This window comes from Streptomyces sp. SID8374 (assembly GCF_009865135.1).
Taxonomy (GTDB): domain Bacteria; phylum Actinomycetota; class Actinomycetes; order Streptomycetales; family Streptomycetaceae; genus Streptomyces.
The window spans coordinates 2,339,210-2,453,700 of sequence record NZ_WWGH01000001.1 but is presented as its reverse complement, the minus strand read 5'-3'; the positions used below and the strand labels follow the sequence as shown (position 1 = coordinate 2,453,700).

Here is a 114,491-nt window from a genome sequence, read left to right as displayed (position 1 = left end):
GGGTCCCGGGCGACGAGGGTGGCATGCGCGTTGGAGAGGACGTTCAGCGTACGGAACAGTTCGATCAGGCCGATCGAGACCAGCATGACGATGTCGAGGACCAGCAGCAGGTCGTCGTCGAGGTTCGGATCGCGGTCCGTCCAGTGGCCGGGCTGGACCAGCCAGACGAAGAGGCCGAGCGAGACGAGCGGAGCCGCACCGAGCAGGAGCGCCGCGCGCACGCGGTGCGGCTCCTGGGATATCAGCGAGCGGTAGCGCACCTTGTACGGTTCGCCCGCGGGCGGCTGCGTCAGCGGACCGGCCAGCCGACTGTAGTGCTCGTAGTCGTAGCGCGGCAGCTCCTTCCCGGCCTGCCGGCGCGGTGCGTCGGCCCGGAGCTGCGGGGGTATCCGAAGCTGCGTGGTCCGGGAAGCGTCGTTCTCCTGCCGGTCGCCTGGCGGCGTCGACGTCATGGGTCATCCCCCCGCACGCACGCTGGTGCGTGATTGGTCGGTCACTCGGTGCCCGGCGGTTCCCCGTCCCTCACCGCGCATGCCCGCCGCACGGACCGTGGTCCGCGCGGACAGGGAGAGGCGCATTCCGTTCACGCGATGCCCCTCGGCATCCGTCGGCGGACGGGACCCCCGCCCCGACCTCGCCCTGCGGCGCACAAACGGAACATCACGCTCTGCTCATCCAACTGTACGGATGAGCGGCTCCCTTGGAGCTGAATGCTTCCAGATAGATTGTCCGACCGCACAAGGCTTCGCAAGGTCGGAACAAGCCCCTTTGTCAGCCATGCGTACGATTTGGGAAGCCCTTGTGGCAGGGGCGTGACGAAGTGGTGACGAGCGCCCGGTAGCCGCCCCACTGTTGATCCGTGACGCTCCGCGCTTCTGCTGTCGCTGTGTGTTGACGCCGTGCCGGTGTCGCCGGTCATCAAGCAGGGAATGATCAAGGCCCCCTCACACTCGGTGAGGGGGCCTCGATGGTGCGTGCGCCGTCAGGGACTCGAACCCCGGACCCGCTGATTAAGAGTCAGCTGCTCTAACCAACTGAGCTAACGGCGCCTGCTGACCTGGAGAACTCTACCCGACTCCAGCGAGTGCTCCGGACCATTTACCCGCCGCCACGCCCTGTCAGATGGTCGTTTTTTCCCATTGGTCCGTCAAAATGCCTTATGTCGGGAGAGTTGAGACACTGACGCCCGTCGCAGCTGCGCCCAAAGATCTTGACGAGTGACGAGTGCGGAGGGGAATCGCATGACTGTGCCGGTCTTCGAGGAGTACGAGCCCGCCATCGACTGCACCTGTGCGGGGTGCGCCGTGCAGCGGCGGACCGCCGCGCGGGCGGTCCCGGTGCGGTACGGCGGCCACCCCGCCGCGCACGGTGCCCGCCGGGCCCTGGTCCTGGCCACCGCCGCCGGGGTGGTCCTCTCCTGCGGGGCCGCCGGAGCCGCGGCCGCCGCCGGCCACAGCGCCGGTGTTCCCCGCGCCGACCAGGACCCCGAGCCCCTGCCGGACACCCCGCAGGGCGAGAAGGGCCCGCTGAAGGGGTCCGGCGCCTCCGGGCCGCCCTCCGACAGCGCGGTCCTGCGCAAGACCACCCGGGCCGAGATCATCAACCGGGCCAAGAAGTGGGTCGACGCGAAGGTCCCGTACAGCATGGAGAAATACTGGTCGGACGGGTACCGCCAGGACTGCTCCGGCTATGTGTCGATGGCCTGGAACCTCGGCACCAACGAATGGACCGGCAGCCTGGCGAGCTACGGGACCCGGATCGCCCGCGCCGACCTCCAGCCCGGCGACATGCTCCTCTTCCACAACCCCGCCGACCCCTCCAAGGGCTCCCACGTCACCATCTTCGGCGGCTGGACCGACTACACGCGCACCCACTACATCGCCTACGAGCAGGCGCGCCCGCAGACGCGGAAGCAGTCGACGCCCATGGCGTACTGGAGCAACTCCGACCGCTACGTCGCCTACCGCTACAAGGGCGTCAGCGGCGGCTCGCCCGGCTCGGGCTCCAGCACGGCCTTCCCCGGCGCCGGCCAGTTCGGGCCCGGCGCGAACAACGCCCATGTCACCCGGCTCGGCGAGATGCTGGTCGCGCGTGGCGGAAAACGGTTCTACGCGGTCGGGCCGGGCCCCGTCTGGGGCGAGGCCGACCGGCGGGCCACGCAGGCGTTCCAGCAGGCCCAGGGGTGGAAGGGCAAGGAGGCGGACGGCCTGCCCGGCCCGGACACCTGGCGCCTGCTGACCACGGGAGCGGGCCGTGACATCCCGGCCGCGGTCACGGGCGGCAGCCCGAACACCTCGGTGGCCTTCCCCGGGCGCGGCTATTTCCAGCCGGGTCAGTCCAACAGCCATGTCGACCGGCTCGGCAGACAGTTGGTGAAGAAGGGATACGGCAAGCACTACGTGTCGGGCCCCGACCCGCGCTGGACCGAGGCGGACCGCCGCAACGTCGAGGCGTTCCAGCGCGCCCAGGGCTGGCGCGGCGGCGCGGCCGACGGATACCCGGGGCCGGAGACCTGGCGCCGGCTCTTCGCCTGAGGGCGTGAAGACCTGACGGACCCGATGGACGCGATGGAACCGACGGACTCGACGGACCCGACGGACCCGACGGATGACGGAAAGGAACCGGGAACCGGTGACCCCAGACCAGAACCCCCACCCCCTGACTGACCACGACACCCGCACCCCCGGCGGCGAGACCCCGATGCCCCTGGTGGACGGCGTGGCCCTGCACCAGCCGACGCTGCCCACGCCGCCGCCTCTGTTCCGGCCCAGGGAGGAGGCGCCGGAGACCGAGCCCCCGACAGGGGAGGAGAGGAGGGGGGAGGCGCCGTCGGTGGGGGGCCTGCCAGCAGGGGAGGATTTGCTGGGGGCCCCGGGGGCCCCGGGGGCCTCCGAGGCCTCTGAGGCATCCGAGGGCTCCGAAGGCTCTGAGGCTCTCGGCGATCCGGGCCCGGCGGCGGGCCCGTACCGGGACTCGGCGGTGGGCTCGTACCCGGCGGCGGCCACGGAACCGGCGGCGGGCCCGGACTCGGCGGGCCCGGACCCGTACTCGGTGGTCGGCCCGGACCAGGCAGCGGGCCCGTACCCGGCCCTGGCGACGGCCCCGGACCCGGCGGTGGACCCGCACCCGGCGGCAGCCTCGGACCCGGCCTCGGCGGCGGCCCCGTACCCGGCGGCCTCGGCCCCGGCCCCGGCGGCAGGCGAGACCGCTGCCCCGGAACCCGACCCCGCCCCCACCCCCAAGCCCCCCATCAAGCCGATCCGCCTGGACCACCCGGGCCGGAGCCTTCACCTGGATCAGTTCAGGGCCGACGTACGGGAGGCCCCGGAGGGCCCTGCGCGCCCCGAGAACCCTTCCCGCCCCGAGCCCGACGGGCCGCCTTTCCAGCCCGTCCGGCGTTTGAGGACGGAACCCTCGGCGGAGTGGACCCCGCTCCCGTCGTACGGCGAAGAGGCGGGGCCCCGTCCGGCCCCGGCCCCCGACGCGCAGACGGACAGGGACAAGACGGGCGCCCCCACCCCGGCCCCCGACCCCGGGCCCGACACCCAACTCGACCTCGTCCTCGACCTGGCCCCCGGCGCCCGCGCCACCTCCGCCACCTTCTCCGTACCCGCCCCGCAGCCCCCGCCCCACCCCCGCCGCCACTCCGTCATCGCCAACGAGTCCACCGCCTCCATCCCCGTACACCTGCTCTTCCGTGACGAGCCGGAGCAGCCGGAACCCGCCGCCCTCCCCACCACCGTGGCCCGCCCCGCCACCGGCACCGGCCAGACCGCCACCCCCGCCGACCGCACCCCCCGCCCCCGCTCGCCCCACCCCCGCGTCGCACCCCCCACCCGCCCCGCCCCCCTCGCCGATCCGCGCCTCGCCGAGCGTCCCGGCCCCGCCCTCCCCGGGTACGCCGCCCTGCTCACCGGGGCCGCCGGGCTCCTCGGCGTACTGGCTCTCCTCTGGTGGCGGGGCGCTCTGCCCGCCGCCGCACAGAGCGCCGTGGGCTTGGCCCCCCGCCCGTACGAGGGCATCGGCGCCGGGGTCTGGGCCGGCCTCGCCCTCCTGGTCACCGTGATCGTCCTCGCGCTCGGCGGCCTGGGCCGCGGCCGCGTCGGGTACGCCTGGGTGCTGACGCTCTTCGGCGACTACCGGGGCAGCGTCCGCCGCACCGGCCTGGTCTGGGTCTCGCCCCTGCTGCTGCGCCGCCGCGTCGACGTACGCCTGCGGCACTGGCGCAGCGAGCCGCTCCCCGCCGTCGACGCGAACGGCACCGCCCTGCGCGTCGTCGTCCTGGTGGTCTGGCGGATCCAGGACACCGTGCGCGCCGCCCTCGGGATCGAGGACCACGAGGCGTATCTGAGCGCGCAGGTCGAGTCGGCCATGGCCCGGGTCCTCTCGCAGCTGCCCGCCGACGCCTTCCACGAGGACGCCCCCACCCTCCGGAACGCGGAGGCGGTCGGCGACGCGCTGACCCGGATGCTGAAGGCGGACTGCGAGCCGGTCGGGGTCGAGGTGTACTCGGCGCAGCCGACCGGGATCGAGTACGCCCCCGAGGTCGCGGCGGCGATGCAACGGCGGCGGATCGCCGCCATCGACGCCAAGCACCGGGACAGCGTGCTGACTTCGGTGGTGGACGCGGTCGACGACACCGTCAACCGGCTGACCTCGCGCGGCATCGTCGACCTCGACGACTACGAACGTAAAGCGCTGGTCAAGGACTTGACGGTCGCGTTCTACACCGGCCGCACCGGTGGAGGCGACGGCGCCTGAGCGGATGACCGCCGGCGGAAGGGCTCGGAGAGATCACTCCGGGCCCTTTTCGCGGCTCCGGAATCCGATGCTCATTGGTCTGGACATGTTCATGTGGCGTCAATAATCTAAGACTTGGTCTAGACCGCAGATCCCCACCCAGCACCAAGCGCGCAGCATGTCGAGCAGTGCTCATGGAACCTCCCCCACGTTCTAGAGGAGCGACAGCAATGCGGAAAAAGGCAAGCGCGGCCGTCATCGGCCTGGCGATAGCGGGCGTTTCGGTGCTCGCGACCACCAGTGCCAGCAGCCACGGCTACACGGACTCCCCCATCAGCCGCCAGAAACTCTGCGCCAACGGCACGGTCACCGGCTGCGGCAACATCCAGTGGGAGCCGCAGAGCGTCGAGGGCCCCAAGGGCTTCCCGGCCTCGGGTCCCGCCGACGGCAAGATCTGTGCCGGCGGCAACGGGCAGTTCGCCCAACTCGACGACCCGCGCGGCGGCAACTGGCCCGCCACCCAGGTCACCGGCGGTCAGGGCTACAGCTTCCGCTGGCAGTTCACCGCCCGCCACTCCACCAGCGACTTCCGCTACTACATCACCAAGAACGGCTGGGACTCCACCAAGCCGCTGACCCGGGCCGCGCTCGAATCGCAGCCCTTCATGACCGTGCCCTACGGGAACCAGCAGCCGCCGGCCACGCTGACCCACCAGGGCACGATCCCCACCCAGAAGACCGGCAAGCACATCATCCTCGCCGTCTGGAACGTCGCGGACACCACCAACGCGTTCTACGCCTGCTCGGACGTGAGGTTCTGATCCGCCGCGGGTAGCCCGCAGGGCGCCTGCGCATTTCCGCTGTGGCTCGACACGGCGGCCCTGGGCCGGGGCCGCCGTTGCGGTGGGCGGCTGCTGAACCGGGCCGGAAACAGCACTGTGGGCGGCCTCCGCGAAGGAGACCGCCCACAAGCTCTGTCGTGCGCCGTCAGGGACTCGAACCCCGGACCCGCTGATTAAGAGTCAGCTGCTCTAACCAACTGAGCTAACGGCGCCTGCTGACTCGAAAATAATACCTGGTCCCGAGGGGTGCTGATGACACCCTCCTGCCGGCCGCCGCTACGCGCTCCGGCGGGAGCTCACCACGTCCGGGATCAGCGGGCCGATCCAGGCGGCGAACGGCTCCCACAGCTCGTCCCCGGCGGCCCGGACGATCTCGTTGGGGTCCTCGGCGGCGTCGAGGCCGAGGCTCTCCCGCAGCCAGGTGCGGAACGCCGGGTTCGCCGGGCAGGGGTCCCAGTCCTCGTCCTCCTCGCGCTCGTCGTAGTAGTCGAGGCTGTCCCACCCGCACATCGGGGACCAGCCGGAGGCGACGACGCGCAGCAGCTCGGGCAGGTCGCGGGCCACGACATGGACGCCGCCCTCGTCGCCCAGGAGAAGCACCGGGAGCGTCGCGAGGTCGGCGCGGTCGTCCCGCAGCCAGATCGCGTACGTGGAGCCGGAGCCGTTCGCCTGCGCGAAGGGGCGGATACGGTCGGAGAGCTGGGGGTAGCCGCCGTCGTCCTCGCCGGACGGGAGCAGCTCGAAGCCGGAGGCGTAGAAGTCGTCGACACCGGCGTCGAACTCCCGGAGCCGCTCCAGCAGCGGTATCGGTGGGTGCATGACGGTGACGCTACAGCCTCCAGGGGGCGTCCGCTCCGGTCTCCGCCCTACAGCCGGGGCTCCGGCCCCCGCCCCTACAGCGCCAGCGACAGCAGCACCGGAGCCGCGCGCCGGTTCAGGGTCTCCGCCGCCTCGCGGAGCCGGTGGGCGTCCTCGATCGGCAGGGACAGGGCGAGGCATCCGGCGGTGGACCCGGCCGTCAGCGGGACCGCCGCGCAGACGGTGCCCACCGCGTACTCCTGGAGGTCCAGCACCGGGACCGTCGCGGGCTGGGCGTCCAGCTTGGAGAGGAGGACCTTCTCGCTGGTGATCGTCCGCGAGGTGAGCCGGGCGATCCTGTGCCGGGAGAGGTGGTCGCGCCGCGCCTCGTGGTCCAGCTGGCCGAGCAGGCATTTGCCGACCGCGCTGGCGTGCGCGGAGGAGCGGAAGTCCACCCACTCGTTGACCGCCGGGGTGAGCGGCCCGTCGGCGACCTGGACGACGCTGACCTCGCCGTCCACGTACCGGCTGAGGTAGACGGCGGCGCCGACCGAGTCGCGCAGCTGGTCCAGCGCGTGCTGGAGGCGGCCCTCCAGGGCCTCGCGGCGGGCCGCGCCGGAGCCGAGGAGCAGCAGGGAGGCGCCTATGACGTACGCGCCGTCGCTGACCTGCTCCACATATCCCTCGCGGCGCAGCGTCAGGAGCAGGGACGCGAGGTGGCCGGCGGGCAGCCCCGTCTCCCGGGAGATCTGGGCATCGGTCACACCGTCGCCGTGCTGGGAGACCGACTCGAGCACGCGCAGGGCGTACTGCACCGATGGGAACGGTGCGGTCGGCTCGGGCTTCAACGCCACGGTGTCCCCCTACAAGGTTGTGACCGCAAGCTTCGGGCCCACGATAGCCCCAGGATCCGGCTTTCGGGGTGGCAGTTGACAAGCGAGCAGGGGCGCCCCGGCCCTGTCAGCTGGGGCGCACCCGTACGGCATATGCCAGAGTCATGGTCGATGACCCAACCGCGAGGTCACAGCACCGCGTTGAGGAACTCGCGCGTACGTTCGTGCGACGGATCGGAGAAGATTTTCTCCGGGGTCCCGGCCTCCACGACCCGGCCCGCGTCGAACATCAGCACCTTCTCCGAGACGTCCCGGGCGAAGTTCATCTCGTGGGTCACGCAGAGCATGGTGATGTCGGTGTTCCGGGCGATGTCGCCGAGCAGCTCCAGCACCCCCGCCACCAGCTCCGGGTCGAGGGCGGAGGTCACCTCGTCCAGCAGCAGGATCTCCGGCTCCATCGCCAGCGCCCGGGCGATCGCCACCCGCTGCTGCTGGCCGCCGGAGAGCTGGGAGGGGTGCGCGTCGACCTTGCCGGAGAGCCCCACCAGGTCCAGCAGCTCCCGGGCCCGGGCCTCCGCCTCCTCGCGCTCCTTGCCCAGGACGCTGATCGGCGCCTCGGTGATGTTCTGGAGCACCTTCATGTTGGGGAAGAGGTTGAACTGCTGGAAGACCATCCCGATCTTCTTCCGGGACTCCCGCAGCTGCTTCTCGCCCGCGGGCTTCAGCGTTCCGTCCGGGGCGCGGACGTGGGAGAGCGGGGAGCCGTCGACCCAGATCACCCCGTCGCTGACCTTCTCCAGCGTCATCAGCAGCCGCAGGATCGTGGTCTTGCCCGAGCCGCTGGGCCCGATCAGGGTGACGTGCTCACCACGGTCGACGGTGAAGTCCAGCTGGTCCAGGACCACATGGTCGCCGTAGCGCTTGACCACCTTGTCGAAGCGGACCAGCGGCTCGCCCGTGCTCCCGGCCGACGGAACGGCGTCCTCGGGGGCGGTGTCCGGCGCTCCCCGGTCCGCGGACGCCGTCTTCTGCGAGGGGAGGGGTTCAGTGGCCAAGGCGCTTCTCCAGCTTTCTCATCAGCAGCGACGTGGGGTAGCTCGCGACCAGGAAGATCAGGCCGGCGAGGGTGAAGACCTCGGTGTACGCGAAGTGGTCCGCCCCGTACTTCCGGGCCTCGAAGACCATCTCCTGCACCGTGATCACGGCGAGGAACGGGGTCTCCTTGAACATCGAGATCGCGTAGTTCCCGAGGGCGGGCAGCACATTGCGCACCGCCTGCGGCAGGATCACGGCCTGCCAGGTGCGCCGGGGCGACAGCGACAGCGCGCGGCAGGCCTCCCACTGGCCCTTCGGTACGCCGTCGATCCCGGCCCGGTAGACCTCGGAGGTGTACGCGGCGTAGTGGATGCCCAGCACCGCGATGCCGATGTACAGCGGCTCCACCGTGTTGAACAGGGCGGCCGCGCCGACCAGTTGGACCAGCAGCGGGGTGGAGCGGACGAACTCGGTGACGGCCCGCACCGGGACCGTCACCAACCTGCTGGGCGCGCGTCCGGCCACCGCGACGGCCAGTCCCAGCACGGCCGCCACCAGGGTGCCGAGCACGGTGGCCAGCAGGGTGACCTTGAACCCCTCAAGCAGGAGGGGCAGGGACTCCCGGACGGCGTCCCAGTCGAAGCCGTCGTTCATCGGGTACCTCCCACGGTGGCCGTGGACGCGCTGCGGCTCTTGAACAGGCTCTTCGCGCCGGTGTCCAGGCCGAGCCGGCGCTTGGCGCTCCGCTCCAGCAGGTTCATCAGCATCGTCAGCGCGTAGGCCAGCACGAAGTAGGCGGCCAGCAGGGTCAGATAGGCGGTGAGGGTCTCACCGGTGCGGTCGCGCAGCGTCTGCACCACCGTCATCAGGTCGGCCGCCGAGATCAGCCACAGCAGCGGGGTGCACTTCAGCAGCTGGATCAGCAGATTGGTGAAGGAGGGGATCATCTGCACCCAGGCCTGCGGCAGGATCACCTTCCAAAGCCGCCTGGCCGGACTCAGGTTGAGCGCGATCGCCGCCTCGTACTGTGCGCGCGGTACGGAGTTGATCGCGCCGCGCACCACTTCGGCGCCGTACGCACCGTAGTTGAGGCCGAAGGCAACCACCCCGCAAACCACCGGGTCCAGTTCGTAGCCGGTCAGCAGCGGCATCGCGTAGTAGAGCCAGAACAGCTGGATGTAGAGGGAGGTCCCCCGGAAGAACTCCACCACCACCCGGGAGACCCCACGGGCCAGGAGCAGCCGGCTGCCCGCCATCAGACCGAGCGCGAAGGCCAGCACCCCGGCCATCAGTGCGCCCAGGACCGTGGCCTGGAGCGTCACCCACAGGCCCGAGCGGACCTGGGGGAACTCCTCGGCGAGGAGGGAGAAGAAGTCACTCATGCGTGTGCGTCCGCCCCGTCAGCCCTTGCACAGATCCGCGGTCTTCAGATCGGCGGGCGGGATCTCCGACTCCCCGAACCCGTACTCCTTCAGCAGCTCCACATAGCGGGAGTGGTCCGACACGATCTTCTTCAGCTCGCGGTTGAAGGAGTCCCGCAGGTCCTCGTTGCCCTTGCGGAACACCGCACCGCCCGGCGAGAACTGCGCGTTGCCGTCGATCTGCGGCACGAACGCCTCGGTCACCTCGGTGTCCGGGTTGGTCTTCGCCAGCCAGCGCAGCGAGATGCCGGTGAGCAGGAAGGCGTCCACCCGGCCGCCCTTGACGGCGTCCGCCCCGTCCTGCGGCTTCTGCAACGTCTTGATCTTCCCCTCGGGGATGCCCGCGCCCTTGGCGTAACTGCCCTCCACCGCACCCGACATGACGCCGATCGTGATCCCGGCCTCCTTTGCGGACTCCAGGTCGGTGACCTTCTTCGGGTTGCCCTTCTTCACCATCAGCGCGGTCGGCGAGATGAACTCCGGCTCGGAGAAGATCGCGTTGCCGCAGCGCTCCGGGGTGATCGCCATGCCCGCGCTGACCACGTCGTACTTCCCGGCCTGGAGCCCGGGGATCAGCCCGTCCCACTCGGAGAGCGTCGGCTTCAGCTCGTCCACACCCAGCGCCTTGAAGATCTCCCGGTGGAGGGTCGGGGCCTCGCCCTTGAGCTCCTTGCCCTCCATGTACCCGTAGGGCGCCTCGTTGGCGTACGCCACTCGCACGAAGCCCTGCTTACGGAGCTTGTCGAGGGCGCCCTCGCCGGTGGCGGCACCCGAATCGGTCTTGCTACAGGCGGTCAGGAGCCCGGGTACGACCAGCAGGCCACCCACGGCCGCCGATCGATTGAGGAAGCCCCGGCGGGAAAGGTGAGGAAAGTCAGCCATGGTTCGCGGTCTCCTGGAGGTCGAACAGTCCGGACAGGGTGAGCGCCTGCCCGATCCCGTACGTCTATGCAGGAAGCCGGTCCATGTAATCGAACGGTGGCCGGAGGGTGACCTTCCCGTGGCCTGGCACGGGCGGAGGGTGACGGGTTCGCTGCGGTGAGCTGCCTCCGGAACCTTCTGCCCCTTATGTGCCTTACGCCTCTTCGGAGTTGTCGGTGGACGGGACGTAACCGCGTTCCTTGTCGACCACGTTGGGCAACGGGCTGCCGTCCGCCCACAGTTCGTACATCGCCACGAACTGCTCGCCCAGCCGGTCGCGCCAGCCCACCGTGTCCCCGCTCAGATGCGGCGAGACCAGCAGCCCCGGCACCTCCCACAACGGGCTCTCCCCGCCCAGCGGTTCCTCCCGGAACACATCCAGCGCCGCCCCCGCCAGCCAGCGCCGCTCCAGCGCGTCGACCAGGTCCGCCTCCACCACGCTCGCCCCGCGCCCCACGTTGATGAACCGCGCCGAGGGCTGGAGCAGCCCGAAGAACCGGCTGTCGAACATCCCGTACGTCGACGGGGTCAGCGGCACCGCCGAGATCACCCAGTCCGCCCGCGCCGCCAGCGGGCCCAGGTCCTCGATCCCGTGGATGGTGCGCCGGGCGGTGCGGCCCACCAGCGCCACCTGGACGCCCAGGCCGTGCAGCAGCCGGGTGATCTCCCGCCCGATCGGGCCCGCGCCGACGACCACCGCCCGCGAACCGGCCACCTGCTGCCCCTCCCGGTGGTGCCAGCGCCGCTCCCGCTGGAGGGCGAGGGTGGTGGGCAGATCCTTGGCGAAGGCCAGCACCAGCCCGGCCACGTACTCCGCGATCGGCCGCTCGAAGACGCCCCGAGCATTGGTCAGGACCGTGTCGGAGGCGGCCAGCTCCGGGCAGAGCAGCCGGTCCACCCCCGCGCTCGCCGCATGCACCCAGCCTGGCCGGGACCCCTGACCCGGCCACGCCTCGCGCACCGCGTCCGAGGTGAAGTCCCACACCAGCAGCACATCGGCGTCCGGCAGCCGGGCGGCCAGCCCCGCCGCGTCGGTGCGCAGGACGCGGGCCCGGCCGGTCAGCCGGCCCAGGCGCGGGGACGGGGCGGCGTCGAGGACGAGAACGACGGGTTCCGGCATGGGTGGCTCATCACTCCGCAAGGTCGCAGGTTGCTGTACGGGCACGCCCAACCATGATCTCCGCACGCGCCACGCTCGCAGCCGCTCCCACCCCCGTCAACACGGCCCGCGACCCCCCTCGGCACGGCCCGCGGCGCCTCCCGCCGACCCTCCGCCGCCGCCCCGCCGGGGGAATACTTGACAGGGGCAGGGGCACCCGTGGCTTCCGCGCCCGATGCGCGCCCGACGCGAAGGAAGAAGGGTGAACATGACGACCGTAGGACTTCTCTACCCGGGCCACGCCGCCGAGGACGACTTCCCACGGATCGAGATCACACTCGACACCGACATCAGGCTGCCGCTGTTCTCCACCGAAGCCGCCGAGGACACCTACCGGCGCGGCTCCTTGCTGGAGTCCGGCGCGCCGGACCGGCTCGCCGAGGGCGTCGAGGAGCTGCGGCTCGCGGGCGCGGAGGCACTCGTCTGGGCGAGCCCCGCCGGAAGTTTCGTGTACGGCTGGGCGGGCGCCCACAACCAGATCGCCACCCTCGCCCGGAGCGCGGGCCTGCCCGCCTCCAGCACCGCCTTCGGCTTCGTCCACGCCGTACGGGAGCTGGGCGCCTCCCGGGCCGCGGTCGCCGCCGGATGGCCCGAGGACATCACCGCGCTCTTCGCCGAGTTCCTGGTGGCGGGCGGCGTGGAGGCGGTGGCCTCCGGGAGCGCCGGTGCCGCGTCGGCCGCAGAGATCGCCACGTGGGAGGTGGACCGGGTCAAGGAGCTCGCGCTCGCCGCGGACCACCCGGACGCCGAGGTGCTGCTGCTCCCGGACGCGGCCCTGCACACCGCCGCGTACATCCCGGAGCTGGAGGAGGCGCTCGGCAAGCCGGTCCTCACGGCGAACCAGGTGACCGTCTGGGAGGGCCTGCGGCTGACCGACCGCCGCATCTGGGCCCCGACGCTCGGCACCCTCTTCGCCGCCCGCCGACCGGTGCCGGGTGCGGTGGAGCCGAAGGGGATCGAGGTACGGGAGTAAGGCGCGCCACCCTCTTGACGGTCCTGCCGGAGAGCTCCCGGAATAAGCGGAGCCATCCTCCTGTTGTACGCCTCCGATACGCATAGGCATACGCAGGACGAGCAGCACCGGGAGAGGGCCGACACGTGGACGAGATCCGAGGCGGGAACACGGGCGACGGGACGGACGGCGACGGAATCCGGGGTACGGCCGCAGGCACCGCCCCCGTACCGCTCTCCGTACTCGACCTGGTGACCGTGGGCCAGGGGCGCACCGCGACCCAGGCCCTGCGCACCGGCGTCGAGATCGCCCGGCTCACCGAGAGCCGAGGCTTCCACCGCTACTGGGTCGCCGAGCACCACTCCATGCCCGGGGTCGCCTCGTCCTCCCCGGCCGTGATCCTCGCGCACATCGCCGCCCACACCGACCGCATCCGGCTCGGCTCCGGCGGTGTCATGCTGCCCAACCACGCACCGCTGGTGATCGCCGAGCAGTTCGGCACCCTGGAGGCGATGGCCCCCGGCCGCGTCGACCTGGGCCTCGGCCGGGCCCCCGGCACCGACGGCGCCACGGCCGCCGCCCTGCGCCGCAGCGACCGGCTGAACGAGGGGGCCGATGACTTCCCGCAGCAGCTCATGGAGCTGATCCGGTTCCTGGACGACGACTTCCCCGACGGGCACCCGTACGCCCGCATCCACGCCGTACCGGGCCCGGTCCAGGCGACCGCCCCCGGCGGGGTGCAGTCCGCGCACCGGCCGCCCGTCTGGCTGCTCGGCTCCTCCGGCTTCAGCGCCCGGCTGGCAGGCACGCTCGGCCTGCCGTTCGCCTTCGCGCACCACTTCTCGGCGCAGAACACGATCCCGGCCCTCGACCTGTACCGGGAGTCCTTCCGGCCCTCCGCCGTGCTGGACGCCCCGTACGCCCTGATCGGGGTCTCCGCGCTGGCCGCCGACGACGAGCGCGAGGCACGCCGCCAGGTGCTGACCGGCGCCCTGTCGATGGTCCGGCTGCGCACCGGGCGGCCGGGGCTCATCCCGAGCCCGGAGGAGGCGGCGGCGTACGACTTCTCCCCGATGGAGCGGGAGTTCGTCGACGGCTGGCTCTCCAACGTCATCCACGGCACCCCCGACGAGGTCCGCTCCGGCCTTGACGACCTGGCCAAGCGCACCGGCGCCGACGAGCTGATGATCACCGCCAACGCCCACGGCGGCGACGCGCGGCTGCGCAGCTACGAGCTGATCGCGGACGCGTACGGGCTGCCGAACGAGGTCTAACCCGGGGTCGGCCGGGCCGTGATCAGCGCCGCGATCAGCTCCGGCGCCACGGCCCGCGAGTACAGCCACCCCTGCCCCGTGTCGCAGCCGATCCGGCGCAGCCGCTCCGCCTGCCCGGCCGTCTCCACGCACTCCGCGGTGACGGTCAGGCCCAGGCGGTGCGCCAGCTGCACCATCGCCTCCACGATCGTCTCGTCGGCGGGGCTGGGGTGCGTACCGTCCTCGTACCGGAAGCCCTTCACGAACGCCCCGTCCAGCTTCAGTACGGAGACGGGCAGCCGGCTGAGGTAGGCGAGGTTCGAGTACCCCGTCCCGAAGTCGTCGATGGCGATCCGTACGCCCATGTCGCTCAGCGCCTGAAGGGCTCGCAGCGGGCGGCCCCCGGATCCCATCACCGCCGACTCGGTCAGCTCCAGCTGGAGCAGCCCCGGGGCCAGGCCCGTCTCGTTGAGGATCTGCGCCACGTCGGCCACCAGGTCGGAGTCCCAGACCTGGCGTACGGCGACATTGACGCTGATGAAGAGCGCGGGCTCGTCCGGGTGGTCCAGCTGCCAGCGCCGCGCCTGGCGGCACGCGGTGCGCAGGATCCACCGGCCGAGCTGGACGATGGAGCCGTCCTCCTCGGCGATCCCGACGAACCGATTCGGCGAGAGCACGCCGAACTGCGGGTGGTTCCAGCGCACCAGCGCCTCCACCCCGCGCACCACGCCGTCCGCCATGCCGACCAGTGGCTGGTATTCGAGGGTGAACTCGCCGCGCTCCACGGCGGGCCGGAGCGTGGAGGAGAGCGCCTGGCGGGTCATGCGGTGGGCGTTGCGCTCGGGGTCGAAGAGCGTCCAGCGGGCCCGGCCGTCGGCCTTCGCCCAGTACAGCGTGGTGTCGGCGGCCTGCATCAGACCGGTGGGCGAGGTGCCCGCGACCGGGCGCTCCACCACCCCGATCGAGGCGGAGACCGAGAGCCGGTGCCCGGCCAGGTCGAAGGGGTGCTGGAGGGCGGTCAGGACCGAGCGGGCCAGCTCGGTCAGCGCCTCCGTACCGCCGGAGTCCTCCACCAGGATCGCGAACTCGTCGCCGCCCAGCCGCGCCACCAGCCTGCTGCCGCCCGGGTTGCTGCTCGCGTCGTTCTCGGCGCAGTCGGTGAGCCGCCCGGCGACGGCGGCCAGCAGCCGGTCGCCGATCCGGTGGCCGAGGGTGTCGTTGATGGCCTTGAAGCCGTCCAGGTCCAGATAGCAGAGCCCGATCCGGCCGTGCCGGGGGAGCATCGAGTCGTCCTGGTAGGGCGGGATCTCCAGGGCCACCGAGAGCCGCTCGAAGAACAGCGTCCGGTTGGGCAGCCGGGTCACCGGGTCGTGCATCTGGAGGTGGCGCAGCCGGTCCTGGAGCTCGCGCCGGTCGCTGATGTCCGCCACCGTCAGCAGGACCCGCGCGGGCTCGGCCGCCGATGTGCCCGTCATCGGTACGACGGTGACCTCGGCCCAAAGGGTGCGCCCGTCGGGGTGTTTGAGGCGGCGGGTGCAGCGGAACCGGGAGCGGCGGCCCTGGAGCACCTCGCGGTAGGCGTGCCAGGTGCGGTCGTCGGAGGCCAGGTCGACCAGCTCGCACGCCTGCCGTCCGTCCAGCGCCCGGGACGTCGTGCCCAGGAGCCCGCCGAGGGCGTCGTTGGCCCGGACGACGTGTCCCCTGCCGTCCACGACGGCCATGGGGAGGGTCGCGGCGTTGAAGGCGGCGCGGTGGTCGCGCAGCTCGGTGGCGGCGTCATCCGCCGCCCTCCGGAGAGCGGCTTCCCCGTACGGTGCTGCCGCCCGGTGTGCCGTACGTTCTCCGGCGGCTTCGGCGGCTTCGGCGGCTCCGGCGGGTCCGGCCGTCCGTTCTCCGGCGGGGCCTGCCGTATGACGCTCCGTGACCGGCGTGCCCACGGCTTCCGGGGATGTGCCGGCCGGGGCCCTGGGCCCTTCGGAGGTTCCGCTCACCGCTCGCTCCCGCTGTGAAGGTTGTCGTGAACAGGTGGGGTCGGACAGGGCACCGGGTGGTGAACCCGTGAAGGGGCCCGATCCACGCGGGAAAGCGTGGTGAAGCATAGAGGGTGGCGCGTCGGGCGTTCCAGCTCGCATCCGGCCATGGGGCGACCGAACGGCCGGTCTGCGACGTTCCGCTTTGCCCGACCCTGATCGTTTCTGCGCGGTTCTGTTGCATCGAAGCACCGATACGACCGGTGGTGACGTTCCGTGAAGGTCGGGGGTGCGGTGCCGCCGGGTGCCTACCCTGCGACCCGTGGGGCCCCTGTGACCCGTGTGGGGCAGCACAACAGGGCGCATCGCCATGAACCGGCACAGGGTGGACGAGACGTAACGCGTTCCCACCCGGAGGTCGATGTGCAGCGTGAGCCCGGACCCGGGGGAGCGGAGCGGCTGACGCTGCGCAGTCTTGCGGCCGCCCTGACGTCCCTCCTCGCGCTCGCCGCCACCTCGCTCGCCGCCGGCCCCGCCGCGGCCGCCGTGCACGACGCGACCCCGTGCGCGCTCCCCAGGACATCGGCCCACCACTCACTGGGCCTGGACAGCTGGAACGGGGCCTACCCCCGGCCCGACCGGCGCCTCGACGCGGTCATGATCTTCCTGTCGTTCCCGGACTCGAAGCCCAGGATCAGCCCCGACGTGCTGACCGCCGACCACTTCCCCTCGACCACCCGCTTCTTCGAGCGGGCCAGCTACGGCCGGTTCACCCTGCGCCCGCACCCGCAGCGGGCCTGGACCCAGATGCCGCGCGCCTCCACCTGGTACGGCATAGAGCGCGACTGGGACGCCAAGAGGCGCACCGCCTACCTGCGCGACGCGATCGCCGCCGCCGACCGGGACGTCGACTTCTCGGCGTACGACATCGTCTATCTGGTCGCCGACCCGGACGCCCCGGGCGTCGACTCCGACGCCACGAAGGTCGTCAACTTCGATCGGCCGCTGCGCGCGGACGGTACGGACATCCGGCGCGTGGTCACCGTCTTCGAGCAGCACCCGCCCGACCGCAACGTCCTCGCCCACGAGACCGGGCACGTCTTCGACCTGGCCGATCTCTACCACCGGCCCACCGACGGCAAGGGCGACTGGGACACCTACGTCGGCGACTGGGACGTCATGGGCAGCCAGTTCGGCCTGGCGCCCGACCTCTTCGGCTGGCACAAGTGGAAGCTCGGCTGGCTGGACGGGCCGCAGGTCGTCTGCGTCCAGGGCACGGCCGACCTCACCCTGGAACCGGTCGCCGCCGCCCCCGTGCCCGGCGGGTCGATCGGGACCCGGCTCGCCGTCGTACGGACCGGGGAGGACAGCGTGCTGGCGATCGAGGCGCGCGGCGCCACCGGCAACGACCGGGGGACCTGCACCGAGGGCATCCTGATCTACCGGGTCCGCAGCGGTACGGCCTCCGGCGGCGGCCCGGTCGAGGTGGTGGACACCCACCCGGAGACCGGTTCGTGCTGGGACCGCTCGGTCTACCCGCCGCTCGCCGACGCCCCGCTCACGGAGGGCGAGACCTACACCGTGCCGGGCGAGCGCACCCGCGTGGAGGTCGCCGACCGTACGCCGTCCGGCTCCTGGACGGTCAGGATCACCACCGGCGTCTGACCTGCTCCGGGAGAACACGAAGAAGCCCCCCGCTTCCGCGAGGGGCTTCTTCCGTCGGTGCGCCGTCAGGGACTCGAACCCCGGACCCGCTGATTAAGAGTCAGCTGCTCTAACCAACTGAGCTAACGGCGCCTGCTGACGTCGTAGACATTAGCACCCTGATCCGCCCGAGGAAAAATCGAATGTCCGGCCCCCTCGGACACCGCCGACCGGCCCACCCGGACACAGGCCCAGAGCAGCACATCGGGCCCCGGCAGCCACGGATTGCGGGTGTCGGGCGCCACCAGCCAGCGCGGCCCGGAACCACCGGACGGGCAGGTCAGGGGCGGTACGGTGACGGCGTCGCCGGTGCCGTGACAGAGCAGCGGAGGCACCTCGCCGCGCTGCGTGCGGGAGGTCCCGCCGCCGCCGGATCCCCACTCCTCCCAGGCCAGCAGCGAGGGCAGCCGCTGGGCCGTTCCGGGGGAGGCGAAGAGCAGCATCCGGCCCCGGTGCACGGCGACCGGACCGGTGCCCGGGCCCTCGGCCCACAGGCGCTCCACCATCCGCCGTCCGAACAGCGCGGGCACATTGACGACGTCGAACTGCGAGCCGCAGGGCAGTACCCCGGGCGAGGCCGGGCGCTCCTCCCACTGCGCGAGCGTGGAGCGCGGGTAGGCGGAGGCCCCCGCCAGCCAGGCGGCACCGGCGGCGGTCACCTGCGCGGCCTGCGTTCCGGTCTGGTCCCGCAGCAGGGCGAAGATGTCGACGGCGTGGGGCGCGGCTCCGCCGGCCTGAAGGGTCGTTTCGTCTTTCAGCCAAGCGCTCATGGAGAAAAGGTCTACCGGGAGTGACCGAGCTGATTCCGAGAGTTGCCGAAAACCCGGACAGGACGGGAGGGGAAGGAGTATCTTGCCCGCCCGGAATATGCCACGGGACCTGACCTCCGGCCTGGGGGCCTTTTCTTGGAACGCCCGTACGGGCCGGGCTCAGGCGGTGGAGGACGCGTCCAGCAGGGACCGCCCGAACTCGATCATCTTCTTCGCGTAGTCCTCGGTCCACTCCGCGCGCTCCGCCACATCCGCCGCCGTCAGCCGGTCGAACCGGCGCGGATCGGCGAGCTGCGCCGCCGCCATCGCCTGGAACTCCACCGACCGGTCCGTCGCCGCGCGGAAGGCCTGCGTCAGCTCGGTTGCGCGGGCCAGCAGCTCACGGGGGTCGTCCATCGACTCCAGGTCGAAGAAGTGCTCCGGATCGGCGGCCGCCTGAGACGGCTCGAAGAGCAGCGGCGCGGGGCGCAGCCGCTGCCGTTCGTTCCGCTCGGACTGTGTCATGTGCTGTTCCTTCCTCTGGCGGCCCCGGACGGCCACCCTCCATTGTCCAACCCCGCGCAAGAGGGCCACAGGCCTTTCCGGCCTTACGTCGCCTGGGGCCGCCACCGCACCCGGTGCTCGGCGAGGTGGGCCAGCACCGCGTGGTTGGCCTCCCAGCCGTCGGGGAACTTCACCGTGACGCCCAGCTGGACCGGCTCCGTGGACGGGTGCTCGTCCAGCAGGTCCGCCACCCCCTCCCGGCACACCACGATGCAGGCGTGCCGGTGGCGGGAGGCCAGGACGCACAGGCGGCCCGTCTCCAGGTGGAAGGCGGTCGCGTCGGGGCGGCCCGACAGCGGGTGCAGGACCACCGTGACGTCGAACTCGCGGCCCTGGAGCCGGTTCGCCGTGTCCACCGCCACCCCCGTGACGCCCAGCTCGGCGAGGGCGGCCCGCACCGCCGCCGCCTGGTCGCGGTGGGCCGTGCCGACCGCCACCCGGTCCGCCGTCACCGGAACCGGCTGCTCGGACCGCTCGCTGGTGGCGACACCGCCCCGGTCCAGCAGCCGCCGGACCACCAGCGCCACCGCCCGTACCGCCTCGGGGTCCGTACGCGGGGTGTGCCGGGCCGGCAGCTCCAGCAGCCCCCACCCGGCCTCGGCCGCCTCGTCCAGCACCCGGTCAGGCCCCGAGCCGTCCGAGGCCACCCCGAACGAGAGCTTCCGGTCCCCGTGGTCCGTACCGCTGCGGAACGGTGTGTACGGGTAGAACGCGGCCGACACCAGCGGCGCCGCCGACGCCGGGAGCCGCCAGGAGACCGGCAGCCGGTGCTGCGGCAGCTCCGGATTGTGTGCCAGCAGCGTGGAGACCGCGCTCGCCGACGGGTCGTAGCTCAGCCCCGCCCACTGGTCCGCGCCCACGATCGAGAACGGATCCAGCTGCCCCGGGTCCCCGACGAACAGCGCCCGCTCGAACAGCCCGGCCACGGCCAGCAGCGCGTCCGAGCGCATCTGGTACGCCTCGTCGACGATCGCGTGCCCCCACGGCTCCACGTTCTTCACATGCGCCCACTTGGCGGCCGTCGAGATCACCACGTCCAGCCCGGCCAGATCCGCCGCCTTCGCCGACTTCCGTACGTTGTCGAGGCCGTCCAGCACCTTGTCGTACGGGTCGGAGTCGCTGCTGTGCAGCCGCCCCACCGGCAGCTCCGGGTCCTTCTCCGCCAGCCGCACCACCAGGTCGTCGACCTGGGCGTTGGTCTGCGCGACCACCATCAGCGGATGCCCGGCGGCGGCCAGCTCCAGGGCCGCCCGGACCACCAGGGTCGACTTCCCGGCGCCGGGCGGGGAGTCCACGACGATGCCCCGGGCGCTGCCGCGCAGGGTGTCGTCGAGGATGGCCCGGGTCGCCCGCGCCGCCTCGGCACCGGGGTCGAAGAGGGTCGTCACAGCGGTCCCTCCGGGGTGACGGGGGTCGAGATCACAGCAGGTCCTCCGGGGTCACGGGGTCGGGGTGCTCGGCGCGCGCGGCGGCGTCCGCGCCCGGCGGGCCGCCGTGGGTCCACGGGGTGTCCTCCGGGTCGGGCAGCTTCGGCCCGCCGCGCTGGTCGTGCTCGAACAGGGTCCAGGCGATCCGCTCGCCCGGCTCCGGCAGCGAACCGGGCGCCGGCTCCTTGCCCCGGCCCATCCGGTCCATGATCCGCACCACGATCAGGATCTCGCCGTCGCCTGAGTCCTCGTCCTGCTCGGCCCGTACGAACTCCGCCGTCTGCGGCTTGCCGTCCAGCGAGCGGTACACCTTGGTCCGCTCGCCCAGGTGCGGCCGCTCGTCCGTGCGGAGGGTGACCAGCGGGCGCGGGGAGGGCCGCTTGGACTCCGTGTACGCCATCTCGACCTCGGCCACCTCCGCCACGAACGCCTCGCCCGCCAGCCGCCGCCCGGCCAGCACCAGCGGGTCGTCCAGCGCCTCCTGCGCCTCCAGCTGGGCCTGCGCGGTCTCGCGGGAGGCCAGCTTCTGGGCCGCCGTCACCGCGTCGTCGCGGCGCGGCTGCGGCGGCTCACCGGAGCTGACCCGGTCCCGGTGGGCGGTGAACGACCAGCGGTCCCGGGTCCAGCGGTCCTCGGCCCGGGACCCCTCGGGCAGCTCCCGCAGCAGGTCGAGGCCCTGCCACACCTTGTCCCAGGTCGGCAGCATCACCTTGGCGAGGAGGGAGCGGATCTCGCGCTCGGCGCCGCTCAGCTCGCCGAGCCGCTCGTCGGCCGTCAGCCCGTCCTCGGCCGCCGCCAGCGCCTGCCGGGCCCGGTCGTACTTCTCGATCGCCGGGGCGAGGAGCCGGTTGTCGAAGGCCGGGTCGGTGGCGGGCCCGGCGGGCGGGCACAGCAGCTGCCCGTCCTGGTCGCGGCCCACCTCGGCGCGGAGGGCCGCCTCCGCGCCGGTCATGTCCTGCGGCGGGTCGATCCAGGCGAGCAGCGCCCCGAGGTGCTGGTCCTCCAGGTTGCTCTGGCCGGTCGCCCAGTGCCGGTTCAGCAGGTCCGTGGCGGCGAGGAGCAGCGAGGAGCCGGGGACCCGGGCCCGCTCCCCGTAGTGCGTGAGCCAGCGGCCGAGCAGCGGGACGCGGACCGGGGCCGGGTACGGCGTCTCCGGGTCGTCCTCGGCGGTCCGGCGGAACCGCATGGAGCGGCCGAGCAGCCGGACGAACTCGATGCCCGCCCGGCTCGGCACGATCAGCTGGGGCGCGTCCGTGCACAACTCGACCTCGACCTTGGTCTTCTTGCCGGTCGCCGGGTCGGTCTCGTTGCGCTCGGCGGGCTCCACCACGTCCGCGTACGCCTCGATGTGCGGAAGCACCGCCTCCGCCAGCTCGGCCAGGAACGCGAACCGCAGGTCACGGTCGCGCGGCTGGGCGACGGCAAGGAGCCGGGGCTGATCGCGGTCGGTGCCGACCAGGGCGCCGAGCGGGGCCCCGGCCTCCCCGGCGGTGGTGAGCGGCACGATCACCAGCGGCCGGTCGGTGAGATGGCGGTGGCGGACGGTCGCCAGCGGCTGGGCGCGGCCGGAGTCGACGGCCTCCAGCCGGGCGAGGGTGCTGATCAACGACATGCGGCCGCACCTTCCCGGGCCTGTCCGCCCAAGGCTGCCGCGCCTTCCGGTGCCTCGGTACGCCCCTGGGCTTCGGCGCGCAGGGCTGCCGCGCTCTCCAGGGCGTCGGCGCGCAGGGCGGCGGCCCGGCGCAGCGCCGCCACGGTCGGGTCGGCGGGGTCGCCCTCCTTGCCCGCGGCGGCGGCCAGCACCCCGGCCACCGTGGTCAGCCCGCCCAGCTCCCCGCGCACACTCCGCCCGAGCGTCTCCACGGCGCCCTCGGCCCGGGACCTCGCCCGGCAGTGGAAGGCCAGCTCGCAGGCGGCCAGGCACTCGGGGGCGTAGGCGGCGGTGACGGAGGAGACGGCGGACTCCAGCTCCTGCGGCGAGCACGCCGGGTCGAAGGTCGTCCCCTCGGGCAGGGCCTCCGCGATGTCCTCGATGCGGGTGAGGCGCGTCAGCTGGCGGCGGGTCACGGCACGCTGCTTGCGTACGTCGACGACGGAGGCGGTCGGCAGGTTGGAGAAGTCCTTCGGGCAGACCAGCAGCACCTGATGGCCGACCTCGGCCCCCTCGGTCACCGCCGCGACCCGCTCCAGCGCCAGCACGTACACCGCGGCCTGGCGGGCGGCTGCCCCGACCTTCGCGGCGTCGGCGGAGGCGTCGATCATCGGGAACGACTTGATCTCGACCACCGTCCAGCGGCCGTCGGGGTGCACCACCACCGCGTCCGGCTCCAGATAGGCCGGGGAGCCCGCCACCTCCAGGGCCAGCATCGGGTGGTCCAGCAGCGCCCAGCCGCCCGCCGCCGTCGCCTCGCGCAGGGCGAGCGCGGTCCGGGCGGCCCGGCCCTCGGGACCGGCGGCGCTCAGATCGGGCGTGGCGGCGTCCGGGCCGGGGGCGGGGGCGGGGGAGCCGAGCCGCTCGTACAGCAGGCGCAGCAGCTCCGCCCCGCCGTCGGCCTTGACCTTGGCCTCGAACGCGTTGCCCCGCATGAAGGCGAACTGGGACTGCCCGAACGGGGCGGGGGAGCCGAGCGCCTCGGCCAGCACGCCCTTGTCGACCCCGGCGCCGTCCAGCAGGGCGCGGCGCTTGCAGCCCGGGTTCGCGGCGAGAGCGGCGAGCGCGCGGGCGTCCAGCGGGTGCGGGGCGACGGAGGGGCCGCGCAGCTCAGCGAGCCGCTGCCGGAGCGTCGTCGCCGGCCGCGCCGCCCGAGGCGCTTCCGCCGCTCGGGGCGCCTGCGGTGCCTGGGGTGCCTGCGCGCTGTACGGCGCCGACGGGGTCTGCCGCGCCGTCGGCTGCCGCGTCGGGGGAATCTGCGGAGGAGGTCCGCTGGCCGGGGATTCGCTCACCCGCGGAAGTCTTGCATCCGCCACTGACAATCGGGGACTTCACCGGCTCGGAGGCGGTACGCACGGTGGCGAAGGCGGCCCCCAGCCGCCCCTTCACCCGGTCGGCCAGCCGCATGACCGGCCTGGTCAGCAGGGCTCCGAGCCCCATCACGGCCGCGCCCGCGACCGCGTCCAGGAAATAGTGGTTCGCGGTGCCCATGACCACGATCGTGGTGATCAGGGGATAGGCGATACCGGCGGCCCGCAGCAGGGGGTGGCGGGCGTGGCGCCACAGCAGGACGCCGCACCACAGGGACCAGCCGACGTGCAGGCTCGGCATGGCCGCGTACTGGTTGGTCATCCCGCTCAGCCCGCGCGGGGCGCTCGCGCCGGTGCCCCACCAGCCGTACGCGCTGTACTGCGCCATCGTGTCGACGAAGCCGTGGCTCGCGTCCAGCAGCCTGGGCGGGCAGGTCGGCATCAGCGTGAAGCCGACCAGACCCAGCAGGGTCGAGTTCATCAGCCAGACCCGGGCCGCCCGGTACGCCGCCGACCTGCGCCGGAACATCCAGACCAGGACCGCCGGGGTGACCAGGTAGTGCAGGGATGCGTAGGCGAAGTCGGCGGGTATGCCCAGGGAAGGGGTGCTGGTGAAGAGGCGGTTGAGCGGGTGCTCGGCGTTGAGGTGGAACGCCTGCTCGAACCGGAGGATCGCCAGACCGTTGTCGACCGCCGTCGACACATCGCCGCGCACCAGGAGGCGGCCCATCGAGTACAGCCCGTACACCACCGCGATCAGTGGGAGCTCCGTCCACCAGCGGGGTCGATGACCGGTCGCGGGCAGGGCGGTGGCGTGCGGCATCCGGTGGCTCTCCCCGTGTTCATGCGGCCGACGGTGGGCGTTCAACCGTAAGGCGGCGGTCGCCCGCCACGTCCCCCGGGGGGTCCCCTGGTGGACGGCCCCGTGAGCAGCCTGCCCCGCCGTGGCTCCGGTACCGCGGTGGACGGCTGCTCAGGGAGGGACGTCCCCGCCGCCCCGGAGGTTGCCCTTCCGGGCGGTGCGGGATGATGGAAGGCCCAGCACCACCGTTCCAGGGAGAGCCTTCATGGCACCGCGCATCCTCCTCGCCCGGCATGGCCAGACCCAGTGGTCGGTCCAGGGCAACCACACCGGCAGGACGGACATCCCGCTCCTGGACACCGGCCGCGAGGGCGCGAAACTGCTCGGCGAACGGCTGCACCGGGCGCCGTGGGGCGGCCTGCCCGGCGTCGAGATCCGCACCAGCCCGCTGGTCCGGGCCGCCGAGACCTGCGAGATCGCCGGGTTCGGGGAGCGGGCGGAGCGGTGGGACGCGCTGATGGAGTGGGACTACGGGGCGTACGAGGGGCTGACGCCGACGCAGATCAAGGCGGACCGGCCGGACTGGCTGATCTGGCGCGACGGGGTGCCGGAGGGGGAGTCCCTGGCGGAGGTCACCGCCCGCGCGGACGAGGTGGTCGGCTGGGCGCGGTCGGCCGATCGCGACGTGCTGGTCTTCGCCCACGGCCACATCCTGCGCGCCCTCGCCGCGCGCTGGCTGGGCGAGGACCTGTCCTTCGGCGCCCGCATCCGCCTGGAACCGACGTCGCTGTCGGTACTGGGCTGGGCGTACGGCGAGCCGGCGATGGAACGCTGGAACGACACGGGGCACCTGGAGGCCTGCTAAGCCCGTCCGGCGTTTGAGGACGGAAGCCCGGCCCCGCCCGCTCCCGCAGCCGGAGGGGCCGTCCCTCTCAGCCCGTCCGGCGTTTGAGGACGGAACCGTCGAGCACGTTCCGGGTGCACGGCACGCCTCTCCCGCGCCACGGGATCCAAAGGCCCCCCGCTCACCCGGGCAAGGGTTCCGTCCTCAACGCCGGACGGGCTGGAAATGCCTCCCCGCAACGGGCTGAACCCTCCCAGGCACGGGCTGAAAGCGCCCCCGCAACGGGCTGGATGCGGCCGCCCATCAGGCCGACAGGCACTCCCGGTGGCGGGTCAGGAACGACACCGCCCCGGACCCCCCGCCCGCCCGGGCCTCCAGCACCCGCGCCGCCCCCGCCACCATCCCCCGGATCCGCGAGGACTGGACCCGGTCCAGCAGGTCCAGCACCTGGTGGCCCGTCGACCCCGCCTCCTCCACCCGACCCGCCCGCGCCAGATCCCCCGTCAGCTGCGCCCGGTACAGCGCGAGGTTCCGGGTGAAGTGCGCGTCCTGCAACGTCACCGCCCGCCGCCCGTGCCGCGCCGCCCGCGACCAGTCGCCCAGTGCCGACCAGCACTGCGCCTCCAGCAGCTCCAGCTCCGCCTCCCGGAAGAAGCTCATCCACTCCGGGTCACCCCCGGCCGGCCCCCGCTCGAACGCCGCCCGGGCCCGCCCGATCGCCCGGTCGCACCCCGTACGGTCCCCGAGCCCCGCCCGGCCCCCCGCCTCCCGCAGTGCGAGCAGCGCCAGCAGCCGGGGCGAGCCGAGCGTGCGGGCCGCCCGCTGCCCGGCCTCCGCCGCCCGTACAGCCTCACGCGGCCGCCCCGCGTCCCGGGCCAGGAACGACGTGTTGCAGAACGCGTGCGCCTCGAGCCCCGCGTCTCCCGCCAGCCGCGCCGTCGCCAGCGCCTCCGCGTAGTGCGAGCGCGCGTCGTCGAACCGACCCGAGTCATGGGCCAGCCACCCCACCGAGATGGCCAGCTCACCCGCGCCCGCGTGCAGCCGGTCCGCGGTGGCCCGCCGCGTCGTGGTCCCCGAGTCCAGCAGCTCGTACGCCGCCTTCAACGGCCGCGCCGCCTGCCGGTAGAGCCCGTCCCCGCCGTGCCGGTCGTCCAGCACCCGGATCCGTCGTACCGCCTGCTCCACGGCGTCCACCTCGCTCTCACCGACCCGGCGCTGTGCGGGCAGGGAGATTCGGGCGGCGGCGGAGGCGGGCGCCCCGCCGAGACCCAGGGAAGCGGCGGCCACGGTGGCCGTGCCGCTCATCATGAACACGCGACGCAGCACGTCGCTCTCCTCGTCGGTGTGGTGGGACTCGTCGGGTGCGGGGGGCGGGGCCGGCTCGGGGACGACCCGCGCCCCCCGCCCCCGTACGCTCTCGCGGGCCGAGAACCCCAGGTCGGCCAGGGAGGCCCCGGGGAACATGTGCAGGAAGACCCGTTCGTACGCGTAGTTGGGACAGCGGATCTCCCCGGACTCCACGCGTCCGATGTACCGGGCATCGCACGCGACCTGCTCACCGATCTCCCGCGCCGCCCGGCGGACGGCGGCCGCGAACTCCCCTGCGGAGCGCTGTCCGCGCAGCTGGCGGAAGACGAGGTTGGGAACTGCCCCTGTCGACACCATGGCCGGCCCCTCTCTGGTGCAAGCGGTGCAAGCCGGGTCCTGCTTTCCGGTGTCCCGGCGGAGCAAGAACGTACCTGCTGTGACAGGGAACACACACGGTCATTCCTCGCATATATGCGCATCCCGCCCGCGATCCGCCATGAACTGCCACCCTTTGCGGCGGTGTGGCCCCGTAGCCCTTGACGCTCCGTCGCCGTTGGTCCATGTGGAGACGGAGTGTGGCTCCGTTCGGCGATGAGAGGAGGGGTTCCCTTGCTGCACATCGGCATGGAGACCGGCTCACGGACGACCGCGACGAACCCGACGACGACCACGACCCCCACCAAGACCCCGGCATCCGCACCCGCACCGGCCCCCGCGGAACAGCCCTGCGACCTCGTCACCGTCCCCGCCCGCCAGGGGCTGGAGGCCGTCGACATCCTCCGCCGCGGCCGGGACCACGAGGCCGTCGGCCCGGTCCTGCACAACGGCGCCTGCGACACTCTCGGCTTCCTCGTCCCGCCCGGCACCGCCGACGCCTGGGACGTACCGGGCAGCGCCTGTACGCGGACCGACGGCCGCGGGCTGCGCATCCCCACCACCCCGCCCGCCGCCGGTTCCGGCTGGCTGCTCCCGCCCGCCGAGGACGCCCCGGTCACCGACCCCGCCGTCCTCCGCGCCGCCCTCGACCAGGCGGCCCGCCTGCTGGAAGCGGCCGACGGCTGCAACTGAACCGGCCCATAATGGCCGGACGGGCGGACACCTCCGCCGCTGCCGGTATCCCGGGCCCCCACCAGCAAGGACCAGCGCACGTGGCACGACGAGGAGCGCCGACCGGGGGCAGGAAAGAACGCCGAGGCGCGGGCCGGGGTGAGCGCGAACCCTTCTCCGGGCCCGTCGACAGCGGCCGCGCCGAGCTCATACCCGACCGGGAGCGCCCGGACGCCTGGACGCTGCTGCTGGACGGCGCCCCGCAGTCCCACGTGGACCTCGGCGACCCCGCCCACCTCTCCTTCGCCTACCAGCGCCGGCTCGGCCACGTCATCGACCTGGCCGCGCCCCCGCTCCAGCCCCTCCACGTCCTCCACCTCGGCGGCGGCGCCTTCACCCTCGCCCGGTACGTGGCCGCCACCCGCCCCCGCTCCACCCAGCAGGTCGTGGAGGTCGACGCGGCGCTCGTCCAGCTCGTCCGCGACCGGCTCCCGTTGGACCCGCAGGCCCGGGTCCGGGTCCGGGTGATGGACGCCCGCGAAGGGCTCGGCAAGCTCCCCGACGGCTGGGCGGACCTGGTCATCGCGGACGTCTTCAGCGGCGCCCGCACCCCCGCCCACCTGACCTCCGCCGAATTCCTCACCGACGTACGGCGGGTGCTGAAGCCGGGCGGCCAGTACGCCGCCAACCTCGCCGACGGGCCCCCGCTCGCCCACCTGCGCGGCCAGGTGGCCACCGCCGCCACCGTCTTCCCCGAACTGGCCCTCGCCGCCGACCCCGTGGTCTGGCGCGGCCGCCGCTTCGGCAACGCGGTCCTGCTGGCCTCCGCCCTGCCGCTGGCCGTCGCGGAGTTCACCCGCCGGGTGGCGAGCGACCCGCACCCCGGCCGGGTCGAACACGGGCGGGCGCTCACGGACTTCACCGGCGGCGCGGCGGTCGTCACGGACGCGGCGGCCAAGCCGTCACCGGCGCCCCCGCCGTCCGTCTTCGAGGCGTAGTGAACGGCTCACGGTTCGACGACCTGCACCGTCGGCGGCGTCCCGTTCCAGGTGCAGAACACCGAGTACGTCTTCCCGTCGGCCCCGCCCCCGTCGCTGAAGTCGACCCGGATCCAGGCGTCGTTCGTCCACACCTGCATCGACCAGCCCGGCTCCGGCGTCGCCGAGACCAGCTTCGCCGAGCTCTTGCCCAGCTCGAAGACGACCCGGCCGCCGTCGGTCCGGTACCCCTTCACCTCACCGGAGTTCGCGGCGGGCTTGGGGGAGGCCGGAGGGGGCGCCGGGGTGTTCGACGGCGTACGGGAGGGGCGTGCGGCCGACGGTGAGGGGCTCGCGCTGCTGCTGTCCGCCGAGGGGGAAGAGGGGGAGGGCGACGGCGAGGAGCGGTGCGTCGACGAGACGAGCGGCTCCTCGGTGGACTGCCCGATCCGCTGCGGTGCGCCCGCGCCCACGGAGATCGGCACCGCCCGGGGCGGGTCGTACGCCGTCCCGGTCATGACCGTGTGCACACCCCACCACGACAGCGTGACCGCCGCGCCGGTGGCGAGCGACCACGCGAGCGCGTGTACGAGTCCTCGTTGCATCCGGCACATCCTGCACCACGCACACCTGGGCTGTCCCCCTCCGGTACGTCTCATTCCGTTTTCGTTCCGGCCTTTGCGGAGGATTCCGGCGGGGTGGGACGGGGCGGGGACCCGGCCCGTCCGCATGGCGTACGGTGCCGCCCATGGCAAGTGTGCTCGTGGTCGAGGACGACCAGTTCGTACGTTCCGCCCTCATCCGGCACCTCAGTGAGGCCTCCCACACGGTACGGAGTGTGGGCACCGCGCTCGAAGCGCTGCGCGAGGTCGCCCACTTCCGCTTCGACGTGGTCATCCTCGATCTCGGGCTGCCCGACCTGGACGGCGGCGCGGCGCTGAAGATGCTGCGGTCCATCACCGACGTCCCCGTCATCATCGCCACCGCCCGGGACGACGAGAGCGAAATCGTCCGGCTGCTCAACGACGGAGCCGACGACTACCTGACCAAACCCTTCTCCGTGGAGCACCTCTCCGCCCGCATGGCCGCCGTGCTGCGCCGCTCCCGGGCGGCAGGCGACCAGGCACCGCCGCCCAGGGTGATCCGCGTCGGCGGGCTCGCCATCGACCCGCTGCGCCGCCGCGCCGAGCTGGACGGCGCCGAACTCGACCTGACCCGGCGCGAGTTCGACCTGCTGACCTTCCTGGCCGGGCGCCCCGGCGTCGTCGTCGCCCGCAAGGAGTTGCTGGCCGAGGTCTGGCAGCAGTCGTACGGCGACGACCAGACCATCGACGTCCACCTGTCCTGGCTCCGCCGCAAGCTCGGTGAGACCGCCGCCCGGCCGCGCTATCTGCACACCCTGCGCGGGGTCGGCGTGAAGCTCCAGCCGCCCGCCGACGCCCCGGCCGTGGAGCCGCCCGCATGAGATGGGCCCTGGTCAAGGTGTGCCTGGCCGTCACCGCGATGGTCGTCATCGCCTTCGCCGTACCGCTCGGGCTCGTCATCCGGGAGATGGCCAGCGACCGGGCCTTCTCCGACGCGGAGCGGCAGGCCGCGATGATCGCCCCGGCGCTCTCCATCACCACCGACCGCGAGGAGCTGACCCGGGCGGTCCTCTCCACCGAACCGGGCGACCGGGGGCGGCTCGCCGTCCATGTCCCCGCCCCCGAGAAGGCGGCGGACGGAACCGTGGGCGAGGCGCTGGACATCGGCACCCGGCGGGCGAGCCCCAAGGACGTCGAGACCGTACGCAAGGCGGGCCGCGCCTCCATCACCGAGGTCACCGGCGGATTCGCCCTGCTCCAGCCCACCGCCCTGTCCACCGGAGACATCGCGGTCGTGGAGGTCTTCGTCCCCGAGGGCGAGGTCTCCAACGGGGTCGCCACCGCCTGGCTGATCCTGGCGGGCGTCGGCGTCGCCCTGATCGTCGGCTCGGTGGCGGTCGCGGACCGGCTCGGCGTACGGATGGTCCAGCCCGCCCAGCGCCTCGCGGGCGCCGCCCAGGACCTGGGGGAGGGGCGGCTCGGCACCCGGGTACCCGAGGAGGGCCCCACCGAACTCCGGTCCGCCGCAGTCGCGTTCAACTCCATGGCCGACCAGGTCGTCCAGCTCCTGGCCAACGAGCGCGAGCTCGCCGCCGACCTCTCGCACCGGCTGCGCACCCCGCTCACCGTCCTCCGGCTGAACGCCGCATCGCTCGGCGAGGGCCCGGCGGCCGACCAGACCCGGGCGGCCGTGGAGCAGCTGGAGCACGAGGTCGACACGATCATCCGGACCGCCCGCGAACAGCGCCCGCAGACCCAGGGCGTCCAGACGGGCGCCGGGGCCGGGTGCGACGCCTCCGAGGTGATCCGCGAACGCATGGGCTTCTGGTCGGCGCTGGCGGAGGACGAGGGGCGTGAGGTGCGGCTCGCGGGAGTGGACCGTACGGTACGCATCCCCGTCGCCCGACCCGAACTGGCCGCCGCCCTCGACGCGTTGCTCGGCAACGTCTTCCGCCACACCCCCGAGGGCACCGCCTTCGCCGTCGACGTCCACCACAGCGGCGACGCGGTCATCGTCCTCGTCTCCGACGCGGGCCCCGGCATCGCCGACCCGGCGGCGGCCCTGGCCCGGGGCGCCAGCGGCGGCGCCAAGGCGGGCGCGGTCGGCTCCACCGGCCTCGGCCTGGACATCGTGCGCCGGGTCGCCGAGTCCACCGGCGGCGACCTGCGCATCGGCCGGTCCGTGCTCGGCGGCACGGAGGTCCGGATCTGGATCGGCCTGCACGGCAGCAGCCCGGAGCGCGGACGGCGCGGCCACGGCCGCCGGGTCACCCGCCGGTTCGGCCGCCAGCGCCGCAAGGAGACCCGGACCACGGCCGGTCCCGGAGCCCATCCCGGGGCCCATCATTAATCCGCTCCCATGCGTTCCTTAAGCGCACCCTAAGAACATCAACTCGGGTCCGTAACGCCCTCTTTGCCCGTTCCGCTGCCGCTAGCGTGCTCCTGCACCCCCCCACAGGGACATCCGCAGGACACAGAGGCAGGCAGGGCACGTTGATGGGTTCCAGGACGCACCGCCGCACGGCGGCCACCCGCACCAAGGCGATCGGCGCGGTCGTCGCCGCGGCGGTCGTCGGCGGGACGGTCTTCGCCCTGACCGGTACGGCGCAGGCCGCCGCGATCGGGGCGGCGTACACCCGGACCAGCGACTGGACCAGCGGCTACACGGGCCAGTACGTCGTCACCAACGAGACGGACAGGACCCTCACCGACTGGACCCTCCAGTTCGACCTTCCGGCGGGCACGGAGATCGGCTCGCTCTGGAACGGCGAGCACACGATGCAGGGCAACCGCGTCACCGTGAAGCCCGCGAGCTGGGACAAGGAGCTGGCCCCCGGCAAGTCCGTGACGGTCGGCTTCGTCACCTCCGCCACCGGCACGGCGGGCGACCCCGCCTCCTGCCTCATCAACAACGCCACCTGCTCCGCCGGCGGCCCGGCCCCCACCCCCAGCGGCCGCCCGACGGACACCCCCACGACCGCGCCCACTCCCGCCCCCACGGAGTCGGACCCGGTCCCACCGACCCCCACGCCGGCCCCCACCGCCACCGATCGCCCCGGTGGCGGCGGGGAAACCGGCTCCCGGTTCGCCCCCTACATCGACACCTCGCTCCACCCCGCCTTTGACCTCCTCGACACCGCCACCAAGACCGGGGTGAACGAGTTCCACCTCGCCTTCATCACCTCCGGCGGCAGCTGCGCCCCGCTCTGGGGCGGCGTCACCGGCCTCGGCGACGACCAAGTGGCCAAGCCGATCGGCGCGTTGAGGGCCAAGGGCGGTGACGTCCGGGTCTCCTTCGGCGGCGCGGCCGGTGCCGAACTGGCTCTGAACTGCTCCTCCTCCGCCGAACTCGCCGCCGCCTACGGCAAGGTCGTCGACGCCTACCAGCTCACCAAGGTCGACTTCGACATCGAGGGCGCCGCCCTGCCCGACACGGCCGCCAACACCCGCCGCGCCCAGGCCATCGCCCGGCTCCAGAAGAAGTACCCGGACCTGGACGTCGCGTTCACCCTGCCCGTCATGCCCGAGGGGCTGACCCAGCCCGGCATCGACCTGCTCGCCGACGCCAGGAAGAACGGCGTCCGGGTCGACGCGGTCAACATCATGGCGATGGACTACGGGCCCGCCTACAGCGACGACATGGGCGAGTACGCGATCCAGGCGGCGACCGCGACGCAGGCCCAGATCAAGGGAGTTCTCGGGCTCTCCGAGGCCGCCGCGTGGAAGGCCGTCGCCATCACCCCGATGATCGGCGTGAACGATGTCGTCACCGAGATCTTCACGGTCGAGGACGCCGCACAGGTCGTGAAGTTCGCCCAGGAGAAGGGCGTCGGCCGCCTCGCGATGTGGTCCGGCACCCGCGACAAGGCGTGCCCGGGCGGGCCCAAGCCGGCCGCCGACGCCACGTGCAGTTCGATCGACCAGGAGCCGCTGGCCTTCACGAAGGCGTTCGCGGCCTACCGCTAGGGCCTGTCGTCAAACTGCCGTCTGCCGTGCGGCGTCTGGCACGCACGCTCGCGGCGTTGCCGAAATGGCCAAGTAGCTCCGCTACGAGGCCATTCCGGCGCCTTGCGATCGCACGCACCAGACGCCGCGCGGCCGCCCTTCGGGCGACGACGGCAGTTTGACGACAGGCCCTAGCCCCCACCCGGAAGCCACCACTGCCCCCCACCCGTACGCCCCGGCCGGGCCACCCCACCACCGGCCGGGGCGTGCCCCTTTCCGGGCGCCCGGAGGACGACCTCAAGCGCCGGACGGGCTGGAGGTACCGGCCCGCCACTCCTGCGCGTACTCGTCGAAGATCGCCCGCAGATGGTGCCCGATCTTCAGGTAGTCCAGGTCGTCCAGGTTGGCCAGCGACACCCGCACCGACCACTCCGGACCGTCGAAGCCGCCCCCGTTCAGCAGGACCACCGACGTCTGCTCGGCCAGCCGGAACAGCGGGTCCACCGGCTCGTAGTTCGCCTCCAGGAACTGGGCGAACAGCTTCCCGTGGACGCGTTCCGCCTCCGCCAGCAGGTCCAGTTCGATGTAGTACGCCGCCCGCTTCGGGTCCTCCGAGACCTTCATGTGCACGCCCTCCAGCAGGAGTTCGAGCCGCTGCCGCACGATCGCCCGGATGCGGTGCTTGTACTCCTGGCCCTCGTCCAGCATGTCGAAGAGCGAGAACAGCGCCATCATCACCTGCTGCGGAAGCGAGAGCCCCGCCGTGTGGTTGAGCGCCACCTGCCGGGAGTCGGCCACCATCCGGTCGATGAACCGCATCTTCTCCGGCTCCAACGACAGCGTCCCGTAACGCCTGTTGAGCCGCTCCTTCTGCTCCGGGCCCTGCTCCTTCAGCATCGCGTCGATCACGTTGTCGTCGTGCAGCGCGATCACCCCGAGCCGCCAGCCGGTCGCCCCGTAGTGCTTGGAGTACGAGTAGACGAGCAGCGTGTTGCGCGGCAGGTCGCCGGCGAGCGAGCGGAAGCCCTCCACGAACGTCCCGTACACATCGTCGGTCACGATGATCAGGTTCGGGTTCTGCTCGCCGACGATGGCGGCGATCTGCTCGCTGACCCGTGAAGAGAGCGCCAGCGAGGGCGGGTTGCTCGGATTGACGCAGCAGACCATCTTCACCGACGGGTCCGCCAGCTTGGCGATCTCCTCCTCCGGGTAGCGCCACTGCCGCACCCCGGTCTCGGTGAACAGGTTCGCCTCCACATGGACGACGTCGAACCCGTACGTGTCCAGCTCGGGGATCTCCAGGTACGGGGTGAACACCGGGACCATCAGGGCGATCCGGTCGCCCTTGGCCAGGATTCCGTTCTGCATCAGCGAGTCGAAGATGTAGCACATCGCCGCCGTACCGCCCTCGGTGGCGAACAGGCTCAGCGTCTGCCCCTCCGGCGGCCGGTGGTCGAACATCTCGTCCGCGAGATAGCCGCGCACGATCTCCTCGGTGTGGCGCAGGATCCGGTCCGGCACCGGGTAGTTGTCCCCGATCGAGGAGTCCGCCAGCTCGTGCACGAACGCGTCCCGGTCGAAGCCGAACCGCTTCACCGCCAGGTCCACGGACGCCTTCAGCAACTCGATGCCGGGCAGCTCCGGATGCGTACGGACGAAGCGCTCGAACCGCTCCGCGCACCCGGCCTCCTCCGGCATCCCGCCCAGGTTGTCCGCCGTCCAGACCCGGCGGCACTCCTGGATCGCGAAGTAGCCGAGCGCGTGGTACGCCTCACGGGGGCCGGTGGCGGTCCAATTGGGGTTGCCCCGGCCCGCGTTGAGCATCGCGCGCGTCGTCTTCCCCTTCTGGCCGGGCTTGTCGCTCTGCGCCTCCGTCGCGATCCGGATGAACTTGTCCTTCAGCTCGAAGGGCGAGAGCTGGGCGAAGGACCGGATCTCTTCCCGGCTGAGGCGGGTGGTCTGGGGCATGGCGGTGTCCGCTCCGTGGAGGTCGTCGGTGGTCGGGAGGCCTGGGGTCGCCGTCATGTCAGGCCCCCAGTACGCCGACGAGGATGGGGCCGGTCAGCGGCAGCAGGAAGTTGGAGAGCGTGTACGTGATGGTGTAGCCGAGCAGCGGTACGGAGCTCTGGGCCACCTGGGTGATGGAGGTGATCGCCGGGGTCGAACACTGCTGTCCGGCGATGGCCCCGATCAGCAGCGGCTTCTCGATCTTCAGCAGCTTCCGCCCGACGATCAGGGAGATCGTCGCGGGGACCAGGACCATGGCGATTCCGGCGAACGGCAGCAGCGCCCCGTACTCCTTGAGCAGCGGCCAGGCCTGCGGCCCCGCCGCCAGTCCCGTACAGGCGATGAAGACGGCCAGGCCCATGTCCTTGAGCGTGGTCGCGGCCTGCGGCGGGAAGGCACCGAAGGTCTGCTTGCGGGAGCGGAACCAGCCGAAGACCAGCCCCGAGATGAGGCAGCCGCCGCCCGTGCCGAGCGACATCGGGACGTCCCCGAGCTTGACCACGATCTGGCCGAGCAGGGAGCCGGCGACGATGCCGAAGCCGATGTAGACGAAGTCGGTGGAGTCGTTCCTGACCACCGCGCCGATCTTGGCGACCAGCCTGTTCAGCCCGCCGCGGGCGCCGACCAGGGTGAGGACGTCGCCGCGCTGGAGGACGGTCTCCCCGCTGGCGGGGAGGTGCTGGTCGTTGCGGAGGACGTCGGTGATGTAGACGCCGTCCTGGCGGAACTCCGGGTGGTTCTTCTCCAGCCGGTCGATGGTCGACCCGGCCGTCGCCTTCTCGGTGACGGCGACCTGGCTGGTGGCCAGCGGGGCGTCGAGTCCCGGGACGGCCGGGGTCTCCGGGCCGATCTCCCGGCCCGCCTCGATGATCGCCGAGCGCCGGCCGACGACCTGGACCAGGTCGCTGAGCGTCAGCTCCAGTCCGGGGGAGGGCGTCAGCAGCTTGCTGCCGCGCTTGATCCCCTCGACGGTGATGTGGCCGCCCAGCGCGCGCTCCAGATCGCCGACCGTACGCCCGTCGGCCAGCGTCACCAGGTAGGTGCGGCCGACCGTGCCGGGCAGCGCCTCACGCTCGTCGGACTCCAGTCCGGCCTGGCCGCCGCGCATCTTCTCCCACAGCTCGCGGGAGGCGTCGGCCAGGTTGATGCGGAGCAGCATCGGCATGATCTGGCTGGTGAAGAGGACGATGGTGATCAGGCCGAACAGGTAGCAGACCGTGTAGGCGGTCGCCACGTGCCCCTGGTACTGGGTGATCTGCTCCGAGGTCAGGTCGCTGAGCTTGCCGATCGCCTCGGTGGCCGTCCCCACGACGGCGGACTCGGTGGCCGCCCCCGCCAGGATCCCGGCCGCCGTGCCGACGTCCAGGTCGAAGGCCTTGGCGAGCCCGTAGGCGATCCCGAGGACACAGACCAGTTCGATCAGGCAGAGCGCGAAGAAGCGCAGGCTGGAGCGGTTGAGGTTGGCGAAGAACTGCGGCCCGGCCATATAGCCGAGCGAGAAGATGAACAGCGCGAAGAAGACAGTCTTGACGTCGTCGTCGACGCTGACGTGCCGGGTGCCGATCAGCAGGGAGACGATCAGCGTGCCGCAGATGCCGCCGAGCGTGATCGGGCCGACGCGGAGCTTGCCGACCAGGTAGCCGGCGGCGAGGCAGAAGAAGAGGGCCAGTTCGGGATGGTCGCGCAGTACGCCCATCCCGCGTCACTCACCCGGTCCGGTGCTGGAGACCAGCATGATCAAAGGGGACATAAAGGCGAAATTAACAGGGGTGGTCCCTCCCGGCACCTCGCCCGCTTCCCGCTGCTCCCGTTCACCTCTCGACGGGTGGCCGGGTGCGACGTCCCCGCGTGACGTGGTGGACATCCGGCGGCAACGGATTCGTCTTCAACTCTTGACACTCACCCCCTTGAGGCAGGAACCTTCCGGCATCGGCGCATGGGAGCGCTCCCACACCACGGGGAGGGGATCTCGCGCGCTTCCTTCCGTAGGACTCCCCGGAACAAGGAGCAGTGGAATGCGCATCACCCGCAGCGTTGCCGGTCGACGCCGTAGAACCGCGATCGTGGCCACCACCGGCCTCACGGTCACCGCCCTCCTGCTCACCGGCTGCGGCGGCTCGTCCGACTCCGGCAGCAAGGGCGCCGACGCCGACGGCAACATCACGCTGACCGTGGCCGACTTCGGCCAGTTCGGGTACAAGGAGGCCGGGCTCTTCGAGAAGTACCACGAGCTGAACCCGAAGATCACGGTCAAGGAGGACACCACCGCCGAGGAGAAGAACTACTACCCCAAGCTGCTCCAGCAGCTGAACTCGGGCAGTGGCCTCGCCGACGTCCAGGGCATCGAGGTCGGCCGGATCAAGGAGATCGTCGACACCAAGGCGGACTCCTTCGCCGACCTCTCCAAGGTGATCGACGTCGACGAGTGGGTCTCCTGGAAGGCCAAGCAGGCCACCGCCCCCAGCGGCGCGATGATCGGCGCGGGCACCGACATCGGCCCCATGTCCCTCTGCTACAACCGCGAGCTGTTCGAGAAGGCCGGGCTGCCCACCGACCGCACCGAGGTCGCCAAGCGGACGGCCGGCGGCTGGGAGGACTTCCTCGCACTCGGCGAGGAGTACAAGAAGAAGGCGCCCAAGGGCACGTACTTCATGGACTCCGCCAGCGCCATGTTCAACGCGGTCGTCAGCTCCAGCCCCGAGCAGTACTACGACGCGAGCGGCAAGCCCGTCTACAAGGAGAGCGCCAGCGTCAAGAAGGGCTGGGACCTGGCCGCCGAGGCCGCGTCCAAGAAGCTGACGCAGGGCCTGGCCCAGTTCGAGGACCAGTGGCAGGCGGCCCTGCGCAAGAGCACCGTCGCCACCGTCGTCTGCCCCGCCTGGATGGCCGGCCAGATCTCCACGTACGCCGGTGACGCCAACAAGGGCAAGTGGGACATCACCAGCGCCCCCGGCGCCACCGCCGCCAACTGGGGCGGCTCCTTCCTCGCCGTACCGAAGTCCGGCAAGAACGTCGACGAGGCCGCCAAGCTCGTCAAGTGGCTGACCGCCCCCGAGCAGCAGGCCGCCGTCTTCAAGGCGATCGGCGTCTTCCCGTCCAACCAGGGAGCCTACGAGCTGCCCGACGTGAAGACCGCCACCCTGCCGTACTTCAACAACGCCCCCATCGGCCAGATCTACGCGGACGGGGCGAAGTCCATCCCCGAGGCGGTGCTCGGCCCGAAGGACGGCGTGATCAAGGACTCGATCTCCACGCAGATCAACAACATGGAGCAGCGCGGCACGAAGCCGGACGCGGCCTGGGACGTCGCGGTCCGCACGATCGACAAGGCGATCGGCTGAGCTGAACCGGCCGCACGCCGGGGCGGGCGGGTGACTCCTGCCGCGCCCGCCCGCCCCGGCCGCCCGTCACCGGCCCGCCCACTCCATGACTCAGCCGCCCGCCGGCGCCCCCAGGGAAGGACTCCCGCCCGTGGCAACCTCGACCCCCACCCGGGACGCGTACGCATCCCCGCCCCGCGAACCGCAGAAGGAACCACCGTCCGAGCGGCGGCAGTTGTGGCGCAGTCGGCTGTGGCGGTTCGACGACAAGGCGTCCCCGTACGCGTACATAGCGCCGTTCTTCCTGGTCTTCGGCGCCTTCGGCCTCTACCCGCTCCTCTACACCGGCTGGATCGCCCTGCACCGGGTGGAGATGACCGGCCTGGACACCATGGAGTGGGTGGGCTGGGAGAACTTCGACAAGATCCTGCACGACCCGGAGTTCTGGACCTCGGTCAGCAACACCTTCCTGATCGGCGTCATCTCCACCGTCCCGCAGCTCCTGGTGGCCCTCGGCCTCGCCCACCTCCTCAACTACCGCCTGCGCGCAAGCACGTTCTGGCGCACGATCATCCTGACGCCGTACGCGACCTCGGTCGCCTCGGCCGCCCTCGTCTTCGCACTGGTCTTCCGGGCGGACGGCGGACTGCTCAACTGGACGCTCGGCCTCGTCGGCTTCGACCCGGTCAACTGGGCCAACGGACACTGGACTTCGAAGCTCGCGATCTCGATCATCGTGATCTGGCGCTGGACCGGCTACAACGCGCTGATCTACCTCGCGGCCATGCAGGCGGTCCCCAACGACCTCTACGAAGCGGCCTCGTTGGACGGCGCCTCGCGCTGGCAGCAGTTCCTCAAGGTGACCATCCCCTCGCTGCGGCCGACGATCCTGTTCACGATCGTCATCTCGACCATCGGCTCCATGCAGCTGTTCGGTGAGCCGCTGCTGCTGGAGGGCGGCGCGATGGGCGCCACCGGCGGCAACGAGAACCAGTACGAGACGCTCAGCATCTACCTCTACAACTACGGCTGGAACCTCGGCCATCTCGGTCCGGCCGCCGCCGTCGCCTGGGCGATGCTGGCACTGCTGCTCCTCATCGCAGGCGTCAACTGGCTCATCGGCCGCTACGTCCGCACGTCCGATTCCGCGGTCTGACCGGGAGCGATTCCATGACCATGACCAGCCCCACACCCACCGCCCCCGTGCGGCTCGCGCCGTCCCCGACGGGCGGCCGGCCGGACCGCCCGAGCCGCTTCAGGATGGGCGCGGGCCAGCAGATGAAGGGCGGCCCGTTCGCGTACATCGCGCTCGCCGTCGTCGGCTTCGGCTCGCTGCTGCCGCTGTACTGGACCCTGGTGGCGGCCTCCCGTACCCAGGACGAAGTCCTCGCCTCCACACCGCCGTTCCTCCCGGGCGGCCAGCTCGTGGAGAACGTCCGGACGGCCTGGGAGCAGGCCAACCTCGGCAAGGCGATCGTCAACAGCATCATCGTCTCGTCGTCCATCACGGCCGCGACGCTCTTCTTCTGCACGCTCGCCGGATATGCCTTCGCCAAGATGCGCTTCCGGGGCCGGGGCTGGCTGATGACCGCCGTCATCGCCACGCTCACGATCCCGCCGCAGCTCAGCGTGGTCCCGCTCTTCATGATGATGTCCGGCCTCGGCTGGGGCGGCCAGCTCGAATCGGTGATCTTCCCGACGCTGGTGAGCGCGTTCGGCGTGTTCTTCATGCGCCAGTACCTGATCGAGGCGCTGCCGTACGAGCTGATCGAGGCGGCCAAGATCGACGGGGCGAACAACTTCCGCATCGTGGTGAGCGTGGTGCTGCCGGTGGCCCGCCCCGCGATGATGGTGCTCGGGATGCTCACCTTCGTCCAGGCGTGGAACGACTTCTTCTGGCCCTACCTCGCCCTGAACCAGCAGAACCCCACCCTTCAGGTGGCCCTCGGCCAGCTCAGCGCCTCGTACACCCCCGACCAGTCCATCGTCATGGCGGGCGCGCTGATCAGCACGCTGCCGCTGCTGCTGGTCTTCGTGCTCTTCGGCAAGAAGATCGTCGGCGGGATCATGTCGGGTGCGGTCAAGGGCTGACGCCACGAGCGGTGCGGCCGGCCGGGACCGCACCGCCCCCTCCACCTCATCCCCCTCCTCCACCACCCCTATGGGAGCGCTCCCACATGACAGCAGTACGATCCGAAACAGCTCCGCAGCAGGCAGCCTCCGCCCCCGCCCCCTTCCCGACGGGCTTCATCTGGGGCGCCGCCACGGCCGCGTACCAGGTGGAAGGGGCGGCCGCCGAGAACGGCCGCACCCCCTCCATCTGGGACACCTTCAGCCACACCCCCGGCAAGGTGCAGAACGGCGACACCGGAGACGTGGCCGCCGACCACTTCCACCGCTACCGCGACGACGTCGCCCTGATGAAGCGGCTCGGCCTCAAGGCGTACCGCTTCTCCGTCTCCTGGTCCCGCGTCCAGCCCACCGGCCGGGGCCCCGCCGTCGAACGCGGCCTGGACTTCTACCGCTCGCTCGTCGACGAGCTGCTGGCGGCCGGCATCACGCCCGTCGCCACGCTCTACCACTGGGACCTGCCCCAGGAGCTGGAGGACGCGGGCGGCTGGCCCGAGCGCGCGACGGCCGAACGGTTCGCCGACTACGCGGCCATCATGGCCCGTGCGCTCGGCGACCGGGTCGGGATGTGGACGACGCTCAACGAGCCCTGGTGCACGGCCTTCCTCGGTTACGGCTCCGGGGTCCACGCCCCCGGCCGCACCGAATCGGCCGCCGCACTGCGGGCCGCCCACCACCTCAACCTGGCCCACGGCCGGGCGACCGAGGCGCTGCGCGCCAACCTCCCCGCTGCCGCGCAGACCTCGGTCACCCTCAACCTCCACCAGGTGCGCCCGCTGACCGGCAGTGAGGCGGACGCGGACGCGGCGCGCCGGATCGACGCGGTGGGCAACCGGATCTTCACGGGCCCGATGCTGAAGGGCGCGTACCCGGAAGACCTGCTGACCGACACCGAACGCATCGTGAACTGGCCGGAGTTGATCCACGACGGGGACCTCGCCGCCATCGCCGCCCCCATCGACGTGCTCGGCGTCAACTACTACACGCCCACGATCGTCTCCACGCCCGCCTCCGGCGCCGGTGACACCCGCAACGACGGCCACGGCAACAGCGACCACTCGCCGTGGCCGGGCTCGGAGCACGTCGCGTTCCACCTGGCCGAGGGCAAGCCGCGTACGGCCATGAACTGGTCGGTCGACCCGGACGGCCTCCACGCCCTCCTCATGGACGTCACCCGCGAGAACCCGGGCCTGCCGCTGATGGTCACCGAGAACGGCGCTGCCTTCGAGGACACCGTGGCCGCGGACGGCCAGGTCCACGACCCGGAGCGGATCGCCTATCTGCACGGCCATCTCGCCGCCGTACAGCGGGCGGTGGCCGACGGGGCCGACGTACGCGGCTACTTCCTCTGGTCGCTGATGGACAACTTCGAGTGGGGGTACGGCTATGCGAAGCGGTTCGGCGCGGTGCACATCGACTACGAGACCCAGCTCCGCACCCCCAAGGCGAGCGCGCACTGGTACAGCGAGGTGATCGCACGGCACGGGCTGCCGCCGGAGGCGTGACGCCTCGAAGGCCGTGGGCCCCGGTGGCGGCAGACCGGGGCCCACACCTTCACCCGGTCCTGGGAGCGCTCCCAATACACTGTCCGTACGCTCGTCGGAGTGATCGATCCAGGACTTGGATTGACTGTACGGCTGTGAGAAATTGACCGGGAACGGGGAGGCAGCCATGGCGGCAGCGCGAGTACGGAACGGCGGGCGGCCCACGCTCGAAGAGGTCGCGGCCCGGGCCGGCGTCGGCCGCGGCACCGCCTCCCGGGTCATCAACGGCTCGCCCCGGGTCAGCGAAGCGACCCGCGAGGCGGTCGAGGCGGCCGTCGCCGAACTGGGCTACGTCCCCAACCGCGCCGCCCGCGCCCTCGCCGGCAACCGCACCGACGCCATCGCGCTGGTCGTGCCGGAGCCGGAGACCCGCTTCTTCGCCGAACCGTACTTCTCCGCCATAGTCCGAGGCGTGGGCGCCGCCCTCGCCGACACCGAGATGCAGCTGCTCCTCACCCTCGCGGGCAACGACCGCGAGCGCCGCCGACTCGCCCAGTACCTGACGGCGCACCGGGTCGACGGGGTCCTCCTGGTCGCGGTGCACGCCGACGACCCGCTGCCCGAACTGCTGGAACAGCTGGGCATGCCCTGCGTGATCAGCGGCGCCCGGCACGCGAACGAGCCGCTGGCCTCGGTCGACTCGGACAACTTCGAGGGAGCGCGGGCCGCCGTCGACCACCTGATCTCCCGGGGCCGCCGCTCGGTCGCCACGATCACCGGCCGCCTGGAGGTCTACGGTGCCCAGCGCCGCCTCGACGGCTACCGCGCCGCCCTCGCCGCCGCGGGCCTGCCCCCGGACGAACGCCTCATCGCCCCCGCCGACTTCACCGAGGAGGGCGGCGCCCGGGCGATGCGCGAACTCCTGGCCCGCCGCCCCCACCTGGACGCGGTCTTCGCCGCCTCCGACGTGATGGCGGCCGGCGCCCGCCAGGTCCTGCGCGAGGCGGACCGGCGCATCCCCGAGGACGTGGCCCTGATCGGCTTCGACGACTCGGTGGTCGCCCGCCATATGCACCCGGCCCTCACCAGCGTCCGCCAGCCGATCGAGGAGATGGGCCGCCGGATGGCCCAGCTCCTGCTGGAGGAGATCGCGGGGCGGACGGGGGAGCGGCCGACGGTGGTGCTGCCCACGGAGCTGGTGGTGCGGGACTCCTCGTGACGGCGGCCGTGGCGCGTGAGCGCGGTGGCGGGGCCTCCGGATTTCACAAGTTCTTCACGCGCCCGCGATGTGACGGCTAATGTTCGCTGCGTACGGCGACTGTGTGACGCACCACACACGTCACACAGCGGGCTGCCGGGTGCGTTCCGAGCGGCTGTGCATCCGGGGGGCCTCGTGCACGAGATGGTCAAGGGCGCCAACGTCGGTCTGGCGGCGCTGAGCGAGAACGTCGGCTCGGTGGTGGTCGGCCTGGGCTGGAGCAGCGCTACGGGGGAGGGCGACGCGGACGTCTCCGTCCTCCTCCTCGACGGCGACGGCAAGGTCCGCAGCGACGACGACTTCTGCTTCTACAACAACCCCGTGGCCGGCAGCGGAAGCGTGCAGTTGCTCGGCAAGACACCCACGGCCGACGGCAGCGAGGACCGGATCAGCTTCGATCTGGACGCCGTGCCGCAGGAGATCGACAAGGTGGTCGTCGCCGCCAGCCGCTACGGCGGATCCCGCTTCGGCGAGCTGCACGACCTCCGCCTCACCCTCGCCGACGGCGCGGGCGACAGCCTGGTCCGGTTCGCCGTCGAGGAGGCCGACGAGGTCAGCGCGGTGATCTTCGGCGAGCTCTACCGGCGGTCGGGGGAGTGGAAGTTCCGGGCCGTCGGCCAGGGGTACGCATCGGGGCTCGCCGGGCTGGCGACCGACTACGGCGTGGATATCGACGACGACGCGGCGGAAGAGGCGCCGGAGCAGGGCGAGCATGAGCAGGAGCCCGACGAGGGGCCGCCGGAGACTGACGCGGACGGTGCCACGGGCGCGGGTGCGCCGCCCGCCGCCCCGGAGGTCCGGGTCCCCGGCCAGGCCACCGCCGCCCGCGCGGAAGAGGCGCCCCCGGCTCCGGACCCGCTCACCCCGCCCAAACCCGCACGCCGTCCCCGTACGGCGAAGAAGAAGGTCACCCTCCCCCGTACGACCAGGAAGAGCCTCGCCGACAACGAGTCGTGGCGGTCGGCCCGGCTGTTCCCCGTCTCCGCGCTCAAGAGCGACCGCGAGCGCGAGACCCGGGCCACCTCGGTCGTCCTGTCGGTGATGGCGCAGGTGCCGGAGTTCGGCCGCCGCCTCACCGCCGGGTTCGGCGCCCCGGCCGGCCGGATGGAGACGTACACCGAGGTGACCCTGCCGCACGGGGAGTCGCCCCGGCGCCCGGACGGGGTGGTCCGGGTGGAGCGGGCGGGCAAGCTGTGGACGGCGCTCGTCGAGACCAAGACCAACGGGAACGCGCTCAAGCCCGACCAGGTGCAGGCGTACATGGACATCGCCGCCCGCCGGGGGTACGAGGCCGTGATCACGCTCTCCAACGATGTGGCGCTCGAAGGCAGTCCGCTCGTCGACGTGCGGATCGACGGCCGGCGCAAGCACAAGGTGGCCCTCTGGCACCTGTCCTGGGCCGAGGTCGTGCACCAGGCGCAGATGCTGATCCGCCACGAGGGCGTCGGCAACGCCGCCCACGCCTGGCTGCTCCAGGAGCTGCTGCACTACCTCCAGCACGAGAACTCCGGCTGCCACGGCTTCCAGAACATGGGCGCGGCCTGGGTCCCGGTCCGCCGGGGCATCGACGAGGAGACCCTGTGCCAGGGCGACGCCCGGGCCCTGGAGGTCATCGAGAACTGGGAGCGCCTGGTCCGCCAGGTCTGTCTGCGGCTCGGCGGTGAGCTGGGGCAGAAGGTCCTGCCGGTCCAGCGCACCCGGCGCGGCTCCGATCCGCGCATCCGCCGCACCGAGCTCGCCGACCACCTCTGCGAGCAGGGGCGGCTGAACGCCGAGATCCGGATCGAGGGCACCCCGGGCGTCCTGGCGATCACCGCCGACCTGCGCACCGGCAAGCTCCGTACGTCGATCGAGGTCCCGTCCGCCGAGCCGGGCTACCCCCTCAGCCGGGTCAAGCGGCTGATCCGGCGCCTCTCCGAGGCCCCCGCCGACCTGCACATCGAGACGCTCGTCGAGGGCCAAGGCACCGGGCCGCGCGGCACGCTGGAGCGGCTGCGCCCGGAGCCCGCCGACATCGTCCCCAAAGACGGGGCGCAGATCACCGGCTTCCGGCTCTCCCTCTTCAAGGGCATGGGTACCGGCCGGGGCAGCGCCGAGACCGGTTTCATCCGCAGTGTCGACGAGGCGGTGGACCGCTTCCACGCCCAGGTCGTCGCCCAGGTGGAGGCCCCGGCCGCCCGCCGTACCCGGAGCGAGGCGCCGACCGGCTGACGACGGACCCGGCCCCGTGGACCGGCCCCCGCCTTCGGGCGGGGGCCGGTCCGTCGTGCCGCCAGTGGTATGGACATGACCAAAAGGCAGGACTAGCCTCCGTCTTGGTCTAGACCAAGTGCGACGAGCCGTCGCCGGTCCCGGCCGATGGATCGATCGAACCGCCGATCCACCGATCCGCCGATCCGCCGATCCATCGATCCACTGGTCCATCTGTCCGCAAGCTCCACCCCTCACCTCAGGAGCACCACATGCGCAGAAAGATCACCGCCTTACTCCTCGGCCTCGGCGTCGCCGGGGCCTCCCTGCTGGCCACCTCCGGCAGCGCACAGAGCCACGGCTACACCGATTCGCCCATCAGCCGGCAGCAGCTCTGCGGCAACGGGACCGTCCGCAACTGCGGGCAGATCCAGTGGGAGCCGCCGAGCGTCGAAGGCCCCAAGGGGTTCCCGGCCGGCGGCCCCCGGGACGGGCTGATCTGCGCCGGAGGCAACCAGCGCTTCGCCGAGCTGGACGACCCGCGCGGCGGGGCCTGGCCCGCCTCCGCCGTACGGGCCGGGCAGAGCCACACGTTCCGGTGGCGGATCACCGCCCGGCACGCCACGACCGACTTCCGGTACTACGTCACCAAGGACGGCTACAACCCCGCGAAGCCGCTCACGCGCGCCGATCTGGAGCCGCAGCCGTTCCTCACGGTGCCGTTCGGCGGCCGGCAGCCGGGTGCCACGGTCACCCATGACGGCACCCTGCCGCAGAAGTCGGGCAGGCACCTGATCCTCGGCGTCTGGACCATCGCGGACACCGGCAACGCGTTCTACGCCTGCTCCGACGTCACGTTCTGATCTGACCGGAAGAGCAGAAGCGAAGGCCGGAGGAGCAGGCACGAAGAAGGGCCCCGGTCCGAAGACCGGGGCCCTTCCCTCAGGGTGAGTAACGGGACTTGAACCCGCGACATCCTGGACCACAACCAGGTGCTCTGCCAGCTGAGCTATACCCACCATGTCGCCCGGTCGTTTCCGACCGGCCGAGAAAAAGTGTACAGGGTCCGGGAGGGTGCTCGCGCCCCCGTTTCCCGGGGCCGGTCTGCGGGCGCTCACACGCCCGTGACCAGCGGTTTTCTACGGTGTGGTGCGGACCACGTGGCGCGCCGCGATCTCCTTGGCGCGCTCCGAGTCCGGGCCGGGCTGCGGCACGAAGACCGCCTCCCGGTAGTACCGCAGCTCCGCGATGGAGTCGCGGATGTCCGCCAGCGCCCGGTGGTTGCCGTTCTTCTCCGGGCTGTTGAAATACGCCCGGGGATACCAGCGGCGGGCCAGCTCCTTGATCGAGGACACGTCCACGATGCGGTAGTGGAGGTACCCCTCCAGCTTCTGCATGTCCCGCGCCAGGAAGCCGCGGTCGGTGGAGACCGAGTTTCCGCAGAGCGGGGCCTTGCCCGGCTCCTTCACATGCTCGCGGACGTACGCCAGGACCTGCTCCTCGGCGTCGGCCAGGGTGGTGCCCCCGGCCAGCTCGTCGAGGAGGCCCGAGGCGGTGTGCATCTGCCGCACCACCTCGGGCATGGTCTCCAGGGCCGCGTCCGGCGGGCGGATCACGATGTCCACCCCGTCGCCGAGCACGTTCAACTCCGAGTCGGTGACCAGGGCGGCCACCTCGATGAGTGCGTCGTCCGTCAACGAGAGCCCGGTCATCTCGCAGTCGATCCACACCATGCGGTCGTTCATGCGCCCCACCCTACGGGGCGCTCCGCTGTCCCGGCAGGGCCGGGCGCCCGGGAACGTACGCGTCAGGGACCGGCAGCGAGTGCTCCGAGGAGCCCGCCGACGCCGATACGGGGACCGGAGCACCGGAGGGCGCCGGGGCGCTCCTGCGGCCGGACGGCGAGCCCTGGCTGGGCACGACCGTCTCCAGCACCGTCGCGGCGCTCTCCGCCACCCCCTGCGGACGACGGGCCCGGTAGGCGGCCCGGTACGCGGCGGGGGAGGAGCCGAGCTGGCGGCGGAAGTGCCCGCGCAGCGCGACCGGTGAGCGGAAGCCGCAGCGGCCGGCGACCTCGTCGACCGAGTAGTCGGAGGTCTCCAGCAGCCGCTGTGCCTGGAGCACCCGCTGGGTGATCAGCCACTGGAGCGGTGCGCTCCCCGTGAGCGAGCGGAACCTGCGGTCGAAGGTCCGCCTGCTCATGTAGGCGCGCGCCGCGAGCGTCTCCACGTCGAACTGCTCGTGCAGATGCTCCAGCGCCCAGGCCACGACCTCGGCGAGCGGGTCGGAGCCGATCTCTTCAGGTAAAGACCTGTCCAGGTAGCGCTCCTGCCCGCCGCTGCGCCGCGGCGGCACGACGAGCCTGCGGGCGAGCGCGCCCGCCGCCTCCGTGCCGTGGTCGGTGCGGACTATATGGAGGCAGAGGTCGATACCCGCCGCCGTGCCGGCGGAGGTGAGCACATCGCCGTCGTCCACGAAGAGTTCGCGCGGATCGACGTGCACCGACGGATAGCGCTTGGCCAGCGTCGGCGCGTACATCCAGTGCGTGGTGGCGGGTCGGCCGTCCAGCAGTCCGGCCGCCGCGAGCACGAAGGCTCCCGTGCACAGGCCGACGATGCGGGCGCCCTCCTCATGGGCGCGCCGCAGCGCGTCCAGTGCCTCGGCGGGCGGCGGCGAGGTGATCGACCGCCAGGCGGGCACCACCACGGTGCCTGCCCTGCTGATCGCCTCCAGGCCGTACGGCGTGGTCAGTTCGAGTCCACCCGTCGTGCGCAGCGGTCCGTCCTCGCCGCCGCACACCAGCAGGCGGTAGCGGGGAACTCCCGCGTCCTGCCGGTCGATTCCGAAAACGGAGAGCGGGATGGAGCTCTCGAAGATAGGGCCGCCGCTGAAGAGCAGCACGGCAACGACTTCCCGGCGTCGCCGCCCGGTCAGCTTGCGTGCGGCCTCCGTCGCGGTGGCGGAGTCCTGGCTCATGACGCTAAGCCCCCCTCGGTGTTCGCGTCTCCCTGGTCCTTACGGGCCTGCCGCTCCTGCACGTTTCCCCTCGGTTTCGCACGTTTCCCCAGTCCCCGATTTTCAAGATCGAATCTACTGCGTCGCGTGGCCCCGCCGTGACACCTTCCCCCACCGGCGCTATGTCGATAAGGAAACGTGGCGTGAAGCGTTCGATCACGAAGCGTTTCACCCGCGAAGCGCACAGGGAAGTGCCCTTCGCGAACGTGGCCCGTCCGCGTCGGGTGAAAGCGTACCGCGCGGTCTCTTCCTGCCTGGTGGGTGGTGGGCTGTCCGGCCATTCCGCGAAGGGTTCGGCCAGGATGTGAAGTTGGCTGAAAACAAACGGTTGCGTGCGCGGGTTCCAGTCACGCCGGGCGCACAACTTCCGCCTGACGACCGCCCCGATGCGCTCCCCTCGCCCCCCTCGGTACGTGGCGTGTTCGGGCCGCCGGGGCGGAAGGTGACGGGCCGGAGGGGTGCGGTCGGCCCCTGGGGAGGTGTGAGCCGGATTACCGACCGCCGGGCCACAGGCGCCGAGAATCGGCGATGCCGTCCGGCGGCCCGGCGCGCACCTCTCCCCGGGGGGCCGTAGGGCCGCCCAAGGCCCCGAAAACAGGGCGGTCGCCCTCGTCCGGCCCGCCCGGAGGCCCGTGTACGACACAACCGGCATTGCCATACCGGACCGCCTCGGGCATGCTCCCTCCAACGTCACGCGTGCTTTTGCGGGGGTCTGGGCAGCTGAGGAGTGACGCCGTACCCTTGGGGGTATGGCGTTGGGAAGATGATTCCCGGACAGAGCCACATCACCAGCTGACGCACCTCTCGAAACCGCTCCCTCCTCACGAGGATTCTCTTCGCCGAGACACCGATGGCCGGTCACGAAATCCCTGAACCCAAAGACCGCAAGCAGGTAGCCGACCCCCGGTCGGAGCCGCGGACGGTCGAAGAAGGACGCCATGCGTGCGATCCCGCCTTCCGGCACGGAGTGGTGGTCGGCTTCGACGGCTCCACCTCCAGCGAGCGGGCCCTCGCCTACGCCATCGGCATGGCCGGCAGATCGGGCTCGGGCCTGATCATCGTCCACGTCGCCAACCGGCTCCCGACGACGGTCTGGGCAGGCTGCGAGCCCCCCGTCTTCGTCGACGTCCCCGACCACCGCACCGAGGTCCTCGGCCTGGAGCTGGCCTGCGCGGACTACCTCTCCGACGTCCCCTGGGTGCTGGTGGAGCGCGGCGGCGACATCTGCCACGAGCTGGAGGAGGTCGGCCGCGAGTATTCCGCCGACGCCATCGTCGTCGGCTCCACGCACGGCATCGTCGGCCGCATCTTCGGCTCGGTGGCGGGCCGCCTCGCCCGCCGCGCCCAGCGCCCGGTCGTCGTCATCCCCTGAACAGCTCCTGACGCACGGCCAGAAGGCCCCGCCACGCAACGAGTTGGGCCCCGCACCGTCTCTCGGTACGACGGTGCGGGGCCCAACTCGCTGACGTACTGCCGACTACTCGACCGTGACCGACTTCGCCAGGTTGCGCGGCTTGTCGATGTCCCGGCCCATCGCCAGGGCCGTGTGGTACGCGAAGAGCTGGAGCGGGATGCCCATCAGGATCGGGTCCAGCTCGTTCTCGTTCTTCGGTACGACGATGGTGTGGTCGGCCTTCTCCTGGACCTGGTGCGCCACGGCGAGGATCCGGCCGCTGCGCGCCTTGATCTCCTCCATCGCGGCCCGGTTCTTCTCCAGCAGGTCGTCGTCCGGCACGATCGCCACGGTCGGCATCGCGGGCTCGATCAGCGCGAGCGGGCCGTGCTTCAGCTCGGAGGCCGGGTAGGCCTCGGCGTGGATGTACGAGACCTCCTTGAGCTTCAGCGAGGCCTCACGGGCCACCGGGTAGCCGCGCACCCGGCCGATGAACATCATCGACTTGGCGTCCGCGTACTCCGCCGCCAGCCGCTTGATCTCGTCCTCGCCCGCCAGGATCTCGCTGATCTGCTCCGGGAGCTTCCGCAGCCCGTCGATGATCCGCTTGCCGTCGGCCACCGACAGGTCGCGGATGCGGCCCAGGTGCAGGGCGAGCAGCGCGAAGGCGACCACGGTGTTGGTGAAGCACTTGGTGGAGACCACGCAGACCTCCGGGCCCGCGTGGACGTACGTACCGCCGTCGGCCTCCCGGGCGATCGCGGAGCCGACCACGTTGACCACACCGAGAACGCGGGCGCCCTTGCGCTTCAGCTCCTGCACGGCGGCCAGCACGTCGTACGTCTCACCCGACTGGGAGACCGCCACGTACAGGGTGTCGGGGTCGACGACCGGGTTGCGGTAGCGGAACTCGGAGGCCGGCTCGGCGTCGGCGGGGATACGGGCCAGCTCCTCGATCAGCTGGGCGCCGATCTGGCCCGCGTGGTACGAGGTGCCGCAGCCGAGGATCTTGATCCGGCGCACCCCGCGCGCCTCACGGGCGTCCAGGTTGAGGCCGCCCAGGTGCACGGTGGAGAACCGGTCGTCGATCCGGCCGCGCAGCACGCGGTCCACGGCGTCGGCCTGCTCGGAGATCTCCTTGTGCATGTACGTGTCGTGGCCGCCCATGTCGTACGACTCGGCCTCCCACTCCACGGTGGTCGGCGTGGCCGTCGTGGTCGACCCCTCCGTGGTGTACGTACGGAAGTCGTCGGCCTTCAGGGTGGCCATCTCGCCGTCGTCCAGCGTGACGACCTGGCGGGTGTGGGCGACCAGGGCGGCGACGTCGGAGGCGACGAACATCTCCTTCTCGCCGATGCCGAGGACGACCGGGGAGCCGTTGCGGGCGACCACGATGCGGTCGTTGAAGTCGGCGTGCATGACGGCGATGCCGTACGTGCCCTCGACGTGGCGCAGCGCCTCGCGGACCTTCTCCTCCAGGGTGTCCGCCTGGGCGCGGGCGATCAGGTGGACCAGCACCTCGGTGTCGGTCTCGGAGAGGAAGACGACGCCGTCGGCGGTGAGCTTGGCGCGCAGCTCGGAGGCGTTGTCGACGATCCCGTTGTGGACGACGGCGACCTTGTTCTCCGCGTCCAGGTGCGGGTGGGCGTTCTCGTCGCTGGGGGCGCCGTGGGTGGCCCAGCGGGTGTGCGCGATGCCGGTGGTGCCGGCGAACCGCTTGGGGACCTTGGCCTCCAGCTCACGGACCCGGCCCTTGGCCTTGACCATCTTCAGCGTGCCGGGCTTGCCCGCGGCCGTCTTGCCGGTGATGACGATGCCGGCGGAGTCGTACCCCCGGTACTCCAGCCGCTGCAAGCCTTCCAGCAGCAGCGGTGCAACATCACGCTTTCCGATATATCCGACGATCCCGCACATGGATTCTCTGCCCCTCCTCGACGTACACGTACCTGCCTGCGCTCGGCGCCCCGCACGGGCGCCCGGTGATCCGCCGCAGCGGGATCAGCCGTAGACGATGCGGCGCAGCTGGCGGAGCGAGAGCTCCGGCGGCGCCACGGCGCGGTGCGGCAGCTCGGCCGCGATCCGCTCGAAGATCTCCGTGTTGACCAGGCCGCCGGACTGCAGTTCGCGGTGGCGGCGCCGGACGAAGTCGTCGGTGCTCTCGTCGAAGTACGCCAGCACGTCGAGGATCACCCGGGCGGCCTCGCCGCGCTGGAGCGCGGTGGAGCGTACGAGGTGGTCGATGAGGTCGTCGTGCGACGAGCGGCGTTCAAGCACCCGTCGATATTGCGTGCCGGGACGCACTTACGCAAGAAATCTGCCCGATATCGGGCAGGAGGCACCCGGGAGGGTGCTCGAAACGGTTACATCCGGCTCACGGTCGGCTCACATCCGCCCCCGGCTCGGCTCACATCCGGCTCAGGATCGCCTGCTTCGCCGTGCTGAACTCCTCGTCCGTGAGGACCCCGGCCCGGTGCAGCTCGCCCAGCTCCCGCAGCCGCCGCAGCAGTACGTCGTGGTCGTCGGCGGGCGGTGCGGGCGCGGGCGCCTTGGTGAGGGCCGGGGGCCCGGCGGGCGCGTCCACGGCCGTACGGGCCTGCGGCAGCCGGGCCAGCACCGCCGCCGCGACCACGACCGCCGTGTACTCCTTCTTGGACATCCCCCACAGCTCCAGGGAGTACGGGTCGTACTTCGGCGGCGCCGAGACCGGCCCGTCCACCGGCTCGAACCGCAGATAGCCGTTCTCCAGGCCTATCGCGGGCAGCCAGCGCACCCCCGCGATCCGCGAGAGCGGGAAGACCGCCGGGCCGCTCGCGTTCTTGGACTCCTCGGCCTTCCAGTTCCAGATGAGCCGTACGGTCTCGCCGTCGAAGGACGCCGTGCCGTCGCCGCCTCCGCCGGAGACCGGCAGCGAGGGCCCCGGCAGCAGAAAGCGGTCCACCGGGCCGTCGGGGACCTGTTCGATCAGCAGCGCGTTGCGGACCTCGTCGACGAAATACTCCGCCACCCCCGTGCGGTCCTTCTCCACGGTCAGGACGTACGGGTCGGCGCCGTCCTTGAGGCGCCCGTCGGCGGCCCGCAGCACCGGGCAGGCACCGCCGCGCAGCCGGAGCCGCAGCCGGCCGCCCTTGCGCTCCGGCTCGAACGAGATGCCCGCCAAGGCCTGTACGGGGAAGGCCAGTTCACCCAGCGCCAGCCGGAGCGGATGCGCCTTGCCGCCCGGCACGATGCGCACCGTCTCCCCGTCGAACGTCCACGTTCCGTCGCGCTGGATGATTTCCGCCATGGCCGCGATTCTGCCAGCCGCGCGTAGGGGAGCGGGCCCGGTCCTTGACCCGTACACGGCTCCGCGATACGGATGGTCGGCGTTCGGTTGCCCCGAGATCCACAGGTAGGACCCGTCGAAGGGACAGGCTTGTGCGACAGCGACGTACGACCCGGCAGCAGGCTCCACGCGGCAAGGCCCCACGCTCCCCGGCCCCGGACAGACGCCTCCCCAGGCTCCTCGCCACCCTGCTGATCGTCGTGGCGGCCGCCCTCTCCTCCACCGCCGCGACCTCCTCCGTGGCCGCCGCCTCCGCACCCCGCCCCCTCGGACAGCTGGTGCCCGTCCCCGCGAAGGTGGTGCCGGGCGGCTCCCCGTACGCCATCACCGCCGCGACCCCGATCCGGGTGCCCGGCCACTCCGCCGAGGTGCGGCGGATCGGGACGTACCTGGCGGAGCTGCTGCGCCCCGCCACCGGCTACGCCCTGCCCGTCACCGGCCGGCCGGGCCCCGGCGGCATCCGGCTGGAGCTGGGCGCCCGGGACCGGTCCCTCGGCGAGGAGGGGTACCGGCTGCGCTCCACGCCCGGCGCGCTCACCATCACCGCCCGCGCCCCGGCCGGGCTCTTCCACGGCGTCCAGACCCTGCGCCAGCTCCTCCCGGACCGGGTGGAGGCCGACAGCCGCCGCGCGGGGCCCTGGAAGGTCGCGGGCGGCACCATCACGGACGCGCCGCGCTACGGCTACCGGGGCGCGATGCTGGACGTCTCGCGCCACTTCTTCACCGTCGCCGAGGTCAAGCGGTACATCGACCAGCTCGCCCTCTACAAGGTCAACAAGCTGCACCTGCACCTCTCCGACGACCAGGGCTGGCGCATCGCCATCGACTCCTGGCCCCGGCTCGCCACGTACGGCGGCTCCACCGAGGTCGGCGGCGGGCCGGGCGGGTACTACACCAAGGCGCAGTACCGCGAGATCGTCCGGTACGCCGCCTCCCGCTATCTGGACGTCGTCCCCGAGATCGACCTGCCCGGCCACACCAACGCCGCCCTCGCCTCCTACGCCGAGCTGAACTGCGACGGGACCGCCCCGCCGCTCTACACCGGCACCGAGGTCGGCTTCAGCTCGCTGTGCGTGCCCAAGCCGGTGACGTACGACTTCGTGGACGACGTCCTGCGCGAGGTGGCCGCCCTCACCCCGGGGAAGTACCTCCACATCGGGGGCGACGAGGCGCACGCCACCAGCCATGAGGAGTACGTGGCGTTCATGGCGAAGGCCCAGGCGGTCGTCGGGAAGTACGGCAAGACGGTGATGGGCTGGCACCAGCTGACCGGCGCGGTGCCGGTGAAGGGGGCGGTGGCGCAGTACTGGGGCTACGACCGCACGGGCGCCGCCGAGCGGCAGCAGGTGGCGGACGCGGCGAAGGGCGGCACCCGGCTGGTGCTCTCCCCGGCCGACCGGGTCTACCTCGACATGAAGTACACCAAGGACACGAAGCTGGGCCTCAGTTGGGCCGGGCTGGTAGAGGTGAAGAGGTCGTACGACTGGGATCCGGCGGCCTACCTCGAAGGCGCCCCGCCCGAGGCCGTCCTCGGGGTCGAGGCGCCGGTCTGGACCGAGACGCTGACGAACAGCGCGGAGATCGAGGCGATGGCCTTCCCCCGGCTGCTGGGCGCCGCCGAGATCGGCTGGTCACCGGCGGCGGCCCGCGACTGGGAGACGTACAAGGTGCGCCTGGCCGCGCAAGGGCCCCGGCTCACCGAGCTGGGGATCGGCTTCTACCGCTCCCCGCAGGTGGACTGGGGGCCATGAGGAAAGAGGTGAGCGCCCGGGGGACCGTCCCCGGGCGCTCACCGGCTCGTGCGGACCGCTCAGAACTTGGCGATCGGGTTCTTCAGACGCCCCACCAACTGGAGCGCTCCCGCAGGGTCGTTGAGGTCGACCATCTGCTGGTTGTTGCGCAGCTGGAGGCGGTTGAGGCAGGAGAGCGCGAACTCCGGCTCGAACAGGTCGTACTGGGCGAACTTCTCCGCGAGATACGGCACCGACTTCTGGTACTCGCGTGCGCACTCCGCGACCGTCCGCCAGAAGGTGTCCTCGTCCAGGACCCCTTCGGTGGCGAGCCCCGCGGCCAGGAAGCGGAAGAAGCAGTCGAAGACATCGGTGAAGACCGACAGCAGCTTCATGTCCTCGGGGACCTCGGCCCGGATCCGGTCGACCTTCGGCGGCAGCACCGCGTCCGGGTCCATGACCGCGATCTCCTCGGCGATGTCCTTGAAGATCGTGCGGGTGACGATGCCGTCCTCGACGACCAGGATCACGTTCTCGCCGTGCGGCATGTAGACCAGGTCGTAGGCGTAGAAGCTGTGCAGCACCGGCACCAGGTAGGCGTCCAGGTAGCGCCGCAGCCACACCTGCGGGTCGAGTCCGGACTCCTCGATGAGCGCCCCGGCCACCGAGCGGCCCTCGTGGTCGGTGTGGACCAGGGAGGCCATCGTGGCGACCCGCTCGCCCGGCTCCAGACCCGCCACGGGGCTCTCGCGCCAGAGGGCGGCCAGCATCTTCAGATACGGGGAGCCCTTGGCGGTGGCCGCCTCGTAACTCCGGTGGTGGTAGCCGATCGCGGCCCGCTCCCGGATGATCGAGAACCGGGCGGCGGTCAGCAGGCTGTCGCGTTCGATGAGCCCGGCCAGCCAGTCGTTGATGGCCGGCGTGGCCTCCATGTAGGCGGCGGAGAGGCCGCGCATGAAGCCCATGTTCAGGACGGAGAGGGCCGTCTTGACGTAGTGCTTCTCGGGGTGGTCGGTGTTGAAGAACGTACGGATCGACTGCTGGGCCAGGTAGCCGTCCTCGCCCTCGCCGAGCACCACCAGATGGCGCTCGGCCAGCTCACCGGCGAAGGTCACGGCAAGCTTGTTCCACCACTGCCAGGGGTGGACGGGCAGCAGGAAGTACGCCTCCGGGTCCAGGCCGAGCGAGCGCAGGGTGGCGGCGAACCGCTCCCGGGTCGCCTCGCTCAGCTCGCTCTCGACCAGCGTGTCGTAGTCGAGACCGGCGCCCGCGGTGAAGGTGGCCCGGTCGCGGCGGGCGGCCAGCCACACCAGCCGGATCGGGGAGGCGGCCTCGGGGGCGTACGCACGGTACTCGTCGACCCCGAAACCGAGCCGGCCGTTGTTGGCCACGAAACAGGGGTGACCCTCGGTCATCCCGGTCTCGATGGCCTGGAAACCGGCGGCGACGAGCTGCCGGGAAGTGGCCGGTTCCTTGGTGAGTTTGTAGGCGGTTCCGGCCAGGGTGGAGGAGACCTCCTCCAGGTAGACCGGCAGGATGTCCTCGGTCAGCCCGAGAGCCACCCGCAGTTCGATGAAGAACTCCAGCGCGTCGAGAGGAACTTCGGAGCCGTGCCGGTGGCGCGTGATCGACTCGGCCTCGATCTGCCAGTGGTCCAGCGCGAAGAGGCGTGCGGTGAAACGGTACTCCGTCCCCGCGTCGTCGCTACGGAGGGTGTAGCAGTCCTCGCCGAGCGGAACGGGGGTCAGCAGCCGTTCGTGGCTGAATTCCGCCAGTGCTTTGCGGACCAGCAGTCGGTTTGCGGTGGCCCAGCGGCCCGGGGAGAGGTGGGCGACGCTGTCGGTGAGGGCGGTCGTCATCGGTCGGTTCCTCCGGTTGCTGCTTCGAACTGCTCGCGGGTGCAGGCGCTGAGCAGTGCGTCCTTCTCCGGTTTGGCGATCTCCCGCAGGACCTCGAAGCCGACGGCCTTGTTGAGGGCCTGGACGGCGCTGTTGGTCACATCGGGCTCCACGACGACCCGGCGCACCGACGGGTCGGCGAAGAGGAACTCCATCACGGCGGTGATCACGGCCCGGGTGAAGCCGTGCACCGGGGTGTCGGTCGGCGCGACCAGGAAGTGCATCCCGACATCGCCGGGCTCCGCCTCGTACAGCCCCTTCAACTCGACCTCGGTGGGGTCGTACCTCTCGATCAGGAACGCGGGCTCGCCGTCGTGCAGGCCGATGAACGCGTCGTGGTGCGGGTGGGCGGCGATCGCCATGTACTCCCGCTCCACATCCTGGAGTTTCGCCCCGCCCATCAGCCAGAACGCGGCTTTGGGGTGGGTCACCCAGCTGTGCACCAGCTCGGCGTCGGAGGCGGGGTCCAGCGGACGAACGGTGAACTCGCCCAGTTTTCCGGGGGATTTGTCGCTGTGGGGGCGGCTCATATCGCGAACTCCTGGAAGGCGATGGACTTCTCGACCGGGTAGTGCTCACGGCCGAGCAGCTCGCCGATGATGTACGCGTTGCGGTAGGCGCCCATGCCCAGGTCGGGCGAGGTGATCGAGTGGGTGTGCACCCCGGCGTTCTGGAGGAAGATCCCGCGCCCGGTGGTGTCGATGCTGTAGTTGCGGGCCACGTCGAAGCGGCCCCGGCTGTCGTGGCGCAGCCGGCCCTGGACGGGCGCCAGGAAGGCGGGCGCCTCGTAGCGGTAGCCGGTGGCGAGGATGAGCCCCTCGGTGGTGAGCTCGTACTCCTTGCCCTGCTCCTCCTGGCGCAGCCCCAGGCTGTACGCGCCGCCCTCCTCGTCGTAACGCGCGCTGATCAGCGCCGAGTTGGTGAGCAGCCGGGTCGGGACCGGGCCGGGCAGGTTCTTCTGGTAGAGCAGGTCGAAGATCGCGTCGATCAGCTCCCCGTCGATGCCCTTGAACAGCCCCTTCTGCCCGGTCTCCAGCCGGTAGCGGGTCTCCTCGGGCAGCGCGTGGAAGTAGTCGATGTACTCCGGGGAGGTCATCTCCAGCGTCAGCTTGGTGTACTCCAGCGGGAAGAACCGGGGGGAGCGGGTGACCCAGTTGAGCCGGTAGCCGTACGTGTCGATCTCGGAGAGCAGGTCGTAGTAGATCTCCGCCGCGCTCTGCCCGCTGCCGACCAGGGTGATCGACTTCTTCTTCTGGAGCTCGGCTTTCCCCTCCAGATAACGGGAGTTGTGCAGGAAGTCGCCGCCGAGGCCGTGGCACGCCTCGGGGATGTACGGCGGGGTTCCGGTGCCGAGGACCAGATGGCGGGAGCGCAGGACGGTCCCGGCGGCGGTCGTCACGGTGTAGAGCTCGCTGCCCTCGTCGTACGTCACCGCCTCGACGGTCTCGTTGAACCGGATGCTGCTCAGTTTGGCGGCGGCCCAGCGGCAGTAGTCGTTGTACTCGGTCCGCAGCGGGTAGAAGTTCTCCCGGATGTAGAACGAGTAGAGCCTGCCGCGCTCTTTGAGGTAGTTGAGGAACGAGTACGGCGAGGTCGGGTCGGCCATGGTGACCAGGTCCGACATGAACGGCGTCTGGAGATGCGCCCCTTCGAGGAACATCCCGGAGTGCCACTCGAAGTCCGGCTTGGACTCCAGGAAGACACCGTTCAGTTCGCCGATCGGCTCGGTCAGACAGGCCAGTCCGAGATTGAACGGGCCGAGCCCGATCCCGATGAAGTCGTGGGGGTCAGGAAGCGCGGTCAAGGGAGTCTCCCAGGTACTTCTCGGCGTGGCCGGAGATCAGGTCGAGGACCGCGGCGATGTCGTCCACGGTCGTTTCGGGGTTGAGCAGGGTGAACTTCAGGTACTGGCGGGCGCCGACCTTGGTGCCCGCGACGATCGCCTCGCCGGAGGCGAACAGCGCCTTGCGGGCGTAGAGGTTGGCGCGGTCGATGTCGTCCGGGGAGGTGACACCGGAGGGGATGTAGCGGAAGACGAGCGTGGAGAGCTGCGGCTGGACCACCACGTCGAAGCGCGGGTCGGCGGCGAGCAGCTTCCATCCTTCGGCGGCCAGGTCGCAGACCTCGTCGAACAGCTCGCCGATACCGTCGGCGCCCATCACGCGCAGCGTCATCCACAGCTTGAGCGCGTCGAACCGGCGGGTTGTCTGGAGGGACTTGTCGACCTGGTTGGGTATCCGCTCCTCGGCCATCCGGCGCGGGTTCAGATACTCCGCGTGGTACGTGGCGTGGCGCAGGGTCGCCCGGTCGCGGACCAGGATCGCCGACGAACTCACGGGCTGGAAGAAGGACTTGTGGTAGTCCACGGTGACCGAATCGGCGTGCGCGATGCCTTCGAGGAGCCCGCGCCGCGCGCGTGATGCCAGCAGCCCGCAGCCGTACGCGGCGTCGACGTGCATCCAGGTGGCGAACTGCTCGCAGAGCGCGGCGATCTCGGGCAGCGGGTCGATGGAGCCGAAGTCCGTGGTCCCGGCGGTCGCGACGACGGCCATGGGCACGGAGCCTTCGGCGACGCAACTCTCCAGGGCGTGGGCGAGGGCCACGGCCTGCATGCGCTTGTTGCTGTCGACGGGGATCGCGACGACCGCGTCCGGGCCGAGGCCGAGCAGTTTGGCGGACTTCTGCACGCTGAAGTGGCTGCACTCGGAGGTGAAGATCCGCAACCGGGTGTAGTGCTCGGGCCGGATCTTCGCCTCCTCGCGGGCCAGCAGCAGGGCCTGGAGGTTGGACTGCGTACCGCCGCTGGTGAAGATGCCGTCGGCGGCCGGTCCGAAGCCGATCCGCTCGGTGGTCCAGTCGATCAGCCGGCGCTCTATGAGGGTGCCGCCCGCGCTCTGGTCCCAGGTGTCCAGGGAGGAGTTGACGGCGGAGAGCACCGCCTCGCCGAGGACGGCGGGGATGACGACTGGGCAGTTGAGGTGGCCCAGGTAGCGGGGGTGGTGGAAGTAGACGGCGTCGCGGAGGTAGACCTCGCCGAGCTCGTCTAGGGCGGCGGTGGCGTCGCCCAGCGGCCGGTCGAGGTCGATCGCGTCGACGACGGTGGAGAGCTCGTCGACACCGACCCCGCTGAAGGGACGCTCGGTGGCGGCGAGTTTGGCCGCGACCCGTTCCACTCCTGCGGTGACGGTACGCCGGTAGTGCTCCGCAGTCGTGTTGTTGAGCAGGTGCGAACGCATGAAGGGGTCCTCCCGGGTGAGGGGAACTTCATCGCGTCCCTCCGGGCAGGAAAAAAGGGGGGACGAGGGACGCGATGTCGAAGTGAGGTTAGCCTAACCTAACTCGATCACCGGTTGCCCCCCGCCCCCCGGCGCCCGCGCCTGGGGGGCTACTCCTCGGCCCCGGCCCGCGCGATCGCCTCGGCCCGCAGCTGCTCCTCGCTGAGCCCGCGCCGCCAGTACCCGACGAAGGTGACCCGCTTGCGGTCGAAGCCGCGCTCCTGGACCAGGTGGCGGCGGAGCGCCCGCACCTCGGAGGACTCGCCCGCGATCCAGACGTACGGGGTGCCCTCGGGCAGCTCGGCACCGCGCACGGCCTCCACGGCGGGCAGGGCGCCCTCGCTCCGGACGAGCCAGCTGATCCGGGCCTTGGCGGCGGTGTTGAGGGCCTGCCGGTCCTCCGTCTTCGGCACCTCCAGCCAGACCCGGGCGGGCGTGCCCGGGGGCAGCCACTCCAGGGCGGCGGACGCGGCCGGCAGGGCCGTCTCGTCGGCCCAGATGAGGACCCAGTCGGTGTCCGCCGGCGGCCGGAACCGTACGGAGGTGTTGTCCTCGACGGCGGGCCCCAGCACCTTGAGCCGGTCGCCCGCCGCGGCCGTGAGCGCCCACCGGGAGGCCGGACCGCCGTCACCGTGGAGGGCGAAGTCGATGTCCACCTCGGTGGAGCCGTCGGCCTTCACGCGCTGGGCCCGCACGGTGTACGACCGCATCACCGCCCGTACGTCCTCGGGCAGCGCCCGCCATTTCGGGTACCAGGCCCCGTCCTCACCCTCCGGCACCACGGCCTCGCTCTGCCCCGGGTGCGGCAGGAAGATCGACAGGCTCTGGTCACGCCCCCCGGCCCGGAACCCCTCGGCCCCGGGCCCGCCCAGGGTGATCCGGAGCATGGAGGGGCCGAGCCGCCTGACCCGTAGAACGGTCAGGTCGAAGAACCGGAACGGGGCTACTTGGGGAACGGCGGCAGTCGTCGTCAACGAGGGCTCCTCCGGAACGGGCAGGAGCGACGGGCGGACGGGCCCGGCTCCGGCGAGGGCAGTCCGAAGGAAGGTTAGCCTAACCTTGCTAGGCGGTCACGGTGTCGGGCGGGGCCGGGGGCAGCGCCTCACCCCCGGCCCCGCCCTTGCGGAGCCCCGCCCCCGCCGGTTCTACGCCCCGAAGTCGGCCCGGCAGGCGTCGAGGCCCTCCACGGTGACGTCGACACTGCGGTGCTTCTCCCACCCGGCCCGGTCCAGCCGCAGCCGCTGAAAGGTGGCGGCCTCCCCGCGGACCACCTGGACCTGGAGGCCGTCGGGCTCGTACCCGAGCCGCCGCGAGACGCCGAGCGAACGGGCGTTGTCCGTCCTGGCCTCGGAGACGGCGTACCGGGCGCCGAGCCCCTCGAAGGCCAGATGGAGGGCGGCGGCCCGCATCTCCGTGCCGATGCCCTGCCCCTGGTGGGGGAGGCCGAGCCACGACCCGGTCACCACTTCGCGCCGTACGCCGAACTCCTGGCCCATCACGTCCTGCCGCCCCACGACCTTGCCCTCGTGGAGGACGGCCAGGGAGAGGTGCCACTCCTGGACCGTCCACCCGGCGATGGTGCCCAGCACGTGCTGGTAGGTGGCCCGGCCGACCTCGTCGGGCTCGCCGTCGGTCCACGGTACGAGGAACGGCATCCGGTCCGGGGTGTGCACCCCGCCCGCCCCGACCGAGGCCAGCTCGTCGAGGAGGTCCCCGTCGGGCAGGCGCAGTTCGAGGCGGGGGGTACGGATCCGGAGGCCGTGGAGGGGCCAGTGTCGGTGGTTCATGCAGGGACTTTGCCGGAGGGCAGGTCGGATTGTCGAACGGATTCCGGGGCGGCGCGGGACGGGTCGCCGGGCCCCGCATTCGGCCTTCCGGCCCGGCGGCGCAGCCCGAAGGCGCCGACGGCGGTGGCGGTCAGGGCGGCGGCCAGCGGGACGACGAGCGCCGCCCGGTAGCCGTCGAGGAGGGCGGCCGCCGAAGTCCCGTCGGTGGCCGCGATGTTGACGGCGGCGACGGAGGACAGGCCGAGCGCGGCGCCGAACTGGAAGGAGGTGTGGAGCAGCCCGCCCGCGACGCCCTGTTCGGCCTCCGCGATGCCGTCGGTGGCCGTGATCGTCAGCGGACCGTACGCCAGCGAGAAGGCCACGCCGAGCAGGACCAGGCTCGGGAGCATCGCGAGATAGGCCCAGTCGGCGGTGAGCGGCAGGAACAGCGCGTACGCCAGGGAGGCGAGGAGCAGCCCGCCGAAGATGACGCGTGCGTTGCCGAACCGGGCCACCAGCTTCGGGGTGAGGAGCGGGGACAGGACCGCGTCCAGGCCGATGACGATCAAGGCGAGGCTCGTCCGGAGGGGCGACCAGCCCCGCAGCTCCTGGAGATAGAGCACGGCGATGAACTGGAACCCGAAGAAGCCCGCGGCGAAGAGCAGCCCCGACACATTGGCGCGGACCAGCGGCCCGTTACGGAAGAGGCCCAGGCGTACCAGGGGCGAGGCCGAGCGGCGTTCGATGAGGGCGAACGCGAGGAAGAGCAGGAGCGCGGTACCGATCGTGCCGGTCGTCCAGGCGGCCGAGGCGTGCGTGACCCGCTCCACGCCGAGGACGAGGAGCAGGATCCCGCCGGTGACGGTGACCGCTCCCGCCAGGTCGACGCCCTGCCCGGTGCGGTCAGGGCGCGGCGACTTCGGGACGAGCCGCAGCGCGGCGAGAAGGATGAGGGCGGAGAGGATGACCGGGGCGAAGAACACCCAGCGCCAGTCGACGGCGGAGAGCAGCCCGCCGACGACCAGGCCGATGGAGAAACCGCCCGCCGCGGTGCCGGAGTGGACGAGCAGGGCCTTGTTGCGCTGCGGCCCCTCCGGAAAGCCGGTGGTGATGATCGACAGGCCGGCCGGAGTCATGAAGGCGGCGGAGACACCCGTCACGAACCGGGCGAGGATCAGCATCCACCCTTCGGCGGCCAGCCCGCCGAGTCCGGAGAAGAGCAGGAAGACCACGAGCCAGAGGAGGAACATCCGCCGCCGCTCGAACAGGTCGGCCGCCCGTCCGCCCAGCAGCATGAAGCCGCCGTAGCCGAGGACGTACGCGCTCATCACCCACTGGAGGGTGCCGGTGGAGAGCCCCAGGTCGGCGCGGATCGCGGGCATGGCCACGTTCGGCATGGCCACGTCGATGCCTTCGAGGAAGATCGCCCCGCAGAGCACGAACAGCACGCCCCACGCGCGCCCGGTCATACGGGTGGAGGTGCCGGTGCTCGAAAGGGGTGGTGATGTGGACACGGGGCTTCTCCTGGGGAGGGGAACGGGGAACGGGCAGGGCGAACCACCGCAACGGCGGTTCGTGGAAGGGGGTTTGAGGGAGCAGGTCCTCAATGCATGCGAAAGGAAGCAGAGTTACCGAAGTGCTGGTCGGTTCCCTCTTGTAACCACTCGAAGCATGCGGCACGCTGAGGGACCATGGAAGAAGGCACTTTGAAGTCACCGGGTAACTGCGGCGATACCGGAGTCGAGCAGGACTTCGACATCAGCAACTGGGATGTCCGCGAGGGCTGCGAGGTGCGCCAGATCCTCGACCGCGTCGCGGACAAGTGGTCGCTGCTCGCCATAGCGCACCTGGAGCGCCGGACGCTGCGCTTCTCCGAGCTGCGCCGCCTGATCGACGGCATCAGCCAGCGGATGCTCACGGTGACCCTGCGCCAGCTCGAACGCGACGGCCTGGTGCGGCGTACGGTCTACCCGGTCGTCCCGCCGCGCGTGGAGTACGAGCTCACGCCGATGGGCGCGACCCTGCACGCGACGATCCGGTCCCTGGTCGACTGGACCGAGGGCCACCAGCAGGAGATCGCGAGGGCGCGCGCGGAGTACGACAGCCGCCAGGTCGCGGAGGCGGAGGCCGCCGCCTCCGGGTGACGTCTTCGGGACGGGCGTTGTTGGCCAGGTCTTCCCATCGGGGCCCTCCAGGGGAAAACTGTGCCGAGCACTGTGGTGCCCGCGCCCGGACGGGGGTCGGACAACGTTGTCATTCGTTCAACCGGACCCTCGTTCCCGGGCCGACTCCCCACGCCCCACCTCCCCTCCTCTAACCGCCTGCCCGAGAGGACCGCCCATGCGGGAACCCACCGCCACCGCCCCCGCCGCACGCCCGGCACCGCGCACGAGACGGGCCCGGCTTCGCGCCGTGGCCACGGCCGCGCTCACGTCCGGCGCGCTGGTCGCCGGTCTGACCCCGGCCACGGCCGCCGTCACCGTCACCGTCACCGCCCCGTCTCCGGACGTCACCGCGCGCGCCTCCACGATCAGTGCGTACGACGCCGTGGACCCGTTCATCGGGACGGAGTTGGACCCGAAGCAGAACAAGGGCAACAGCGCGTACGGCAACACCTGGCCGGGAGCCACGACCCCGTTCGGCATGGTCCAGTCCAGCCCGACGACGTACCGCTCCTCGGACGGCGACCAGAAGGGCGGATACGAGTACAGCGCGGACAAGATCCGTGGCTTCGGGATGACCCGGCTCTCCGGCACCGGCTGCGAGGGCCGGTTCAGCGCCTTCGACTTCCCGGTGCTGCCGTACACGGGCCCTCTCGACGGGGGCGCGCTGCCGACCAGCCCCGGCACGAAGATCGACCCGTACTACCTGGACTTCGACCACCGCGACGAGACGGCGGCACCCGGCCACTACACGGTCGGCCTCGGCAACGGCGTGGAGACCGAGCTGACCGCGACCACCCGAACTGCCGTCAACCGGTACGAGTTTCCGGCCCGCAAGGACTCCTCCACGCTGATCCTGGATGTGGCGGGCTCCAACAACCGGGTCTTCGACAGCGAGGTCAGGGTCGAGGGCCGCACGGTCAGCGGCTGGGTCGAGACGGCGTCGGTGTGCGACGAGGGCGGCCGGTACCGGGCCTACTTCTCCTCGACCTTCGACCGCGCGTTCACCTCGTACGGCACCTGGCAGGGCGGCTCGGTCACCCCGGGCGCGGCGACCGCGCGCGGTGGCGAGGCCAAGCACGGCTCGGGGGCGTACCTCGTCTTCCCGAAGGGCGCGACGGTCACCGCGCGGACCGGGCTGAGCTACGTGAGCGTGGCGAACGCGGCCCGCAACGCGGAGGAGGAGACCGGCGGCCGCACCTTCGACCAGGTGCGCAAGGCGACGGCGCAGACGTGGAAGGACGCGCTGTCGACGGTGAAGGCGACCGGCGGCACCAAGTCGGAACGGGTGAAGTTCTACACCGCGCTCTACCACTCCCTCCTCCACCCGAACGTCTCCGACGACGTGAACGGCCAGTACCCCGGCCACGACGGCAAGGTCCGTAAGGTCTCTGCCGGCCGGCACCACTACGTCACGTACGCGGGCTGGGACATGTACCGGGGCCAGGCCCAGCTGATCGCCCTGCTCTTCCCGAAGGTCGGGGACGACATCAACCAGTCGCTGGTGGACCTGGTGAAGCAGACGGGCGCATGGCCCAACTGGCCCCACCTGAACCAGTCGCAGCAGAAGATGAGCGGGGACTCGCTCCAGGTGGTGCTGTCGTCGATCGACGCGTTCGGCAGTGTGGACTACGACCGCAAGGCGGCGCTCGCGTCGATGCGGAAGACGCAGTCGCTCCCCGCCGACACGACGAAGCGGGCGCACGCGCAGCAGTATTTCAGCGCCGGTTTCATCGACAACGGCAAGGGCGACTCGGCCACGTCCAAGACGCTGGAGTACGCGATCGACGACTTCGCCATCGCCCAACTGGCGGGCAGGCTCGGCGAGAAGGCGTCGTACGACCAGTTCATGACGCGGGCGCAGAACTGGCAGAACCTCCTCGACCCGGAGACACAGCGCATCCGCCCGCGCGGCCGCAACGGCTTCGACCGCTCCTTCAACCTCGGTGAGCGCGGCAACCAGTTCGAGCAGGCGACCGGCTACCAGTACGGCTGGATGGTCCCGCAGAACGTCGGAACGCTGATCGAGGAGCGGGGAGGCATCGAACCGGTCACGCGGGACCTGGACGAGCACACCAGGGCCCTGGACGCCGGCGTCTACAACACCACGGGCGCCTACCTCTCCAACCAGCCGAGCTTCTCGATGCCGTACGTCTACAACTGGCTTCGGCAGCCGCACCGCACGTCGGAGGTGCTGCGCCGCGCGACGGACGAGATGTACGGCACGACCCCGTCGGGCCTGCCGGGCAACGACGACCTGGGGTCGCTCAGCTCCTGGTACGTATGGGCGAACCTGGGGATGAACCCCACGGTGTACGGCACGGCGAACCTGGTGCTCAGCTCGCCGATGTTCGACCGGATCGTGATCGACAGCGCGGACAGCGACCGCCGGATCACGGTCAAGGCGGAGGGGGCGGCGTCGGACAGGCCGTATGTGACGGGGCTCAAGGTCAACGGCCGCGCCACGACGAAATCCTGGCTGAACGAGGACTTCGCGCGGGCGGGCGGCGTACTGACGTACACGATGGGCGAGGCCCCGGGGGCATGGGGCACAGGGCCGGCGGACGTACCCCCGTCGTACACCGACGGCTCCGACGCCCGCAACAACATCGGCTCCACCCCCGACGGCCAGGGCAAGCTGGGCTCCCTCGACCTCAGCGACAACTCCCTCTCCCGCGAGAAGCTGACGGCGGCGGGCGCGGCCCCCGGCGCGAAGCTGCCGCTGGGCGACACGGGGATCACGTTCACCTGGCCGAGGACGAAGGAGGGGCAGCCGGACAACTGGATCCCGCACGGCCAGCGCATCGACCTCGGCGGCAAGAACGGCAAGGGGACCAAGGCGACGGGCATCTCCTTCCTCGGCCTGGCGACCAACGGCCCCTCGCAGGGCCTGGCGACGGTGGAGTACGTGGACGGCTCGGCGCAGAATGTCGCGGTGCAGTTCACCGACTGGACGCCCGGCACCAACTACCTCTACGGCAACGTCCCGTTGGTGGTCACGGAGGGCCGCAACAAGGTGAACGGCACGTCGGACACGACGCGCACGGTGGTCTTCGGCACGGTCCCGCAGGTGCTGGACGGGAAGAAGCGCGTGAAGTCGGTGACCCTGCCGCAGGGCACGGACCGGGGCATCATGCACGTCTTCGACGTGGCCCTGACGACCAACCCGGACCTGTAGGCGGCGGGGCTCGGTAAGGGACAGTCCCCCGGGGGGTGCGCCCGTCCGCTTGCGGCCCTGCCGCGTGCGGACGGGCGCACCCCTCTCGCGGATCATTCGACATCCGGGTCCGGGCGGGGGCGGGTCACGCCTCCGCGGTGCCCTGCCAGCCGTTCTCCAGCAGTGCGAAGGCGCGGCGGATGGCTTCGGCGCCGTCCGGGTGTCCGCGGAAGGCGTGCGGTGCTTCGAGGGCGAAGTGGGCCAGCGCGGTGCAGGCGGGGTCGTCGGCGTCGAGGCCGCTCTCCTCCGCGATGGCCGCCGCCAGGTCGGCCGTGTAGTCCATCCATGCGGCCTGCTGGTAGGCGACCAGGGCCGGGGTGCTGTTGACCAGGGCGACGAAGGCCGCGCCGCCGGGCTCGTCATGGGGGCCGCGCAGGCGGTACCGCAGGGCGTGCTCGCACAGGGCGGCCGGGATGGTCCGGCCCTCGGGGCGTTCGCGCACGGCGTCGAGAAGGTGGATGCGCATCTCGTCCTGCCGGTCGAAGACGAGGGCCTCCTTGCCCGAGAAGTGCTTGAAGAGCGTGGTGGTGGACACGTCGGCGGCGTCCGCGATCTCGCGGAGGCTGACCTCGTCGTAACCGCGTTCCAGGAACAGGCGCAGGGCGGCGTCGGCGATGGCCTGGCGGGTGGCCGCCTTCTTGCGCTCGCGGCGCCCCATCGGCGCGGGAGCGGTCTCACTCTCGGCGTGCATACAGGCAACCTACAACACTTGTGGCCCGATTCAAAAAGTTGACTCGTTGCACTTATTGAATCGCTGTGCTTTTCTGGTTCAGCGGCCGCCAGAGGCCTGCCGCCCCTCCCCGCAATCCCGTCCGGCCCCCCCTGCCGGGCCACAGGAACGGAGCACCACCATGCCCACCACACCCACACCCACACCCACACCCCGCATCGCCATCATCGGCGCCGGTCCCGGCGGCCTGACCTGTGCGCGCATCCTCCAGGTCCACGGCATCCCCGCGACCGTCCACGACCGCGCCTCCGGCCCCGACGACCGCAACCAAGGCGGCACCCTGGACCTCCACCCCGATGACGGCCAGCTCGCGCTCGAAGAAGCGGGGCTGATGGAGGAGTTCACGCGTCTCGCCCGCCCCGAGGGCCAGGAGATGCGCCAGTTCCACGCGGCCGACGCCGCGATCCGCTTCCACCGGCGCCCCACCGAGGGCCAGTTCTCCGCCCCCGAGATCGACCGCGGCCAGCTGCGCGACCTTCTGCTGGGCTCCCTCGCCCCCGGCACCGTCCGCTGGAACCACACCCTCAACAGCGTCGAAGGCCCCGCCGACGGCCCCCGCCGGCTCCACTTCGCCGACGGCACCGTCGTCGAAGCCGACCTCGTCATCGGCGCCGACGGTGCCTGGTCCAAGGTCCGACGCGTCCTCTCGGACGCCACGCCTCAGCACATCGGCATCAACTACCTCGAAGCCCGGTTCGACGACGTCGAGACCCGGCACCGCGCCATCGCGGACCTCGTCGGGCAGGGAAGCGCCATGGCGGCCGACGGTGAACGCTGCCTGTTCGCCCAGCGCAACAGCGGCGGCCACATCCGCGTCTACATCATCGTGGCCGACTCCGCAGACTGGCTCGCCCGGGCGGGTCTCACCGGCCAGGACACCGACGGCATCCGCGCCCTGCTCCTCAACCGCTACCGCGACTGGGCGCCGGGCCTCCTCCGCCTGATCGCCGAGAACGACGGCCCGTACATCGACCGCCCCCTCTACGCCCTGCCCGTTCCCCACACCTGGGAGACCAACCCCACCGTCACCCTGCTCGGCGACGCCGCACACCTCATGCCCCCGCTCGGCGTCGGCGTCAACCTCGCCATGCTCGACGCCGCCGAACTCGCCCTCGCCGTCGTCGGCCACGACAGCATCGCCGACGCCATCCGCGCCTACGAGAAGACGATGCTGCCCCGTTCGAACGAGATGCAGACCTTGCTGGACGGCGCCGCCGCCGACCTGCTGGCCGACGAAACCTTCGACCCCGGCCATGCCGGCGCCCGCTGACCGCACGCCCACCCCCGAACGCCGTGTCGCGGCCGCCCCCATGGCCAGCGGACGCGGTGGTCACGCTGGAGCCCGACGGGCTCCAGCCCTACGGGATCAACCTGCTGGTGAACCCGGCCCCGACCAGCCGCTCGTACGCCGCCGCCACCTCGTCCGGGACGGGCTGTTCGATCAAGAAGCCCTGAGCCGGGTGGACGAGCAGCCGTTGCAGGGCACCGACGAGCATGTCGAGGCCCTCCGGTCGTCCCCGATCGGGGCCACGTACTCCTCGAACGTCATCGGACCCGAAGCACTCACGATGCCGACCCCCGGCCACAGCTTGCGGGCCGTGGCGTAAGCGCGCCTCTCCTCGTACGGCTTGCTGACCAGCAGTACGGAGTCCACCTCCACACCGGCCGCGTCGAGGACGGCCGGCCCGGGAGAAGCGGATGTCGGCCACCCCCCAGGTCATGGCTGCCGAGCCCTTTGATGACCGAGCAGGGCGGGGGCGTGGTGGTCGCCGTGAGAGCAGCTCACGGCGACCGGGGCGGTCAGGGCATCAGCAGGTGGTGCGGATCAGCCCGGCAGCCCCAACTCCCGCGCGATCAGCATCCGCTGGACCTCCGACGTCCCCTCGCCGATCTCCAGGATCTTCGAGTCGCGCCACATCCGCGCCACCGGGTACTCGTTCATGAAGCCGTACCCGCCGTGGATCTGCGTCGCCTCGCGGGCGTTGTCCACCGCGACCGTGGAGGAGTACAGCTTCGCGATCGCCGCCTCCTTCTTGAACGGTTCGCCCGCCACTAGACGGGAGGCGGCGTCGCGCCAGCCCACGCGGGCCATGTGGGCGCGCATCTCCATGTCGGCGATCTTGAACTGGATCGCCTGGTTCGCGCCGATCGGCTTGCCGAACGCGTGGCGCTCGGCCGCGTACTTCACCGACTCGTCCACGCAGCCCTGTGCCAGGCCCGTGGCCAGGGCGGAGATCGCGACGCGGCCCTCGTCCAGGATGCGCAGGAACTGGGCGTAGCCCCGGCCCTCCTCACCCAACAGGTTGGCGGCAGGCACGCGGACGTCGGCGAAGGACAGTTCGCGGGTGTCCGAGGCGTTCCAGCCGACCTTGGAGTACGGGGCCGCGACCGTGAAGCCGGGGGTGCCGGAGGGGACGATGATCGCGGAGATCCTCGGGCGGCCGTCCTCCTTGCGGCCGGTCACCGCCGTGACCGTGACCAAATCGGTGATGTCCGTACCCGAGTTGGTGATGAAGCACTTCGAGCCGTTGATCACCCACTCGTTCGTCGCCTCGTCCAGCACCGCCGTCGTCCGTGTACCGCCCGCGTCCGACCCGCCGTCCGGCTCGGTCAGGCCGAACGCGCCCAGCGCCTCGCCCGCACACAGCTTCGGCAGCCACTGCCGCTTCTGCTCCTCCGTGCCGAAGAGATGGAGCGGCATCGCGCCCAGCGAGACCCCGGCCTCCAGGGTGATCGCCACCGACGAGTCGACCCGGGCCAGCTCCTCCAGGGCGATCCCGAGCGCGAGGTAGTCGCCGCCCATGCCGCCGTACTCCTCCGGGAACGGCAGCCCGAACAGGCCCATCCGGCCCATCTCGCGCACGATCTCGTACGGGAATTCATGGCGCTCGTAGAAGTCGCCGATCTTCGGCGCGACCACGTCGTGCGCGAACTCCTCGACCGTGCGGCGCAGTTCCTCGTGCTCGGCGGTCAGCCGGTGGTCCAGGGACATGGGGTCACTCACTCCTTGTGGGAGGGGGAAGAAGGGGGAGGGGTCAGGGCGCGGACCGTGCGGGATGGGCTCGGTCGGCCCAGGTGTTCGGCCAGCCAGACGCTGGTGGCGACCAGGGCGTCCAGGTCGACGCCGGTCTCGATGCCGAGGCCGTCCAGCATCCAGACCAGGTCCTCGGTGGCGAGATTGCCCGTGGCGCTCTTCGCGTACGGGCAGCCGCCCAGGCCGCCCGCCGAGGCGTCCACCGTGCTCACGCCGTGCTGGAGCGCGGCCAGGGTGTTGGACAGCGCCTGGCCGTACGTGTCGTGGAAGTGGACGCCGATCGACGCGGTGGGGACCGCCGCTTCGTTCAGCGCTGTCAGCAGCGCCGTTACGTGGCCCGGCGTCGCCACCCCGATCGTGTCGCCCAGCGACAGCTCGTCGCAGCCCAGGTCCATCAGCGCCTTCGCGACCCTGACCACCTGGGCGATGGGGACCGCGCCCTCCCACGGGTCGCCGAAGCACATCGACAGGTACCCGCGCACGTGCACCTTCTCCGCCTTCGCGCGGGCCACCACCGGTTCGAACATGGCCAGCGATTCGTCGACCGTGCGGTTCAGGTTGCGGGCCGCGAACGTCTCCGTGGCCGAGCCGAACACCGCGATCGACTTGGCCCCGAGCGCCAGCGCCCGGTCCAGGCCGCGTTCGTTCGGTACAAGGACCGGCAGGGATACGTCGCCGATGTCGGCGACCTCGCCCAGGAGCGGGAACAGCTCCTCGGCGTCCGCCAGTTGGGGCACCCACTTCGGGTGCACGAAGCTCGTCGCCTCGATGGTCGTCAGACCCGCCACGGCCAGCCGGCGGATGAACTCCGCCTTCACCGGCGTCGGTACGGTCTCCTTCTCGTTCTGGAGCCCGTCCCGCGCCCCCACTTCGTGGATGCGCACCCGGGCCGGCAGACCGGGCGCCGGGACCTTCATGGGGAGCGTGGTCATGAGTCCTCCCGAGGAGCGACTACCGCCAGGATCTGGTCCATCGCCACCGTCGCGCCCGCCGTGACGTCCAGCTCGGTCACCGTCCCCGCGTGCGGCGCGGAGATCACGTGCTCCATCTTCATCGCCTCCACCACGAGCAGGCTCTGACCTGCCTCGACCTCGTCCCCGACGGCCACCTTCACCACCGTGACCGTCCCCGGCATCGGGGCCGCCAGCGTGTCCGCCCCGCCCCGGCCCGCCCCGCTCAGGGACGCCTCCACCGGGTCGTGGTCCTGGACGTGCCAGGTGTCGCCGTCCCGGCCGAGCCAGTCGCCGGAGCGGTGGAAGTGCCCTACCGCGCCGTCGAGTTCGACCGTGACCCGGTCGGGTGTCACCACGGCCTCCGCCGGAGCCTCGTACGTCACCGGGTCCGCGCCCGACACCCGCAGCGGGAACGCCAGCGGTGCCCGCACACCTCCCGTACGCCATCCGCTCGGCACCGAGAACGGGTCCGTCCACCCCTCCGCGTCCGGCCGGGGCTCCAGCGCCTCCCGCCGCACCGCCGCGGCCGCCGCGTACACCTCGTCCGGAACCCCGTCCGGCACCAGGCCCTCCGCCTCGCGCTCCACCAGCCCCGTGTCCAGGTTGCCCGAGACCACGTCCGGGTGGGCCAGCAGGCGGCGCAGGAAGCCCGCGTTGGTCGGGACGCCCAGGATCACCGTGTCCGCGAGGGCCGCCCGCAGTTTGCGGATGGCGGTCGCGCGGTCGGGGCCGTACGCGATGACCTTCGACAGCATCGGGTCGTACAGGCTGCCCACCGGCACGCCCTCGCTGAGCCCCGAGTCCGTCCGCACCCCGCCGCCCTGCGGCTCGCGCAGCGCCAGCACCGTACCGCCGGAGGGCAGAAAGCCGCGGGAGGGGTCCTCGGCGTAGACGCGGGCCTCGATCGCCCAGCCGTCGAGGCGGATGTCCTGCTGTGCGTACGGGAGTTGCTCGCCCGACGCCACCCGCAGCTGCCACTCCACCAGGTCCAGGCCGGTGATCAGCTCGGTGACCGGGTGCTCCACCTGGAGGCGGGTGTTCATCTCCATGAAGTAGTACGAGGCCGGGTCGTTGCCCGGGACGATGAACTCCACCGTCCCCGCGCCGACATACCCGCAGCTGCGCGCCGCCTGCACGGCCGCCTCGCCCATCGCGGCCCGGGTCTCCTCGTCGAGGAGGACGCTCGGCGCCTCCTCGATGATCTTCTGGTGGCGGCGCTGGAGCGAGCACTCGCGCTCGCCGAGGTGGACCACGTTGCCGTGGGCGTCGGCCAGCACCTGGATCTCGATGTGGCGCGGGCGGTCGATCCACCGCTCCACCAGCAACGTGTCGTCGCCGAAGGAGGACCGGGCCTCGCGCCTCGCCGCCGCGATCTCCTCCGCCAGCACCGCCGCGTCCCGGACCAGCCGCATGCCCTTGCCGCCGCCGCCCGCCGAGGGCTTGAGGAGCACCGGGGTGCCGATCTGCCGTGCTGATTCCTCCAGTTGGGCATCCGTGAGGCCGCTGCCGGAGGAGCCGGGCACGACCGGGACCCCGGCCGCCGCGACCGTCTCCTTGGCCCGGATCTTGTCGCCCATCAGGGAGATCGCGGAGGCGGGCGGGCCGATGAAGACCAGGCCCGCGTCCGTGCATGCCTGCGCGAACTCGGCGTTCTCCGCCAGGAATCCGTAGCCCGGGTGGACCGCCTGCGCTCCTGTGCGGCGGGCCGCTTCGAGGAGCGCCGGCACGTTCAGGTAGCTCTCGGCGGCCGGCGGCGGGCCGATCCGTACCGCCGTGTCCGCCTCCCGTACGTGCCGGGCGTCCGCGTCCGCGTCGCTGAAGACCGCGACCGAGCGCACCCCCAGCTCGCGCAGGGTCCGGATCACCCGGACGGCGATCTCGCCGCGGTTGGCGACCAGCACGGTGTCGAACATCGTCGTCATCTGTTCCTCACATCCGGAAGACGCCGAAGCCGGGACCGGCCGGGTCCTTCTGGGGCAGCGGGGCGTTGGCGCAGGCCGTGAGGGCGAGGCCCAGCACCTGCCGGGTGTCCACGGGGTCGATCACGCCGTCGTCCCAGAGCCGGGCGGTGGCGTAGTACGCGTTGCCCTGGGTCTCGTACTGGGCGCGGATCGGGGCCTTGAACGTCTCCTCGTCCTCGGCGCTCCACTCGTCGCCGAGCTGGTCGCGCTTGACGGTGGCCAGGACGGAGGCCGCCTGCTCGCCGCCCATCACGGAGATCTTGGCGTTCGGCCACATCCACAGGAAGCGCGGCGAGTAGGCCCGGCCGCACATCGAGTAGTTGCCCGCCCCGTACGAACCGCCGACCACGACCGTCAGCTTCGGGACACGGGTGGTGGCGACCGCCGTGACCATCTTCGCGCCGTGCTTGGCGATGCCGCCGTGCTCGTAGTCCTTGCCGACCATGAAGCCGGAGATGTTCTGGAGGAAGACGAGCGGGATGCCGCGCTGGTCGCACAACTCGATGAAGTGCGCGCCCTTCTGGGCCGACTCGGCGAACAGGATGCCGTTGTTCGCGACGATGCCCACCGGGTGGCCGTGGATGCGGGCGAAGCCGGTGATCAGCGTCTGCCCGTACTCCGCCTTGAACTCCTGGAAGCGCGAGCCGTCCACCACCCGGGCGATCACCTCGCGTACGTCGTACGGTGTCCGGGAGTCCACCGGCACCGCCCCGTACAGCCCCGCCGGGTCGGCCTTCGGCTCCTCGGCCGGCTCCACCGACCAGGGGAGCGGGGCGCGGTCCGGGAGGGTCGCCACGATGTTGCGGACGATCCGCAGGGCGTGCGCGTCGTCCTCCGCGAGGTGGTCGGTGACGCCGGAGATCCGGGAGTGGACCTCGCCGCCGCCCAGCTCCTCCGCCGTGACGACCTCGCCGGTCGCGGCCTTCACCAGGGGCGGGCCGCCGAGGAAGATCGTGCCCTGGTTGCGGACGATCACGGCCTCGTCGCTCATCGCCGGGACGTACGCCCCACCCGCCGTGCAGGAGCCCAGCACCGCCGCGATCTGCGGAATCCCGGCCGCCGACATGCGCGCCTGGTTGTAGAAGATCCGCCCGAAGTGGTCCCGGTCGGGGAACACCTCGTCCTGCATCGGGAGGAAGGCGCCGCCCGAGTCGACCAGGTAGAGGCAGGGGAGACGGTTCTCCAGGGCCACTTCCTGCGCGCGCAGATGCTTCTTCACGGTCATCGGGTAGTACGTGCCGCCCTTGACGGTCGCGTCATTGGCGACGATCACGCACTCCCGGCCCGAGACCCGCCCGATCCCCGCGATGACACCGGCGGCCGGGGCCTGGTCCCCGTACATCCCGTTGGCCGCCAGGGGGGCCAGCTCCAGGAACGGCGAACCCGGGTCGAGGAGGGTGTCCACCCGGTCCCGGGGGAGCAGCTTGCCGCGCGCCTCATGGCGGGCCCGCGCCTTCTCACCCCCGCCCAGCCGTGCCGTGGCGAGCCGTGCCGCCAGCTCGTCGGAGAGCGCGTGATGCGCCGCCTCGTTGGCCTGCCAGGCCTCCGAGGCGGGATCGGCCGCGCTCGCCAGGACCGGTGCCTGCTGCATCGTGTCGAGCCCCCTTGCCCGTACCGCGATCATGTCCGTGGTGTTAATGACCGTTAACGCGTTTCCCTCAGGTTAACGAGCGCTAACGACCCTGTCTAGAATGAATCCTCATGAGCACCCATGCCACCGCCCGCGTCGCGGCTCCCACCCGCCGCGAGCAGATCCTGCGGGAGGCCGCACGCCTCTTCGCCGAGCGCGGCTTCCACGGTGTCGGCGTGGACGAGATAGGCGCCGCCGTCGGCATCAGCGGCCCCGGCCTCTACCGCCACTTCCCCGGCAAGGACGCGATGCTCGCCGAGCTGCTGGTGGGCATCAGCGAACGGCTGCTGGAGGGCGGCCGGCTGCGGGTGTCGGAGGACGCGGCCCGGGGCGACGGCTCCCCGGAAGCCCTCCTGGACGCGCTCATCGAGGGCCACATCGACTTCGCCCTCGACGACCGCCCCCTGATCACCCTCCACGACCGCGAGCTGGACCGGCTGCGCGACACGGACCGCAAGCGGGTGCGGCGGCTCCAGCGCGAGTACGTCGAGGTCTGGGTCGGCGTCGTGCGCGCCCTCTACCCGGGCCTGCCCGAGAACGAGGCCCGCCTCACCGTGCACGCCGTCTTCGGCCTGCTGAACTCCACCCCGCACCTGGCCCGCCCGGAGGCCCGCCCCGGCCGCGAGGCCACCGCCGCGCTGCTGCACCGGCTGGCGCGCGGGGCGTTCGCGGCGGCTGTGGACGCCTCTGCGGTGACCGTCCCGGACCGCTCCTGAGCAGGAGTTTCACCCGCTGGGCAACCCCGGCCGCGTCCTTCACGTCTGTCCGATCAGCACGAAGAGAACGATCGGCACGTAGAGAACGATCGGCACGAAGAGAGCACGGGGGAGCCTGACCATGGCCGTCACGCTGGGCGAAGAGATCATGCTGCTGTCGCTGGACGACACGACCGGCGCGGCGAAGGCAGAGTCGGCGGCGCGCTGGGGCGTGGCCGCGGGCATGCTCCTGGAGCTGGTGATGGCGGGCCGCGTCACGGTGAAGGGCGGCCGCGTCGAGGTCTTCGACCCGACCCCGACGGGCGATGCCCTCCTCGACGGCCGACTCGACCGGGTGGCGCGCTGGGTCCACGGGGCCTCCAGCAGCCGCAAGGTGGTCGACTGGCTGAACCGGGAGCACGTCAAGGGCTCGCAGGACGTCGTGGGCAGCCTCTGCGCCCGCGGCCTGGTGGCCGAGGAGCGGCACCGGGCCCTCGGTGTCTTCCCGGTGCGCCGCTACCCGGAGGCCGACGGTTCCGTCGAACGGGAGCTGCGGGCGCGGCTGGCCTCGGTGGTGCTGGACGGGGCCGAGCCGGACGCCCGCACGAGCGCGCTGGTCGCCCTGGTGCACGCCACGGGGATGCACCCGCAGGCCTTCCCCGGCCTGCCGAAGAAGCAGGTGTCCCCGCGCATGGCGGAGATCGCCGACGGCCACTGGGCGGGCGTGAGCGTAAGGGAGGCGATCCGCAACCTCCAGGCCGCGATCACCACGGTCACCGTGGTGACGGTGCTCTCCGTGGTGCCGTAGGACCCGTCCGGCGGGGAGCCGCCCGGAAAAACGTTCGCCCCCTCCCCGGGCGAAAGGCGATACTTCCGGTGCCCGGACAGGGCCGCACCGCGCGACGGTACGGCGCCGGGCCCCCGGCCGACCGTGTCGTACGACCGTCGGCCCGCACGACGGCTCGCGCGGGTCCCCGGGCAACGGGGGAGGGACCCGCGCGTGGCCGGTGGGCCGTACGGCCCGGCGGCCGGGTGCTGCTCGCTTCTCAGACCGCCGTCAGGTGGGTTCGCGCCCAGGCGGCGAACGTGGTCACCGGAATCCCGAGCTCCAGGGCGAGTTCGGGGCGGGCGGGCTGGAGGACGGCGTTGCTCCAGACGTGTCCGGCGCCCCACGTCGGCATGCCCGCCGCGAGCGCCTCGTCGAGGCTCATCGACGGCGCCTCCACCGGAACGCCCCACGCGGTGGACAGCGTGCGGGCGACCTCCTCCATGGTGAGCAGGTCACCGGCGAGCTCCAGCTCCACCTTGTGGAAGCGCTCGGGCTCCTGGACGGCGTGGGCGACGGCCGCGCCGATGTCCTCCGTCGCCACCAGCGCCAGGGTCGTGTCCGGCCGGAGGACCGTCGCCAGGCCGCCCTCCGGCCCGTGGGGCGCCAGCTGGGGCAGGTTGTCCATGAAGAAGGCGGGCTTGATCACCGTCCAGCGGGCGAAGCCCGCCCCGCGCACCTTCTCCAGGATCGCCTGCTTGGTGCTGAAGTAGCCCTCCATGGCCGCCCAGCGGCCTTCCGCCCAGCCCGGGGTCTCCGTGTGCCGTCCGACCCCGCTGGTCGAGGACTGCACGAGCTGGGGTACGCCGGCCGCCCGCGCCGCCTCGATCAGGTGGGTCGCCTGGGCCAGCTCCGCGGCGAAGTCGACCCCGCTCTCGTCCATCGGCGGCATCTGCACCGAGAACACGGCACGGACACCCGCGCAGGCCGGATCCAGCGAGGACCGGTCGGAGAGGTCTGCGGTGACCAGTTCGACGCCCAGCGCCTCGACGGCCTTCGCGCGCGGCGCGTGCGGGTCGCGCACCAGCGCGCGCACCGGCACACCGGCGGCCAGCAGGGCTCGGGCGACCGCCCCGCCCTGGCGTCCGGTGGCGCCGGTGACCAGTACGGGGGCAGAAGGTGATGCCATGGCCGTGTCTCCTCGGGAATCGTCTGCGGGACCGCGAACACAAAACGGCGGGGCCCGCCGTTTCGTCTTCGCTACGATATGGCGGGGCCCACCACTTAGCAAGGAGAGGTCAGGAGAGCACGTGACCGGTCAGCGCTCGGACGCCCGCCGCAACTACAGCCGCATCCTCGCCGTGGCCGAGGCGGAGGTCGCCCGCCACGGTGCCGCCGCCTCCCTCGAACAGGTCGCCCGTACCGCAGGCGTCGGCTCGGCCACCGTGCGCCGCCACTTCCCCAGCCGCCAGGCCCTCCTCGAAGCCGTCTTCCAGGAGCGCATCCAGGCCCTCTGCCGGCGCGCCGAAGAGCTGACCCGGGCCGACGACAGCCGGGCCGCGCTGCTGGAGTGGCTGCACGACCTCGTGGGGTACGCCGTCTCCGCCCGGGGACTTGCCGACGCGCTTACGTACGAGCCCCCGACCGACGCCCCCGCGCAGCACTCCTGCGGTGCCGCGCTCGAAGCCGCGGCCACGCCCCTGCTGCACCGCGCCCTGCGCGACGAGGCGGTCAGGCCGGGCGTCACCTTCCACGACCTGATCACCCTCGCCGTCGGCATCGCCCTGGCCACCGAGCACCACGCCGAACCGGCGATCCAGGCCGACCGCCTCTTCACCCTCACCGTCGAGGGCCTCAGCCCGAGCCGCTGACCGGGGCCGAGCCGCTGGCCGGGCCGTCGACCGGGCCCGGGCCGGACCCGCTGGCCGAGCCGGACCCGTTGACCGGGCCGGAGCCGCTGACCGAGCCGCCCACCGGCCCCGGACCCTTGGTCGAGACCGTCACCCGATCGACCCGCATCGGATGCCCCGGCTCGGTCCCCGGCCCCGCCGTGGCGCCGTCCGCGGCCGGGAGCTCGCCGCCTCCGGCCCGGTCACATCCGGCAGTGCGATCGACGCCTCGATCCGCAGCACTCCGCCGGGCGGCGGTGCGAAGTCGGAACGTACGGTCTCGATCCGCCCGGAACGCCAACGGTCGTCCACCCTCGTGGGCACGATCTCCAGCGCGCCCTTCCCGTCCAGGCGGACGTTGTCCGTCGAGTCGGTCATGGTCTCGATCTCGCCGGTGCCCCACTGCGGGGCCGGGCAGCCGGGGTAGCAGGTCCCGAGGTCGTACTGCCAGTTCGCGGGGGAGGGGCGGCTGCCCGCCGGGCCCTCGAAGTCGTCCCGCAGCAGCTCGGTCCAGCCGTCCGCCCCGGCGGCCGTCGTGGTGGGCAGCGCCCCCGCCTCCGTCAGCAGCCGCTCCAGCCTCGGGGTCAGCACGATGGCCGCCACATCGGTGAGGTGGGCGTCGTCCCGGTAGAGCAGGATGCGCTCCCGTACGGCCGGGCAGGTCGGGCCGTCGCCCGGGCAGAGGACCGGGTTCACGCTGATGGACCGTACGCCCGGCACCGCCCCCGCCGCGATCCTCCGCGCCAGCGGATCGGCCGGAACCGCCTCCGCTCGCTGGAACGCACAGGCGGCCGCATCGTCCGGAGCACCCGAGACACACGCCGGGATGTCCGTCCCGGGTACGGGGGTGTCCTCGATGTACACGATCGGGGCGCCGATCGCCCGCAGCGGCTTCAGGGTCTTCTCCCATGCAGCGGTGAGGAGTTGGCGGTCGGTGGTGTACCGGTTGAGCGAGGCGATCACGATGAGGCGGGGCTTCGGACCCGTACGAAGGCGCTCCAAAACGTCCGCACGCCAGGCGTCGCACTCGCGGTAGGCGCGGCCCAGTTGCGGGCTGTCCACCGCCAACTGCGGAAGCGGGCAACCCTGCTTGACCAACTCCTGGAGCGCCCAGCCGCGTTGGGCGGCCAGTGCCAGCATCGGCGAGAACCACTGCCCCGCGTGCGAGTCGCCGAGGAGCACGATCCGGTCCGGGCTGTCCACCGCGCCGAACAGGCACTCCGGGCTGCGCGTCACCTCCGGGGCGACCTGGCAGTTCCGGTCCGGCGGGAAGTTCTTGCGGGCCTGGACCGGGCTCGGCACCACCGGCCCGTCCCCCGCGGAGGCCCCGAGCAGCGACGGCCCGGAGGCGGCACCCGGCGGCAGCCCCTTGGCGTCGACCGGTGTGGCGGGGCCCATCAGGTGCAGCGTCGCCGTCCCCACCACCAGGGCCAGCGCGACCGGCAGCACGATGGCGGAGACGCCCACCGCCAGCCCGCGGCGCGGGAGTTCGGAGACCGTACGGCTCCGGCGCAGCGGCTGCTCCACCCACCGCATCGTGGCGAGCGCGGGCAGCACGGCGGCCAGGGTGAGCGCGGTCCGCGCCGGCCACCCGAGCGTGCCGAGCTGGGCCTCCGCGAGGACGAGCACCGGCCAGTGCCACAGATACAGGGTGTACGAGAGCCGCCCGACCGCCCGGGGCGCGCGCCCGGCCAGCAGCCGCCCGACCCCGTACGCGCCCTGCACGTTCCGCTCGCCCCGCCCCGGAATCGCCGCGAGGATCACGGCGGCGGTGGCCAGGGTCGGGACGAGCGCCGCGTAACCGGGGTACGGCGTCGAGGCGTCGTACGCCACCACGCACCAGCCGATCGCCACCGCCCCGCCCCAGCCGCACAGCAGCCGCAGCGGACGCGGCCCGCGCAGCAGATGCCACGGCAGCAGCGCGAGCAGCGCGCCCACGCCGAACTGCCAGACGCGCGAAGGTGTTCCGAGGTACGCGAGCGAGACCGAGTGCTCCGTCCAGTGCAGGGACAGCGCGAACGAGCCGACAACCAGCGCCCCGGTGACGAGGGCCACCACCGACCGCACGGCCCGCCCCCGCCGCACCGCACGGGCGGCGAACACGGCCACCACCGCGAGGAGCGGGGCCCAGGCCAGGTAGAACTGCTCCTCCACGGCGAGCGACCAGAAGTGCAGCAGCGGGCTCTGGTCGTGTCCGGCGGCGAGGTAGTCGGCCCGCTGGGAGACGAACCGCCAGTTGGCGAGCGAGAGCGCCGCCGCGAGGACGTCGTACTCCAGGTCCGTGCGGCGCAGCGGTACGGTCAGCCAGGCCCCGGCCACCGCGACCGCCGCGAGCACCACGGCGGCGGAGGGCAGGAGCCGCCGGGCACGCCGGGAGAAGAAGTCGCCGAGCCGGATCCGGCCGGTGCTGATGGCCTCGCGGACCAGGAGGCCGGTGATCAGGTAGCCGGAGATGACGAAGAAGACGTCCACTCCGACGAACCCGCCTGCCAGGCCCGGGATTTCGGCGTGGAAGGCGAGGACCGCGAGGACGGCGACCGCGCGCAGCCCCTCGATGTCGGGCCGGAACGTGGACCGGTGCGGGCTGGGCCCGGACTCACCGCCGGAACGCCGGGCGGGCGGCGCGGGCGGTGGCGTGGACGCTGGTGCGGAGCGCTTCAGGAGCGACCCGGGACGCCGTGGCGGTCCGGCAGTCTTCCGGAGCGGTCCGGGAGCAAGGAGGAAGGGCATGGTGGTTCGGCCTTTCAGCACGGCTCAGCTCGGCTCAGGTCAGCTCGGCCCGGCTCAACCCGACCAGGGGAGCATGGGGTTGACCCATCCCGAGGCGAGCAGACCGGTGAGCAGGAGGACGGCGGAGGCGGCGAGGGTCTCGGGCCAGCGGCGGGGCAGCATGCCGGCGGGGGAGCGCAGGCCCGCCAGGAAGGCCCGGGCGCCCGCACCGCGCGACTTCGGGACGCCCTCGTCCCGCGCCCCCGGCCGCAGTTCGGCCGACAGGTCGCGTATCAACGGCACATTGATCTGGAGCTGCACCAACAGGTAGAGGAACAGCCCCCAGTTGGGCTCCCACCCGTTGCGGGCCACGGCCAGCGCGATCCCGGCCGCCGCGGCCCCGTTCGAGAGGACGAGCCAGACCAGCGAGACGCCCACCACCCGCCGGGCCATCCCGCCCGAACTCCCCTTGCTCCGCACCCCCGTGGGCACCCAGGCGGCGCTGCGCCCCCGCAGGGTGTGCCAGAACGCGGTCGCGGCGGCCACGCTGGTGAGGACGTTGGCCCGGATCACCTCGACCCGCCAGCGGGTCCGGCTGACCCGGGGCAGCAGGACGTGCCAGAGCCAGAGCGGGGCGAGCAGCGGCAGCACGTGCCAGGGCCGGATGTGGTCCGGGTACCAGAACATCATCACCAGCGGCGGCAGCGGCGCGGCGAAGGTGTTCACGGCCGTGGTGAGGTACCCGACGACGCCCTCGTAGAAGCAGAGCCGCATCCGCCAGGGCGCCCGCATCCGCTTCAGTACGGGCGTCCCGAGGAGGTGGAGGTTGCCCATCGCCCACCGGTACTGCTGGTTGACGAAGGAGGTGACCTCGTCGGGCGAGGTGCCCTTGGCGACCAGGACGGGGACGTACTGGGTGCGGAACCCCCGCTCGTGCAGGGCGAGCCCGGTGTACAGGTCCTCGCTGTGGTCGAGGCGGGCGAAGCCGCCCGCCAGGTCGATCGCGCGGCGCCGGTAGACGGCGTTGGAGCCGCAGCAGATGGCCGCGTCGCTGGCGTCCCGGGACGGCTGGATCCAGCGGAAGAACCACTCCTGCGCCGAGCCGGCGGCGCGCTGGATCCACCCCATCGTCTCGTCGGTGTCGAAGCACTGAGGGCTCTGCACGATGCCGACGGCGGGGTCGGCGAGATACGGAACGAGGTGGCGCAGGAAGTCCGGGCGGGGTGCGAAGTCCGCGTCCAGGATCGCGATGAACTCCGAACTGCTCAACGTCAGCGCGTGGTTGAGGTTGCCCGCCTTCTTCAGGTGTCCCCGGTCGGGCCGGACGACGTACGCGTAGCCGTACGAGGCGGCCAGCGCCGCGACCTCGGGCCGGTCGCCGTCGTCCAGGACCCAGACGGTCAGCGCGCCCGGCCAGTCCACGGCGGAGACCGCGCGATAGGCGTTGGCGAGGACCGGGAGAGGTTCGCCGCAGGTCGGCAAGTACAGGTCCACGGTGGGGAGTTCGGCGGGCGCCCAGGCGTGGACGAGGACCTCGTGCGACGCCCGGGTCAGCCGGCGCTGACGCAGGCTGTTCACCGAGGAGAGCGCCAGCGCCACGACATTGAGCCCGAGGATCGCGAGGAACGCCCACAGGGCCGGGGTCCGTAACGCGAAGGCGAACATCGTGGCCGCCGTGAAGACGAAGGCCAGCGAACTGCTCACCAGGACCCAGCGGCGCTGGGGCCCGAAGTACCAGTAGAGCTCGTCGTCGGACGGTGGTTGCGGAAGGTGGTGCACGGTCATGAAGCCCCCCACGGCTGCATATGTACCCGTTTCCATGCCTGTTTCGGCACTCGATCGAGGTGGCCCACCCTAGCGCCAAAGGTATAGACCACTTGCGCGAGACCGCGACAACGGATGGATTGAGACACCGGATTGGCGTGGTTCGATTGGTCCAGACCTCTTGGTGTTCCCATTCGAACCGCCGCCCGGTCCGGACGAGGAAGGACCAGGTCACGCGGGGGTGAACAGTCCCGGAAGAGTTGCGGGGCCGGGGAGGGATCCGTCCGGCGTACGGGACACCAGGCACGCCCCGCACCCCGGACGGCACAATGGGTTCATGCCGATACCCAGCCGCGCCGCCCTCGTCGACCACCTCGTCCGTTCGCGTATCGCGGGGGACGTCGCCACCCCGCGCGACAACAACCTCTCCCACTACCGCAAGCTCGCCAACGGTGACCGCCACTACTGGCTGGGCCTGGAGCTCGGCGACCGCTGGACCGACGAGCAGGACGTGCTCGCGGTGATGGCCGAGCGCTGCGGCGTGAACGACGACCCCGCGCACCGGACCGGCCAGGACACCATCGACCCCGAGCTGACGGTCGACGCGCTGGAGCGGATGGCGGCCCGCCTGCGCAAGGCCGCCGACGGCCGCGAGCGGGTCCTCTTCGCCACCGGCCACCCCGGCGGCCTGCTGGACGTGCACCGGCAGACGGCGGACGCCCTGCGCCGGGCGGGCTGCGAGATCGTCCGCATCCCCTCCGGGCTGGTCGCGGACGAGGGCATGGTCTTCCAGTTCGCCGATGTCGCGATGCTGGAGCGCGGGGCCACCCTCTGGCACACCCACTCCCCGGCCCCGATGGCGGCCATCCTGGACGCCATGGCGCACCTGGGCCGCCCGCTGCCCGACCTCGTCGTCGCGGACCACGGCTGGGCGGGGTGCGCGGGCCAGCGCGGACTGGACGCGATCGGTTACGCGGACTGCAACGACCCGGCCCTCTTCCTCGGCGAGTCGGAGGGCACCCTCCAGGTCACCGTCCCGCTGGACGACCACGTCACCGACCCGCGCTTCTACGACCCGATGACGGACTACCTGCTGCACGCGGCGGGGCTGCTGGAGGACGAGCCCGCGCCGGAGCCCGCCGGGGAGCCCGCAGCGTAGAACCGGGAGCCCGCCGCGTGGAAGCGGGCCGGCCGCGATGAGTCAAGGCGGTGGCGGAGCTGACCCCGCAGGGCGCGAAGGGCCGTAGGACGTCAGAGAGGTCGTTGGAGGTCAGGGGCTGTAGGACGTCACAGAGGTAGGACGTCAGGAGCCGTAGCGCGTCAAGGGGCGCTGCGGCGGCGCCGCTGCTCGCGCCCCGGGGTCGGGTCCAGATACACCCGCCGGACCGACGGGAACCGCTCCCGCAGCTGCGCCTCCGCCTCCTCGCAGGCCCACTCGACCTCCTCGGCGGTCGCCATGTCCCGGAAGTCGACCTTCGCGGCGATCAGGATCTCGGCCGGCCCCTGGATGAGCGTGGTCAGTTCCAGTACGTCGACGATGTGCGGGACCGACTTCAGCTCCTCGCGCACCCCCGCCCGCACCGCCGGGGGCAGCGGCCGCCCGATGAGCAGCTGCGCGTTGGACCGGCCGAGCACCCAGGCCACGTACACCAGCAGCAGGCCGATCAGGCAGGACGCGATCCCGTCCCAGACCCCCGACCCCGTCAGCTGCCCGCCGAGCAGCCCGCCCGCCGCCAGCAGCAGCCCCACAAGGGCCGCCGAGTCCTCCATGACGACGGCCTTCACGGCGGTGTCGGGGGTGTGGCGCAGGTAGTACGTGTCCGGCACCCGCAGCCGTGACGCCTCGCGCCGCACCTGTTTGACGCCGGTGCGCAGCGAGTACCCCTCCAGCAGGAAGGCGACGCCGAGGACGACGTACGAGACGAGAGAGCTGCCCAGCTCCTCGCCCGCGACCAGGGTGTGCACGCCGTCGTAGATCGAGAAGACCGCACCGCCGACGAAGGTGGCGATGGAGGCGAGCATGGCCCAGATGTACCGCTCGGGGCCGTAACCGAGGGGGTGGTCCTCGTCGGCCGGCTTCTCGCTCCGCTTGAGCGCGGTGAGGAGCATGACCTCGGTGACGGTGTCCGCGACCGAGTGGGCGGCCTCGGAGAGCATCGCACTCGACCCGCTGATCAGCCCGGCCACGGCCTTCGCCACGGCGATGCCGAGGTTGGCGAGGGCCGCCACGATCACCGTGAAGGTGGACTCCCCGCCGTCGGCTTCACTCTTGGCTTGCGCGTCACTCATGGAGCTCATGGTGGGGAGTATGTCCGAGATGCCGCTTCAGGCGGGGCTCATCGCGCCGCCCGTCAGCGGGGAACCCGTACGACACCCTCCTGGATGACGGTGATCGCGAGGCGGCCGTCGGCGGTGTAGATCCGGGCCTGGCCCAGGCCGCGCCCGCCGGAGGCCGACGGCGACTCCTGGTCGTACAGCAGCCATTCGTCCGCCCGGAACGGCCGGTGGAACCACATGGCGTGGTCCAGGCTCGCCCCGACCACGTCCCCGACCGCCCAGCCGCCCCGCCCGTGGGCCAGGAGCACCGAGTCCAGCAGCGTCATGTCGGAGACGTACGTGGCCATGCAGACGTGCAGCAGCGGGTCGTCCGCGAGCTTGCCATTGGTCCGGAACCAGACCTGCGAACGCGGCTCGCGCGCCTCGCCCACCGTGCCGAACGGCGGCGCGTCCACATACCGCAGATCGACGGCGGCCCGCGCCTCGATCAGCCGGTCCACCATCCCCGGATCGCTGAAGCGGTCCGCGTACCGGGGCAGCATCTCGGCGGCCGTGGGCAGCGTCTCCGGATCGGGGGAGGCCGGCATGTCCGCCTGGTGCTCCAGCCCTTCCTCGTACGTCTGGAAGGACGCGGAGAGGTGGAAGATCGGCTGCCCGTGCTGCACGGCGACGACCCGGCGGGTGGTGAAGGACTTCCCGTCGCGGATGCGGTCGACGCTGTAGACGATGGGCGCGCCCGGGTCCCCGGCGCGCAGGAAGTACGCGTGCAGGGAGTGGGCGCCCCTGTCCGCCGGGACCGTCCGGCCCGCGGCGACCAGCGCCTGGGCCGCGACCTGCCCGCCGAACACCCGGGGCACGACCGCGCTGCGGCTCGTGCCCCGGAAGATGTCCCTCTCGATCGGCTCCAGGTCGAGGAGATCGAGAAGGGAATCGAGTGCTGCGCTCATGAGGAGAACGTAGTCCTTACGGAACCGGCTTCCGAAGCCCTCACAGCCCCATGGACTTGGCGATGATCGACTTCATGACCTCGCTGGTGCCCCCGTAGATGCGGTTGACGCGGTTGTCCGCGTACAGGCGGGCGATCGGGTACTCGTTCATGAAGCCGTAGCCGCCGTGCAGCTGGAGGCAGCGGTCGATCACGCGGTGCGCGACCTCCGTGCAGAACAGCTTGGCGGAGGCGGCCTCGGCGGCGGTCAGCTCACCGGCGTCCAGGGCCTCCAGCGCGCGGTCGGCGACGGCCTGGGCCGCGTCCACCTCGGCCTGGCAGGCGGCCAGCTCGAACTTGGTGTTCTGGAACGAGGCGACGGTCTTGCCGAAGACCGTGCGCTCCTGGACGTACTCCTTGGCGAACCGGACGGCGGCCGCGGCCTGCGCGTACGCACCGAAGGCGATGCCCCAGCGCTCGGGGGCCAGGTTGGTGCCGAGGTAGCCGAAGCCCTTGTTCTCCTCGCCGAGGAGGTCCTCGGCCGGGACCTTGACGTCGACGAACGCCAGCTCGGCGGTGTCGGAGGTCTTCAGGCCGAGCTTGTCCAGCTTGCGGCCGACCGAGTAGCCCTCGGACTTGGTGTCGACGGCGAAGAGGGAGATGCCGAAGCGGCGGTCGTCCTCGCGCGGGGCGGCGGTACGGGCGCAGACGATGACGCGGTCGGCGTGGACGCCACCGGTGATGAAGGTCTTGGCGCCGTTGAGGACGTAGTGCGTGCCGTCCTCGGAGAGCTTGGCGGTGGTCTTCATGCCCGCGACGTCGGAGCCGGTGCCCGGCTCGGTCATCGCGAGGGCCCACATCTCCTCGCCGGTCGCGAACTTCGGCAGCCAGCGCTTCTTCTGCTCGTCGGTGGCGAGCATCTTGACGTAGGGGAGGCCGAGCAGCGTGTGCACGCCGGAGCCGCCGAAGGAGACACCCGCGCGGGCGGTCTCCTCGTAGATGACGGCCTCGTACTTGTGCGAGTCGATGCCCGCGCCGCCGTACTCCTCGTCCACCTCGATGCCGAAGATGCCCAGCTCACCCAGTTTGAGGTAGAACTCGCGCGGCACCTGGCCCGCGGCGAACCACTCGTCGTACACCGGCACGACCTCGGCGGCGATGAAGGCGCGGATGGTCTCCCGGAACGCCTCGTGGTCCTCGTTGAATACCGTACGGCGCACGGGGTGCCTCCTGATCGGCTGAAGTGTTCGTCGGTGGACGTCTGCGCTCACCGGGCATGGCTAAGCGCTTGCTCATTCCCCTTCGAAGTTACCGGTCGGTCATGGAGCTGTCCAGGGTGATGCTGAGCACGCGTGAGCGGGGCCGGGCGGGCCTCGCTCACGGCCTGGCGGGCGGGCCGGCCGCCGTGCCGGTCATCCCGTACGCCGCTCCGCCCCGTCGTCCGGCGGCCGCTCCGCCGGGCTGTCCTGGTCCGGCGGTTCGGCCCCGGAAACCGGCGGCTCCGCCCGTACGACGGTGAGCGCGGTGCGGATGGCCTCCACGGCCTCCATCAGCCGGGCCCGCGAGGCCGGTGACGCCCGCGCCAGGACGGCTGCCAGCCGCTCCTCCCGCCGGACCCGCAGCCGGTCCAGGTGCGCCCGCCCCTGCGGGGTCAGCCGCAACTCGACCTCGCGGCGGCTGGCCGTGCTGGAGGAGCGCCGTACGAAGCCGACGGCCTCCAGCCGGTCGCACAGCCGGCTCACCGACGACGGCGCGGCCTCCAGCTCCACGCCGAGCTGCCGCAGGTTGATGCCCTCCCGGCGTTCGATCACGTACAGCACCCGCAGCTGCGGCGCGGAGACGGTGACGGGCGAGAACCCGTCGGGGACCCGTGTCCAGTAGACCTCCAGCAGTTCGATGACCCCGCGCATGGCCCTGGCCACATCGCGGAGCCTGAGATCAGGGCCGGATCGCTCTTCGCCCATGCTGGAACACCCTCGGTCGAACTGCGGCCCCGTCCGCGCCTGCGGGCAGGTCTTCCTAGCGTTGACGCCCCAGCGATTCCGAAACCCCTGATTCACCGTGGATCGCGCGGGGGCGCCCGCGCGGGGGCATCGAATTCCCGCGAAATGGATCGAAAAACGCACGAGTTCGCAGACATGGTGCCGAAGGTGCGGGGCACGAGGCTGTCAGCGGTTGCTCAGGAAGTGGGCACGGCGGAATACACACCTCTTTTTAAAGGGTGCGTGGGACGCCGCTAAAAAATTCATTCACGTGCGATCGAAGGAGTTTTTATGAGCGAGAACCTGTGGGGCTACCAGCCGACTGCCGGCCACACCGCCGGCACCGACCTGATCGGTTACAAGGTCGAGGCGACGGACGGCAGCATCGGCAAGGTCGACAAGCACTCCGACGACGTCACCTCCTCGTACCTGGTGGTCGACACCGGCGTATGGATCTTCGGCAAGCACGTCCTGCTCCCGGCGGGCACCGTGAGCCGGATCGACGCCGAGGACCAGAAGGTCTACATCGACCTCACGAAGGACCAGATCAAGGACGCCCCGGAGTTCGACAAGGACAAGCATGTCGGCGACGCGGACTTCCACCGCACGACGGGTGAGTATTACGGCCGCCACCGTCGGGTCTGATCCGACGGTGTGATGCCGGTGGACGAACAGCGGGCGGGGCGGAACGCGGATCATCGCGTTCCGCCCCGCCCGCTGTCTGCGAACGGCTGAGGTCATCGAACGGCTGAGGTCATCACCGCAACGATGAGGCAACCAAGAGGCACCGAAGGGTTTCTTACGTCCCGCGTTCCCTGAACGATCGGAGACACGAGATGAACCCCCAGGCGGCGACGGGCCTTCATGCTGCGAAGAACCTTCATGCTGCGACGAACCTTCATGTTGCGAACGACGGTCGGCAGCGGCCGACAGCGCGCACGGCCTCCGCCCGCCCGTCCCGCTGGGTCCCCGCTGTGGCACTCCTCCTGGCCATGACGACCTCCTGCACCGGCTCCGTACCGGGGAAGGACACGGCCGGGGCCTCGAAGCACGGCGCGGCCGGGCTGGGCGACCGGCTGTTCCCGGCGCTGGGCAACGGCGGCTACGACGTGACGCACTACGGACTGACCCTGCACTACGTGCCCGAGACCAACCACCTGAAGGGCACGGCCGTCATCACCGCACGCGCCACCCAGGACCTGAGCCGCTTCAACCTCGACCTGTCGGGACTACGGGCACGCGGGGCCACGGTGCAGGGCGCGAAGGCCCGGTACACGCGGGAGAAGGACGAACTGCTGGTGACACCGCCCGAGCCGGTCAGGCAGGGCGAGGTCTTCAAGACGGTCGTCACCTACGACGGCACGCCCCGCACGATCGAGGACGACGACGGCAGTGTCGAAGGCTGGATCGAGACCGACGACGGATCGACGGCCCTCGGCCAGCCCTCCGGCTCCATGACCTGGTTCCCGGGCAATCACCACCCCTCGGACAAGGCCACGTACGACATCACGGTCACCGTGCCGAAGGACGAGGACGGCGACCCCTACGACGTGGTCGGCAACGGCGAACTGATCGAGGAGATCGCCGAGGAGGGCAAGGGCGGCGCGGTGACCCGGCGCTGGCGCACCGGGGAGCCCATGGCCAGCTACCTCGCCAACATCTCCGTCGGCCACTTCGAGGTCGACAAGGGCCGGACCGCCGACGGCCTGCCCGTCTACATCGCCACCGACCCCGACGAGTCCGAGAACGCCGCCGACGTCAAGAAGCTGGTCCCCGAGATCGTCGGCTGGGCGGGCGAACGCTTCGGCCCCTACCCCTTCTCCTCCACCGGCGCCACCGTCGACCACCTGCCCGATCTCGGCTACGCCCTGGAGACCCAGACCAAGCCGTACTTCGACAAGGCCCCGGACGAGGCGCTGCTCGTGCACGAGCTGGCGCACCAGTGGTTCGGCAACTCCGTCACCCCGCGCGAGTGGAAGGACATCTGGCTCAACGAGGGCCTGGCCACCTACGCGGAGTGGCTGTGGGAGGAGGCGCACGGCGGCCGGACCACCGGCGAGGTCTTCGAGGAGTTCTACGACGGTACGGACCCCGAGAGCGAGGGCATCTGGGCCTTCCCGCCGGCCGCCCCGCCCAGCGCGGGACGCGTCTCCGACCCACCGGTCTACGGCCGCGGCGCGATGGCCGTACACAAGGTCCGTGAGGCCGTCGGCGACAAGACCTTCTTCGACATCCTGCGCACCTGGACCCGGCAGCACCGGCACGGCAACGCGGACACCGACCAGTTCATCGCCCTGTGCGAGGACAGGTCCGGCAAGGATCTGACGGCCCTCTTCGACACCTGGCTCTTCGAGAAGAGAAAGCCGCCCCGGACACGCTGAGACCACCCCGGGGCGGCACCTCTCCCCCCTTCCGGAGGAGACCCCTACGCGGGCGGGTACACGAGGGTGATCTCGCGGTTCAGGCCGGTCTCGTCGGCGTCCGGGTACAGGGAGACCTCACCGTCGGACCACCGCACCAGGAAGTCGTCCGGGTGACGGTTCTCCGTGTAGTCGCCTGCGCCCAGGAGGGTGGCGTGGGTCCAGAGCCGGTTGGGCTTCTTGACCTGGATCTCGCCGTGGAGGCCGTTCGCCCTGGAAGATCTTCGCGCGCTTCAGCCGTGCGACAACGGCCTTGTCACACTCCGCCGGGCCCGACGGCGGGAACGCCATGCCAAGGACGGCGCGCGCGTACGCCTCGGTCTGGAGGATGCCCGGCAGGAACGACAGGGCGGACTCGCGGATCATCGTCGCCTGCTGTTCGAGATGGCGCGCCGCGCCGAAGTAATCCGCGAGGACTCCGCCGTCCTCGGCGCCAGGCCGGAAACTGGTGAGCACATTGCCCGTGCCCAGGGCCAAATCCAGTCGGCGGGCATCCTCTTCGCTCGGCACGCGGCGCCCGGCTTCGATGTGCGAGATGTGCGAGGGCTGCGAACGCGCCTGCGGCGACGCCTTCCGCAGCCAGGCACGCGCGGCGCAGGTGGATCGGCTGATGAGCAGCCGATCCATGAGTTCCAGGCGTCAACCAGGGGCCGGGCGGGGGCGCAACGGCATTCCGGTAGGGGCGGCCGGGTCAGGCGGGGTCGGGCACGTACCGGGCGCGCATGGCGGGGCTCGCGGCCGGGCCCGCTGTGAAGACGTAGGCGTCGCTGTCGTCCAGGCGCCGGCCGCTGGTGGCGTCGACGACCACGGGTTCGACCTCCTCGCCGGAGGCGGCGTCGACCAGGATCATGCTGCGCTGCTCGGGGGCGAGGCGGGAGTTGCCCCAGGCGGCCAGGGCGACGATCACGGGGCGCAGCGAGCGGCCCAGCTCGGTGAGGACGTACTCGTGCCGTACGGGGTTGGCCTGGTAGGGGCGGCGCTCCAGAAGGCCGTCGTCGACGAGGGTCTTGAGGCGGGTGGTGAGCATGCTGGAGGAGATGCCCAGGTTCTGCTGGAACTGGTCGAAGCGCGTGTAGCCGTCGAACGCGTCGTGCAGGAGCAGCAGCGTCCACCACTCACCGACGTGCTGCACGGTCGTGGACAGCGGGCACTCGCGGTCCTCCAGCCTGATGCGGCTCGCCATGTGGCACTCCCTCCGGTCGCTGCTAAAGTGAAAGTCACTGACTTCTATTTTAGCAGTAACTGGTAGCCGATAGCCGCCGAAGGAGCACAGCCATGAGTGCCGACCCGTCCCAGCACATCGACCCTGCCGACCTCCCCACCACCATCACCCGCTATCTCGCCGCGCACACCGCCCGCGACACCACCGCCGCGCTCACCTCTCTCGCGCCCGATGCCGCCGTGACCGACGAGGGGAAGACCCACCACGGGCACGCCGAGATCGGGCGATGGCTCACGGGCGCCGCGAGCGAGTACACGTACACGACCGAACTCCTCGGGGCACAGCGGACCGACGCGGACCACTGGACCGTCACGCAGCGGCTCGAAGGCGACTTCCCGGGCGGTGTCGTGGACCTGCGCTTCCAGTTCGTCCTCGGCAGCGGCCACGGCCTCATCCAGCAGCTGGTGATCGAGGTCTGAGCCCTGCGCGCGCCGTCAAGGCCGCCCGGGGAGGTGCCTGCGGAGAAGGGGCGCTGCGGCCGGCACGAGCAGGGCGAACGCGGTGAGCCGTTGCAGGCCGGGCTCGGCGGCGAGACTGCTGTGCTGGATGCCGTACACCGCGTACCAGTTGGCGACGAGGTCGGTGATGAGGATCGCGCACACGAGGTCGAGGCCCCGGCGCATCCCGCCGAGCAGAAGGAGGGCGGCGAGCGGATCGAGGACGGACAGGGCGGTCCAGTAGAGGTTGAGCCAGGTCGGCGCCCATGCATAGGGCCGAAGACCGTGCTGCGCGAGGTCGGCAAGATGGGAAGCGGCGCCGACGAGGATGAGGACGGCCGCGATCACACACACCTGGACCACGACCGGGCGGGGAGCATGACGCATCCGACCGGTCATCGACACCTTCTCCGAGAGCCATGCCCGGCGCGGCGGCCGCGATCCCTTCGACCACGACGTACCCCCTCACGGAGCACGAACTAGCCGAGTGACGCAGGCGGCGCCGGCACGGTCGTCATCCGCGCCGACTCCACCCTCTCCGTCACCCATGGTGAAACCGGCCGGTCGGCGGCGTGACCCGCTTCGCCTGAGGTCGGCTCGTTACCCCTTGATGGTGAACTTGCAACCTTTCGGGTTCTTCCCGCCGTCGTTGTCCGCGACCTTCTTGCCGTCGACCTTGATGACACAGGGGGCCTGCTGCAACGAGCCGTCGGCAGCGGTGATCGTGCCCGGCACGGCCGTCACGAGGTACCCCACGCGCTGCTCGGCGGCGGTGAGTTCGACGGTCTCCGTCAGCGTCCACGGGAGCGACTGCTCCTCGAATCCGCTGCCGACCGCCTTGTACATGACCGCGACCTTGCCCGAGCCTCCGACTTCCAGCGTCACCTCGTGCTTACCCTTCTCCGCGGTGGCCCCCTTCGGCGAAGCGCTCTGGGACGAGGGGGCCTTGTCGGCCGCGCTCGCCTCGTCCTTCGACCCGCCGTCGCTTCCGCAACCCGTGAGCAGCATGGCCGCCGCAGCCGCCAGGGCTATCCCCGTAACTGTCTTGCGCATGGCTTCCGTTCCCCGTTTCTCTTGCTCTGTGTGGTGCTCGGTCGGTTCCTCTTCCCATTGGCGAAGGACGAGGAACGCCGAAACGATCTCATCATGAGCCGAGGCGATGGGTTGCACGCGGTGGCACCAGGCTCACCACCCCGTGAGCCAGGCGCGCGACCAGGACGCGCCCGGCCGGCCCGGCGCGGAGGATTTGTGGATGGTTGCGTGCTGAGTGCAGCTCTGGAGAGACCGGAGCAAGGCCCTGGCCGTTATGGGCGGCTGCCTTTCCCCGCTCGCGCCTGCGGGAGGCTCGTGATGTGCAGTAGGGCCGCGACCGAGATCGTCAGCGCGGCCTGCTGTGCTCGGGTTTCGTTCAGGTGGGGAATTCGCCTGGCCAGTCGCGCTCCAAGAGGGCGAGCGGAAGATATTCCGACGTCACCTCGATGGAAAAGGAAGCGTCGTATGCGAGACACTCCATGGCCAGAGGCGCAAGGGCAACCAGGCCGGTGGCTTGGAGAGCGTTGTCCTCCGTACTCCAATATTCCTTGTGCCACTCGATGGATTCGGCCAAGGCCCTGTTGAAGCCTGCATGATCTTCACGTACCAGGTGGTGAAAAATCTTCATAGGCGGGTAAAGGAGTTTAGCCGCTGTCTCCGGGGCGCTGATGTGCGGCCTACGAGGGCCCGTGCCGTCGATCGCCGCTACCAAATTGGCGCCCAGATCAGGCCCTCCGAGCCAGTAGGCCTGAAGCCTTTCCACCCAGGAGTGGACAAAGTCGTCGTAGGGTGCTCCCGACTCCCTGAGAAGGGACACCGGCACGTGGCACAGGGCGGTCAGCCGGTCCTTCTCCCGGCAGATCACCGCAAGGTAGAACGCCGTCAGCCACGACCCCGCGTGTGAGTACTTCTGCGGCCCTGTGGCTTGTAGCACTCGGTCCTTCTCTGCGATGCGGCAGCGGACGTCGCTTTCTGGGCCCATTGCCGTGGCGAATGTCGCCGAACCCACCTGCATGGCGTTGACCCATGCCTGCCAGGTGGGCAGTCGGGAGAACTCGGTGTCCATGAGGCAGCGTGACTTCGCGAGGGTGAGCGTCAGCTGAAAAGCGTCACCCAGTCGGGTGGAGTCGGCCTGAAGGCTCTCGATCAGAGCTTCCGCGCTTTCTGGCAGTACGGAAATTCCTGCCGCTGCGTTCTCCGTAGGGAAGGGTTGCGGGAAATGTTGACTGTCAACGCGCTTCTCCTCGGAAGATCTTGAAGTCCTTCATCCGGGCACCAGCCCACGTGCCTTGATTTTCTGAGGCATGAACCAGAATGTACTGCAATTCCCTACTGTCCATCGCGGTGCGGATCTGCTGGGCACCCTTGGCACCGAGTGGCGAAAAGAGGGCACGTGAATCCATGTCGGACTTCGGACCCTTTGCTTCGACGATGACCAGCCGGCCGTCCTCAGTCCGCCAGAACTGGTCGAACCGGGCGGGCTCCAGTCGGGTCACCCTCGACGTACTCGTTGGCCGCTGCCGCCGCCCCGAGCACCGCCGCCTGGATCCGTTCCGGCGTCGACTTCAACTGGGCCTGCCGCGCCAGCGCGTACTGTCCCAGAGCGGCCGCCACCGGGCCTATCGCCGCCTGCGGCAACGGCGCCTGTCCCGGTGCCACCGGGCCGTGCAACGGTGTACTCGCCGCAGTGGCCAATCCGGCACCCGCATGCCGACGGGTGGCCGGGTCCGCGAGGGCAGTTCGCTCAGTTCTCGTGCGCCATCTCTCGCAGTGAGGCCAAGCCAACGCTGCTGGGCTTGGTCTGATCCAGTGGACCCGTCAACTCGGCCAGCGCTTCGGTTGGGGAGAGGCCTCGATCATGTGCGGAACGCAGACGATCCAGCCACATCAGACCCGCCTCGTACGACTCATCATCCGAGACGTTTCGAGGTTCGAAGCTTGCCGCCTCTTCTGCGTCGGAGGCCCAGAGATATCCGAGCACCCCGCGTGGTCCAAGTACGGGAACGTAAAGGACCGGGCCCTCTGCCGAACGCTTGTAGCCGATGCCCCGAATCCGGGAGCGTGCGTGAACTTTCCGTAGCGATAGGGTACTTCGAAACTGGACCATACGTCAGATGCCGTGCCGTCCCCCACGAGGTAGTTGTCGATACCCGATTCGGTCGGCCTGGCGAAGTAGGTTGGCTCATCGGGGTCGATCTCCGAGTGAAGCGCTTCGGACAGGCTGTGGAGAGCTGCGGACAGCCTTCCGCCTCCGCGTACACTGCTCCAATATCACCTGGGCTGAGTGAGGCTTCAGCCTGTTGGGCCAGCTCGCCCCCAACGCGCGAAGTGAGGGTTGCGGAATCTGTCTCAAGGCGTCCTTGAAATAGATGCCTGTTCGACCTGCCGACCTCGTGGACAGGTACAGAGATGCTCAGGGTACCCACGACGAGTTGGTGCTTCGCCAATACGGGCCAGGCAGCCATTAGGTCATGGAGACAGGCGATGATCCTGTCTTCAGGTTGGACGTCTCGCCCCTATGTCCAGCGCGCGACGGGAGTGCTGGAAATCACGGTGCTGCCTCCGGCCTGTACATGGCCGGGTAGGAACGCATCAGCAGTTGATGCGAGAGCAAATGCGTGTAGACGTCGTCCCAATCGCTGTCCCACTTGACTCTGCGGAGGCGAGTCAGAACATCGAAGCCGATTTGGTCGGATGGGTTATTCATCGTTCTGTTAATTCGTCGCTCCGGGCGTGGCAGGCGTGTCACCGCGGGTGATCGATGCTCTTTACATCACTCCGCGTGGCCGCGATCGAGAAGTTGAATTTCCTGGCTCCTAGGCATCAAATTCTCCCCGCCAGGAGAACTCCAGTAGCGCTTCCGGTAGATAGGGAGACTCGACGTCCACCTGGATGCCCTCCGCCCGGGCGAGGCAGGCGATAGCCAGAGGGGCGACGGAGACTGCGCCTTCGATGCTTTCGAGGCGGTCTGCGTCCGCCGTCCAGTACTCCTTGTGCCGGCTCAGAGCATCGGCCAGCGCCGCGTTGAGGCCTTCCGTGTCACGACGCAGATAGCGGTGGAAGAGCATGATCGGCGGACAGAGCAGCTTGCCCATCGTTTCGGCGTCCACGACGCGCGCGTATTCGGGAGCACTGAGATCGACCGCCCGGACAAGATGGTCGCTGACATCGTCACGGCGGAGCCAGAAACTCTGAAGTGTCTCCACCCAGGCATAGATGTACTCGTCCATCTCGCCGCCGCACTCGCGGAGGAGGGGCAGCGGCACGCGGGCGAGCATGTCGAGGCGGTCCGTTTCCCGGCAGATGACGGCCAGGTAGAAAGCGGAGACCCAAGTGCCTGCGTTCACATGGAACTGCGGGCCGGTTGCCGTGAGCCGCCGATCCTCCTGTCGAATCCGGCAGATGACGGATTCCTCGTCTGCCGCCGCGGCAGCGAAGACCGCTGAATAGACTTGCATGGCCAACAGCCAGGACTCCCAGGTCTCCAGCACTACGGACTCAGGGTCCGAAATGCACCTGATGCGCGCGACATTCAGCGAGGTGCGGAGTGCCGACGCCCTTGCCTTGTCCGAGGTCTCGATCGCCTTCAGCGAATCGTTCAAGGACCCTTCCATCACGTCGACCACCGCAGACATCGCGGCAACCGGGTACTCCGGGCGCGGCACACTCGTGACCACAGATGGTCTCCTCAGCAGACGTCGAAATACTCGATGACCGCACCGGCGCATCTTGACCACTGCCAGCCTTCACCGCCGCGTGCCACAGAGACCCGGTGGAGGGGGCGCGCTACTTTCTGCTCACGGAGTAGCGGACCGCCGGTCCGTCCTTGCAGCGTCTTTGCCCAGCCGGCGGTGAGGGAGTGCGGCCGCCCTGGATCTCGATGATCGGTGCACGGTCGATTTCATTGTGCCCGATGTCGTACAGACTGAGATGAGCGGTCGGCCAGAGCCTGGTCAGCCGTCCCGGCGACGGCGTCCCTGGTGCCCAGTCGTTCCGAACTCCCCGGACGGCATGGGGCCGAGCAGGACGCCACGACCATGACCCTGTACGGGTAGAAGGATCCCCTGTACCAGGAGTGGACCGGCCGACTTGCACCGCTCCTGGAGGAGGTAGACCAGGGCTCATCGTGAGGATGAAGCCGAGGCTCTACCGCTCGTTGTGGATCGACAACAGGCAGAAGTGGGACGATGAATGATCCGAGGTGATGTGAATGTGCGTACACGAAAGTGGGAGCGGCATCGTGCGAGTGGAGCGCCACAGGGTTGGCGAGGCTGCGGTATCCGAGGCCCGTGCGGACTTTTCGCGCCACATCGGTGCGCGGGTACGGACCATGTCCAGAGCGGATCGGATGACGAACCGCGAATGGTGGGAGCTGTCCGAGGAATTCCTCGGGTACCTGGGTGCGTTGTCGGTGGAATGTCCGGGGCTGGAAACTCAGGAAGCGAAGTTCATCCTCGACAACGCCGCCGAGGCCGCCGCCGGTGCCGTGTCGTATGCCGCCTATTACCCGTATGAGTCCTTCAGCGTTTTTCTGAACTATGTGAACTTCGGCATGAGTTACGAAGCCGGGGCGTCCGGAAAGCGAGCGCACATCGGTACGGACGAATGGCTCGGTGCCTTCTGTCTCCTGGTCCTCGTCGGCACTACTGAACGGCACCGCGAAGCCTTGCACTTCGCTCGGCAGTCACCGCAGGCCGGCCGGACGGGCTGTGCCACCGAGGAGCTCGTCAACGGTCTGATGGCCTACGTTCTCGGTGACCTGGGGGATGACGATGCGGACTACCCGCCCTCGACCGAACAGAAGCTCGCCGCGATTGATGCCGCTGTGGCTCGCGTCCATGCCTCAGCTGACAAAACCGGGCAGAGCCGGCCGGCTCGTGGAGACTTCATCGGGCTCCTTGCCGTACGTGCCTTGGCTGCCGGTGACCGAGCACGCTTCGAGGAGGCCTTGACGGCGCTGCTGCTCCGGCACCGGGAGGCCTCGCAGGGCGTTGGGCGGCCCGGCTCGCTGCTGCCGCTCCTCCCGCTCGCCCTGGCTGCTCTTGCCTGTCGCCGTGAGGGCTGGCTGCCGACTGTCGACACCGACTACCTGCCGCACGCGTTGGTCACCGGTTTCGAGGCTCCGGAGCCGTCGAGGTCGCTGCCCGGAGCCGTGGGTCGTGCCGCCATGATCGCTGACCTTGCTTCCGGAGCAGTTCTGAACGAACGGCCGGAGGGTCAGAGATAGTCGGGTCAACCGCCTGCGGAAGCGATCAGGTGGGGAACTCCCCGAGCCAGGTGCGCTGGAGCAGGTGCTTGGGGAGGTAATCGGATTCGACGTCGAGGGGGAATTCGGCGTCGTAGGCGAGGCAGGCGATGGCGAGGGGGCCCAGGGCGATGCTGCCGTCGATGTCCTTGGCGCGGTCCTCGGTCAGGGTCCAGTACGTCTTGTGGAGTTTCAGGGCGTCCGCGAGGGCGGGGGCGAATCCGTCCCGGTCGTTGCGGACGTAGTGGTAGAAGAGGTTGATCGGCGGATAGAGCACGGCCTGGAGGAGGTCTTGGGGGGCGATGCGTGCCACGGCGGGGTCGGAGGCTTCGATCGTGGCGATGAGCTTGTCCGCGAGGTCCGGTCGCCGTAGCCACCAGCTCTGGAGGGTGTCCACCCAGTGGTAGATGTACTCGTCGTAGGAGCCCTCCGGCGAGCGCAGCCGCTCCAGCGGGATTTCGCTGAGCTGCGTCATACGGTCCTGATCACGGCAGATGACGGCCAGCCAGAAGGCGGAGAGCCAGGTACCGGCGTCAGCAGTGGACATCGGTCCGGTCGCCGGGATGGTCCGCAGCTTTCGGTTGATCCGGCATTGGACCGAGCCGTCCTGCGCACCTGTCACCGCGAACAGTGCCGAACCGAGCTGGAGGGCGTTGACCGTGGACTCCCACGTCTCGACCGCCGAGGCCCGCGGGTCTGCCACGCACCTGGCACTCAAAGACAGGCGGGCGGAGCTGAAGGCCGAGTCGATGAGCACCGCAGTCGTCTCAAGGTCATCGATTTCCTCGATCAGGTCTTCGTCAAGACCGTCCGCGAGGCGTTCGGCATCGGGGCCTGCCGACAGATCATGGCGGGCGATAGTTGTGGTCACGGAAGAGTCCCCTTGCTGATGTCGAACCGCCGGTACTGATAGCCAGTATACGTTCCAGAATTCTTTTCGCCCTTGACGACGACGTAGTCCAGCTTTCCGGCCTTGAGGGCTTTTTGCAGATCGCGAACAGTATCGCGTTCACCGCGCTTCTTCATCTCTGCGATGATGTCCAGGAAGTACTCTCTGCTGCCTTGGGAGACCTGCCTACCGTTGGGGAGCTTTCGCCTGCCCAGCTCTGTATCGACGCTGCTTTTCGCTTCGATGACGACAACTCGGCCATCATCGTGTTTCCAGACTTGGTCGAACTGATCATTGCCGCTCTTCGGGCCGAGGAGCGACTGCTTCTCGAAATCTGGGTACCGTTCTGCGATGAAGTGATGCTCTGCCGCCTTCTCGCCGAATTCTTCGGCGGCTTTCCCCATGTGGGTGTGAGATTCCTTGTAGGTTCCCCGGGCTTCAGCCCATTGCGCAGCCGATTGGGGCGTGCCCAACGCTTCGTGAGCGAGCCCTGTCTCACCCTTCCATTTTGCTACGAGATTGTCCCACTGAATGGCGAAGTAGCGCTTCTGTGCAGCTGTGTCAAGAATCTTGAGCCTGGCTTGGCTCGTTACGGTGTCCGCCCCCACCGAAATGTAGTTCGAGTCGAGGAAGTGAGGTTTGGGAGGTGCGGGCGCGTCCTTGGCGCGGCCCCAGGGAGCGTCCTTCGACAGTTGAGCGAGCTGTGGGGGAGTGAATCCGCTCTCGTCATGGACCTCGACTCGCTTGCGAGTCCCGTCACTTCGGTAGTAGCGGTCGAAGTAGCCCGGCTCCTCGTTCGCCCTGTACACCTGGATTTCTTCGATCTGCTCCAGGGTCAGGGAACCGGGCCTCCCGTACGGGTTGGGGCCGTCAAGCATGAAGGTGGGGCGCGGTACGGGCTGGCGTGTCAAGCCCGGCGGCGTAGAAGTGCCGTCGCTGCCACGGGCCGCATCGTCGACCCCGCCGAGGTCGGCACTGTCAGGGTTCCGTGGACCGGGAACACCGCCGTTGTCGGCGCCACCGCTCGGTATCCCGTTGTCTGCGGCTGATCCGCCGGGTATGTCGCGGCCGCCCGTGCCCGTAAGGCCGCCTCCGTCGAGGTTGTTCGCCGGAAGGTGGTCGCCCGGCCCGCCGCCCCGGCCGCCGCCCGGGGTGCTGCCCGGAGTGGCGTTGTCCAGGCTGTTGGTCGGCAGGTTGTCCGGGGCCGAGCCGCCCGGAAGGTGGTTCGCCGTTCCGCCCGGTGTCCTGTCGAAGCCGGGGACGTTGTCGCCCGTGCGGGACACGTCGTCGCCCAGCCGTCCTGTGTCGGCGAAGTCCGAGCCCAGGCGGATGTGGTCGCCGCCGGTGCGGGCGCCCGCGCCTACCAGGGCGGATTCCTCGGCGGGTGTGCGGGGCAGCGGGGTGTCCGCGTCGGTCCTGATCGGGGCGTTGTCGGCCGGGTTGCCGTCGGGGGCGGCTGAGTGGTGCTGCTTGAGGGTGCCGTCCTCCTTGAGGAGGTTGCCCTGGGCGTCGATGTGGACCGCGTTGCCGTCCAGGTCGGTCAGTCTGACCGTGTTCTCGGGGAGCGCGGTGGTGCCCTCGGGGAGTTTGAGAGCGCCCTCCGGGATCGGCAGTGAGCCCGCAGGCGGGGCCATGCCCTCGGGGAGGCGGACCACGCCGTCGCCGAGGTCGACCGCTCCGGCGGGGATGTCCATGCCCTCGGGGAGCCTGACCGCGCCCTTCGGGACCTCGAACGCGCCGTCCGGGACCGCCGCGCCCTCGGGCAGGTGCAGGGTGCCGTCGGCCAGCTTGAAGCCGCCGTCCGGGAGCGTGATCGTGCCCGGGGGGAGGGTGGGGATCTCGATGTTGCCCATGCCCTTGAGCCCGGCCATCACATCGCTGATCTTCGTCAGACCCGCGCCCGCGCCCTTGAAGAGGTACGTCATCGGGTCGATGGCCCGGCCCGCCTTGCCCGCGAACGACAGGGCCTTCGCCGCGAGGGCCGCCTTGCCGCCGCCGGCGACCGCGCCGCCGGTGCCGCCGGTGAAGACGGTGGTCACCACGTTGAAGGTGACCGCCCCCGCCGCGCGCGACGGGTTCTCGCTCCACTGGTCCCAGGCCAGCAGCGCCTTGCCGGTCTCCTTCATCGCGGTGCGCGAGTCCCGCAGCCAGGAGGGGAGCTTGTCCTCCGGTGCCAGCCAGAACGCGGCCGCCAGCGGGGTGGCGGAGATGAGGATGCCCGTGCCCAGCTTGGCCAGGCCCGTCCAGGCCTGCTTCATGGCATCCCAGCCGTCGGTGCCGACCAGAGTGCCCAGGCCCTTGATCGTGCCCCAGACACCGTCGACGACGAGGCCCTTGCCGAAGTCCCAGAGGTGTTCGTGGATGTGGTACCAGGGTGTCGACTCCTTGACCGGGTCGCCCCAGGGCAGGCCCTTGGCGTGCTTCAGGGCCTCGGCGTCGTAGCCGTACATGCCCTTGCCGCCGGAGCCGTCGTCCACCTTGAGCTGCTTGCCGCCCGGCACCAAAGAGATGATCTTGTTGTGGCAGGCGCGTTCGACCGCCTGGAACGCGGCCCAGGTCTCGGCGATCTCGTCACGGCGGTTGTTGTTCTCCTCGACCAGGCCGCCGTCCTCGCGCCACTTGTCGTCGGCGTTGGCTTTGACGAGGAAGGCGCCCGCGTCCCGCTTGAGCCGTTTCAACTTCTCGACCAGGGGATAGGCGTCGTCCGAGTAGGTGCTCAGCGCGCTGGTGATGGTGGCCAGGTCGGACTTGAGCGAGGCCCCGCGGTCGGCGACCGGCTTGGTCGTCGCGAACAGCTGGTCGGCCTCGGGAGCCTTGTAGAAGGCCTGCAGGCCACCGAAGCTGCTGTGGATGTCGGACGCGGCCGAGGAGATCTTCGCCCCGTCCTTGGTCAGCGCGGTCACCTTGGTGTCGAGCAGCGCGAGGTTCCCGGTGAAGACCGGTATGCCCTCCAGGTTGACCGGTTGGTCGTCGCTCATTTGCCGGCCCCCATGTCCTTGAGCAGGTCCAGACGGACCGACTTCGCCGCGTCCTGCGCCTGCTTGGCCGTGTCGAGGTCACCCTCGACGTACTCGTTGGTCGCTGTCGCCGCCCCGAGCACCGCCGCCTGGATCCGCTCTGCCATCGACTTCAACTGCGCCTGCCGCGCCTGCGCGTACTGTCCCAGAGCGGCCGCCACCGGGCCCATCGCCGCCTGCGACAACGGCGCCTGTCCCGGTGCCACCGGGCCGTGCAGCGGTGTACTCGCCGCGGTGCCCGGCACCGCCGTCCCCGCCGCCTGCGCCGCCTCCGAGAGGTCCGTCATGAGCGCGCTGAGCGCCTTCTCCAGATCACCGGCATGCGTACCGACGACCTTCAACTGACCTTGTACGCCCTGCGGTTTGATATCCCACGCCGCCACCGGCGCCCCACCCCCGTACCACCTGGAACAGACCTCGAACAACCCATCACCGGCTCACGCCGGCCGCCGCGTCAGCCGATGCCGTCGACCGCGGCCTTCGCGCGCGCCAGCGTCTGCGAGGCCGTGCCGTCGTTCTTCTCCAGCGTCGTACGCAGCAGCTGGATGATGTTCTTGACCTCCTGCGAGGTCGCGTTCCACCGCAGTTCCTTGCCGTGGTACTCGTCCGCGACGCCGTCGGCCGCGAAATCGTTCATCGCCGCCTTCACCTGCGTGTCCCGCGCCGTGATCACCTGCTCCAGCTGGGCGATCACCAGCTGGATGTTGCCCTGGACCTCCGTCGAGGCACCCGTGTCGTACGAACGCCGGTCCGTGCTGCCCATCAACCATCACTCCCCGTGGTGAAAACCGAAAACCCCGAAATACCCGAAGACCCTGTGCGCGGGCGGGCTCAGCGGCCGCCGAAGCGTGCCGCGTCGAAATTGGCCGACGCCATCTGCGTCTTCGCGTTCTCGCCCTGCTCCTGGTCACCCGAGCCGAACGCCGCGTCCATCCCGGACTGGCCGCCCAGGATTCCGGACAGCGAGGCGTTGAGCGCGGCGGTGATCTCGTCGGAGCGGTTCTTGAAGTCGTCGAAGGCGACCTTCCCCGCTCCGTTGAACTTGCCCTCCAGCGGCTCGGCGGCCGCGATGAGCTGCCGGATCAGCGTCCCCAGGTCCGTACTCGCGCCCTGTGAATGCGAGATCAGCGTGGAAAGGACCGAGGCCCCCATGTCGAACTTCATCGTCTTCCCCCAACACCTCGAACGAACGCATGAGTGTTCGGATTCATGTCTATCAATCCTTGCGTCACGACTGCAATCTGCAATCGGCCAGAGTGGCGTTGTGACCAACCCATGACATCGGCCACCTCGCCCTACGCACCCTTGAGATGGCGCATCAGCCGCTCGTACTCCTGCCAGCCCGACAGGTCCGAAGGGTCGCCCGGCAGCGGGTAGTACAGCGCGGGCCGGGTCCTCGGGCCGAGCGCCACCGGCTGCCGGGCCAGCGGTGTGCGGCGGGCCCGGTCCCCCGGCATCACGCGGACCTCCTCCGCGCCCAGCACGAAGGCCAGCGGAACCCCGGGGCCCTCGAAGTGCGAGGGCACGGCCACATCGCGTCGTGCTTTGCGAAGTTGTACGAGCATCGACTGGAGGCGGTGGCGGGTGGCGAGCGCCTCGGCGGCCGCGGGCAGGGTGTCCAGGGGGAGTTCGTCGTCGCTGCCGTAGCCGAACGCGAGCGTGACGTGCTCCTCCACCCCCGCCTCCGTACGCGTGATCCGTACGGTGGCGATGCCCGGCCGGGCCCGGTTGCCGACCACGACGAACCAGGTCGGTTCCGGCGCCCGTTCGTGCGCGACGTCGGTCAGACGGCGCAGCGACCACGGGAGCGTCGCCGGTTCCGATGTGCCCCAGCCGGCCGGCGGTTCGCCCGTCAGCTCCCGCCAGACCGTCTCCAGCCCGCCGCCCAGCACCAGCCGGTCGTCCGCCGGGTGCACCATGCGGAAGGTCAGGGCGAGTTGGCGCTCGCCGGTGTCGTGGACCTGCTGGAAGGTGGCCGCCACCGGGGTGCGCGGGTCGTCCTCCGTCGCCTCGGGGGAGATGACCGGGGCGAACATGCCGTCCTGCCAGCGCAGTACGGCGCCGGTGAGGCCGTCGTAGTAGCCGTCCCGCTCGTCCTGCACGATCCAGCGCGACGGCCAGCCGCCCAACGTGTCCTGTACGGCGGGGGAGAGCGTGGCGCCCGCCGGGCTCACGATCTGGAGGCCGAGGCCCGCCTCGGCCGCCGCCCGGAAGGCGTCGGAGAGCCACGCCGTCATCGCCACCACCGGGCGGTCCTGGATGACGACCGCGACCCGCTCGGTGAGGACGTCGATCGCGGGCTGCGCGGCGGCGGGCTCCGGCGCCACGCTCACGCCCTCGGTCTTCACCACGGCGAGCGAGCCGGCCGCGTCCGGGGGCCAGGCGGAGCCGCCCACCAGCGAGGCGAGCCGGGTCGCGAACGTGCCCGCGAGCTGTTCCGCCTCCGCGACACCCGTGGTGGCGCGTGCCTCCGTCCACCAGTACGGGACCGGGGGCGCCGTGGCCCCGAGCAGCCGCTCGGCCTCCCCCTCGACGGAGACCAGCAGCGGCGCCTCCACGGAGACGAGCGGCCGGCCCTCGGGGTCGCAGAGCTGGATCACCGCGCCGTCCCCGCGCGTGCCCACCAGCTTGTCCGGGCCGCCGGAGAGCAGGCCCGCCAGTACGGTCCACGGGTCGGGCATCTTGGAGGTGAGGGCGATGACGTCCTTGGTCATGGGGTGGTCGTCCGGTCCTTTGTCGTTCGGGTTCGGTGGTGGACGGTCATGGGGGCGGCGGCGGTGTACGTCATTTCGGCGCGTACACCGTCTGGATCAGGCGGTTCGGCTGGCCCCTGCGGATGAACACGCCCCGGCCAGGCGCCTGTTGGGAGGCGTACACCCCCGGGAACAGCTGGCCCTCGCTGCGGTCGCCCGCCATCAGCAGCGCCGAGGCCCCCGACTCCCGCAGGCCCTGCACCAGCGGCTCGTACATGCCCCGCGACGCACCGGCGACCCGGCGGGTCAGGACGAAGTGGAGGCCGATGTCGACCGCCGAGGGGATGTACGGGAGGAACGCGGCCAGCGGGGACTGTCCGGCGGTCGTGAGGACGTCGTAGTCGTCGACGAGCACCACGATCCGCGGGCCCTTGCCCCAGTTGCCGGGCTCCAGGTCCTCCAGGCGGGCGTTCTCGTCGGGCAGCCGCTTCTCCAGTTCGGTGGCGATGCCCATCGAAAGCCCCATGCACAGCTTGGGGTTGTAGGCATAACCCCCGTTGAACTCCTCCGGGACCGCACCGCGCAGCGAGCGCCGCGGGTCCATCACCGCGAACACCAACTCGTCCTCGCCGTAACGGTCGATGAGGCCGTGCGCGACGGTCCGCAGCAGGTTCGTCTTGCCGCACTCGCTGTCCCCCAGCACCAGCAGGTGCTGGTCGTGCTGGAACAGGTCCAGCAGCACGGGCGCGAGCGCCGACTGGTCGAGTCCGATCGGTACGCGGGTGGGCTCGGCCGCCGGGCCCGGCAGTGACTGGGGCTCCAGGATGTGCGGCAACACCCGTACGGGCTGCGCTACTTCGCCGCTCCAGGTGGCCCGCACCGAGCGAGCCGTACGCTCCAGGACCGCCCCGAGATCCGCCGTGTCGTCGACCCCGTCCGTGCGGGGGAGGGCCACCTGGGCGAAGAGCTTGCCGTCGGTGAGGACGCGGCCGGGCTCGTCTGGTGACAGGGTCTCGGCGAGCTTGCGGTCGATGCTGGACTCGCTGGGGTCGTTCAGCCGCAGTTCGACGCGTGTGCCGAAGTTCGACTGGGTGGCGATCCGTACGTCGTTCCAGCGCAGCATGCCCGCGACCACGTGGATGCCGTAGCCGCCGCCGCGCTTGAGGATGTCGGCGATCGCGTCGTCCAGCTCGTCGAAGTCGTCGCGGAGCGCGCCGAACCCGTCGATGACGAGCAGGATCTCGGCCGATGCCAGCTCGGGCAGCCGGCCGGCCGCGTGCAGGGTGCGCAGCTGCTCGACCGAGTCGATGCCGTGCTCGCGGAAGAGGTCCTCGCGCAGGGCGAGCATGGTGCGGACCTCCTCGACGGTGCGCGCCGCCCGCTCCCGGTCGGCGCGGCCCGCGATACCGCCGACGTGCGGCAGCCCCGACAGCGCCTGGAGGCCGCCGCCGACGAGGTCGAGGCCGTAGACCCCGACCTCGCGTGGAGTGTGGGTCAGGGCGAGGGAGAGGACGAGGGTGCGCAGGAGCGTCGTCTTTCCGGACTGCGGGCCGCCGATCACGGCCGCGTGGCCGCCCGCCACCGTGAGGTCCAGGAACCACTTCCCCTGCCACTGCTTGGCCGGGTCGTCGAGGAGGCCGAGGGGGACGCGCAGGGGCCTGCCCGACGGTCCGGCCCCGGCGAGCCGCATCCCGCGCGGGCCGATGTCCAGCGGACCGGCGACGGTGTCCAGAGCGGTCGCGGTCGGCAGCGGGGGCAGCCAGATGCTCCGTACGGGAGCGGCGGCGCCGGTCAACTGGTCCACCATGACGCCGAGTTCCGTGGGGCCCGTCTCGCGGCGGCGCGAGGCCGGCTCCGGGGCCTGCTGCGCCTCGCCCGGTCCGGCCAGGGTGTTGAACGCCTCGTACGGCAGCGCGAGAGGGCCGGTCTCCTCGGCCTCGGTCCTGCGGACCGGACCGCGGTAACCCCCCGATACGTAACCGGCCTTGAAGCGGGCGTAATGGCTCGTGTCGACCTTCAGATAGCCGAAGCCGGGCAGCGGGGGCAGGTGGAAGGCGTCCGTGGTGTCCAGGACCGTACGGGACTCGTCGGCGGAGAACGTCCGCAGCCCGAGCCGGTAGGAGAGGTAGGTGTCCAGGCCCTTGAGCTTGCCGCCCTCGATGCGCTGGCTGGAGAGCAGGAGGTGGACGCCGATGGACCGGCCGATCCGGCCGATGGAGAGGAACAGGTCGATGAAGTCCGGCTTGGCGGTGAGCAGTTCACCGAACTCGTCGATCACCACGAACAGATGCGGCAGCGGGTCGAGGTCCGGCCGCTTCTCGGCGCGCAGGGCCGCGTAGTCCCCGATGTCGGCGACGTTCCCCGCGTCCTTGAGGGCCTGCTGGCGGCGCTTGACCTCACCGGCCAGGGAGGAGTGGACGCGTTCGACGAGCCCCGCCTGGTTCTCCAGGTTGGTGATGACCCCCGCCACGTGCGGCAGCTCCGCGAACGGCGCGAACGTCGCCCCGCCCTTGTAGTCGACCAGCACCAGCGCCAGGTCCTCCGGCGGATGCGTGGCCACCAGCGCGAGGACCAGCGTCCGCAGCAGCTCCGACTTCCCCGAACCGGTCGCGCCGACGCACAGGCCGTGCGGGCCCATCCCCAGCTCCGAGGACTCCTTGAGGTCCAGCAGCACCGGCTCGTGGGAGTCGCTGATGCCGATCGGTACACGCAGGAAGGCGCGTTCGCCGCGCGGCGACCAGAGCCGGTCCAGGTCGAGGCGGGCCACGTCGTCGATGCCGAGCATCGCCGCGAACTCGACTGGCCCGGAGAGCGGGGCGTCGGCCAGGGACTCGGCGGACAGGCGCAGCGGCGCGAGCATCCGGGCCAGGCCCTCGGCGAACGGGATACCGGCCTCGTCCACCGAGCCGTGCGCCTCCAAGGGCTCGGGGGCTCTGAGGTCCTCGATGACCACGTCGGTGCCGTCGACGGTGATCCGTACGCTGACCTGCCCCGGCTCCTGCACCCGCCGCTCCAGCAGGTGCAGCACGGTGACGCCCATCTCGCTCAGGCCGACGGCGTCGTCCGGGCGCGGCAGGTCGACGGCGTCCTCACCGTGCCCGTCGGTGACGACGAGCAGCCGGGAGTTCATGGACAGCGCGTCCCGTCCGGCCAGACCGCGCCGGACCTCCGCCGCGTACGAGGCCCGGCGGCGCAGCTCCGGGCCGAGCTGCCGGGCGAGCTGAGGGGCGGAGGGCGCGATGCGGCGGGCGGCGACCGGGCCGTCGAACTGCTCGGTGTCGAGTAGATGCGGCAGCCACTTGGCCCACTCCCAGTCGGCCATCCGGTCCCCGGGCGCCGCCAGGGCGATGGCCACGTCGTCGGGGGCGTGCAGCGCGGCGGTCTGGACGAGCAGCGCGCGGGCCACCCGCAGGCAGTCCTCGCGGGGGCCGATCACGCTGACGTTGCCGATCCGGTCCAGCGAGACAGTCAGCGGCAGTTCGGTGCCGTTGCGGAACCGCTTCACCAGCGCCGAGGCCTCGTTGAGCATGAACAGGTCGGGCGGCGTGAGCACCGACGACCCCGGCTCGGCTATCTGTAGATCCCGTACGGGCATCTCGCCCGTGCCGACCCGCACCCGCAGGAAGTCGTCGTCGACCCGGCGCCGCTCCCAGAGACGTGCCGGGTCGCGCACGATGTCGTAGAGGGCGTACGGCGGCGGGTTCAGCACGTCCGCCCGCTCACGCCGCTCGCGCTCCTCGGCCGACAACTCCTCGCGCAGTTCCTCCACATAGGCGAGATAGGCCTCGCGCTGGGTGCGGCGGGTGCGCTGGGCTTTGCCGCGCTGGGAGAAGAGCAGCGCGACGGAACCGATGACGGTGACGACCAGGATGATCGCGCCGAGCGCGGCGAACTGGCTGTTGCGGACGACGGTCATCATCACGACGGACGACATGACCCCGGCGACCGGCAGCAGCGACATCGCGATGTTGCCCGCCTTCCCCTCGGGGAGGTTCGGCGGGGCCTCGATGGTGCGGGGCGCGGGCGCGGCCGGCGGGCGGGTGGTCCGGGCGGGGCGGTGGATCAGTCGGGTGCTCATCGGCTTCGTCCGGCGTTCGCGGTCGGCTCGTGGGTCATGCACGGCATCGGGGTCACCGGCGCTTCTGGGAGAGCTGGAAGACCTCGGCGGCGAGCCGGGCGGCGGCCAGGCGCGTCGGTCGGGCGAGCAGTTCGGTACGGAGGACGCCGCCGGCGGCCAAGTGCCGGTCGTACGGCAGGACATGGACACCGGCGCCGGTGGACCTGAGCTTCTCGGCGGCCGCCTCGACATCGATCCCGGGGCGGGCGACCGTACTGGAGAGGACGACGACGGTGCCGTCGATCATGTGCCGGGGGAGCCCCTGCATCCACTGGAGGACGGCGTACGTGCTCGTGACGCCGTCCAGCGTCGCGGGAGCGGCCAGCACCCGGGCCTGGGACGCGGAGAGCGCCACCCGGGCGACCTCGGCGGGCAGCGTCTCGCAGTCCACGACGGTCACCCCGAAGTAACGGCGCAGCGCCACCATGACCCGTTCGTACGCCGACGTGTCCAGCATCGCCCCGATCTGCCCCTGGCTGCCCGGCAGCAGCCAGGCGTTCTCGGGGAGTTGGACGAGGTAGCCGGTGACGTCCAGCAGCGACATCTGCGGCTCCACGATGTCCGCCAGATCGGCCGTGGTCCAGCGCAGCGCCTCGGCGCCCAGCCGCAGCGGCAGCGAACCGAGCGCCGGGTCCGCCTCGACCAGGAGGACCGGGTCCTGGCGGTAGTGCGCGTACGCCGTGCCGAGCAGGGCGGCCACGGTCGTCTTGCCCGCGCCGCCCCGGATGGAGGTGACGGCGATCTGCCGCCCGGTCGTGACCGGCTGCTGGAGCGTCTCGGCGGTCCGGGTCAGCTCGGCGACCTCGCGCGCCGCCGAGGAGGAGACGATCCGGCGCACCGCCCGGGTGACCCGTACGCCGACCGGCTCACCCCGCTGCGGGCGGCGGGCCGTGCCGCTCAGCGCGCTGTCCACCACGGCCCGCGCATCGGGGGCCGTGGGGCGCCGGGGGCGGGGCGGGGCGGGCATCTGCTGGGGGGTGGGCGGCTGCGCCGGGGCGGGTATTCGTTCCGTTCCGGGGGCATGCGCCGTGTGCGGAGCGGGCGTTCCGGGGGCATGCGCGATGGGTGGAGCGGTTGGTACGGAGGGCGACGGCCCGCCGGTGCCCGCCGCAGGGGGTCCGGACGCGCCCCTCAGATCGCGCAGCACATCGCCCTGCCAGTTGTCCCCGTTCGGCATGTCTGCCCTTCTCCTCCGCCGCGATGCCCCGAGCCGGAGCACCCGCGCATCCCTGTCAGAACTTGTTGAGCAGCTGCCCGTACACGCCGAACACACCGATCGCGAGCGGGAACAGCCCCACCATGCCGATGGACTCGACCAGATCGGCGGTGCGCCGCAGCCGCACCCGTACATGCTCGGGAGGCTCCACCGACAGGGCCAGCAGAGGCAGCAGCGCCGCCGCTCCGAGCAGGAGCACGGGGCCCGAGCCCCCGGACGCCTGTTCCATCCACAGCATCACGAGACGTACGGCGAGGACCGCCGCGGCCGTGAAGAGCGCCACCACCTCGGCCACCAGGGGGAACGCGCGGGCCCTCGACAGCAGGACCACCGCGACCACCGAGGGCAGGAGCACCGTCCACACGGTCGGCTGTGCGGACAGGGTGAGCAGCCAGCCCGCCGCGGTCGCCGACACGGCGGTGACCACGGTCGCGAGGGCGAGGCCGCGGTGGGTGGCGGCCAGCGCGTTGGACACGTCGTGGCGGCTGACCGACACCCCGCCCGACCGCCGGTCGTCGAGTGCGGTCAGCCCGGACGCCATCAGCGCGAGCCGGGGCAGCATGCCGAGCAGCACCACGGAGAGCACGGCCATCACGGCGCCCAGCCGCGCCGGATCCGACTCCACCGCGGCGACGGCCTCCCACGCCGCGGTGACGGCGGCCGTGGCTCCGGCGCCGATGAGGCCACCGCGTCCGAGCGGGGAGAAGAACCCGAGCAGCAGCAGTGCCAAGGTCACTGCCGCCGCCACCGCGGCCAGCCGGGCCGGGCCTGACCAGTCGTAGGCGTCGGCGGCGGTCCAGGCGGTCAGAACACCGAGGCCGCCCGAGACGAACAGCAGCGCGGTCGCCAGCCCGCGGTTGCCCGCGCCGATCCGGGCGCAGAGCGCGCCTCCCACGAGGAGGACAGCGGTGACGGCCGCCAGCGCGCCGGCCAGGGTGTCCAGCGGGAATTCGCGCCGGGCCAGCAGAGCCGCGATCACCGCGAACACCACGGTCGAAGCCCCGGCGGCGACCCTGCGCGCGGCCGGACGCCAGCGCCAGGCCTGTAGATCGAGGGTGTCGGCCACCTGGTCCGTGACGTCGTGGACCACCGGGGCGGGCGGAGCGGCGTGGATCCTGACCAGCCGGAGCACGGCACCGTCGCTGATGCCGGCCGAGGCCAGGGTGCTGTCGTGCGGCAGGGCCGAACCGTCGGAGGTGATCAACTGCCGGGTCAGCGGCCGCGATGCCGCCCGGTCGTCCAGCAACTGGAGTATGTCCGGCAGCAGTTGGCCGATCGGGGTGTCGGACGGCAGCACGATGTCGGCCCGGCGCCGCTCGCCGACCAGGGTCACCCGGCTCAGTTCCGAGCGGGACGTCATTGCTGTGCTCACCACTTACGGAAACCTATCATCGCGATTTTCCGGAATTTCGGGCCAATGGGCCAATAAGGCACTGTGCGCTCTTTCCCATCTCCGATAGGGAATGCGGTGCGGTGATCACCGCTAATGCGGCGACCGCCCGTACTGCTGCGCCTGTCGTTGCTGCTGTTTCTGCTGCTCGGCCTTCTGCTTGTCCAGGGTGTGCTGGAGGAAGGACCACCCCACGCACCCCGCGCAGAGCACGGCCGTGATGGCGATCCCCGCGAATACCTTGCCGAGGCGCTCGTCCGCCGTCCGCCGCGCGCGCTCCACGCCGAACAGCAGGGCGTCCCGCATCCTGCGTCGGCGTACCCCCACCGACTCCAGCAGCTGGCTGTCGTAATCCCTTGCCATGCGATCCCCCTTTGCCACTGCAACATAAGGCATGGCTGAGCGGGCCGTACACCTCAGGGGTCCGTTCCTCGCACCGGGGCCGCTATTCCTGCCGTAGGGCGAACCACAACTCCGTCCGTACGTCCATGTCGTTCAGGTCCATGGCCAGCAACTCCGCGCACCGCCCGATCCGTTGGCGGACCGTGTTGCGGTGGACGGCCAGGGCCACCGCCGTACGGTCCCAGCTGCCGTGCAGGGAGAGCCAGCAGCGCAGGGTCTCGGCCAGGGGCGGGGTGAGCGGGGCCAGGAGGGTGCGGGCGTGGGCGGCTGCCCGGTCGGGTGGGATCAGGGCGGCCAGACCGGTGATGGGGGCGTCCGCCTTCAGCGGGGTGCGGGTCGCCTCCGCGTGGGCCAGGGCGCGGGCGGCCCCGAGGTCGGCGGTGGTGAGGGCCGAGGGCGGGGTGGGGGTGGAGACGCCGAGGGTCCAGCCCGGTTGCGGGGACACGGTGGGGGCTTGCGCGGGCGCCGGGGGCTGCTCTCGGGGCGTCTCCCGAGCGGCCGCCGGGAGCAGCACCCGTACCGTGTCGTCGTCCTCCCGGCCCGCGTCCACCAGGGCCGAGCCCAGTGACGCCCCCAGCGCCCCCGCCGTCAGGGCGTCCGCCTTCATGCCGTCCGTGCGGCGGGCGTGGATCACCGTCCAAGGGGCGCCGGCCTCTTGACCGCCGTCCGCGCCGCCTCCGTCCAGCAGCGGGGCCACCTCGGTGGGCGTCGCGCCGAGCAGCAGCCGTACCAGGGCCGCCGAGCGGGCCGCCGCGTCCGCGCCCTGGTGCGGGGCGGTCAGGAGGGAGAGCAGCACCACCGCGACGCCCGCCACCGTGTGGTCGCCCGCCTCCCGGCGTGAGGTCGCCAGGGTCAGGGCCAGGCCCTCGCCGCCGCCCAGCGCGTACGCCGACAGGTGCGTGGCGCCGAGGGTGTCCGTGGCCGACGCGGGGGAGCCGGGGCGTTCGCGGGCCACCACGCGGGCCAGGCGTGCCAGCGCTGCCGCCGCCTTAGGGGGCGGGCGGCGGCCCGCCGCGTGGACCTCCTCGCCCCGCGCCGTCAGCAGCACCGCCCGGCCGCTCAGCTGCGTGGCGAGCTGGTGGAGGACCGCCGGTACGGGGTCGGGGCGGGCCGCCGCCGTCGCCAGGGCCTGCTGGGCCCGGGTCACCCGCCGCAGCTCCCGGTGCCGGGCCTCCGCCATCAGCCGCCACACCGCCCGCGCGATCGTCGTGAACGGGGTCTCCGGCGGCACCTCCAGCAGCGGCAGCCCGTAACGGTCGCACGCCTCGATCAGGGCCTCCGGGACCGTCTCGTGCACCGGCCGCACCCCGAAACCCAGCGCCGCCGCCCCCGCCTCCACCAGCCGGCCGACGTAGTGGTCCGGGTCCGTCAGCAGCACCCCGGCACTCAGCAGCAGCTCACCGCCGAGGAGGTACGGGTACGGGTCGGCCATCTCCGAGGTGTGCACCCAGAGCAGCTCGGCCTCGGCCGGGCCCGCGATCCGGCGCAGGCCCAGCTCCTCCCGGGCCAGGAGTTCGGCGAGGGGGATCGGCGGGGCGGGGGGACCGGGGGAGTGCGCGGGCGGTGGCGGCATGGATGGTTCGTCCGTTCTCGGCGGTGAGAGTGGAGGAAACGTACACTTCAACGCCGCCTTTCGGCCACCTACCGTCTTCCTCGCACCTGAACCAGCAGCTGAACCAGCGCCTGCACCCGCACTGCATCTGTTGCGCGAGACGGAGGGAAGCCCATGGCTGTCGACTACGCCGTGATCGTCGTCTACCTGGCCGGCATGCTCGCCATGGGCTGGTGGGGCATGCGCCGCGCCAAGTCCAAGAGCGAGTTCCTGGTCGCGGGCCGCCGTCTCGGGCCGGGGATGTACTCCGGCACCATGGCCGCCATCGTCCTCGGCGGCGCGTCCACCATCGGCGGGGTCGGGCTCGGCTACCAGTACGGGCTCTCCGGCGCCTGGATGGTCTTCACCATCGGCCTCGGGCTCCTCGCGCTCTCCATCTTCTTCTCCGCGCGCATCGCCCGGCTGAAGGTCTACACCGTCTCCGAGATGCTGGACCTGCGCTACGGCGGGCGGGCCGGGATCATCTCCGGCGTCGTCATGT

94 protein-coding genes, 4 tRNA genes and 3 pseudogenes (2 of these 101 running past the window's edge) are annotated in these 114,491 nt (G+C 71.2%); 34 read left to right on the top strand and 67 right to left on the bottom strand.

The genetic code is table 11. From position 1 onward, the window contains the following. Both GTY67_RS10825 and GTY67_RS10820 read right to left on the bottom strand, forming a co-directional pair. Positions 1–452: the beginning of a cellulose synthase catalytic subunit gene (locus GTY67_RS10825; RefSeq protein ID WP_093688609.1), read on the bottom strand. It extends 1,468 nt beyond the left edge of the window; 452 of the gene's 1,920 nt are visible here — the first part of the coding sequence; the start codon lies at positions 450–452; its stop codon lies beyond the left edge, outside the window. A 523-nt stretch (positions 453–975) separates the two neighbouring features. Further along, positions 976–1,049: transfer RNA gene (locus GTY67_RS10820), tRNA-Lys, on the bottom strand. 192 nt (positions 1,050–1,241) lie between these two features. Here GTY67_RS10820 and GTY67_RS10815 point away from each other — a divergent pair. From GTY67_RS10815 to GTY67_RS10805, 3 genes are all read left to right on the top strand, one after another. Next, positions 1,242–2,534: a peptidoglycan-binding protein gene (locus tag GTY67_RS10815; RefSeq protein WP_161278519.1), complete on the top strand. Its 1,293-nt coding sequence runs from the start codon at positions 1,242–1,244 to the stop codon at positions 2,532–2,534. A 73-nt stretch (positions 2,535–2,607) separates the two neighbouring features. After that, positions 2,608–4,761, top strand: a complete 2,154-nt coding sequence (locus tag GTY67_RS10810) for an SPFH domain-containing protein (protein WP_202461404.1) — start codon at positions 2,608–2,610, stop codon at positions 4,759–4,761. A 209-nt stretch (positions 4,762–4,970) separates the two neighbouring features. Further along, a complete protein-coding gene (locus GTY67_RS10805) occupies positions 4,971–5,561 on the top strand; it encodes a lytic polysaccharide monooxygenase auxiliary activity family 9 protein (protein ID WP_093688605.1) in 591 nt (196 codons plus the stop codon). 159 nt (positions 5,562–5,720) lie between these two features. Here the strand turns inward: GTY67_RS10805 and GTY67_RS10800 are convergent. From GTY67_RS10800 to GTY67_RS10765, 8 genes are all read right to left on the bottom strand, one after another. Beyond that, a tRNA-Lys gene (locus GTY67_RS10800) sits at positions 5,721–5,794 on the bottom strand. A gap of 64 nt (positions 5,795–5,858) precedes the next feature. Beyond that, the gene (locus GTY67_RS10795; RefSeq protein WP_093688603.1) at positions 5,859–6,401 is read right to left on the bottom strand and encodes a hypothetical protein; all 543 of its coding nucleotides are present in this window, start codon (positions 6,399–6,401) and stop codon (positions 5,859–5,861) included. Positions 6,402–6,475: 74 nt separating this feature from the next. Then, positions 6,476–7,234: an IclR family transcriptional regulator C-terminal domain-containing protein gene (locus tag GTY67_RS10790; RefSeq protein ID WP_093688601.1), complete on the bottom strand. Its 759-nt coding sequence runs from the start codon at positions 7,232–7,234 to the stop codon at positions 6,476–6,478. A gap of 167 nt (positions 7,235–7,401) precedes the next feature. Then, positions 7,402–8,268, bottom strand: a complete 867-nt coding sequence (gene ehuA, locus GTY67_RS10785; protein WP_093688599.1) for an ectoine/hydroxyectoine ABC transporter ATP-binding protein EhuA — start codon at positions 8,266–8,268, stop codon at positions 7,402–7,404. After that, positions 8,258–8,902: an ectoine/hydroxyectoine ABC transporter permease subunit EhuD gene (gene ehuD / locus GTY67_RS10780; protein ID WP_093688597.1), complete on the bottom strand. Its 645-nt coding sequence runs from the start codon at positions 8,900–8,902 to the stop codon at positions 8,258–8,260. Before ehuD ends, ehuA begins: the two co-directional genes overlap by 11 nt. Next, positions 8,899–9,630, bottom strand: a complete 732-nt coding sequence (gene ehuC, locus GTY67_RS10775) for an ectoine/hydroxyectoine ABC transporter permease subunit EhuC (RefSeq protein WP_093688595.1) — start codon at positions 9,628–9,630, stop codon at positions 8,899–8,901. Before ehuC ends, ehuD begins: the two co-directional genes overlap by 4 nt. An 18-nt stretch (positions 9,631–9,648) precedes the next feature. Continuing rightward, positions 9,649–10,551: an ectoine/hydroxyectoine ABC transporter substrate-binding protein EhuB gene (ehuB, locus tag GTY67_RS10770; protein WP_161278517.1), complete on the bottom strand. Its 903-nt coding sequence runs from the start codon at positions 10,549–10,551 to the stop codon at positions 9,649–9,651. 193 nt (positions 10,552–10,744) lie between these two features. Then, positions 10,745–11,710: a D-2-hydroxyacid dehydrogenase gene (locus GTY67_RS10765; RefSeq protein WP_161278516.1), complete on the bottom strand. Its 966-nt coding sequence runs from the start codon at positions 11,708–11,710 to the stop codon at positions 10,745–10,747. Between the two features lie 247 nt (positions 11,711–11,957). Between GTY67_RS10765 and GTY67_RS10760 the strand changes: the two genes are divergently transcribed. Then, a complete protein-coding gene (locus GTY67_RS10760; RefSeq protein WP_161278515.1) occupies positions 11,958–12,722 on the top strand; it encodes a decarboxylase in 765 nt (254 codons plus the stop codon). Positions 12,723–12,847: 125 nt separating this feature from the next. Continuing rightward, positions 12,848–13,975: an LLM class flavin-dependent oxidoreductase gene (locus tag GTY67_RS10755; RefSeq protein WP_093688587.1), complete on the top strand. Its 1,128-nt coding sequence runs from the start codon at positions 12,848–12,850 to the stop codon at positions 13,973–13,975. On the opposite strand, the gene GTY67_RS10750 is transcribed toward GTY67_RS10755, so the two are convergent. Continuing rightward, positions 13,972–15,945: an EAL domain-containing protein gene (locus tag GTY67_RS10750; RefSeq protein WP_161278514.1), complete on the bottom strand. Its 1,974-nt coding sequence runs from the start codon at positions 15,943–15,945 to the stop codon at positions 13,972–13,974. The two genes, GTY67_RS10755 and GTY67_RS10750, sit on opposite strands and share 4 nt — an antisense overlap. A 402-nt stretch (positions 15,946–16,347) precedes the next feature. Between GTY67_RS10750 and GTY67_RS10745 the strand changes: the two genes are divergently transcribed. Further along, positions 16,348–17,589 (top strand): M6 family metalloprotease domain-containing protein, encoded by a 1,242-nt coding sequence (locus GTY67_RS10745; RefSeq protein WP_161278513.1) that lies wholly within the window; start codon positions 16,348–16,350, stop codon positions 17,587–17,589. A 58-nt stretch (positions 17,590–17,647) separates the two neighbouring features. Here the strand turns inward: GTY67_RS10745 and GTY67_RS10740 are convergent. From GTY67_RS10740 to GTY67_RS10710, 7 genes are all read right to left on the bottom strand, one after another. After that, positions 17,648–17,721 (bottom strand) — tRNA-Lys (locus GTY67_RS10740). Continuing rightward, positions 17,712–18,398: a bifunctional DNA primase/polymerase gene (locus tag GTY67_RS10735; protein ID WP_093688581.1), complete on the bottom strand. Its 687-nt coding sequence runs from the start codon at positions 18,396–18,398 to the stop codon at positions 17,712–17,714. Before GTY67_RS10735 ends, GTY67_RS10740 begins: the two co-directional genes overlap by 10 nt. A gap of 159 nt (positions 18,399–18,557) precedes the next feature. Further along, on the bottom strand, positions 18,558–18,902 hold the full coding sequence (locus tag GTY67_RS10730) for a hypothetical protein (protein WP_093688579.1): 345 nt from the start codon (positions 18,900–18,902) through the stop codon (positions 18,558–18,560). Between the two features lie 83 nt (positions 18,903–18,985). Beyond that, positions 18,986–20,329 carry an AAA domain-containing protein gene (locus tag GTY67_RS10725; RefSeq protein ID WP_161278512.1) on the bottom strand — a complete coding sequence of 448 codons (1,344 nt, stop codon included), beginning with the start codon at positions 20,327–20,329 and terminating at the stop codon, positions 18,986–18,988. A gap of 31 nt (positions 20,330–20,360) precedes the next feature. After that, the gene (locus tag GTY67_RS10720) at positions 20,361–21,980 is read right to left on the bottom strand and encodes a hypothetical protein (RefSeq protein ID WP_161278511.1); all 1,620 of its coding nucleotides are present in this window, start codon (positions 21,978–21,980) and stop codon (positions 20,361–20,363) included. Continuing rightward, positions 21,971–23,128: a hypothetical protein gene (locus GTY67_RS10715; RefSeq protein ID WP_237502746.1), complete on the bottom strand. Its 1,158-nt coding sequence runs from the start codon at positions 23,126–23,128 to the stop codon at positions 21,971–21,973. The genes GTY67_RS10720 and GTY67_RS10715 overlap by 10 nt, the downstream gene beginning before the upstream one ends. Position 23,129: 1 nt before the next feature. Beyond that, positions 23,130–24,152, bottom strand: a complete 1,023-nt coding sequence (locus tag GTY67_RS10710; protein WP_161278510.1) for a phosphatase PAP2 family protein — start codon at positions 24,150–24,152, stop codon at positions 23,130–23,132. Positions 24,153–24,396: 244 nt separating this feature from the next. Here GTY67_RS10710 and GTY67_RS10705 point away from each other — a divergent pair, with 244 nt between their 5' ends. Then, on the top strand, positions 24,397–24,996 hold the full coding sequence (locus GTY67_RS10705) for a histidine phosphatase family protein (RefSeq protein ID WP_161278509.1): 600 nt from the start codon (positions 24,397–24,399) through the stop codon (positions 24,994–24,996). 282 nt (positions 24,997–25,278) lie between these two features. Here the strand turns inward: GTY67_RS10705 and GTY67_RS10700 are convergent, their stop codons facing one another. Then, a complete protein-coding gene (locus GTY67_RS10700) occupies positions 25,279–26,640 on the bottom strand; it encodes a tetratricopeptide repeat protein (RefSeq protein WP_161278508.1) in 1,362 nt (453 codons plus the stop codon). 252 nt (positions 26,641–26,892) lie between these two features. Between GTY67_RS10700 and GTY67_RS10695 the strand changes: the two genes are divergently transcribed. Then, positions 26,893–27,351, top strand: a complete 459-nt coding sequence (locus GTY67_RS10695) for a hypothetical protein (protein WP_202461403.1) — start codon at positions 26,893–26,895, stop codon at positions 27,349–27,351. An 80-nt stretch (positions 27,352–27,431) separates the two neighbouring features. After that, the gene (locus tag GTY67_RS10690) at positions 27,432–28,328 is read left to right on the top strand and encodes a fused MFS/spermidine synthase (protein WP_161278507.1); all 897 of its coding nucleotides are present in this window, start codon (positions 27,432–27,434) and stop codon (positions 28,326–28,328) included. Between the two features lie 8 nt (positions 28,329–28,336). On the opposite strand, the gene GTY67_RS10685 is transcribed toward GTY67_RS10690, so the two are convergent. After that, positions 28,337–28,912 (bottom strand): hypothetical protein, encoded by a 576-nt coding sequence (locus GTY67_RS10685; protein ID WP_161278506.1) that lies wholly within the window; start codon positions 28,910–28,912, stop codon positions 28,337–28,339. Positions 28,913–29,055: 143 nt separating this feature from the next. Here GTY67_RS10685 and GTY67_RS10680 point away from each other — a divergent pair, with 143 nt between their 5' ends. The 3 genes from GTY67_RS10680 to GTY67_RS10670 all read left to right on the top strand — a co-directional run bounded on the left by GTY67_RS10680 (position 29,056) and on the right by GTY67_RS10670 (position 32,857). Then, positions 29,056–29,772 carry a response regulator transcription factor gene (locus GTY67_RS10680; RefSeq protein ID WP_161278505.1) on the top strand — a complete coding sequence of 239 codons (717 nt, stop codon included), beginning with the start codon at positions 29,056–29,058 and terminating at the stop codon, positions 29,770–29,772. Then, entirely contained in the window at positions 29,769–31,241 is a 1,473-nt protein-coding gene (locus GTY67_RS10675; RefSeq protein ID WP_161278504.1) for a HAMP domain-containing sensor histidine kinase, read from the top strand. Before GTY67_RS10680 ends, GTY67_RS10675 begins: the two co-directional genes overlap by 4 nt. Before the next feature lie 146 nt (positions 31,242–31,387). Continuing rightward, complete coding sequence (locus tag GTY67_RS10670; protein ID WP_161278503.1) at positions 31,388–32,857, top strand: cellulose binding domain-containing protein; 1,470 nt, start codon at positions 31,388–31,390, stop codon at positions 32,855–32,857. A 276-nt stretch (positions 32,858–33,133) separates the two neighbouring features. On the opposite strand, the gene GTY67_RS10665 is transcribed toward GTY67_RS10670, so the two are convergent. Continuing rightward, complete coding sequence (locus GTY67_RS10665; protein WP_161280032.1) at positions 33,134–34,804, bottom strand: bifunctional aspartate transaminase/aspartate 4-decarboxylase; 1,671 nt, start codon at positions 34,802–34,804, stop codon at positions 33,134–33,136. A gap of 58 nt (positions 34,805–34,862) precedes the next feature. Beyond that, a complete protein-coding gene (gene aspT / locus GTY67_RS10660; protein ID WP_161278502.1) occupies positions 34,863–36,539 on the bottom strand; it encodes an aspartate-alanine antiporter in 1,677 nt (558 codons plus the stop codon). 319 nt (positions 36,540–36,858) lie between these two features. On the opposite strand from aspT, the gene GTY67_RS10655 reads away from it, so the two are divergent. The 7 genes from GTY67_RS10655 to GTY67_RS10625 all read left to right on the top strand — a co-directional run bounded on the left by GTY67_RS10655 (position 36,859) and on the right by GTY67_RS10625 (position 46,088). Beyond that, positions 36,859–38,184, top strand: a complete 1,326-nt coding sequence (locus tag GTY67_RS10655; protein ID WP_161278501.1) for an extracellular solute-binding protein — start codon at positions 36,859–36,861, stop codon at positions 38,182–38,184. Positions 38,185–38,314: 130 nt separating this feature from the next. Then, positions 38,315–39,319: a sugar ABC transporter permease gene (locus GTY67_RS10650; RefSeq protein ID WP_161278500.1), complete on the top strand. Its 1,005-nt coding sequence runs from the start codon at positions 38,315–38,317 to the stop codon at positions 39,317–39,319. Positions 39,320–39,333: 14 nt separating this feature from the next. Then, positions 39,334–40,254, top strand: coding sequence for a carbohydrate ABC transporter permease (locus tag GTY67_RS10645; RefSeq protein WP_093688551.1), 921 nt, complete (start codon positions 39,334–39,336; stop codon positions 40,252–40,254). Between the two features lie 86 nt (positions 40,255–40,340). After that, the gene (locus GTY67_RS10640) at positions 40,341–41,798 is read left to right on the top strand and encodes a GH1 family beta-glucosidase (protein ID WP_161278499.1); all 1,458 of its coding nucleotides are present in this window, start codon (positions 40,341–40,343) and stop codon (positions 41,796–41,798) included. A gap of 166 nt (positions 41,799–41,964) precedes the next feature. Continuing rightward, positions 41,965–42,996, top strand: coding sequence for a LacI family DNA-binding transcriptional regulator (locus tag GTY67_RS10635; RefSeq protein ID WP_161278498.1), 1,032 nt, complete (start codon positions 41,965–41,967; stop codon positions 42,994–42,996). 183 nt (positions 42,997–43,179) lie between these two features. Then, complete coding sequence (locus GTY67_RS10630; protein WP_202461913.1) at positions 43,180–45,246, top strand: TerD family protein; 2,067 nt, start codon at positions 43,180–43,182, stop codon at positions 45,244–45,246. 251 nt (positions 45,247–45,497) lie between these two features. Continuing rightward, complete coding sequence (locus GTY67_RS10625) at positions 45,498–46,088, top strand: lytic polysaccharide monooxygenase auxiliary activity family 9 protein (RefSeq protein ID WP_093688545.1); 591 nt, start codon at positions 45,498–45,500, stop codon at positions 46,086–46,088. Positions 46,089–46,171: 83 nt separating this feature from the next. Here the strand turns inward: GTY67_RS10625 and GTY67_RS10620 are convergent. The 3 genes from GTY67_RS10620 to GTY67_RS10610 all read right to left on the bottom strand — a co-directional run bounded on the left by GTY67_RS10620 (position 46,172) and on the right by GTY67_RS10610 (position 48,201). Continuing rightward, positions 46,172–46,244: transfer RNA gene (locus tag GTY67_RS10620), tRNA-His, on the bottom strand. Between the two features lie 120 nt (positions 46,245–46,364). Then, positions 46,365–46,970: an oligoribonuclease gene (gene orn, locus GTY67_RS10615; RefSeq protein ID WP_093688913.1), complete on the bottom strand. Its 606-nt coding sequence runs from the start codon at positions 46,968–46,970 to the stop codon at positions 46,365–46,367. A gap of 10 nt (positions 46,971–46,980) precedes the next feature. After that, entirely contained in the window at positions 46,981–48,201 is a 1,221-nt protein-coding gene (locus GTY67_RS10610) for a helix-turn-helix domain-containing protein (protein WP_161278496.1), read from the bottom strand. A gap of 182 nt (positions 48,202–48,383) precedes the next feature. Between GTY67_RS10610 and GTY67_RS10605 the strand changes: the two genes are divergently transcribed. Beyond that, on the top strand, positions 48,384–48,548 hold the full coding sequence (locus tag GTY67_RS10605; RefSeq protein WP_161213680.1) for a hypothetical protein: 165 nt from the start codon (positions 48,384–48,386) through the stop codon (positions 48,546–48,548). Positions 48,549–49,090: 542 nt separating this feature from the next. Continuing rightward, positions 49,091–49,612 (top strand): universal stress protein, encoded by a 522-nt coding sequence (locus GTY67_RS10600; RefSeq protein WP_109165551.1) that lies wholly within the window; start codon positions 49,091–49,093, stop codon positions 49,610–49,612. A gap of 105 nt (positions 49,613–49,717) precedes the next feature. On the opposite strand, the gene glmS is transcribed toward GTY67_RS10600, so the two are convergent. The 3 genes from glmS to GTY67_RS10585 form a co-directional block, all read right to left on the bottom strand. Continuing rightward, the gene (gene glmS, locus GTY67_RS10595) at positions 49,718–51,547 is read right to left on the bottom strand and encodes a glutamine--fructose-6-phosphate transaminase (isomerizing) (RefSeq protein ID WP_161278495.1); all 1,830 of its coding nucleotides are present in this window, start codon (positions 51,545–51,547) and stop codon (positions 49,718–49,720) included. Between the two features lie 84 nt (positions 51,548–51,631). Then, positions 51,632–51,907: a hypothetical protein gene (locus tag GTY67_RS10590; RefSeq protein ID WP_003968990.1), complete on the bottom strand. Its 276-nt coding sequence runs from the start codon at positions 51,905–51,907 to the stop codon at positions 51,632–51,634. A 130-nt stretch (positions 51,908–52,037) separates the two neighbouring features. Next, entirely contained in the window at positions 52,038–52,916 is an 879-nt protein-coding gene (locus tag GTY67_RS10585; protein ID WP_161278494.1) for a DUF4429 domain-containing protein, read from the bottom strand. 239 nt (positions 52,917–53,155) lie between these two features. On the opposite strand from GTY67_RS10585, the gene GTY67_RS10580 reads away from it, so the two are divergent. Beyond that, entirely contained in the window at positions 53,156–54,706 is a 1,551-nt protein-coding gene (locus GTY67_RS10580; protein WP_343238745.1) for a beta-N-acetylhexosaminidase, read from the top strand. Positions 54,707–54,765: 59 nt separating this feature from the next. Here GTY67_RS10580 and GTY67_RS10575 read toward each other — a convergent pair whose 3' ends face one another. The 7 genes from GTY67_RS10575 to GTY67_RS10545 form a co-directional block, all read right to left on the bottom strand. Further along, a complete protein-coding gene (locus GTY67_RS10575; RefSeq protein WP_161278493.1) occupies positions 54,766–56,544 on the bottom strand; it encodes an IucA/IucC family siderophore biosynthesis protein in 1,779 nt (592 codons plus the stop codon). Further along, on the bottom strand, positions 56,541–57,113 hold the full coding sequence (locus GTY67_RS10570) for a GNAT family N-acetyltransferase (RefSeq protein WP_093688535.1): 573 nt from the start codon (positions 57,111–57,113) through the stop codon (positions 56,541–56,543). Before GTY67_RS10570 ends, GTY67_RS10575 begins: the two co-directional genes overlap by 4 nt. Next, a complete protein-coding gene (locus GTY67_RS10565; RefSeq protein WP_161278492.1) occupies positions 57,110–58,387 on the bottom strand; it encodes a lysine N(6)-hydroxylase/L-ornithine N(5)-oxygenase family protein in 1,278 nt (425 codons plus the stop codon). Before GTY67_RS10565 ends, GTY67_RS10570 begins: the two co-directional genes overlap by 4 nt. Continuing rightward, complete coding sequence (locus GTY67_RS10560) at positions 58,371–59,819, bottom strand: aspartate aminotransferase family protein (protein ID WP_093688531.1); 1,449 nt, start codon at positions 59,817–59,819, stop codon at positions 58,371–58,373. Before GTY67_RS10560 ends, GTY67_RS10565 begins: the two co-directional genes overlap by 17 nt. A 149-nt stretch (positions 59,820–59,968) precedes the next feature. Further along, positions 59,969–60,832 (bottom strand): siderophore-interacting protein, encoded by an 864-nt coding sequence (locus GTY67_RS10555; RefSeq protein WP_161278491.1) that lies wholly within the window; start codon positions 60,830–60,832, stop codon positions 59,969–59,971. 171 nt (positions 60,833–61,003) lie between these two features. Beyond that, positions 61,004–61,645 (bottom strand): GNAT family protein, encoded by a 642-nt coding sequence (locus tag GTY67_RS10550; protein WP_161278490.1) that lies wholly within the window; start codon positions 61,643–61,645, stop codon positions 61,004–61,006. Beyond that, the gene (locus tag GTY67_RS10545; protein ID WP_161280030.1) at positions 61,642–63,093 is read right to left on the bottom strand and encodes an MFS transporter; all 1,452 of its coding nucleotides are present in this window, start codon (positions 63,091–63,093) and stop codon (positions 61,642–61,644) included. Before GTY67_RS10545 ends, GTY67_RS10550 begins: the two co-directional genes overlap by 4 nt. A gap of 222 nt (positions 63,094–63,315) precedes the next feature. Between GTY67_RS10545 and GTY67_RS10540 the strand changes: the two genes are divergently transcribed. Both GTY67_RS10540 and GTY67_RS10535 read left to right on the top strand, forming a co-directional pair. Then, the gene (locus tag GTY67_RS10540) at positions 63,316–63,768 is read left to right on the top strand and encodes a helix-turn-helix domain-containing protein (protein ID WP_161278489.1); all 453 of its coding nucleotides are present in this window, start codon (positions 63,316–63,318) and stop codon (positions 63,766–63,768) included. 196 nt (positions 63,769–63,964) lie between these two features. After that, positions 63,965–66,964: a GH92 family glycosyl hydrolase gene (locus GTY67_RS10535; protein WP_202461401.1), complete on the top strand. Its 3,000-nt coding sequence runs from the start codon at positions 63,965–63,967 to the stop codon at positions 66,962–66,964. A 124-nt stretch (positions 66,965–67,088) separates the two neighbouring features. Here GTY67_RS10535 and GTY67_RS10530 read toward each other — a convergent pair whose 3' ends face one another. After that, a complete protein-coding gene (locus GTY67_RS10530) occupies positions 67,089–67,694 on the bottom strand; it encodes a TetR/AcrR family transcriptional regulator (RefSeq protein WP_161278488.1) in 606 nt (201 codons plus the stop codon). 160 nt (positions 67,695–67,854) lie between these two features. Between GTY67_RS10530 and GTY67_RS10525 the strand changes: the two genes are divergently transcribed. Next, positions 67,855–69,003 (top strand): NAD(P)/FAD-dependent oxidoreductase, encoded by a 1,149-nt coding sequence (locus GTY67_RS10525; protein ID WP_161278487.1) that lies wholly within the window; start codon positions 67,855–67,857, stop codon positions 69,001–69,003. 88 nt (positions 69,004–69,091) lie between these two features. On the opposite strand, the pseudogene GTY67_RS10520 reads toward GTY67_RS10525, so the two are convergent. The 5 genes and pseudogenes from GTY67_RS10520 to GTY67_RS10500 form a co-directional block, all read right to left on the bottom strand. Next, positions 69,092–69,414, bottom strand: a pseudogene (locus GTY67_RS10520) (YdcF family protein); the annotation flags it as partial. 144 nt (positions 69,415–69,558) lie between these two features. After that, positions 69,559–70,725 (bottom strand): acyl-CoA dehydrogenase family protein, encoded by a 1,167-nt coding sequence (locus tag GTY67_RS10515; RefSeq protein ID WP_161278486.1) that lies wholly within the window; start codon positions 70,723–70,725, stop codon positions 69,559–69,561. A gap of 8 nt (positions 70,726–70,733) precedes the next feature. Continuing rightward, positions 70,734–71,699, bottom strand: a complete 966-nt coding sequence (locus tag GTY67_RS10510) for a hydroxymethylglutaryl-CoA lyase (protein WP_161278485.1) — start codon at positions 71,697–71,699, stop codon at positions 70,734–70,736. Then, positions 71,696–73,642 (bottom strand): acetyl/propionyl/methylcrotonyl-CoA carboxylase subunit alpha, encoded by a 1,947-nt coding sequence (locus GTY67_RS10505; protein ID WP_161278484.1) that lies wholly within the window; start codon positions 73,640–73,642, stop codon positions 71,696–71,698. The genes GTY67_RS10510 and GTY67_RS10505 overlap by 4 nt, the downstream gene beginning before the upstream one ends. A 7-nt stretch (positions 73,643–73,649) precedes the next feature. After that, positions 73,650–75,272: a carboxyl transferase domain-containing protein gene (locus GTY67_RS10500; RefSeq protein ID WP_161278483.1), complete on the bottom strand. Its 1,623-nt coding sequence runs from the start codon at positions 75,270–75,272 to the stop codon at positions 73,650–73,652. 110 nt (positions 75,273–75,382) lie between these two features. On the opposite strand from GTY67_RS10500, the gene GTY67_RS10495 reads away from it, so the two are divergent. Both GTY67_RS10495 and GTY67_RS10490 read left to right on the top strand, forming a co-directional pair. Continuing rightward, positions 75,383–76,027: a TetR/AcrR family transcriptional regulator gene (locus GTY67_RS10495; protein WP_161278482.1), complete on the top strand. Its 645-nt coding sequence runs from the start codon at positions 75,383–75,385 to the stop codon at positions 76,025–76,027. Between the two features lie 121 nt (positions 76,028–76,148). Next, positions 76,149–76,814, top strand: coding sequence for a GPP34 family phosphoprotein (locus tag GTY67_RS10490; protein WP_161278481.1), 666 nt, complete (start codon positions 76,149–76,151; stop codon positions 76,812–76,814). A 238-nt stretch (positions 76,815–77,052) separates the two neighbouring features. Here the strand turns inward: GTY67_RS10490 and GTY67_RS10485 are convergent, their stop codons facing one another. Further along, positions 77,053–77,961 (bottom strand): NmrA family NAD(P)-binding protein, encoded by a 909-nt coding sequence (locus GTY67_RS10485; protein ID WP_161278480.1) that lies wholly within the window; start codon positions 77,959–77,961, stop codon positions 77,053–77,055. Positions 77,962–78,082: 121 nt separating this feature from the next. Between GTY67_RS10485 and GTY67_RS10480 the strand changes: the two genes are divergently transcribed. Continuing rightward, the gene (locus GTY67_RS10480; RefSeq protein ID WP_161278479.1) at positions 78,083–78,643 is read left to right on the top strand and encodes a TetR/AcrR family transcriptional regulator; all 561 of its coding nucleotides are present in this window, start codon (positions 78,083–78,085) and stop codon (positions 78,641–78,643) included. A gap of 129 nt (positions 78,644–78,772) precedes the next feature. Here the strand turns inward: GTY67_RS10480 and GTY67_RS10475 are convergent, their stop codons facing one another. Further along, entirely contained in the window at positions 78,773–81,391 is a 2,619-nt protein-coding gene (locus tag GTY67_RS10475; protein ID WP_237502580.1) for an SGNH hydrolase domain-containing protein, read from the bottom strand. 54 nt (positions 81,392–81,445) lie between these two features. Further along, positions 81,446–83,155 (bottom strand): cellulose synthase catalytic subunit, encoded by a 1,710-nt coding sequence (locus GTY67_RS10470; RefSeq protein WP_161278478.1) that lies wholly within the window; start codon positions 83,153–83,155, stop codon positions 81,446–81,448. Positions 83,156–83,471: 316 nt separating this feature from the next. Between GTY67_RS10470 and GTY67_RS10465 the strand changes: the two genes are divergently transcribed. After that, complete coding sequence (locus GTY67_RS10465) at positions 83,472–84,293, top strand: phosphatase (RefSeq protein ID WP_161278477.1); 822 nt, start codon at positions 83,472–83,474, stop codon at positions 84,291–84,293. A 161-nt stretch (positions 84,294–84,454) separates the two neighbouring features. Here the strand turns inward: GTY67_RS10465 and GTY67_RS10460 are convergent, their stop codons facing one another. The 4 genes from GTY67_RS10460 to GTY67_RS10445 form a co-directional block, all read right to left on the bottom strand. Beyond that, entirely contained in the window at positions 84,455–85,423 is a 969-nt protein-coding gene (locus GTY67_RS10460) for a cation diffusion facilitator family transporter (RefSeq protein ID WP_161278476.1), read from the bottom strand. Positions 85,424–85,485: 62 nt separating this feature from the next. Then, positions 85,486–86,358 (bottom strand): acyl-CoA thioesterase II, encoded by an 873-nt coding sequence (locus GTY67_RS10455; RefSeq protein ID WP_093688499.1) that lies wholly within the window; start codon positions 86,356–86,358, stop codon positions 85,486–85,488. A 40-nt stretch (positions 86,359–86,398) separates the two neighbouring features. Then, positions 86,399–87,556 (bottom strand): acyl-CoA dehydrogenase family protein, encoded by a 1,158-nt coding sequence (locus GTY67_RS10450; protein WP_161278475.1) that lies wholly within the window; start codon positions 87,554–87,556, stop codon positions 86,399–86,401. A 192-nt stretch (positions 87,557–87,748) separates the two neighbouring features. Then, entirely contained in the window at positions 87,749–88,246 is a 498-nt protein-coding gene (locus GTY67_RS10445; RefSeq protein ID WP_161280028.1) for a MarR family winged helix-turn-helix transcriptional regulator, read from the bottom strand. Positions 88,247–88,609: 363 nt separating this feature from the next. Between GTY67_RS10445 and GTY67_RS10440 the strand changes: the two genes are divergently transcribed. Together GTY67_RS10440 and GTY67_RS10435 are read left to right on the top strand one after the other, a co-directional pair. Next, positions 88,610–88,963 carry a PRC-barrel domain-containing protein gene (locus tag GTY67_RS10440; protein ID WP_093688495.1) on the top strand — a complete coding sequence of 118 codons (354 nt, stop codon included), beginning with the start codon at positions 88,610–88,612 and terminating at the stop codon, positions 88,961–88,963. A gap of 347 nt (positions 88,964–89,310) precedes the next feature. Continuing rightward, on the top strand, positions 89,311–90,699 hold the full coding sequence (locus GTY67_RS10435) for a M1 family metallopeptidase (RefSeq protein ID WP_202461911.1): 1,389 nt from the start codon (positions 89,311–89,313) through the stop codon (positions 90,697–90,699). Positions 90,700–90,936: 237 nt separating this feature from the next. On the opposite strand, the pseudogene GTY67_RS10430 reads toward GTY67_RS10435, so the two are convergent. Together GTY67_RS10430 and GTY67_RS10425 are read right to left on the bottom strand one after the other, a co-directional pair. Further along, positions 90,937–91,281 (bottom strand): annotated as a pseudogene (locus GTY67_RS10430) (Scr1 family TA system antitoxin-like transcriptional regulator); the annotation flags it as partial. Positions 91,282–91,429: 148 nt separating this feature from the next. After that, on the bottom strand, positions 91,430–91,921 hold the full coding sequence (locus tag GTY67_RS10425; protein WP_202461400.1) for a helix-turn-helix domain-containing protein: 492 nt from the start codon (positions 91,919–91,921) through the stop codon (positions 91,430–91,432). 92 nt (positions 91,922–92,013) lie between these two features. Between GTY67_RS10425 and GTY67_RS10420 the strand changes: the two genes are divergently transcribed. Next, entirely contained in the window at positions 92,014–92,379 is a 366-nt protein-coding gene (locus GTY67_RS10420; RefSeq protein ID WP_202461399.1) for a nuclear transport factor 2 family protein, read from the top strand. A gap of 15 nt (positions 92,380–92,394) precedes the next feature. On the opposite strand, the gene GTY67_RS10415 is transcribed toward GTY67_RS10420, so the two are convergent. From GTY67_RS10415 to GTY67_RS10395, 6 genes and pseudogenes are all read right to left on the bottom strand, one after another. Next, positions 92,395–92,784: a hypothetical protein gene (locus GTY67_RS10415; protein ID WP_161280025.1), complete on the bottom strand. Its 390-nt coding sequence runs from the start codon at positions 92,782–92,784 to the stop codon at positions 92,395–92,397. A 213-nt stretch (positions 92,785–92,997) separates the two neighbouring features. Then, positions 92,998–93,450: a hypothetical protein gene (locus tag GTY67_RS10410; RefSeq protein ID WP_161278473.1), complete on the bottom strand. Its 453-nt coding sequence runs from the start codon at positions 93,448–93,450 to the stop codon at positions 92,998–93,000. Between the two features lie 355 nt (positions 93,451–93,805). Next, a complete protein-coding gene (locus tag GTY67_RS10405; protein ID WP_237502579.1) occupies positions 93,806–94,495 on the bottom strand; it encodes an immunity 49 family protein in 690 nt (229 codons plus the stop codon). A gap of 163 nt (positions 94,496–94,658) precedes the next feature. Further along, on the bottom strand, positions 94,659–94,925 hold the full coding sequence (locus tag GTY67_RS10400) for a hypothetical protein (protein WP_161278472.1): 267 nt from the start codon (positions 94,923–94,925) through the stop codon (positions 94,659–94,661). Next, positions 94,879–95,118: pseudogene (locus GTY67_RS34865) on the bottom strand (DUF6507 family protein); the annotation flags it as partial. The pseudogene GTY67_RS34865 and the gene GTY67_RS10400, both read right to left, overlap by 47 nt. A 1,127-nt stretch (positions 95,119–96,245) precedes the next feature. Beyond that, the gene (locus GTY67_RS10395; RefSeq protein ID WP_343238661.1) at positions 96,246–97,106 is read right to left on the bottom strand and encodes an immunity 49 family protein; all 861 of its coding nucleotides are present in this window, start codon (positions 97,104–97,106) and stop codon (positions 96,246–96,248) included. A gap of 671 nt (positions 97,107–97,777) precedes the next feature. Between GTY67_RS10395 and GTY67_RS10390 the strand changes: the two genes are divergently transcribed. Then, a complete protein-coding gene (locus GTY67_RS10390) occupies positions 97,778–98,656 on the top strand; it encodes an Imm49 family immunity protein (RefSeq protein WP_237502578.1) in 879 nt (292 codons plus the stop codon). Between the two features lie 25 nt (positions 98,657–98,681). On the opposite strand, the gene GTY67_RS10385 is transcribed toward GTY67_RS10390, so the two are convergent. The 11 genes from GTY67_RS10385 to GTY67_RS10335 all read right to left on the bottom strand — a co-directional run bounded on the left by GTY67_RS10385 (position 98,682) and on the right by GTY67_RS10335 (position 113,971). Beyond that, positions 98,682–99,545, bottom strand: a complete 864-nt coding sequence (locus GTY67_RS10385; RefSeq protein WP_161278471.1) for an immunity 49 family protein — start codon at positions 99,543–99,545, stop codon at positions 98,682–98,684. Then, positions 99,542–102,541: a hypothetical protein gene (locus tag GTY67_RS10380; protein ID WP_161278470.1), complete on the bottom strand. Its 3,000-nt coding sequence runs from the start codon at positions 102,539–102,541 to the stop codon at positions 99,542–99,544. Before GTY67_RS10380 ends, GTY67_RS10385 begins: the two co-directional genes overlap by 4 nt. Further along, positions 102,538–102,963, bottom strand: coding sequence for a DUF6507 family protein (locus GTY67_RS10375; RefSeq protein WP_093688481.1), 426 nt, complete (start codon positions 102,961–102,963; stop codon positions 102,538–102,540). Before GTY67_RS10375 ends, GTY67_RS10380 begins: the two co-directional genes overlap by 4 nt. A gap of 71 nt (positions 102,964–103,034) precedes the next feature. Continuing rightward, positions 103,035–103,346 (bottom strand): pore-forming ESAT-6 family protein, encoded by a 312-nt coding sequence (locus tag GTY67_RS10370; RefSeq protein WP_093688479.1) that lies wholly within the window; start codon positions 103,344–103,346, stop codon positions 103,035–103,037. Positions 103,347–103,411: 65 nt separating this feature from the next. Then, complete coding sequence (locus GTY67_RS10365; protein ID WP_093688477.1) at positions 103,412–103,744, bottom strand: hypothetical protein; 333 nt, start codon at positions 103,742–103,744, stop codon at positions 103,412–103,414. Positions 103,745–103,875: 131 nt separating this feature from the next. Continuing rightward, positions 103,876–105,294, bottom strand: coding sequence for a DUF6177 family protein (locus GTY67_RS10360; protein WP_161278469.1), 1,419 nt, complete (start codon positions 105,292–105,294; stop codon positions 103,876–103,878). A 70-nt stretch (positions 105,295–105,364) separates the two neighbouring features. Beyond that, entirely contained in the window at positions 105,365–109,351 is a 3,987-nt protein-coding gene (gene eccCa, locus GTY67_RS10355; RefSeq protein ID WP_161278468.1) for a type VII secretion protein EccCa, read from the bottom strand. 52 nt (positions 109,352–109,403) lie between these two features. After that, complete coding sequence (locus GTY67_RS10350) at positions 109,404–110,567, bottom strand: MinD/ParA family protein (protein ID WP_161278467.1); 1,164 nt, start codon at positions 110,565–110,567, stop codon at positions 109,404–109,406. A gap of 55 nt (positions 110,568–110,622) precedes the next feature. Next, positions 110,623–111,966 (bottom strand): type VII secretion integral membrane protein EccD, encoded by a 1,344-nt coding sequence (eccD, locus tag GTY67_RS10345; RefSeq protein WP_161280021.1) that lies wholly within the window; start codon positions 111,964–111,966, stop codon positions 110,623–110,625. Between the two features lie 123 nt (positions 111,967–112,089). Beyond that, on the bottom strand, positions 112,090–112,359 hold the full coding sequence (locus GTY67_RS10340) for a hypothetical protein (RefSeq protein WP_093688467.1): 270 nt from the start codon (positions 112,357–112,359) through the stop codon (positions 112,090–112,092). An 82-nt stretch (positions 112,360–112,441) separates the two neighbouring features. Then, the gene (locus GTY67_RS10335; RefSeq protein WP_161278466.1) at positions 112,442–113,971 is read right to left on the bottom strand and encodes a PucR family transcriptional regulator; all 1,530 of its coding nucleotides are present in this window, start codon (positions 113,969–113,971) and stop codon (positions 112,442–112,444) included. A 153-nt stretch (positions 113,972–114,124) separates the two neighbouring features. On the opposite strand from GTY67_RS10335, the gene GTY67_RS10330 reads away from it, so the two are divergent. Then, positions 114,125–114,491, top strand: the start of a protein-coding gene (locus GTY67_RS10330) for a sodium:solute symporter (RefSeq protein ID WP_161278465.1). It continues 1,091 nt past the right edge of the window; the window shows 367 of its 1,458 coding nt (coding positions 1–367); its start codon is at positions 114,125–114,127; the stop codon falls past the right edge of the window.

Excerpts from the sequence above, each read along its gene's own strand:
- GTY67_RS10815 (WP_161278519.1), top strand. The coding sequence starts at position 1,242 with ATGACTGTGCCGGTCTTCGAGGAGTACGAGCCCGCCATCGACTGCACC.
- GTY67_RS10810 (WP_202461404.1), top strand. The coding sequence starts at position 2,608 with ATGACGGAAAGGAACCGGGAACCGGTGACCCCAGACCAGAACCCCCAC.
- GTY67_RS10805 (WP_093688605.1), top strand. The coding sequence starts at position 4,971 with ATGCGGAAAAAGGCAAGCGCGGCCGTCATCGGCCTGGCGATAGCGGGC.
- GTY67_RS10795 (WP_093688603.1), bottom strand. The coding sequence starts at position 6,401 with ATGCACCCACCGATACCGCTGCTGGAGCGGCTCCGGGAGTTCGACGCC.
- ehuD (WP_093688597.1), bottom strand. The coding sequence starts at position 8,902 with ATGAACGACGGCTTCGACTGGGACGCCGTCCGGGAGTCCCTGCCCCTC.
- ehuC (WP_093688595.1), bottom strand. The coding sequence starts at position 9,630 with ATGAGTGACTTCTTCTCCCTCCTCGCCGAGGAGTTCCCCCAGGTCCGC.
- ehuB (WP_161278517.1), bottom strand. The coding sequence starts at position 10,551 with ATGGCTGACTTTCCTCACCTTTCCCGCCGGGGCTTCCTCAATCGATCG.
- GTY67_RS10765 (WP_161278516.1), bottom strand. The coding sequence starts at position 11,710 with ATGCCGGAACCCGTCGTTCTCGTCCTCGACGCCGCCCCGTCCCCGCGC.
- GTY67_RS10760 (WP_161278515.1), top strand. The coding sequence starts at position 11,958 with ATGACGACCGTAGGACTTCTCTACCCGGGCCACGCCGCCGAGGACGAC.
- GTY67_RS10735 (WP_093688581.1), bottom strand. The coding sequence starts at position 18,398 with ATGAGCGCTTGGCTGAAAGACGAAACGACCCTTCAGGCCGGCGGAGCC.
- GTY67_RS10730 (WP_093688579.1), bottom strand. The coding sequence starts at position 18,902 with ATGACACAGTCCGAGCGGAACGAACGGCAGCGGCTGCGCCCCGCGCCG.
- GTY67_RS10720 (WP_161278511.1), bottom strand. The coding sequence starts at position 21,980 with ATGTCGTTGATCAGCACCCTCGCCCGGCTGGAGGCCGTCGACTCCGGC.
- GTY67_RS10710 (WP_161278510.1), bottom strand. The coding sequence starts at position 24,152 with ATGCCGCACGCCACCGCCCTGCCCGCGACCGGTCATCGACCCCGCTGG.
- GTY67_RS10705 (WP_161278509.1), top strand. The coding sequence starts at position 24,397 with ATGGCACCGCGCATCCTCCTCGCCCGGCATGGCCAGACCCAGTGGTCG.
- GTY67_RS10700 (WP_161278508.1), bottom strand. The coding sequence starts at position 26,640 with ATGGTGTCGACAGGGGCAGTTCCCAACCTCGTCTTCCGCCAGCTGCGC.
- GTY67_RS10685 (WP_161278506.1), bottom strand. The coding sequence starts at position 28,912 with ATGCAACGAGGACTCGTACACGCGCTCGCGTGGTCGCTCGCCACCGGC.
- GTY67_RS10680 (WP_161278505.1), top strand. The coding sequence starts at position 29,056 with ATGGCAAGTGTGCTCGTGGTCGAGGACGACCAGTTCGTACGTTCCGCC.
- GTY67_RS10675 (WP_161278504.1), top strand. The coding sequence starts at position 29,769 with ATGAGATGGGCCCTGGTCAAGGTGTGCCTGGCCGTCACCGCGATGGTC.
- GTY67_RS10670 (WP_161278503.1), top strand. The coding sequence starts at position 31,388 with ATGGGTTCCAGGACGCACCGCCGCACGGCGGCCACCCGCACCAAGGCG.
- GTY67_RS10665 (WP_161280032.1), bottom strand. The coding sequence starts at position 34,804 with ATGCCCCAGACCACCCGCCTCAGCCGGGAAGAGATCCGGTCCTTCGCC.
- aspT (WP_161278502.1), bottom strand. The coding sequence starts at position 36,539 with ATGGGCGTACTGCGCGACCATCCCGAACTGGCCCTCTTCTTCTGCCTC.
- GTY67_RS10655 (WP_161278501.1), top strand. The coding sequence starts at position 36,859 with ATGCGCATCACCCGCAGCGTTGCCGGTCGACGCCGTAGAACCGCGATC.
- GTY67_RS10645 (WP_093688551.1), top strand. The coding sequence starts at position 39,334 with ATGACCATGACCAGCCCCACACCCACCGCCCCCGTGCGGCTCGCGCCG.
- GTY67_RS10640 (WP_161278499.1), top strand. The coding sequence starts at position 40,341 with ATGACAGCAGTACGATCCGAAACAGCTCCGCAGCAGGCAGCCTCCGCC.
- GTY67_RS10635 (WP_161278498.1), top strand. The coding sequence starts at position 41,965 with ATGGCGGCAGCGCGAGTACGGAACGGCGGGCGGCCCACGCTCGAAGAG.
- GTY67_RS10630 (WP_202461913.1), top strand. The coding sequence starts at position 43,180 with ATGGTCAAGGGCGCCAACGTCGGTCTGGCGGCGCTGAGCGAGAACGTC.
- GTY67_RS10625 (WP_093688545.1), top strand. The coding sequence starts at position 45,498 with ATGCGCAGAAAGATCACCGCCTTACTCCTCGGCCTCGGCGTCGCCGGG.
- orn (WP_093688913.1), bottom strand. The coding sequence starts at position 46,970 with ATGAACGACCGCATGGTGTGGATCGACTGCGAGATGACCGGGCTCTCG.
- GTY67_RS10610 (WP_161278496.1), bottom strand. The coding sequence starts at position 48,201 with ATGAGCCAGGACTCCGCCACCGCGACGGAGGCCGCACGCAAGCTGACC.
- GTY67_RS10600 (WP_109165551.1), top strand. The coding sequence starts at position 49,091 with ATGGCCGGTCACGAAATCCCTGAACCCAAAGACCGCAAGCAGGTAGCC.
- glmS (WP_161278495.1), bottom strand. The coding sequence starts at position 51,547 with ATGTGCGGGATCGTCGGATATATCGGAAAGCGTGATGTTGCACCGCTG.
- GTY67_RS10585 (WP_161278494.1), bottom strand. The coding sequence starts at position 52,916 with ATGGCGGAAATCATCCAGCGCGACGGAACGTGGACGTTCGACGGGGAG.
- GTY67_RS10575 (WP_161278493.1), bottom strand. The coding sequence starts at position 56,544 with ATGACGACCGCCCTCACCGACAGCGTCGCCCACCTCTCCCCGGGCCGC.
- GTY67_RS10570 (WP_093688535.1), bottom strand. The coding sequence starts at position 57,113 with ATGAGCCGCCCCCACAGCGACAAATCCCCCGGAAAACTGGGCGAGTTC.
- GTY67_RS10560 (WP_093688531.1), bottom strand. The coding sequence starts at position 59,819 with ATGCGTTCGCACCTGCTCAACAACACGACTGCGGAGCACTACCGGCGT.
- GTY67_RS10550 (WP_161278490.1), bottom strand. The coding sequence starts at position 61,645 with ATGAACCACCGACACTGGCCCCTCCACGGCCTCCGGATCCGTACCCCC.
- GTY67_RS10545 (WP_161280030.1), bottom strand. The coding sequence starts at position 63,093 with ATGACCGGGCGCGCGTGGGGCGTGCTGTTCGTGCTCTGCGGGGCGATC.
- GTY67_RS10540 (WP_161278489.1), top strand. The coding sequence starts at position 63,316 with ATGGAAGAAGGCACTTTGAAGTCACCGGGTAACTGCGGCGATACCGGA.
- GTY67_RS10535 (WP_202461401.1), top strand. The coding sequence starts at position 63,965 with ATGCGGGAACCCACCGCCACCGCCCCCGCCGCACGCCCGGCACCGCGC.
- GTY67_RS10530 (WP_161278488.1), bottom strand. The coding sequence starts at position 67,694 with ATGCACGCCGAGAGTGAGACCGCTCCCGCGCCGATGGGGCGCCGCGAG.
- GTY67_RS10525 (WP_161278487.1), top strand. The coding sequence starts at position 67,855 with ATGCCCACCACACCCACACCCACACCCACACCCCGCATCGCCATCATC.
- GTY67_RS10515 (WP_161278486.1), bottom strand. The coding sequence starts at position 70,725 with ATGTCCCTGGACCACCGGCTGACCGCCGAGCACGAGGAACTGCGCCGC.
- GTY67_RS10510 (WP_161278485.1), bottom strand. The coding sequence starts at position 71,699 with ATGACCACGCTCCCCATGAAGGTCCCGGCGCCCGGTCTGCCGGCCCGG.
- GTY67_RS10505 (WP_161278484.1), bottom strand. The coding sequence starts at position 73,642 with ATGACGACGATGTTCGACACCGTGCTGGTCGCCAACCGCGGCGAGATC.
- GTY67_RS10500 (WP_161278483.1), bottom strand. The coding sequence starts at position 75,272 with ATGCAGCAGGCACCGGTCCTGGCGAGCGCGGCCGATCCCGCCTCGGAG.
- GTY67_RS10495 (WP_161278482.1), top strand. The coding sequence starts at position 75,383 with ATGAGCACCCATGCCACCGCCCGCGTCGCGGCTCCCACCCGCCGCGAG.
- GTY67_RS10490 (WP_161278481.1), top strand. The coding sequence starts at position 76,149 with ATGGCCGTCACGCTGGGCGAAGAGATCATGCTGCTGTCGCTGGACGAC.
- GTY67_RS10485 (WP_161278480.1), bottom strand. The coding sequence starts at position 77,961 with ATGGCATCACCTTCTGCCCCCGTACTGGTCACCGGCGCCACCGGACGC.
- GTY67_RS10475 (WP_237502580.1), bottom strand. The coding sequence starts at position 81,391 with ATGCCCTTCCTCCTTGCTCCCGGACCGCTCCGGAAGACTGCCGGACCG.
- GTY67_RS10470 (WP_161278478.1), bottom strand. The coding sequence starts at position 83,155 with ATGACCGTGCACCACCTTCCGCAACCACCGTCCGACGACGAGCTCTAC.
- GTY67_RS10465 (WP_161278477.1), top strand. The coding sequence starts at position 83,472 with ATGCCGATACCCAGCCGCGCCGCCCTCGTCGACCACCTCGTCCGTTCG.
- GTY67_RS10460 (WP_161278476.1), bottom strand. The coding sequence starts at position 85,423 with ATGAGTGACGCGCAAGCCAAGAGTGAAGCCGACGGCGGGGAGTCCACC.
- GTY67_RS10455 (WP_093688499.1), bottom strand. The coding sequence starts at position 86,358 with ATGAGCGCAGCACTCGATTCCCTTCTCGATCTCCTCGACCTGGAGCCG.
- GTY67_RS10445 (WP_161280028.1), bottom strand. The coding sequence starts at position 88,246 with ATGCGCGGGGTCATCGAACTGCTGGAGGTCTACTGGACACGGGTCCCC.
- GTY67_RS10440 (WP_093688495.1), top strand. The coding sequence starts at position 88,610 with ATGAGCGAGAACCTGTGGGGCTACCAGCCGACTGCCGGCCACACCGCC.
- GTY67_RS10435 (WP_202461911.1), top strand. The coding sequence starts at position 89,311 with ATGACGACCTCCTGCACCGGCTCCGTACCGGGGAAGGACACGGCCGGG.
- GTY67_RS10425 (WP_202461400.1), bottom strand. The coding sequence starts at position 91,921 with ATGGCGAGCCGCATCAGGCTGGAGGACCGCGAGTGCCCGCTGTCCACG.
- GTY67_RS10420 (WP_202461399.1), top strand. The coding sequence starts at position 92,014 with ATGAGTGCCGACCCGTCCCAGCACATCGACCCTGCCGACCTCCCCACC.
- GTY67_RS10415 (WP_161280025.1), bottom strand. The coding sequence starts at position 92,784 with ATGCGTCATGCTCCCCGCCCGGTCGTGGTCCAGGTGTGTGTGATCGCG.
- GTY67_RS10410 (WP_161278473.1), bottom strand. The coding sequence starts at position 93,450 with ATGCGCAAGACAGTTACGGGGATAGCCCTGGCGGCTGCGGCGGCCATG.
- GTY67_RS10405 (WP_237502579.1), bottom strand. The coding sequence starts at position 94,495 with ATGGACACCGAGTTCTCCCGACTGCCCACCTGGCAGGCATGGGTCAAC.
- GTY67_RS10390 (WP_237502578.1), top strand. The coding sequence starts at position 97,778 with ATGACGAACCGCGAATGGTGGGAGCTGTCCGAGGAATTCCTCGGGTAC.
- GTY67_RS10380 (WP_161278470.1), bottom strand. The coding sequence starts at position 102,541 with ATGAGCGACGACCAACCGGTCAACCTGGAGGGCATACCGGTCTTCACC.
- GTY67_RS10365 (WP_093688477.1), bottom strand. The coding sequence starts at position 103,744 with ATGAAGTTCGACATGGGGGCCTCGGTCCTTTCCACGCTGATCTCGCAT.
- GTY67_RS10360 (WP_161278469.1), bottom strand. The coding sequence starts at position 105,294 with ATGACCAAGGACGTCATCGCCCTCACCTCCAAGATGCCCGACCCGTGG.
- eccCa (WP_161278468.1), bottom strand. The coding sequence starts at position 109,351 with ATGAGCACCCGACTGATCCACCGCCCCGCCCGGACCACCCGCCCGCCG.
- GTY67_RS10350 (WP_161278467.1), bottom strand. The coding sequence starts at position 110,567 with ATGCCGAACGGGGACAACTGGCAGGGCGATGTGCTGCGCGATCTGAGG.
- eccD (WP_161280021.1), bottom strand. The coding sequence starts at position 111,966 with ATGACGTCCCGCTCGGAACTGAGCCGGGTGACCCTGGTCGGCGAGCGG.
- GTY67_RS10340 (WP_093688467.1), bottom strand. The coding sequence starts at position 112,359 with ATGGCAAGGGATTACGACAGCCAGCTGCTGGAGTCGGTGGGGGTACGC.
- GTY67_RS10335 (WP_161278466.1), bottom strand. The coding sequence starts at position 113,971 with ATGCCGCCACCGCCCGCGCACTCCCCCGGTCCCCCCGCCCCGCCGATC.